Raw genomic sequence first — 109376 nt, 5'->3', positions numbered from 1 at the left:
TATTTTCTTCATTGTGTGGGACATACAAATTTTAATGCTTTTTAGACAATTAATACAGTAAATTACGTTATGACTTTTATACTTCTTACAATTCTATAAAAATCGAGGAAGCCCCACGCTTCAAAAACTATTGTAATACTTCCTGTGCCTGAGATAACGTTAATAATGTCATTCTTTACTTCTATAACAAGATTTCCATTAGTTTCAATTTTATAATTAAAATTTTGGACAAAGATTTTAAGCTTACTTAAATCAACTATTCCACCTGGCCTTACTACACTGGGCAGTGTATATTGTCTAAAAATATTCACTAATTTATAATCATGTTGCACTCGTTGAGTCACATATATTCCAAACGCTACAATTATTAGCGAGGAAAGAATTTCAATTGTTAAATTCATCTCCTAACAATCTCACTACGTCCTCATTTGATAAAGGCACTACTTTTATTCCTCCAAAAAAAGCAACGTTAACATCACCACACCAGCGGGGGATGATATGTACTTCATTACCATTGATGTATATATTGAACCCCTCTGGTCTCAGCTTCTCTCTTTCTGCCGCTAGTATTCTATCAATTTTCTGCTTAAGCATAACCAGCTCAGAAAAGGTTAAGTCAAAAACGGGCTTGCCAGTTTTCAGAACCAGATGCCCGCCGTTGAATGGCTCAGGCGGTACATCAACCGAGAGCACGGAGAAAAAGCTATTTGATTGGCACTTTAATATTGAGCGCCTTGGCCAACTCCTTGTAACGGTTTCTCACAGTGACCTCGGTCACGCCTGCGGCCACCGCGAAATCTTTCTGCGTCTTGTTATCGCCAAGCATTAGTGAGGCTATGTAGACCGCGGCTGCCGCGAGGCCCGCCGGGTCTTTCCCAGCCGTGATACCCGCCTTCTTCGCCTTTTGTAAAATGTCTATGGCAAGTTTTATCGCTTCGCCGCTGAGCTTTAATTGCTCTGCAATTCTAGATATGTACAACACGGGGTCGCTTATGGGAACTTTTACATTAAGTTCTCTAAGTAGGAGGCGGTAGCACCTAGCTACTTCTCTCCTCGAGGCCTTAGTATATCTAACCAATTCATCGAGAGGGCGCGGCATTTTTAACATACGACAAGCCATGTACAACGCCGCTGCGGCCATGGCCTCTACAGATCTGCCCCGTACCAGCTCTTTTTCAAGTGCTTGCCTGTAAATCTCCAAGGCCTGCTCTACGCAGGGCCTCGGCACGCCCATTGAGCTCTTTAATCTCTCAAGCTCCTGAGCCGCTTGGATAAAGTTGCGCTCATACGAAGTTTGAACTCTCGCCCTCGTCTGCCATTTTCTAAGCCTAATAACCTCCAGCTTTCGCTTTATGTCGAGCTCTTTTCCAGACACATCTCTATCTCTCCAATCTATCACCGTGGTTAAAGCCTCTGAGATGAGCCTTGTCAACGGCGCGCCGGTACGGGCCCTCTGGCCCTTCTCCTCGGAGGTGAAGGCCCTCCACTCGGGCCCTAAGTCAAGCAACTGCTCTTGAACCACGGTGCCACATACGATGCACACCACCTCCCCCCTCTCGTAGTTGTAGACAAACTTGTCGTTTCCACACACGGGGCAACTATATACCTCGCCTGTCTCAGAGACAAGGCTTAAATACCCCTCACTATCTCGATGAATACGGAATTTTAAGGGCTTGCCGGGCGGGGTAGCTGTAGACATCGCATTTAAAAACTTTTTGAGAGTATAAATACTTTTCGTTTACTTCACAGACGGTTGGTGAAACACAACTATTTTCCTAATTTTCGCAAGCGCGCCATAAATTTGGGCAAGCCCACGCGCCCCCCTCAAAATAGCATAATGGGCCCTGCCCACTATATACACAAGCTCAGGCTTTACATACTCCGGGACGTCGAGTCTTAACACCTCCCTGTGTAACTGCCTAATTATTTCAAGCTCTCCCACTCCGCCATCGACCACAAAGCCGTATATCTGAGTCAACGCCTTGTTGAAGCTCCCCTTCGTAGCCTCTTGAAGAACCTCCCTGAGTAGCCGGGGACTAACCATCCCAAGCGCCTTCGCGACCTCTTCCTCTGTCACCTCTCTGCTCACAGAGGCCGCCACTTGCAACGCATTAATGGCCTTCCTCATGTCGCCCTGGGTAAACTCGTAAATAGCCTCTAGCGCGTCGTCGCTCACCTTTACTCCCTCATTCTCGGCGATAAATCTGAGCCGGGATATCACGGCCTCCTTGGGCAAGGGGTTAAACCTAATCATAACCACGCGCGACTGAATGGGCTCGATAATGTTACTTACGTAGTTTGCTAGTAGTATGAATCTGGTGTTTTGTGCGTATATTTCCATTATTCTGCGTAGTGCTTGTTGGGCGTCTGAGGTCATGTTGTCTGCTTCGTCGAGTATTACGAGTTTGAAGGGGGCCTTTCCCACGGGCGCCGTTCTGGCGAACTCTTTTACTCGCTCTCTTATTACTCCGATTCCTCTCTCGTCTGAGGCGTTTAGCTCGAGGGTGTTCTCACGCCAGTACTCCCCATACAGCTCTCTCGCCAAGACCAGGGCCATCGTCGTCTTCCCAGTGCCAGGAGGCCCGTAGAAGAGGAGATGCGGCAAATTCCCCGCCTTGACAAACTCCCTAAGCCTAGCCTTAACCTCCTCAAGATCCACCACCTCCTCAAAACTACGCGGCCTATACTTCTCAAACCAAAAAAGCTCACTCATACGTAGAACTCCTCTGCAAGCTCCGTTTTAATGTATTGCCCACCTTTCTGCAACACGTAGCCCAGCCTATTGAGCAATTGCAGAAGCTCGTAGTCCCTCTCGTCTAACTTCTCCACATCCTTTGCCGACATGGGCAATTTGTCCAACAGCTTCCGAGCCGCTTCCTTGAGTACCACCACTTCTCGGTTTGCGCCTTCGTCGCGGAGAACTACGACAAGCCCCTTCTCTAAGGCCTGCCGCAACGCCTGTCTAGACTTGACCTCTGAAAGCGGAAGAAGCTTCTTCTCCCTCAGCACTTCTATGAACGCACGTGGCCTCTCCTCCCTTGCCGATGTTCCACGTTTTAACTCCCTAACCTCCTCCAGCAAGGTGTTGAGCAAAATTTCTATCTCGTCGAGTCTCTCGAGGATCTTTTTAACCTCGTCGCAGCTCATGCGTGAATTTCGACAACGTCCCCATCTTGTAGGACGTAGTCTAGCCCAACTCTCTTGGGCCAGTTGGGGAAATTCTCCCTCCTCCACACCACGGCGTATTTAAAGGTCTTCACAAGCGATGAGTGGATTTGATTAGCCACATCTCCCACAGTTGAGCCGGCCTTTACGACCAGGGGCTTTTCCATGTAGGTCTTCATGTGTATAGGCTTGGTAAAAACCCTAATCCTACCCGTAAGCCTTAAGAGATTCTCCAGGAGGCTCCTCCTAGAAATGTCGCAACTAGCCAGATTTGCCTCGTAGTATGGGATCCCCAGCTTGTTTAAGTACTCCAATACCTCCCCCCTGGGCTTGTATAAATCCCTCTTGGAAAGAATCACAATGGTCGGCTTATACTGGCGTTCAATGTACAAGGCTTCCTCAACGTCGTCCAGCGTAACCTCACCGTTTATGTAAACGACCGCGTGATATATCCCGTATTCGTTTAGAAGCTTTTTCACATCATTAAGTGTTTTACCTACTACTCGTCCAGAGCCTAATATCTGTATTCCACCAAGCCCCCTCCGCTCTATTTTCACATAATTCCTCGGCTGATATAGGTATATACCTTCATCCTCAAAGTATGATATAAGCCTCTCAACTGTTTCAAGCTCTACGCCAGAATCTACCACAAGTATAACCGCGTCCGCATTTCTGACAGAGGCTAGAGTAATCACGTTCACATCGCTCTGCTGTTGCACAAGTATGCTCGGCGTCTTTACCAACTGGACATAGACACCGTCTTCTATAAACATAGATGGAACAGGCTCCACGGTGGAAAAGGGAATGTCGTCCGGCTGAAGCGGCGTATTTGTAAGACATCGGATGAGGGCAGTCTTTCCAGAGCTGGGAGGACCCACAACGGCCACTTGCAGATCCCCCTCCTTGGACACATACAGACGCGAGCCGCCGCCAGATCTAAGACTCCTCTCCTTTTCCCTTCTCTCCTGAATTTCTCTCCTCAACTCAGCGATCCTCCTCCTAACCTGCTTTATTAACTTCTCAGTGCCCTTGTGCTTTGGGACAGTGGACAAAAACTCCTCAAGCGCCTTGAGCTTATCCTCGGGCGTCTTAGCCTCCATAACCTTAAGCCAGGCAGCCTTAGCCTCAGCTGGCAGATTCGCAGGCATCCGTCAAATACTCAATTCCGGGAATTTAGCTTTTCTTAAAAAACTCCCTAAGCCGCTTTACAGTCTCCTCCCGGGTCGCCACCTCGGCCAACTTGTAAAAAACGGGAATGGCCTCATCTACGAAGGAGACCAGCCACCTCCTATGGCTTACCACCTCGGCGACGTATGCAGGAGGAGAAAACAGCTTCTTGAGCTCCAAGTCTCCTACTTGAGAGACTATCCCAAAGTGAAAAGCCTCCTCGGCCGTAAATTCTCTGTTTAGCACAACTCGCAGATGCGCCGGGGCAAACAGCCTTCTACCAACAGCGGCGGTATACGGCGGAAATACGCCGAGATTTACCCCCTGTAGCGAAAACTTGTAATCACGCTTAGCGGCTACGACGTAGTCCATGAAGTAGAGAAACTCAACCCCAAAGCCGTACACGTCGCCATTGACTACGGCAATCAAGCGCCCCTCGCAACTGAGCAACTTTTTTACAAGCCTGTGAATTCTAAAAAGGTACTCCAACACCGCGTCTCGCCCCTGTAAAAACACCGAGAGATCTAGCCCCGATGAAAATACGTTGCCGGAGTTTGTTATAACGGTAATGTCTTTACACTCTATACCCAGAAGCTTTTCAATAAGCCTGTATGTAAATGCATTCCTCTTCTCTCCCTCCAGTGTTACAACAACAGGCCGACCAGAGCCCTCAGCCATGTAACTGCCCGACGTTAGTATAATAGCCAATTAACTAATACTGAGTGATACTTAGCCTAAGTAAAACATTTTAATAGTGGGCCCTGCCTCCCTCGATGTCGATAAATCTAGATAAGCTTAGAGAGTCTATACCAAACCTCGTACCGTACAACGGTAAATACGTAGAGCCGCCAGAGGGGGAATACGTCCAATACACAGGCCCCGGCCAGTTAAAAGTCCCCGACAAGGTGGTAATAGGCTACATAGAGGGCGACGGAATAGGCCCCGAAGTCGCCTACGCGGCAATAAGAGTAGCCAACGCCGCGGTGGAAAAGGCATATGGAAAAGCCAGGAAGATAATATGGTACGAAGTGGTGGTCGGCGAAAAAGCTGAAAAGCTCTTTGGGAACAGGCTCCCTGACCAGAGCATTGAGGTTTTGAAAAAAGTCAAGGTCTTTCTCAAGGCCCCATTAGAGACCCCGGTTGGCGGCGGGTTTAGAAGCATAAATGTGACACTTAGACAGCTATTCGACCTATATGCCAACATAAGGCCTGTCAAATACTTCCCAGGTCTCCCGTCGCCACTGAAAAAGCCGCAAGTAGATTTGGTTATATTTAGAGAGAATACTGAGGACGTATATGCAGGAATTGAGTGGCCTTATAATAGCCCAGAGGCCGCCAAGCTAAGGGAATTTCTCAAGAGAGAATTCGGCATATCAATAAGAGACGACGCGGGCATAGGGATTAAGCCCATAAGCAAATTTGGCACCCAGAGAATTGCGAGACTCGCCCTTAAATTCGCCGTGGAAAACAAGAGGAGAGTGGTCACCGTCATGCACAAGGGAAACATCCAGAAGTACACCGAGGGGGCGTTTAGAGAGTGGGCCTTTGAAGTCGCTAGGAACGAGTTTAGAGACTACGTGGTGTTTGAAGACGAGCTAGCCCAATACGGAGGAAAGGTGCCACCTGGAAAAATCCTTGTTAACGACAGAATAGCCGACAACATGCTTCAGCAACTTCTCACACGTACTAACGAATATGATGTAATACTTGCACCTAACCTGAATGGAGACTATGTAAGCGATGAGGCGGCAGGCCTAGTGGGAGGGCTAGGAGTAGCCCCCGGCCTCGATGTCGGCGACTGGGGCATGATGGCAGAGCCAGTACACGGAACGGCGCCCAAGTACAGAGGAAAGAACTATGTAAATCCCACTGCCACGATCTTGGCCCTAGAGCTATTGCTCAGATTCATGGGCTGGAGAGAGGCCGCAGACTTGATAATGAAGGGGATAGAAAAGGCGTACACAGAAGGCTACTTCACCGGCGATTTAGCAAGACAAATGGACGAAGAGGAGAGAAAACAACGGGTAAAAGAAGTCTTAGGCACACAAGAATTTGCCGACAAAGTAGTAGAATTAATAAAGGAATTATAAAAACTATATTTCTTTTGCAAAGAGATACTCTATAGGCCTAAAGTTCATCTTTTTATAGAAGTTCACCGCTATTTCATTGAGGGCGGGAAACGATGCCATGATTAACTCGGCGCCTTTCTTCCTGAGAAGTTCTATCCCCTCCATCATAAGTCTTTTACCAATGCCTTTTCTCCTATACTCTGGAAGTACGTAGAATTCTCTAATAACACCGGCATAACGCGGCTTGTAAAAAATCCTATCTTCAACATCACCTTTGAAAACACCCACTATTCTATCCCCCTCTACTGCAACTAACACCACCGAAGAGGGGCTTTCGAGTGCGTTTTCTACATACTTGCGAGATGCTTCTACGATCTCCGGCACCACCTCCAGAAGAGGGTCAAATTCTGCATTTAGACGTTTAAGACGAACTATAAGTTGCGTTATTGCATCTAAGTCTTCCCTTCTTGCCGGCCGTATAACCACCGTGGGATACATGGGTAGGAAGTTGTAGCGACCTTTTTAACAATTAACTTCCTTTGTATAGAACAGTTTTATGGACAAAATCCGAAATAGGTATTTGTTCATACCCCCCACTTTGGACATCACGAACACCTATATACTTGTTGTTTAACTCTGTAACCACCTTCTCACTTCCTCCTACTATTATCAAATCTCCCACCCGGTATGTAAATAGACGCACAAGATATGTCATGTGGTACACTTTTTTCCCATCTCTAATGCCTACGACTTTGGCGGTCTCCATGGCGTAACTCGGCCATGTCTCATGAATTACGCGAGCTAAGTGTCTGGCCAAATTTGCCGAAGTAGTATATATGTCAATGCCGCTTGCCGCTTCTTTAATACTAGAAACAAATCCTATTTTTTTACTTTTTAACTTTAATAATTCTTGCTCTACTATATGCAAAATTTTCTTTTTAAATTCAGCATCCAGTGGCCTTGGACTAGCCCTAATTTGAAGAACAGCCACCTCCCTCTTACTCAACTTCTCCATACAAACATTACATATGTCAAGCTTAAAAGGTATTCTTATATTGTACTTAAGTGTACGCGGCGGTATTTCTGGATGCGGAGATCCATGCAATGTGAGAAATAATTCGGCATAGTCTGTGAAGTCTCTAGCATCTATTTGTTCTACTTTTCCAACGACCTTGCCCTTTTCACTCAGTATCTTTAAGAAGACCTGATCCCCCCTCCCCCTCATCCATTTACCTTTTAAGAACACTGCGCCACAGTACTTGCATCGAAGAATTTCTCCTTCCCTGTACTCAACGAGAGGGTGTCGCTCGATGTAGCAGTCTTCGCACAGCCCCTCTATTAGTTTATCCACGAGGCGGCCACAGGAGGGGCAGGGCACCTTAGCCACGCCTCTACTCCCGCCTCTCTAAATATTTTTTCACCTCCACGGCGATTGCATACGCAAGAGGCGGCGGGACGCTCTCCCCCACTTGGTTGAACTGCGAGTCCTTAGAGCCGAAGAAGACGTAGTAGTCAGGGTACCCCATCAATCTGGCTTGCTCACGCACCGTGAGCACGCGGTGTTCTTCGGGATGTACAAATCTCCTAGATCCCATCACCGTGGGAGCCACGTCGTCCCACACTAGGCGTATGTAGTTCTCATAAAAGCCGCCAGCTCCCCTGTACTTCATTAAAGCCTCGCCGGGCCTTAGGCGCATAATTCTCTCCTGCTTCCTTGGGCTAATGGCGACAGACTCGTGGTTGGGCAGAAGGCCGCTGTCGGGCGGCGGCATTGAGTAAATTGCCTTGCGCACAGTGACTACGCCGGTTTTGGAGGGCCTTATTTCCACGTTGGATACGAACACGCGCCTTCTCCTACTAGGCACTCCGTAGTCCTCCGCATGGAGCACGTTGAAGTAGACCTCGTATCCCCACCTCTTGAACTCCTTCTCCAAGTACGTCCTCAGGGGCTCCTCTGCCAAAGCTGCGACGTTCTCCATAACAAAGATCTTTGGCCCAAGCTCTCCCACGAGCCTTATGAACTCAAGCGTGAGCTGGCCCGCGGGGTCTACATACAGCCGATCCGCTGGGTCGTCCATCCTGTTGGGATTTGCGGCGGTGAAGGGCTCACACGGCGGGCTCCCAATGACTACGTCCACTTTCCCCCAAGCTTCTAAGTCTTTGTAATCTACATCTCTAATGTCCTCCTGTAGCACTACCACGTCTGGGTGATTAAAGCTGTAGGTACGCGCGGCGTCTCTGTCTATTTCAACCGCTGTTAAAATCCTAAACCCAGCTTGTCTAAATCCGAGGGCAAAGCCGCCTCCCCCGGCGAATAAGTCAACGACGTTCATATTATGTTTCACTAGTGAGTAAAGTATTTAAATACAAGGGCAAAGGAAGGCATGGGCTTTGCCAAGAGGCTAAAGATGCGCCTTAGCGATTTGATAAGGCTAGAGAAGCCCGATTTACTCAGCTCTAGGTACGGCAAGGCCTTTGAAAAAGCCGTCTTAATTCTCATAAAGGCAAAGGACTCCGTCGCGGCGATACGCACCTTCATAGAACACTACGGGGAGCCTCACACAGGCGCTTTTAACAAGTTGCTGAAGTTGACCCCTTGGGCTAAGAAGGTGGTGGAGATAGAGCCTGCGCCGCCTGTGTCACTGTCGCTTGACGGAGTTACAATAAGCGCCCAGGCCGACTTCATTGTAAAATATGCCGATGGAAAAAAGGAACTAGTAGAGCTGAAGTCCCATATACTTAAGAAGGGCGAGTGGAAGACGAAGGCCGAGTGGTCGCTGGCGACTAAAATAATGCGCATGTTGTACAGACGGTCCGGATACGACTACCCCCTCCGCCTAATATACTTCGTGGAGAGGGGAGACGGCGTAGTGGTGCCCGAGGAGGAGGTGTTCATATACCCCAACGACGACAAAGACGACGAGGTGTTGATAAACGTACTCAGAGAAAGAATTAGGAAGGCCTTAGGCAGGAAAACTTCTCAGTAGCGAGGCGGTGGGCCAACTTAAGCGTTGCCACGGCTTGATCTAGCTTGTCTAAGTGTCTAGCCTGTATTACGGCGTTCTCATCGCCTATCATGTATTCAACGACGCAGTCGTTGTCAGACCACGAAAAGATAATAAATAGGTAGAAATCGTCGCCAAGCTGTATCTGTGCGAGAGCCTCGTGTTGTCTCCACTCCACGGTAAAGGCCTCGGCGTCTATCTTCCCCTGCAGCTCTCTGAAGTACTGTTCAACTTGTTGCCGCATGCCTATCACCAGTTTTCTCTTTTTATACTTACATTTTCCCACATTCCGTGCCCGTAATTGATGTAGCGAAATTCGACTTAGAGCGTCTGGTAGGCCTTCGTTTTGAAGAAATTGTAAAACTGTTGGAATATGTAAAATGTGAAATAGAGGAAGATGTGGGGGAGAGAGTAAGACTGGAGGTTACACACGATAGGCCAGACCACTTCTCCGCCGAGGGACTCGCAAGAACTTTGAAAGGCGTGGCAGGCGTCGAGACAGGTCTCCCCGTCGTAAGCCTCACTACCTCCTCTGTTAAACTCGTGGCTGACTACATAGAGGAGAGGCCGTACATATCTATGGCTGTGGTCAGAGACGTCGCCTTAGACGACGAGGCCATTAGACAGTTAATACAGCTACAGGAGAAGTTACACGAGACATATGGGAGAGGGAGGCGGAAAATAGCGATAGGGTTCTACGACGTTTCTAAGATAAAACCGCCTATACGCTATACGCGCGTATCACGAGACGACGAGTATACGCCTCTCGGCTTCACATCCCCCATACCCATTAGAGAGATGTATGAGAAGACGGAACAGGGGAGGAAGTACTCCCAGCTCATAAACCGGGAAAACCCCCCGGCACTGGTAGACGCCGCGGGGCAAATAATGGTGGTTGTGCCAGTGCTAGGCTCCGAGTGTTGTAAAATAACTGAGAAGACCAGGGCTGTCCTAATAGATGTCACAGGAACAGATCTACAGGCTGTATCAAACGCCATGTCCGTCTTAATCTATGCACTCATAGAGAGGGGCAGAAGCAAGGAAGTGGAAATAGTCGAGGGGGGCAATACATATGTACACAGATACACGAGGATAAAGGTAAGCAAGGAGGACGTGGAAAACCTCTTAGGCATGCGCATGAGACAAGAGGAGTTTGAGAGATACCTAGGAAAGGCCAGGCTAGGCTACGAGGCGGGCGAGGCCGTGGCGCCGCCCTATAGAATCAACATGTTGTCGTGGGTAGACGTCGCAGAAGAGGTGGCAATAGTGCTTGGGTATAACAATTTACCACTAGAAACGCCGCCTATTTTCACGGCTGGCAGGCGCCACAAGACAGAGATCTTCACCGAGGAGCTTAGGAAGACGCTCCTGGCTATGGGTTTCGCTGAGGTGAACAACTACGTCTTGACCAGCGGAGTTGTTACAACATTCTGCAAACCCGCAACGGTGCTGAACCCAATATCGGAGCTCTATGACACAGTTAGATGCTCTATTATCCCACAGCTTATCGCCACAGCCGCCCTAACGAGGCGGAAAGAGGTAAAACTCTTCGAAGTAGGGGACGTAGTTAGAGAGGGCAGGACTAGGAGGACGTTGACGCTTCTAATAAGCAGAGAGGGGGCCACTCTCACAGACGGGCTCTCTGTAGTAAAAACCCTCTGCAGACTCCATGGCCTTACATGCGAAATAGGCCCCACCGCGGCGGAGTGGGCACTACCAAACAGATCCGCAGCCGTGAGGGGGGACGTGGAGGGCTACGTCGCCGAGGTGAATCCCCAAATATTGATATCCCTGGGATACACCGTGCCCACAGTGGTGGCAGAGCTCTTCGTAGATTAAGATTTAATACCGAGCCAGTTAACAGCCGTGGACGAGATCGACAACATCCTCAGGAAAAAGGCGCTAGAATTGGCAAAGACCCAGCTCAGGGAAGTCGCGCAACCACAGCGGAAGACATTAACGGACGAGGAGGTCATAAGAATAGTAAGACAGATCACAAAGGGAGATAGAGCAGAGGAAATTATAAACAACGCGCTTGAGCTGTACAAGCCGTATGTGCTTCCGCTATTCAGAAAAATAGCAGAACTCCACCTACAGGGAGTTATAAAGGAGCTAGCCGACTACGAGCTTTACCAAATGCTACTAAGAGCCGGCCTCAGAGTGCCAGTTAAAACAGAGGTGAGAATAGTTCGACACGGCAGAGAGTACAAACTGGGGGGAGATTAGCCAACAGGCGACATGAAGATTCGATAGAGCTCCTCCATCATCTGACTCCACATAAACCTCCTACGTCTATAATCCACAAACTTTTTCGCCAATTCCCCCTTCTCCCTTCTCACATATATCTTACACCTCCAACACCCAAACCAGAGGTACCTACCATCTTCCATAAGTTCCAACGCCCCCCCACACAAGGGGCAACGGTATGTAGTAGCCACCGCTGCCTCCACATGATTCCTATCCGCCAGATTAAAATTACCAATACACAAATTAAACCTGGCCATTTAATACTCATACAGCGGGTTGATTCATGAAGCTACTGTGGAAGATCTTCGGGGCCAAGAAAAGGCCACTGGAACACCTCAAAGAAGAGATAGAAGTAATCTAGATATCCACTGGCGTCGCTAAACCCCTTTCGACCAGCTCGGCGGGCCTAAACCGCAGGAGGCTGTACTCGTCGCCTCCCCCTCCGTAGACGTAATCCTCGGCCAAGAGCTCTCTATCTATGTACACTGGAATTCTTAGAACCGGCGGCACCCCGCCCACGTTATACCCGGTTACCTCGGCCACCTCCCCTGGGGTAGCCATGCGACACCCCAATTTGTCTAAGTCCAAGCGCTTAGTCCCCCTTAATATGTACGCCCGATACTCTTCTCCACATTTAACTACGAGCGTTTTTACAATTTTGTCCTCGGAGACCCCCACCGCTTGCGCAGCTTGTTTTACAGTGCGCACCGGAGTCGGGAGAACTATGCGCTCACCCACCTCGTCGAGTCTCATATATCAACGACGTATTGAAGAACCCAATAGTCGTCCACCTTCTTAATCTCCATCATGTGAAAAGTCATGGCCTTTACGATAAGGCCAGTAAATCCGTGTTTGTTGATGTCGTACATCTCGCCGTGCAACGTGGCAGAAATCCTGTAGCCCACCCCCTGTCTTAGCTCAACTTCAATATTCCTACCCCAGGCGAACTTCTCCGCGTCAAAGAGGAAGAGCAGCTCGTCTATCCACTTAAACAGTAGGCCCTCTAGGTCGTCGTACTCAACCTCGACCTTTTTAGCCATACGCGGCTCCACCCTCTCGCTGTAGTACGTGAGATCGGCTAAGGCCACCGCCGCGTTCTTAAACGCCTCCTCAAGCGTACACCCAAACGCCTGAACCAACACATCAGCCGTGTGTTCTCCATATCTGTAGTTGGCTGGTTTTCTACAGGACACAAACAGCGTAGGAGACTACTTTTAAAGTGTTTGGTTTATAGCCGCGTGAAACTACAAGTTGCGCTAGACCTCGTAGATTTGAGGAAGGCAATTGCCCTAACCCGAGACTTGTGCGAAGTAGGGCTTGAGATAGTGGAGGCAGGCACCCCGCTAATAAAAATGTACGGCCTCCCAGTAGTTGGCGCATTAAAAGCCGCTTGCCCACGCGCCGAGGTTGTAGCCGATTTAAAGACCGCCGACGTAGGCGCGCTTGAAGCTAGTCTAGCCAGGGAGTTTGGCGCAGACTGGGCCACGGTCCTTGGGGCAACAAACATGGAGACAATAGAGGAGTTTGTAAGAGAGGGCAAGAGAATTGGGCTCAAAACGGCCGTGGACTTAATAGGCGTGGCAAACCCCGTGGAGAGAGCAAAGGAGATACTCAGAGTGGCGACACCCGACCTTTTCGTTTTCCACCTAGGCATAGACGTGCAAAAGAGAGCTGGGCTAAGATTTGAGGAACTCCTAGACCTCGCGTACAGGGTGAAGGAGGGCGGCGTGGGGGTAGGCATCGCAGGAGGGTTGACTGAAAAAGAGATAGAGTATGTGGTAAAGAGCGGGAAGTCCATAGACATAATTATAGTAGGAAGAGCAGTAACACAAGCAGATTCGCCTAAGACAAAATTTATGACAATTAATAATATTTTAAAATCTAAGAGTTAAGTAATGTCATGGAATGAGTCCATATAGCCGTGCCAGAAAGTGAAAAAATTACTAACATAAATTTATGAAATTAGTAAAAAATTAAGTGATATCACAGTGACAAATTATTGAAATGTAATGTTGGAAATTACCAAGGAGAAATTTTGAGCACAACACAGAGACTAGAAAAGGATCTCCATGGATAAACATAGAAGTTCCTGAGAGCCAGGGGACAGAAGTCTTAAATAATTATCTATTAAGGGGCCTGTGCCCAAGGCACTGCTCTACGTAATAGACACGGCAAAAAGAGACGAGTACCCCACATTGAAAAACTTCTTAGTTAAGGGGGGCTATGAGGTAGATGTTGCAGTAGGTTCCAGAGACGTCAATGTAAATTACACAGTTGACTTAATGACTCTGCCAAGCGATAAACTACCTACGCTGTTTGAGGAATACGATGCGTTTGCTCTTGCCGGCGGATTTAAGATATATTACCACGTCCTTCAGAAAAAGCCGCCGCTAAAAATATGGGACCTCAACATAGACAAGGAGAGACTTGCCCAACTAGTGGTTGAGTTCAACAGACGTAGAAAGCTCTTAATAGCGCCAATGGCAGTCCCAGCGTATGTGGCACAGCTAGGCCTCTTAAGCGGCCGCCACGCCACTGTTTATCCAGTTACAGAACTTATAAAAATTCTAAGAGATAATAAGGTAAACTTTGTAAATAAACAAGTTGTAAGAAGTGAAAATATAATTACAGTCAAAGACATTACTACAACCAGTGAAAAAGAGTTTTTAGCCGCACTCCGTGAAAAAGGTTGAGCGATTTGAAGTACCTAGGACCATAATATTTGGACCCGGCGCCTTAGAGAAGACGCCAGAGGTAATACCCCCCTCCGGCAGAGTACTCATTATCACTGGGAAATCCTCCACGCGTAAATACGCCGAGCGAGTGGCAGAGCTGTTAAAGCAAAACTGTGAAATAATCAGCTACGACCAAGTCGAGCTGGAGAAGCCCGGCTTCGACCTAGTAATAGGAATAGGAGGAGGGAGGCCGTTGGACATGGCAAAGGTGTACTCCTACATACATAAGAAGCCGTTTGTAGCAATTCCCACGTCCGCCAGCCACGACGGAATTGCTTCTCCATACGTCTCCTTCTCTCTTACACAGCGCTTCTCGAAATACGGCAAAATATCCTCCTCCCCCGTGGCAATAATAGCAGACACATCCATCATACTAAGTGCGCCATCGCGGCTTCTAAAGGCTGGCATAGGCGACCTCTTGGGAAAAATTATTGCAGTTAGAGATTGGCAACTTGCCCATAGGCTAAAGGGCGAGGAGTACAGTGAATATGCGGCACACCTGTCTCTCACAAGCTACAAGATAGCGGTAGGAAACGCCCAGAAGATAAAAAACTTCATCCGCGAAGAAGACGTCAGAGTCCTTGTAAAGGCCCTCATCGGCTGCGGAGTCGCAATGGGGATAGCCGGCTCGTCAAGGCCTTGTAGCGGCTCTGAACACCTCTTTGCCCACGCAATAGAGGTGAGAGTTGAGAAAGAAGACGAGGTTGTACACGGAGAATTAGTGGCCCTTGGCACAATTATCATGGCCTATCTACACGGCATAAACTGGAGACGCATCAAGAGGATAGCGGACATAATAGGCCTCCCTACGTCACTACGTCAGGCGAATATAGACGTGGATCTAGCCCTAGAGGCCTTGACCACCGCCCACACCCTCAGACCAGATAGATATACTATACTCGGGGACGGCCTCAGTAGAGAAGCCGCCAAGAGGGCGCTGGAGGACGTGGAACTTATATAATCAGCATCGTCGGCCCGCTCACCTATCGCTCCGGAAACCTCTCAATCACACACACCGCGGACAAACCCATTTATAAGCTTAGTAGAAGTCGTCAACGACCACGTCTAAGAGGTGGATAATCGGCAGATCTAGCGGCACAAAAAGCGCCGAAGTAGAAGGGAGACTAGGCGCCGATACTATGCCAAATTTTCCAAAGAGTACAACCCCCGCGGCGTATCTATGCCGTGGAAATACTAACCACCCAGATTTGTACACTTCTTTATCAATTTCTATCCTTCTGCCATATATATTCACGATTTTTACTCTTATGACTTTTTTTGTATTTTTCAATTTTGATAAATATACATTTTTTCTCTGACTAGGTATATTTTTAATAATGCTACTCTTCTTACTTTTTAACATTATCATATCACTATTAAGAGTAGAGCTATATATAGTTATATGTATACGCAATTTGTTGTTATTAGTGTTCATATGGGTCGAAATACTTAATTATATTAATTTCTTTCTCTAGACATGGCAGATAAGTGGTATCGACTTTCAGTCGAAGTACACAAGAAGTACGGAGGCAAAATCGCCGTGATGCCCAAGGTCCCTATAAGATCTATGGACGATTTTGCAATTTACTACACACCTGGCATCGCAGAGGTGTCAAGACGGATACACGAAGAGCCCGACCTCTCATTTGAGCTAACCTCCCGGTGGAACGTCATCGGCGTTATAACCGACGGCACCAGGGTACTGGGGCTGGGCAACATAGGGCCAGAGGCCGCGTACCCAGTTATGGAGGGAAAGGCACTTATATTTAAATACCTCGGAGGCGTTGACGCAATACCCCTACCTATCAGAGTTAAGACCCCAGAAGAGTTCCTCTTTGTTGCACAAGCGCTAGAGCCCGCGTTGGGGGGCATAAACCTTGAGGATATAGAATCCCCCAAGTGTTTCTACCTCCTAGAAGAGCTTAGGAAGAGGGTAAAGATCCCAGTGTGGCACGACGATCAGCAAGGCACGGCGACGGCGACTTTGGCCGCGTTAATAAATGCGCTTAAGATCGTGGGAAAGAAGATAAGCGACGTCACCATAGCCCTCATTGGGGCCGGCGCCTCGAATATATACACTGCGAACATTTTGATAAAATATGGCGCAAAGCCGGGCAACCTCATCATGGTAGACAGCAGGGGCATACTACACCCAGAGAGAGAAGACATAGACAAGATGATGATTGAAAACCCGTGGAAGTACAAGTACGCAATTGAGACAAACGCCGAGAGGAGGAAGGGCGGCATACCAGAGGCCATGAAAGGCGTCGACGTGGTAATAGCCGCCTCGCGGCCGGGCCCTGGAGTAATTAAGAAGGAGTGGGTCGCCTCAATGAACAAAGACGCGATAGTCTTCGCCTTGGCAAACCCAGTCCCAGAGATATGGCCATGGGAGGCAAAGGAGGCTGGAGCAAGGATTGTGGCCACTGGCAGAAGCGATTTTCCAAACCAAGTCAACAACTCCCTCATATTCCCAGCCGTCTTCAGAGGAGCCCTAGACGTAAGAGCCACCACAATCACAGACGAGATGCTAATAGCGGCGGCCGAGGAAGTGGCAAAATTCGCAGAGGAGAGGGGGATAAATGAGGAGTACATAATACCCAAGATGACCGAGTGGGAGGTCTACGTGCGAGAGGCTGCCGCCGTCGCTGCCACGGCCTCTGCCCAGAGAGTAGCCAGAATCCCAAAGTCCTACAAAGAAGAGCTTGAACACGCCAGAGAGATAATAGGGAAAAACATACGCCTTGTAGAACTGTTGATGAAAGAGGGGATTATAGCTTAGCTTCTCTGGTCTATTGGCACATAGGGCACGTCGTGGGGGCCCATGTAGCAAGCCCTCGGCCTAAATATTCTGTTGTTCTCCCAGTACTCCAATATGTGGGCAACCCAACCCACGACCCTCGAGGCCGCGAATATGGGCGTGAAATACTCGTAGGGCACCCCCATGTAGTAGAACGCTATCCCCGACCAGAAGTCGACATTGGGATAAAGCCGCCTCTGCTGGAAGTACGGCGACGAAAGCACCTCGCGCTCTATAGCCTCAGCGATGGCGTAGAGCTTCTGGGGGTCGCCGAACTTTTTCACATACTCCTGGCTAAACTCCCTGAATATTTTGGCGCGGGGGTCATACGCCTTATACACCCGGTGTCCAACGCCCATTAGCTTAGGCCCCCCAGGCTTTGTGGCCGCCTCAACCACCTCCTTTGCCTTAGAGGGGTCGCCTATCTGTAAATAGCTCTTCACCGCCGCCTCGTTGGCGCCCCCATGCAAAGGCCCCTTCAGGGCCCCCACAGCCGCGGCAACTGCCGAGTACATGTCCGACAACGTGGAGGCAACAACCAGCGCGGTGAAGGTGCTTGCTGGAACCTCGTGGTCCGAGTGCAGTATCAGGTATAGATCTATGCCGCGGACAGCCAGCGGGTCAGGCTCTCTCCCAAACATCATGTAGAGGAAGTTTGCGGCATGAGAAAGGTCATGCCTAGGCCTCACAAGCTCAAGCCCGCGCGAAAACCTGTAGTGATACGCTATCATCGTGGGAATCTTAGCCACAAGCTTCTCAGCCACTTTTACAGCAAGCGCCTTCTCCTCCTCTTTATAACGCCCAGCCCTCAACGCCTCGGCCAGCTTCAGGTTGTCTTCATCAAAGGCCCCCTCGGCGGCCACCGCCGCCTCTAGGGCAAACATGGGATGCGCCTTGGCCAAAGACCTCAACACCTCCACAGCGGCTGGGCTCAGCTCCCGGCTCGCCTTCAGCCGCTCAGAGAACTCCTGCAACTCCCTCCTATTAGGCAGTCTGCCGCGCAGAATCAGATATGCCACCTCCTCGTAGCTACCATGCGCGGCCAGCTCCTCCACCCTGTAACCCCTAATCCACAGGATACCCCTGTCCCCATCGATGTCCGTAATAGACGTCGTCTTTACTAAAACATCCTCTAAGCCGTGGATAATCGGCCCACATGGAGACTGGAGAATTTTACCAGACGTTTCTATACACACCTTCTGCTCACTCATACCCATTTTACAAATTCAAAGCTTTAAAGAACTAAAACGATAAAAGCCAACTAAAAATCTCGACTAATAACGTACTAAACGCAAGAAGAAAACATCAACAGCTAGAAGAGCCCCCCATAGGCCGCCAGGGGCTAGGCGCTACGGAGGATTTTTTAAATTGGATGTACGGCGTACTCATGGCGTCGGTGTTAGAGTTGTTGGGGCCTCACGCCTACGGGCTTTGGAAATACGGCGTAGGCCCCACCGACGACGTTGAAACAGCCATCATCAAGCTAAAAGCCACCGCCCCGCACCTCGCCAAGTTCTTAAGCGAGATAGCGCAAAGGCGGTTTTGAGATCGCCGAGCCCGCCAATTGCACACCCTCGCCAGACTCTGTCTACAGAAATTTACAATCCCCACGGCGGCGGTTCCACCGATATTCCCAGCCGAAGGCAATATCTCAGATCTGCCGTTTTGTCACAAGCCTCTACCCCTGTCGCAATCAAAGACGAGAGTGAGGTGCGTGGTGGGCCCGCCGGGATTCGAATTCCCGGGTCGGCTCGTTGCGCCGCCCTCCCGGGATCACCCGCGCTCTTAGGCAAAGCCGCGTGAGGCGGGCATCCTACCGCTAGACTACGGGCCCCAGGTGGTGGTTTAGGCATAGTTTATAAGCTTTAACACGGCGCGTAGACGGCGGCAGTGGAAATACGGCGGTAATTAGAGCTGGAACTGTGCACAAAATAGCCTCGCCTAGTGCAACGTGATAGAACATTATACATCATAACATTTTAATCTCAAAAACGAGGCAGACGTGTGGATTTGACGATTCGGATAAGTGGGGCACAAGGAGAGGGCGTCGAAACAGTCGGAAGACTCTTGGCCAAAAGCTTTGCCCAGTTGGGGTACCACGTATTCGCCTACAGGCAGTACGGATCCATCATAAAGGGCAACCCCACCATGTTTTACCAAGTGAGAGTGTCCGACGAGAAGATATATAGCCACGGCACGTGGCGCAGCTACGACGTACTAGTCGCCCTAAACGACAAGGCGCTACAGGCGCACAGAGGTGGGGCCAGGCACGTGATCTCGGAATCTGAAATACCCTTCACGGAAATCGCGGTTAAGCACGGCGACAGAATCATGAGAAACACAGCGGCGCTTGGAGCACTGGCGGCCCTCATAGGCATGGAGCTGACGCCCATCGAGGGCGTCATAAGGAGGGAGTTCGGCGAGAGGGGGGAGAAGATAGCTGAGGCAAACATAGCCGTATTGAGGGCCGCCTACGACGCCGCACTAAAGAGGCTGGGGTCTGTCTACGAGGTGAAAAGAGTAGGCGAGCCCAGGGTGTTGATGTCCGGGGCCGAGGCGCTTGCCGTCGGCGCCGTTATGTCCGGCATGAAGTTCTACGCCGCGTATCCCATGACCCCGGCCAGCCCCATCTTGCACTGGCTGGCGGAGTGGGGGCCCAAATTCGGCGTAGCGGTAGTACAGCCCGAGGACGAAATTGCGGCAATAAACATGGCCATAGGGGCCGCTTATGCGGGAGTCAGAGCCGCGGTGGGCACCTCCGGCGGCGGCTTCGACCTAATGCACGAGGCCTTTGGACTCGCCGCCATGATTGAGACGCCTCTCGTCGTCTTTCTCGCGCAGAGGGGCGGGCCCAGCACTGGTGTGCCCACTGAGACTGAGCAGTCTGACTTGCTCATGGCGCTCTCCCCCTCGCACGGGGAGTACCCCCACGTGGTCATAGCGCCGAGGTGGATAGAGGAGGGGCTCTACGCCACCGCCAAAGCCTTTAACATAGCCGAGAAGTACCAAGTGCCTGTGATCGTGCTCGTGGACTTGTACTTCACAGAGTCGCTGGCAACCGTGGAGTTCGACCCCCACAGGTTCAAAATTGAGAGGGGGGAGCTACTGCAGGGGCCCCTGGTGTGGGAGGAGTACAAGAGGTACAAGATAGCGGAGAGCGGAGTCTCCCCGAGGGCCCTCCCGGGCACCCCCGGGGGCATGCACATAGCCACAAGCGACGAGCACGACGAGCGCGGCGACGTGATTACAGACACCCACCAGCCTGCCATAAGAAAGGCCATGCACCAAAAGCGCATGGTCAAGCTGACCAAGATCGTGGAAGAGATGGAGCCGCCGATGATACAAGAGGGGGACGTAGTGGCGCTGGCTTGGGGATCCACCGCCATGCCCCTCCTAGACTACGCAAAGGGGAGAAAGGTGGGCCTGGCGCTGTTCAGAGACCTCTACCCGCTGAGCGTCGACGGGTGGGCGCAACGGCTAAACGAGGCAAAGGAGGTGGTGGCCGTCGAACTAAACTACAGGGGGCAGTTCGCCGAGTATCTGGCAAGCAAAGGCGTCAAAGTGACTAGGCGCGTGTTAAAGTGGTGGGGAGAGCCCTTTAGCATAGACGAGCTGGGCGAGTGGCTATGAAGATACAGCTAAAGCCCCAGGACTACGCCGTCAATAGGCCGCCCATCTGGTGCCCCGGCTGCGGAGACTACGGCATATTAGAGGCGCTTAGGAGGGCCCTGGCGGAGCTCTCTGTGCCAAACCACGAGGTAGTCGTGGTCTCAGGCATAGGCTGCAGCTCGCAACTACCCCACTTCATGAAGACGTACGGCATACACGGCATACACGGGAGAGCAGTGGCCATAGCCACAGGCGTTAAACTGGCAAATCCAAGGCTCAAGGTAGTCGTGGTAGGCGGAGACGGAGACGGCTATGGAATTGGGCTAAACCACATGATACACGCCGCCAGGCGCAACGTGGGGCTGACGTACATAGTGTCCAACAACCAGGTATACGGACTCACCACTGGCCAAATGTCGCCAACCACTCTGAGAGGCGTGAAGACTAAGACGACGCCCTTCGGCGCAATAGACGAGCCGGTAAACCCACTCGCACTGGCCCTAGCCGCCGGGGCCACCTTCGTGGCAAGAGGATTCAGCGGAGACATCGCCCACTTGACCACAGTGATTAAAAAGGCCCTAACCCACAGAGGCTTCGCGCTAGTAGACGTCCTAAGCCCCTGCGTCACTTTCAACAGAATAAACACATACGACTGGTTCAGAGCCCGCGTGTACAAGCTAGAGGAGGCGGGCCACGACCCCTCCAACTACTACGAGGCCTACAAACGGGCACTTGAGTGGCCAACCCTGGACCCCTACGGAAAAATCCCAATAGGCATCTTCTACGCCACAGAAGACAAGCCCACCTATGAGGAGGAGTGGGTAAAACTGCTGGGCGGCGCCCCAATAGACCAAAAACTTCAGCCAAATCCCGCGGAGGTACTGAAGGCGTTTCAATAGCCCCGTGAAGGGGCCAGACCTCAAAGAGGTCTGGACCTCAAAGCGCAAAACCCCCGACGGCTACTACGTCGTGGCACTAGGCCTATACGCAAAAGAGGCCCTAGGACTAGAGGCAGAACGCGTGGGAAAATTCTACATATACAAAACCAAGTCCTGGGAAGAAGTCAAGAAGATAATAAACAGAGCAAAGGCGCTTGGGCTAGAGGTCAGAGAATAAAAACAGACACTTCCTTACCCCTAACCAAGTTTAGAAAGCAGCCAAAATGTAATAAAATCTTTAATGAGTACATACCCAGTATTAGCAATTAATCTCCTCAATACACAATTGGAAACTTCCATGGTCGTGCTTATATGTGACTCTTGTATTTCGCAAGTTTTTGGATATCTGGTTTGCCAATTTGTCCCTGGGAGTGTGGTCTTATTGCGCCGGTTTTTAAATCGGCGTGTTAGCTCGCACAAGCTAACACGCGTTACAAAACTCGCCGTGGTCCCCATTTTAACACTGTTAATACGGCCGCTTTACAGTGCAAGGTTTATTAAGCCGATACGTAGAACTAGGTTATGTTGCTACAGTTCGGAATTGACTGGAACCAGTTATTGCAAAACGCTATTTACTACGGAGTGCAAGCCCTTATTGCTATAGGTATAATTGTAATTGCGTGGGTTGTGGGGATTATATTGGGGAAGGCGGTTAATCGGCTTGTGGAAAGGACGGGGCTTGAGAAGGCTTTTGACAAGACTGATGTGGGTAAGGCGTTTAGGGCTGCTGGTGTAGATTTGTCGAATTTGGTGGGCATGTTGGTGACCGCTTTTGTTATTGTGATTGGTATTGTGATTGCATTGGATTATCTTAAGATTGGAGGAGAGGCGGGCAGAATTGTCGCAGATGTGGCTAGGTATTTGCCTAGGCTGATTGGCGGCATTATTCTGCTGAGCGTTGGCATAATTCTCGTTGCCATTCTTACTGACTATATTGGGAAGTTGCTTACTGGCTTGTTCCCCCAGCAGTTTGTGGAGATTGGGGAGATGTTGAGGAACTTGTTGCTGATCGGCCTCGTGGCGTTGATCGTCTCTATCGCGCTGGACTTGATGCTGTTTACTGGTCCGCTTGTCTACCCGCTTATTCTTGGCACCGTCATTATTGGCGCTGGGATATTCATTGGGCACACTATTGTGCGTAACATCGTGGAGGATCACCCAGAGTTCGCTGGGGTGGCTCCGTATGCCAAGTTCTTGGTGTACTTAGTGTTTCTGATGGTGGGTCTTGGGGCTATATTTGCCGAGTTTCCGCAGACCGCGCACGTTGTTCAGAACGTTGCCTGGGGCGTGGCTATTGCGGTGGGCATATTGCTGGCGCCGGTGATATACACGTTGGCTAAGCGAATGGTAGAGGAGGCCAAGAAGTAAGCCCCTTTTTTCACGGTAACTTTTATATAGTTTTATATACTCTCCTCCTATGCATATCGAGATTAGGGACCCGTCTCTGGTGGAGCGTCTCAGGCGTCTTCTCCCGCGGCCAGATGCGCCGTTCGATGATGTGATTGTGAAGCTTCTGGAGCAGCCTTGTAAGCTCAGGATTAGGGAGATTGTGGAGGAGGTCTTTGCCTCTGCTAATCTTGAGGAGAGGGTTGCTAAGGCGGTGGAGCAGGCCGTGTCGCGTAGTGTGGGGGATTTGGAGAGGAGGGTTGTCCACGCTGTGGAGAGGGCTGTCAGAGATTTTCTCCGTAGCTTGCCTGCGGGCGAGCTGGCGGGTGGGGGGTGGGACGCGGTGATTAGGGAGGCGAAGAGGCGCCCGGATGGCTGTCTCACGTTTTCAGAGATTCGCAGGCTTTATGGGAAGAATCTCAACAGTGTGATGTTGAGGAAGAGGGGGTTTGTGCAGAGGGAGAGGGGGCTTTGGTGTCTGCCTAAGGACTAGCGTTTTACTAGGTTTAGCTTGTAGCGTTTTGGCACAACCTCCTTGGGGAGCTCTGCGGCTACTATCTCCACGTTTACTGTCTCCTCGTTGAATGGTGTTGCTCTACCGAAGGCACGCGGCATGATGTTGGGGATTTTTATCCCCTTGTGGGCGGCGGCGTGGATAATGACTAGGCGCTCTACGTCGAGGCCTTTGAACTTGGCGTTGTTTTCTAGGTTTTCGAGGAGTTGGAGGTATCTCTTGGCCACTTTTACGGGCCACTTGGCCACTGGCCACCCCTCCCAGGGCGTTGCGTGGTGGGCCTGCTTCTTTTTGAATGTCTTTATAGGGATTGGTCTCTTTAGCTTTACCACGTCCTCTAGCCACGCCTTTGCCTGTTTAAGAGTCATCCCTTTGATAAACCTGGCCACTTCCACGCTCTTTTTCCATGACATTCTCTGCTCAGGGGCGTAGGCCTTGGCTATCTGCTCTGGGGTTATTCTTACTCCGTACTTCTTAAACACCAGCTCTGCCGCTTGTTCGTCTGTCAGAGAGTAGTGGAAGTGGGGCACGGGGCCCTTGGGAGTGTTGGTTATAAATATTTCTCTGCTCAGCCCCGTGGCGTCTCTACTGGGATTGTGGAGACTCATCAGGGGGGAGCACGGGGTTTTAGCCGCCTTAGCCTCCACAGCCTCTTACATGGTCGCGGGCGGCAGGAGCCTTGAGGCAGTTGCGCTGTTGGCAGTCTCCACGTTTTTAGCTGAGGCGGGGTTGTTTGCCCACAACGACTTGGCCAACTTGGAGGAGGACAGGGTCAATAGGCCGGGGGCTCCTCTGGTGACAGGTGAGGTGGGCTTGGGCGCGGCCAGGGCTGTGGCGTACGGCTCGCTTTCTGCAGGCGCGCTGGCCGCGGCTCTGCTGGGCCTTCTGCCGCTTGTCATCTACTTATCTGCGGCAATCCTCGGCACGGCCTACAACGCCAAGCTGAAGCGCGTGCCCTTTTTGGGCAACTTCATCGTGGCGTTTTTGACCTCTATGACTTATATCTATGGGATGGCGGCGGCTGGGGGCTTTTCGCCTGTGTTGGCGCTCCTCTTTGCCTCTTCGCTTGTGGCAAATTTGGGCAGGGAGTTTGTGAAAACGGCCATTGACGTTGAGGGCGACCTGAGGGCCGGGGTTAGGACCGCCGCCTCTCTGCTGGGGCCGGAGAGGGCCGCCAAGCTGGGGGCGTCTGTGACCGCGCTGTCGGCGGCGATTGGGCTGTGGCTGGTGGCCGCGGCTCTTGACTCGCGGTTGTACATTTTGGCAACTGGCGCCGCGGCGACTTCGGTCTTGCTCCTCTACTTCTCCGCCTCTGCGTGGAGGGGGGCTTGGGAGAGGTACAGGAGGGGCACCCTCGCGGCGTTTGGCGTCACACTAGTGGCGCTGGTCGTGGAGGCTCTATGGCTACTGTCCTAGTGGACTTGGATGGGACGCTCATCCCGCTCGACGCTTGGGAGCCCGTGTTTTTAGAAGTATGCGAGAGGATTGCCCGCCAGGTGGGGGCCACGGCTGAGGAGGTGTGGAAGAGGGCGCGGCGCAGGAATCTAGAACTTATGAGGGCCTTCGCCGTGGAGGCCTTTGACTGGCAGAGCTTGTTTCGCTCTGTGGCAGAGGAGCTGGGGGCACGGGAGGTGCCAGACTTGGTGGAGGTCTTGTACAAACACATCCACACGTTTAGGGTGAATAGGGGGGCATTTGAGGCGTTGCGCAGGCTTAGGGAGGCTGGCCACAGGGTCGAAATTGCTACCAACGGCCTTGCTGTTTATCAAATGGTGGTTATTAAACACCTCGGCTTAGACGGGCTGATAGATGGCGTCAGGACGTCGGACCGCTTTGGCTGCCCTAAGACGTGCCCTCAATACTTCCAAGGCGCCGATGTAATGGTAGGCGACAACGCCGTCTTTGACGTATATTTCCCGCAACGCTTCGGCCTCTTGACTATCTTCTACGGAGATTGGGACAGGGCGGCGCGGGTATACGGCGAGAGACTTGGCGTCGACCTCACCTCTACGAGGCCCGACGCGGAGATAGACTCGCTGGAGGAGTTGCCTGAGGCTGTGGAGACGGTGCTTAAGAGGAGGCTCAGCAAGGGGTGAATCGGTCACCCGTCGCCTTAAAGGAATCTACATCACCAGGGTGTATGTCTTAGAAAGTTTTAAAAATAGTGCCTATGTCTGTGGCGATGTCTACTGCGCAGAGGAGGTTGCCCGTCTACAAGAAGATCTTGGAGGAGAATAAGAAGAAGTGGATGATTAAGGAGTTCCTGGAGTACAGGCTTGCGAAATACGGCTACATAGACTCCGAGATTTTGAAGACTCCTCTTGGCACGCGTATTGTCATATATGCCGAGAGGCCTTCCAGGATTATAGGGAGGAAAGGCGCCATAGTGAAAGAGGTTAGTAGCATTTTGGCTAATAAGCTAGGCGTGGAGAATCCACAGATCGACGTAATAGACGTCTCCAAGATAGAGGCCCCAGAGCTGTTTCCCAAGGTCGTTGCGTATAGAATTGCCAACGCCATGGCTAGGGGGGTTAGATTTAGGCGCGTCATGTTTGTGGCAGTTAGACAGCTCATGGAGGCCGGGGCCAAGGGCTTTGAAATTGTGGTCAGCGGAAAGCTCTCCACCGAGAGGGCCAAGTTTGAAAAAATTACGTACGGCAAGTTGTATAAGATAGGGTATGATGCGAAGAACCGGGTGAGGAGGGCTGTTGTGCACGTCCTCCTGAAGCCTGGCATATACGGCATAGAGGTCAGAATTACGCCAGCGACGCTTCGGTACTCCGACGAGTATAAGATAAAGCCGCCTACGAGGCCGGAGGCCGCCGCCCAATAATTTTAATAAAGGCCTACTTACACTGGCCCTATGTCTGAGAGAAAGCTCAAGCCCAAGGCCTTGAGAGAGATGTCGCCAGAGGAGCGGAGGGAGCTCTTGAATCAGCTTAGGGCAGAGCTTGTAAAACTACAGACACAAAGGTCAAGAGGGTTCGTCGAAAAGCCCGGACGCATTAGGCAAGTTAGGAGGATGATCGCCAGGATTTTGACTATTGAGAGAGAACTGGCGAAGGCGGGCGCGCGAGCGGAGAAGGGCGGCGCTAAGGCTTGAGCCCCCGTTGTCTAGACCTATTGGGGAGAGAAGTTTCCACATACAAGTGCTCCTACAAAGTCAGGGGCGTGGTGGTTGGGGAGACTTACAACACCTTCCTAGTGCTTAGCGGCGGTAGAGTTGTGACAGTGCCAAAGGCCCCGTGCCACTTCTATATACACGACATTGGAAAACTTGTGAACGGGATCTACCTAGTGGGGTACAGAGATAGGCGGCTTTTTACCTGTGGCTTGCTTTAATCTGCTTGAGCACTTCCACAAGGGCTTCAAAGTCCCCTGGGGCAGAGATTATAACTGCGTCGACTAACCCGTCGATTTCCTCTGCCAGCTCCACTGCCCTTTGGGGCGGCACCGCCGTTTGGCGAAGTCGTTGGATTAGGGGCGCGTTTTTAGGCGTCTCAACTATTATGTAGGGGTATACATTCCGCGGCAGGCCCCTTAGCTGGTCTTTATGGCTGAAGTGTAGCGCGAGGTAGAAGTCTGCCCCCGCCTCCAGCCTTTTCGCATACTCTCTTCGTAGGCTGAGGAGCGCCCCAGCTTTGAGGCCCATCTTCTTGGCCTCGGCAATTGCCTCCTCTGTGGTCACGTCTCTCACGGGGGAGCCCTCTGCTGGAGGGTCGCCCTGAAGCAAGACGACGTATTCTAGGCCGAGTAGGCGCGCGGCGCCTAGTAGCGACTTGAGGCCTGTCTTGTTGACGTCTAGGAGGCGTATGTGGACAATTGGCTCGAGACCTTGTTGCATTGCTAACACGCCGACGGCTAAGGAGTGGGCCGTGGCCTTCCCCCCCGGCGCCTCAGGTATGTCGACCTTGTCCACAAGCGTCTTGAGCTTGGCTAATTTCTTTAAGATCAGGTCTCTGTTTAGCGATGACGTTATCTCGGCTACTACCTCCATTACGGCAGTACCAACGGCTGGAAAAGCCTGCCCTTCCCCTCGTAGAACTTAGAGAGCACCTCGTAGAAGACGAGGCGGAGCGATTGGACAAACGAGAAGAGGCCCTCAGCTGCTGCAATTAGGGCGTGTCCAAACACGGCGAATAGGATTCCGGGGGCTCCTAGGCCGAGGGCCACGCCGTTGACGAGCTTTGTGAGAACTCCGTGTATCATTATGAGGATTACCAGACGGGAGAAGCTGGGTATGTTGGCCAATGCGCCAAGTGCCCCCTCGACGATTCCCACTATAAATTCGTCTACCACCGGCGGGGCCTCCTCGTGGTGTCTATACCTCGCTCTTATTACGACGACGCCGATGGCGCTCCAAACTATGAAGAGTAGGGCTAAATACCCCCATGGAAGCCCCATCAACGGCTCTAAGTAGTACATGCCCATGGGCTGCCAGATGAGAGAGAAGAACACCATGCCAAGCGAGAAGAAGAACAACAGCTGGGGGAGCGCGATGGCGAGCGCCACGTCTCCCTCGCCCTTAAGCACAGTGTTTATGAGCTTGGAGAGGAATGCGAGCAGTAGAAGTAGGAACCCCAGCAGAAACGCCGCTGCCAGCGACGCCTTTACGCCGTCGACTTCCACAAACGTCTTGTGTCCAAATAAGGGGAGTATGGGGGCTGTGGGCAGGTGTATTCCAAACTCCTCTAGGTGGAAGCCGAAGGCCTCTTGGTAGACGAAGGCGCCGAAGAACATTGAGACAAGGCCTGTTATAGTCCATATGACCCCCCAGTCCCTATGCCTCCCCCCGTAGAGCTTTGTCAATAGTAAGATCCCGAGTAGGAAGAGGAGAGATCCGTGGCCGAGGTCTCCGTACATCCAGCCAAAGAAGACTGGGAATATCAAAGCCACGAGGGGCACTGGGCTTATCTCGATGGGCTTCGGCACTCCGTACATGTATACAATTTTTGTAAACTGCCTTATCGGAGCTGGGTACTTCTCCAGGGTGGGCCTCCGCTCCGCTGGAACTCTGTCAATGTACTTATACCTCACCCTCTTAACGATGTCTAGCTTGGCAGAGTTTTTCCTGACAAATTCCACAAGGGCGTCGTCCACCTTCTTCACGTCGCGCTCTAAGACGTAGAATATTAGCGTGGCCACGTCATTGTGCTCATCCCACCTCTTGTCCCCGTACACGGAGTATTCGCTGTAAAGCCTCTCCAAGGCCTCACGCTCTCTTTTAACGCGTTGTAGAGCCGCTTCCGTTGACTTTATCGCCTCTTCTACTACTCTCTTGCCATTTTCTACGTCCAAGAGATACTCGGAGGGCACCTCCACGCCCTTTGCCTCCCCCTTGACTAAGGCCACTTTAACCCCGTCTATCTCCTGTATTATGTGAGGTGCGTTTATAGGCATTTGTGGGTCTATGAAGAGTTTAAAGCCTTCAGGTATTTTCACGCCCCCGCTTAACGCGTCTAAGACCTTCCTAATCTTGTGAAGGTTCGACAGCTGTGCTTCCAACCTCTTTATTTCAGCTTCATAAGAGGCAAAGAGGCGGCCCATCTCTGTGCCCTCGTCTATTGCAGACCTGTTAAATACGTCAATAACTAAGGCAAGCGCCTCCCTGAGAGTGTGTGCGTAGTCTAAGACCTCTCTGTGTCTCTCCAACGCCTCTCTAAGCCCCCTCTCAGCCTGTCTCAGCTTCTCCTCCAGCGCCTCCTGAGGCTCTATCTCCTCCAGCTCTTTGAACGTGAACAGTTGTACGCCCAGCTTCTCCAGCGCCGACTTGAGCTGTTGCGCAAACTTGCGCTCCGCCGTTATCATGAAAACGTTGCCTTGTTGTACAACTGCCGCATTAAACGACTTACAGAGCTCGGCCACTTCCTTGGCGCTTCTCCCAGCCAAGACTATAAACACATCCACGGCCTCTGTGGCAGGCGGGCGAAGCGCCTTGAAGCTAGACAACTCCCGCGATATTGCGAGCTTCGTCTTAAGCTCGTCCATAAGCCTTGCATAATACGATACCTCCTTAGTCACGCCCTCCAATTTTTCGAGCACTTGGCCGATCTGCTCCTCTAGCGAGCTGAGGGGCAGGGGCACGGTCTTCGGCTGGAGGTAGGCAGATAGTTGGCCCAACATCTCGCCAAGCCTCTTCGCCTGTTGCAGAATGGCGGGATCTCTGGGCTTTGGGAGCTTCTCAGGTCTATCCTCGAACATCGCCACGCCGGCCTTCCCTATGAAGTATATCAGCTCGGGGAGGAGCTCGACGTTTCCAGCAATTCTAAACTCGACAACTCTTTCTAAAGGCACTGGGGCGGTAGTGTAGGGTTTTTAAAGTGTTGAGTGTACGTATAGAATACGTAGACGTCAGAAATAAACTTTAATAAGAGGGCATTGGGGGGCCCCTATGTTTATACCCATATTTGGGCTCATAGTTGGTGCTATAGGAGTTGTATATGCTATATACCTCGCCAGATGGGTTCTTAGCCAAGACCCTGGGAATGAGAAAATGCGCTTTATTTCACAGGCTATTGCCACAGGCGCTAGGGCGTATCTCTTTAGGCAATATAGAACCTTGGCGATACTCCTGGCGGTACTGGCCGTGTTGATACTAATAGCAATAGATCTTCCTCGTGGCACAAATGGCTTGACGGCTCTTGGCTTTGTTGTTGGCGCTCTCGGCTCCATGTTGGCGGGGTACCTAGGCATGTATGTCACAACTCGGTCGGCTTCGCGTGTTGCGCAGGCGGCGGCCATAGGCGGGATGGGGAAGGCTCTACTTGTCTCGTGGCGCGCTGGCGCTGTTATGGGTCTATCGCTTGCGGGCATCGCGCTTCTCTTAATCTCAGGATTTTACCTAGCCTTCAGGGCTGTGACATCTGACTGGGCAGTGCCGCTGGTGGCCCTTGGGTTTGGGGCAAGCTTGGTGACGTTGTTCATGCGTGTCGGCGGCGGGATTTACACAAAGGCGGCCGACCTCGGCGCAGATCTCGTGGGCAAGATAGAGGCTGGCATTCCTGAAGACGACCCAAGGAACCCCGGCGTCATTGCAGACAACGTCGGAGACAACGTCGGCGACGTAGCTGGCATGGCCGCCGACGTCTACGAGTCTTACATTGTCACAGTGACCGCCGCCATATTTCTCGCCGCCATCCTCGGGCTAGCGTCGGCATATATAGACGCCATAATTCTCTTTGCGGCTCTGGCCCTTATTGCCACGTTTATCGGAGTCAACCTGTTAAAAACCACCGGGGTCAAGCACCCGCTCTCCTCTATAAACATGGCGGTGTACTTCACCATAGGCATAGCAATAGTCCTGTTTTTTGCAGGCACGTTTGTCCTAGGCCTAGACTTTGCGAAAGCCGCCGCGCTCGCGGCCGCGGCTTCTTTGGGCGCCGCGCTGGCCCCCATTATTGTCAAAATAACGGACTACTACACCTCGTATAACTACGGCCCTGTCAGGAGAATAGCGGAGCAGGCCAAGATAAGTCCCGCCACAGTCATAATAACGGGATACGGTGAGGGCCTAATGAGCGCGATACCAGTAATTGCTATAATAGTGGCCGTGCTCGGCGTGTCGTATGCAATAGGCTACTACACAGTCCCCGTACAGGGCTTTGGAGAATGGTCTAAATACCTAGCTGGGATTTTCGGCACCGCGATAGCCAGCGTGGGTCTCTTGGTGGTCGCCGGTATAATAATAACTGCGGACTCCTACGGTCCAGTCTCAGACAACGCCAACGGCGTTGTGGAAATGGCAGGCCTGCCTGAGAGCGTGCGCGAGGTAACGGATGTGCTCGACAGCGTTGGCAACACTACAAAGGCGACGACAAAGGGCTATGCTATAGCAAGCGCGGCGCTGGCGGCGTTGGTCTTATTCATAGCGTTGATATTCGAAATAGTTCAAGCATACTCGAAGATTGTGGGCACCACAAACCTTGTAGCAGTGCTCTCGGACAGCTTAAGAGGTCTTTCAATTATAAACGTAAATGTACTAATTGGCGCATTTATCGGAGTCTCTCTCGTCTACTTCTTCACGAGTCGTACTCTGGGAGCAGTGGGGCGCACCGCGATGGAGATAGTGGAAGAGATTAGGCGTCAGTTTAGGGAGAAGCCGGGCATCCTCGAGTGGAAGGAGCAGCCTGACTACGCCAGGGTTGTGGATATTGCGACAAGGCGCGCGCTGGGCGAGTTCCTAGTGCCAGGCCTAGCCGCCATAGTGGTTCCTCTGTTGACCGGGCTGGTTCTGGGCTGGAACGCGTTGGCTGGGCTAATCATGGGCGCAATAGTGGCCGGAGTCCCCCGTGCCCTCCTTATGGCCAACGCCGGCGGCGCTTGGGATAACGCAAAGAAGTACATAGAGCTACAGGGGCTTAAGAAGACCGAGATGCACAAGGCCGCGGTCATCGGCGACACAGTGGGCGATCCGTTTAAAGACACGTCGGGCCCCTCGCTGAACCCGCTCATAAAGGTGTTAAACACGTTGTCTGTGGTCTTCGCCTACGCCATAGTGCTGGCAAACGTGGCGTTGGGCATATACCCAATGGGCCTACTGCCATTTTAAACCCCCCACTTTTTTAATTGTGGATTTTTACCCCCCGGAGTCCGAGGAGGGCAACGTCGAGTACAAGCTTGTCCTAGGCGAGGGGGATTTGGACAAGCTCGGGGGCCAGCTGAAGAGGCGCCTCTTGGAGGGCGGCGGCGAGGCCATCTACGTCATAGGCGTTTCAAACGACGGGAGGCCTCTCGGGCTTCCCGACGACGAGTTGTTTAAGTCGCTGGGAGTGTTGAGAGAAGTCGCCAAGAGGGTTGGCGCATCTCTGCATCTCTTGAGAATTTCGGAGGGCGTCAGAGGCAAAGTCGCCGAGGTGTTGATAAGGGCAGTTGGAAGAGAGGAGCCCCCGCCCACTGTGACAATAATCGTGTTGGGCAACGTGGACGCGGGCAAGTCTACCCTCGTGGGCGTCTTAACCACTGGGAAGCTAGACGACGGGAGAGGGCTGGCCAGGGCCTACGCCTCGCGGTATAAACACGAGGTGTTGACAGGCCGCACCTCCGCAGTCTCTATGAGGCTTTTGGGATTTGTAGGAGACTCCGTGGTTAATCACAAGCTGGTGGATCCGCTGGACGAGGCGGAGGTCTACCGGCGGTCCGACAAGCTCGCCCTGTTGGTGGACGTGGGGGGCCACGAGAGGTATGTGAGAACAGTCCTCAGAGGCCTCTTTAGCTCTGAGCCAGACTACGCCGCTTTGGTGGTGGCCGCGAACTCCGGCGTCCAGAAAATGACTAAGGAGCACTTGGGAGTGGCAGTGGCGCTCGGCATCCCCGTATTCGTGGTTGTGACAAGGGTAGACATAGCTCCGCCCGAGGTGTTTCAGAGGACTGTGGAGGAACTGGTCAGATTGTTGAAGATGCCGGGGGTGAGCAAAATACCCTATGTGGTTAAAGACATGGGCGACGTAGTGCTGGCCGCGAGGGCCATGTCCTCGGGACGCGTGGCGCCCATATTCTACGTGTCTAATGTAACGGGGCAGGGCGTAGACATGCTTGCAAAGTTCATCGCCCTGCTTCCCAGGAGGAGGCGCTGGGACTCGGGGGGAGAGCCCCTCCTCTACATATCCGACATATACATGGTCAAGGGCGTGGGAGTGGTGGTGGGGGGGCTCGTGGAGAGGGGCGCGGTAAAGGTCGGGGAAAGGCTGTGGCTGGGGCCCTACGAGGACGGGAGGTGGGCGCCTGCGGTAGTTAAATCTATACACTTGAACAGAACCCCCGTCGAGCGAGTGGGCGCGGGGAACTTCGTCACCATAGCCCTCGACAGAGTAGAAGACGTGGAGAAGGGCATGGTGCTGGCCGCCAGGCCGTTGCCCAGCGTGAGAGAGGTGGTGGCCGAAGTCCTCGTATTAAGGCATCCCACCGCGATTAGGGCAGGCTTCTCGGGCGTCTTTCACTACAAGGCCATCAGGGCCAGCGCATACATAAAAGAGCTCGACAGGGGGGTCCTCATGGCAGGCGACAATGGGGTGGCCCGCATAGCGTTCACGCGGCCTTGGTACATCGAGGGTGGGGTCTTCATTTTTAGAAATGGACCGACGCGTATATTTGGTAGAGTAGTGCGCCTAGAAAATGGAACTGCTATCTCCTAAGCCGCTCTGTAGCGTCGTAAACTGTGAAGACTTGGAGAAGCTCGACCACGTCAGCGCCTTGAACGAGCTGAGGAGAGAACAGGAGATATTCAAGTTGCTTCCGGGGATCTACGCACATAGGTACGACTTCAGACGTGTCTCTCCCTCAATTATAAACGACTTTGAATATTGCCCCCGCCTACTGTGGGTTCAGCACAAGCTCGGGCTCAAGTTGCTCAGCGAGAAGTCGGTGGTGTCCATAATAAGGGGTAGAATTCTGCACGAGAGATACGAACGGCTCCTCTCTCAGTACGAGAACGTGGTTGCTGAGTACAAGGTTGAGATAGGCGACCTCGTGGGCGTAGTGGACTTGGTGATTAAACGCGGCGGCGAGTATATACCTGTTGAGATAAAGACTGGCTTCAGCAAGGAGGCTCACAAGACTCAGCTACAGATATACATATCTATGTTGAAGGCCCGTTTCGGCTACCTGGTATACAGAAACCACGTGGAGGTAGTACACAGGAACGACGCCGCGCTTGACGTGCTTAAGAAAATACGTGAAATTCTCAGCGCCAGAGAAGCGCCGCCGGCAAAATGCAATAGCTGTATATTTAAACCCATATGTAAAAATCTTCTATAGAAGCTGAAACCATATTTATAAATCGCGCATATTCTGCGCCTTATGATAAACGAAGTACTACTATCGCTGTTTTTATTAACATTTATAATATTTGCAGTTTTATTATGGAAACGAATAAAGCTCTACAATAAGAAAATAGACTTTGTAAAACTAATAATCCATGAATTTAAAGAGGCGGCACGCGGCGGAGTTGGATACATGCACTTCTCAATTGCGTCAGGCGTAGTTCTCTCCGTCGTGCTAGCCCTCCTAGACTTTGCCCCCGCTGCTAAACTCGCCCTGTGGCTAATAAGCCTGCCAATAATCGCCGGGCTTATCGCGGCCGCATTATACCGAGTGGGAGTCTTTATACGTAGCGGAGTCATTCACAGAAGGCTAGGAGAAGACAAGAAATTCGTATCAGAGTCCAACAAAATGCAACTAGTGCTACTCTTCATAATAATACTGACAACCCTCGACTTGTCGTTGTCAATATTCAACTCGGCAATATCAAACACAATTGGGATACTGAGGAACATACTGCTCGCGGCGTTCTACGTAAAACCGGCTGCCAATCTAATGGTCAACTACGACAGAGAGTTGTCCCACTTCAGAATTCCCTTTAGGCTAGAGGACGTAATAGAGGGCAAGATAAAGCCCGAGGAGGTAAAATTCGGCTATGAAAAAATAGCCGACGTAGACAAAGACGTCGTCTTGTCGTGCCAGTCCTGCGGAGAGATAGGCGCATGCGACGCGGGGTGTCCAGCTGTGGCCGCTGGCCGCCTGCTCTCGCCGAGAGTCGTGGTCAGAACCGTTGCGCTGAACTCCAACAACCCCGAGTTCGAGCTTGCGGTAAAGCTGGAACAACAAGCCTGGGCGTGTACGACATGCGGCTACTGCGTCTACGCATGCCCCGTAAGAGTAAACCACCTAGACGTAATATTCGGCGTAAGACGCGCCCTTGTTGCACAGAGCAAGGTAGACAAGAAGATCGCCGATGTGTTAATGTCGGCTTCGCAATACGGCAATACCATGTCAACTCCCAACACGGGCAGACACGACTGGCTCTACAGCCTAGGAGTCAAGCACATATCGGAGAACCCAAACGCCGAGTACCTCCTGTGGGTCGGGTGTATGGGGAGCTTCGACGGCAGGGCGAGACAAATAGTGCAAGCCCTTGTCGAGGTGTTAAAGAAGGCGGGCATGTTGGAGAAAATCGCCGTGCTAGGAGACGAGGAGACTTGTTGCGGCGACCCAATAAGGAGACTTGGCGAAGAAAGCAGGTTCCAAGAAATAGTGCTAAACAATAAAGAGATATTTAACAAATATAGAATAAAGAAAATTATAACAATATGTCCACACGGCTACAACACGTTTAAAAACGACTACAAACGCCTTGGGGTAGAGCTAGAGGTATACCACCACGTAGAAATACTGCAAAAGTTGGCGGATGAGGGGAAGATATCCGTGAAAAGCCTAGGCGCCAGTCTAACAATACACGACCCCTGCTACCTGGCCAGGTACAACAAGGTGGTGGAACCCCAGAGGAAGATAGTGGTCAAGCTAGGAGAGCTCAAAGAGCCTCCGAGAAGAGGCGATAAGACGTTCTGCTGTGGCGCTGGCGGCGGAAACTACTGGTACGACGTTCCAGAGGAGAAGAGGATAAGCCACATACGCTTCGAGGAGCTGGAGAAGACCGGCGCGTCGACCATTGTGACGCTGTGCCCCTTCTGCAACGCAATGCTACTCGACGCCAAGAGGACTAAGGAGAGCAAAGTGGAGGTAAAAGACCTCGTGGAGCTCGTCGCCGAGTCTCTCGGCGGCGCTTAACCAAATTGTTTATTAACAAGTCTGTTTAGATAGACGTGTCCATCAGAGTCGGAATAGTGGGTGTCGGCAACTGCGCCTCGGCCCTGGTACAGGGGATCGAGATGTACAAGAGAAACCCAGAGGCGGAGCCGGCCGTCGCGTTTAAAGAGATAGGGGGCTACACGCCGAGAGACATAGTTTTCACCTCGGCGTTTGAAATCGACGCGAGAAAGGTGGGCCTAGACTTGGCGGAGGCCATATTTCAGCCGCCCAACAACGCCTCTGTGGTCTACAAGCCCCCGAGACTGGGCGTAGTGGTGAAGCCAGGCCCAGCCCTGGACGGAGTCCCCGAGGGAGGACTCGTGCCTAAGATCGTGGAGGGGTCCGTGGACGATGTGGTAAAGGAGCTCAATTCTACAAACACCGAGGTGCTGGTCAACTACCTCCCCACTGGGGCGAAGAAGGCCGCCGAGGCCTACGCAGAGGCTGCGCTGAGGGCTGGGACGGCGTTTGTGAACGCGATGCCGGCCCCCATAGCCACGAGCGAGTACTGGCAGAGGAAGTTCAGCGAGAGGGGCATTCCCCTGCTGGGCGACGACACCCAGAATCAGATAGGGGCAACCGTGTTGCATAAGACGTTGATAAGGCTCTTGGCGCTGAGAGGCGTCAGGATAAAGCACACATACCAGATAAACGTCGGGGGGACGCCCGACTTCGTAAACCTCATGTATAGACGCGGCGACAAGGAGAAGACAAAGACGGCGGCTGTGAAAATGATGGCTCAGGGGCAGGAATTCGACGCCTACATCTCGCCAGTGGCCTACATAAGCTTCTTGGGGGATAGAAAAATAGCGCATACGCTAATTGAGGCTGAGATATTCGGCGGATTGCCTATACGCATCGAGGCAACACTCGACGTACACGACGCCTGGAACAGCGCCGCCGTGGTCACAGACGCAGTGAGGCTCGCGAAGCTGGCGCTTGACAGAGGGATAGGCGGCCCCCTGATAGCCGCCTCCGCCTGGGGCTTCAAAAACCCGCCAGTGCACATGAGCCCCGACGAGGCCTACAGAGCGGTGCTAGAGTTCATAGAAGGCAAGAGAGAGAGGTGAAGGCCTACCAGCGGTTCAAACGTTGCATAGGTAAGGGAAACCTCTGGCTGTACGTAGTAAGTCTCTTAAACAAAAAGGGCCCACTGCACGGCTATGCGATAATACAGGAGTTGCGCAAACTCGGCTTCAACATAAGCACAGTATACGGCTACGTTTTGTTAAAGAGAATGGTCACCGACGGCGTTTTGGTAGAAGTAGAGGAGGGCGGCAAAAAGCTCTACGCCGCGTCTCCACAGGCACAAGAAAACTTCAAAAAAGCCATAGAGGAATTGCAAGACCTAATAAAAGCTCTAACATGACGTGCGTAATCCAGATAACTGGAGGGAAAGACGTGGGAAAAACGGTTGTCGCCGAGAGGCTAATAAAGAGGTTAAAAGCCAGCGGGAAGACCGTCCTCGCAGTGAAAATAAGCCACCACGACCCCGAGCCCCCCACCAAAGACACCCACAGACTGAGAAAGGCCGGCGCCGACAAGGTGCTCTTCTACAACGGCCAGATCTACGTCCTATACACGACCGCAGTCAAGTGCGAAGACCTTCAGGCAGACTACATAATAGTAGAGGGGCTACGAGACGCGAAGCTCGGATACAAGATACACATAGGCCCCGATCCTCCGCCCGACGCCGACCTCGTACTAAACAGCGCCGAGGCAGAGCCAGAGGTCGCATGCGTACGCCAAGACCCCTGCACATTACTCGAAGCAATATCAAAATACAAGCCCCCATCCCACTAAGCTTTAACTTGCCTTTGCCAGCTACAGACACCGCCGCTCTCTCTGTGCCTCAAAGAGTCTGGAATCCGACCCCTAAATTCTATTGTTTCGCATTTTGCCTTCTTCTACTCCTTTTTCCTGTCTACATGTGGCTTCTGCCGTACGTCTATGTCTGTAGTAATCCCCTGCGGGGGAAGTCTCAGAGATAGGAAACGGGCTCGTATCAGAATTAAAAGAACACGCCGGGGGTGGGATTTGAACCCACGCCCCCTGAACGGGGACGGGATCTCCCGTGGACATCTCAAGTCCCGCGCCTTGGGCCGCTCGGCCACCCCGGCGTCACTTATTGTTCTCTCTCTATTTAATGTTTTTGCCCTGTATGTTGCACACGTCTCGGTATGTTGCTTCTACTTCTAACAGGGCGTAGTACTGCTGGTCTGTTAGAGAGATGTGTGGGTTTACCCGCTCAACGTGTCTTATGGCGTCGTCGGCTTTTAGGCATCTCGTAGCTATTAGATATGCCGCGAGTAGGGTGGGGGTGCGCCCCATTCCGCCCACGCAGTGTACCAACACTGCGCCGCTTCTCGCCTTGGCCTTGACTAACTCCACCAGCTCAATGAGCCCCCTGGGCGGGTAGCCGTCTGGCGTTGGCCAGTGTATCCACTCTATGCCCCTCTCCTCGAGGGCTCTTCTAAACTCGAGAAGCCCCCACCGCCCGTAGTACTCCACTTCCCACGCCTCTGCCAGCGTTATGACTGTGCGTATGCCGGCCTTTGCCCACTTGTCTACGTCGTCTCTCCTCGGCATGCAGGAGCCGGCTACTCGCTCGTCGACCCAGTAGGGGCACTCCATCATACGAGCAGTGTTATAGTCCTGAGCCCAAACGCCTCGCCTATTAGCAATATTCCGAGCACGATTGAGGCTATCCCCACGGCGTATTCTATCCTCCTGCCCAGCCTGCTCCACTTAAGCGTGGCTGTTCTACGGGCGCTTTTCTGAACCGCGTAGACCACTGCGTAGATCACGGCGGCAAGACCCGCGGCGTAGGCCAATGTGTTGAAGAACACGGCGAGGTAGTCCCTGCTCAATGCCGCCGCGACTAGGCTTCCCATTGCGACTACGCCGAGGAAGGGGGCGACGCAAGGCATCCAGACGGCGCCTAGCGAGGCGCCTAGCGCCAAGTCGCCGACCGCGCCTGCGCCCCTCTTTGTGAGCTTGTAGGCCCTGGTCTGGAGGCTGGACACCCACATTAGGAAGGCCTTGTTGAAGCGCTCTATCACGAAGATGAGCCCAATGGCCACTAGCACCACCCCGCCTATCAGGTAGAGGGCTGTGGTCGCGGCGGCGCGGGCCCAGGCGGCGGCCGTCGTGGCTAGGGCGGCCAACGCCGCGAAGGATATTACCATGCCCAACAAGACCAGGGCCAAGTTCCTCCTGGCGAGGTATGTCGTAGCCGCTATAGTGACGACGGGCAAGACGCATGGGGAAAACACGCTAGCGGCGCCGGCCGCGAAGGAGAGGGCTATCTGTGCAACGGTTCCCAGGGGGCTCGTCGTTTGTGTCGCCGTCGTTGGCTCTGCAGTCTGCGTTGTGGATGGACGGGGGGTCGCCTCAGTGGGTTGGGTGTAGGCTAGTTTTACTAGTTCTATCAACTGGGGAGCCTCAACTGCTCCTACTATCACCATTGTTAAGTGTATTGTGCCGTTTTTTACGTAGCCCAGCACCAGGGTTGGAGTAGCGTAGATTGGCACTTCCACTTGGCCAGATGCCTTGGACACCCTCAGGGAGCCTTGGTACACGTACACAGAGCCGTCAGCGACGACCTTTATGCTTGTCACGGGGTAGGCGGCCAAGTCTATGGAGACTAGGTTTACTCCTCTGAGGGCCTGGGCCACTTGGGGCTTGGGGAATACTTCCCCCTTTAATTTGGCGCAGCCAAGGCAGTTGGGCTGGTGTATAAATATGAGGACGGGCCCGTCGACGAGCGCTCTGTTGAAGTCGTCGCCGGAGTTTACGTCTGTGAAGTGTAATTGGCCTATTGTCAGCGAGTAGGCGAGAAACGCCGCCGCCAATACTGCCAAGAGCGTCCGCATCGCCCACCCCCCATGTAGAAGTTAAATATTTTCCCTCCACTGCCTGTGTGGAAGTGCAGTGGGTGGAGGCGGGCCCGCTTCTCACGAATACCTACGTGGTCTGCGACTTGGATGAGTGCGTCGTGGTGGACCCCGCCGGCGGCGTGCGGGAGGTCTTGAGGCTCGTGGGGAAGAGGGCCGTGGTGGCTGTTGTGGCGACGCACCTCCACTTTGACCACGTCTTGTCTGCCGCCGAGGTCGTAGAGGCTGTTAATGCGCCTTTTCACGCCCACTACGATGACTGGCGCATATACCGCGAGTTAAACAGTGTGGCTGTGGAGTGGGGGTTTGAGGTGCCTGTGTTGCCCGCTCCGAGACCGCTTGGCGAACGGCTTTGGAAGCTTGAGGTAATCCATACGCCGGGCCACACCCCGGGCTCTGTCTCGTTGCTGGGGGACGGCTTTGTGCTAACCGGGGATACCCTATTCAAAGGCACGGTAGGCCGCACAGACCTCCCTTTTGGGGATTGGCGGCTTTTAGTGAAGTCCGTGTGTAAACTCTACCAACTGCCCGGCGGCTACAGAGTGTACCCCGGCCACGGCCCAGCCACGTACCTGGGAGAGGAGGCGTTGTACAACGTGGTCAACCGCTCAGTTTGTGAAAGCGGGGTGTACCGCATCACATAAATTGTTGTCCCCAGAGACGCATGTGGAGTCGCCTAGGAGAGTAGTACTGTTGCAGTACCCCCCGCCGCCGGTCGTGACGCCGCACTTGATCACAGCCGCCTCTCTCATATCGACTAAGCTCTACGGACTCTTCGACTTGGGGTCCTACATCGCGCGGCTCGTGGAGGCCGGCGTCCAGAAGTACGGCGAGCCCCTCGACCCCTGCTGGCTATACGCCGTTCTGCCGAGTGGGTATAAACACTTCGCATATTTCTCAGACCAGGCGCCGGGAGCGGAGGGGGAGTACGCCTCCCTCTACCCCGACCCCTACTTGGGCACACTCTTCGTAGCCGCCTCTGGCAGACGCGCCGTGTTTAGACCCCTCAGCGGCGACTACCTCGACGGGCTTTTCCAGTCCCTGGCCGGGGCTGAGGGCTGGAACATCCGCGTGGCCAACTACGTCGAGTACGAACTTTACGAAAATCGGCATGTGGTTAATAGGGAGTGCGTAGTTGAGAGACTGAGGCAGATTTTGCCGAGGGAGTTCACCTACGAGAAAGACGCACTGCTCTCAGTTCTAGTTCCCACAATGCCGCAGGCCTTTTTAACAGATCCACAGATGACAAAGCTCGTGGCCTTGGGGTTCATGGAGTACAGAGAGACGACCATAGTCCCAACGCCGCTCCTCGTATCTCTGCTCAGCATGATCCTATAACTTATATAGCTGGCAGCATCTGCGCCTTGTGAAAGCGGTGGTGTTGGGCGGGGGGATTGCGGGGGTATTCACGGCGTACTTCCTAAGGGAGCTCGGCTTCGACGTCGTGGGTGTGGGCGGCGATGTGGCCTATCCGCTTACTTCGCTTGTCCTCACGCTGTCTATGCCATATGGCGAAGACGTTGAGCTGGCTAAAGAGAGCTTGGAGATCTACAGAAAGTTTGTACAGCCCAGGGAGGTTACCTCAGTGGACATATTCCCCCGCTGGGTCACATTGCCCAAGTTAGAGGTTCCCCACGAGGTTACAGACAGCGTGGAGGGGCTACGGCTGGGGCCAGACGAGGTGGCGGTATTGACCAGGGACTACCTAATACCCGTGAGGAAGGTGGTGAATCGCCTTAGGAGGGAGCTGGGCTTCGCCTCCTCGTACGGCTTTTTGAAGGTTGAAGACGGCAAGGCCTACGTAGTGGCTGAGGGGAGGAGGATTGCGGGCGACGTTGTTGTACTCGCCGCTGGCTACAACAATAGGGCTTTAGCGGAGAAGGCCGGCCTAAGGCTTCCGCTCCAGCCGTATGAGTGCTACGCAGTAGCCTACGCGGCGTGGGGGAAGGGGTGGCGATACAGCGTCGGCGACCACGTGTTGGGGTGGTACGGGAGGCCCATTGCGCCGTTTATGTACGTGGCGGGCGACGGGTGCGGCAGATACGGCCAAGGCCCCCCAGCTAATTACGTGGAAAAAATGACTAACCTACTCCGCCAGAGAATAGGCGCGGCGCTCCCCCTCGGCCTTAGAGTTGGCTACTGCGAGGTTGGGCCCCACGGCGGGCCTGTATATGGGAAACACCCAGATGTGGACAACTTGTACGTAATAGGCGGCTTAGACGGCTATGGGAGCATGGTAGGCCCCTCGCTGGCCAAGAGGTTGGCTGATCTGATAGCGGGGCGCGAGGAGTTTGACGAGTTTAAAGTTGAGAGATACATGGCCCACATGGACTTCGACCCCTGCGCGGTGAGTGAGCGGCACGACTGGGGCTCTGTAATACTACGTAAGGCATAAAAATGCGGAATTTGTGTGCCACGTGGGCGAGAAGCGAGAGAAGATGGTGCTGATATCGTTTCACGTGCCGCAGTCCTACGTGGAAATGTTAGACGAGTTAGTGAAGAGCGGGGTTTTTCCAAACAGGAGCGAGGCGGTGAGAGCCGCGTTGAGGGAGCTGTTGAATAGGTATATGTCAAATGGACGTTAGCATAGGCGTCCTCTCGGCGGTTCTAGCCACAGCGGCGTTTTCCATAAACGCCCCACTGGCTAACGCGGCGACGAAGCTCGGCGTTTCTCCCACGTCGCTTGTGGCGGTGCGCAACTTGGTGGCGCTCCTCACACTCCTCCCCTTAGCCGACTTTAAGATCTCGGCTTTAGGCCTCTTGGTGGTTGTGGCATCTGCGCTACTGGGCCCCGGCCTGGGCGATGCGGCGTACTTCAACGCCATTTCTAAAAGCGGCGTTGCCGCCGCAGTGACAATTGGATATACGTACATATTCACGGCGCAGTTCTTCTCAGCCCTCTTAGGCGTAGAGCCTTTGACGAGCCGCGTGATTGTAGGCGCGGCGCTGGCCTTTTCCGGCGTGGCAGTCGCCCTGGGCGGAGTGCCGCGGGGCTCGGGGGCCTTCTACGGCCTTGTGGCCTCTCTGGCTTGGGGCCTTGCCTCAGCACTGCTCGGCGTAGCCACAAAGGGCGCGTCAGTTTACACAATCGCGGTGCTTAGGTCAGCCGTATTGGCTCCACTCTTCTTTGCCCTATCGGGCTTTAAGAGGCCGCCTCTGAGGGGCTTGATTTACGCCGTATCTTCGGGAGTGGTGGGCCTTGCCTTAGGCTCTGCGGCCTTTATATACGCAATATCGGCAATTGGGGTGTCAAAGACGGTGATAGCCACCTCGCTTACTCCCATTCTTTCACAGATATTTGACAAGGCGTTGAACAAGACTCCCATAAGGCAGAGATATATACTTGGGGCAACACTTGTCTCAGTGGGAATTGTGATCAGTGTGATGAATAACTAGACGTCGGATATTTGAAGAACTGACGACGGGCTGACTCTACTGAGTCTTTTTAAGCTCGGCGATTTTCTTGTTGATCTCGTCTAGAATCTGTTCCTTGGTCTTGCCCTCGATGGATATGCCCAAGGCCCTCGCAGTCTCCAAAAGCTTCTGGTCTATCTCCTCTCTCTTCTCTACTTTCCTAGGCTCTTCCTCTATGCCGCTCGTCGCTTTTCTAAACTCCCTAATGGCCTCGCCCAGCCCCCTGGCTAGCGAGGGTAACTTCGAGGGGCCCCAGATAAGTAATATAACCACGGCGATGAGTATTACAATCCACTCCTGTCCGCCTAGGAGTAGGTACATGGAGTACCATCATTTGCATCTTTATAAGCTTTAACGGCTGGAAGAGTTTTAAACGCCCTCGTCGTCGTTGGCGTGGAAGATAAGCCGCCTCGTGACAGAGAAATGCCTCTTTGGGAGCACCTGAGGGAGCTCGGCCAGCGGCTTAAGAGGGTGTTGATCGCCTTCGTCGTCGTGTTTATAGTCATGTGGATGCCCGCGCCGGATCTGCATGGCGGCAGTATAATGTCAATCTTGGCCTCCTTCTTCGTCACTGGCGAGTACAGGCCGCTGGCTTACTGGGCCTTCTTTGAAACAATAAGGCCGATGCTCGACGACTTGAACAAGACCGCCAACATAAAGATAGCGCTAATTGCCGGAGAGGTGTGGAATCCCCTTGGCGCAGTTATGTACGCCTCATTGTACCTAGCCGCGTTGGTAGTGTTCCCGCTGTTAGTGTATGAGATGTGGCTGTATGTACAGCCAGCGCTTTACCCCCACGAGGAGAGGGCCGTGAAGAAGTACCTATGGGTAGCTCTCCTCCTATTTTACGCTGGCAACCTCTTCGGCATATTCGTAATATTCCCAGCCCTCTTTAGATTTATCGCAGGCTTTGCGGCAATATTACGCATAGAGCAAATCTTCAGCGTATCCTCTGTGGTCAGCACCTGGATGCAGTTGGCCTTTTGGACAGGCGTAATCTTTGAAACCCCAATCGTCATAGCCATACTTTCAGAGATCTGTCTCCTCAATCCGTGGACCCTCGCCGCGTATAGGCCCGTGGTCTACGCAGTGGCGCTTATACTAATAGCAATCGTCACGCCGGACACAACCCTCGTCTCCACATTCCTCACCTTTATACCATTCGCCATACTCTTCGAGGTTGGCCTCGTGTGGAGCAGGCGGATAGTCAAAAAGTGCCCCGATATTCAGCCCTTGAGCAAGCCGTATAGGTAAATCAACTTCGCGGAGGCGCCCCAGCCCCCCGCCACGCGCTCCACAAGACCCCACTTCACAAGATACGCGAGCTGACTTGGCTGAGCCAAGTCGAGGAGGAAGCCGTGGCTCACGACCCCCTGCTCGACTAAATCTGCAAAAACCTCCTCTCCCAAGTCCAACACCTCGGCCACTCTGGCAAGAGCCTCTTTAAACGCGGGGCTCTGCTCTTCATCCACGCGGCTCATTGGCGCCACGGCCTTCAGTGCCACTGCCCTGCCCGTTGCAGAGAGGTCTCCGGGGGCTCTCACGTACCTCTCTCTGGCGTAAGGCGGTACAGAGCTGTGGAAAACCACATCGCCTGGCAAATCCAGCGGCTTAGTTAAAATTAACTGTGTCTTAGCCCCCTTCGCCGCGGCGTACCTTAGAAGGGGGCGCGGATCGCCTTGCCAAAGCCTGAGGTCAACGGCGATTGAGGATACGCCGTTGGAGACCACCGCCACGGCGGCAGTGGCGGGGTCTGGCCAAGCCGACGTGCACTGCGCTGTGTCGCGGCCGTATGGCATAAGTCTTGCCGTATACATGACGCCTAGGGGCAACTGGGCGAAGAGGAGCACGGGATCCACTCTCTCTAGGCCAAGCGCGGCTTGGTCGGCCAAGTGCTCCGACACGCCCACTCCGTACAAATCTCTAAAGAGCTCGCCCAGCGTTGCCCATGCTTCAATGCGCGGAGTCGGCGGAGGCGCGCGGCACAGGGGGCTCACCACCACGTCTACCTCATACGCCACGTGCACCTCCGCCGTGTAGTCGACTATCTGCGTAATCACAATTTTTTATATGCGCAATATTAAAGAGGTCATGAGTCTGGCTGGGATACGTTTCGACTATATACACGCCGAGCGCCTTGGCGCCCCGCCGCCGGGCGCCCAGCTACAGATGAATATGCAGGTCATGATTGAGGGAGAGCGGGCGGTTAAGAGAGGCGGCTTTGTGGAAATACCGTTCACCATAGGCATATCGTCGGTCCCAAGCGTAGTCACGGTCACAATCAGGGGCACTGCCACAGTGCAAGGCGACGTCGACTTGAAGAACTTGCCCCCCCACATAGCCACCCCCATCATGCAGGCGGCGTTGTTTGAGGCGGCGCTTATAATGAGAGAGTTGGGCTTCCCACCGCCGCTCCCTGTACAGCCTCAACAGCCCCAGGCGCCCCACTACGCGTGATGAGCCGACCCCGGCGTAGATTTGTGACGAAGATTTACACCGGCTGATGCGCCTAATTCTCGCCGCCAGGGCCTTATACGCCCTTATGTGGTTCTACGTGGCCCCAGTTCTGCCTCAGATGCTTAAAGAATTCGGCGTAGATGCCTCAAGCGCGGGGCTACTCCCGGCTATGTTCATCGTCGGGACAGGGGTTATGCAAATCCCGGCCAGCTACTTGGGGGGCAAGCTGGGGTTTAACAAGGTGGCAGGCGCGGGGATGGCCATCTTCGGCGCCTCTTCTCTCTTGCTCTCGCTGTCTAATTCGTGGTGGGAGGCCTTGTTGCTCAGGGCGTTGGGGGGCGTGGGGGCTGGCCTCTTTTTCTCAACTGCGGGGGCCCTAATTGTGGCGTATATGCCAGATGCCGTTGCGACGGCGCTGGGGTGGTACAGCGCGTCGTTCAACATAGGCGCCTTCGTTGGATTTTACTGGGGGTACGTGGCCTCGTTGACGGGTTGGCGCCTCGCGTTGGCTATCCCCGGCGCGTTGGCAATAGTCCTCGGCGTACTAATCTTCAGAGGGCCTCCTCTTAAGGGCGCGTCGAAGTTCAGCTGGAGGGCCTACTCCTTCGGTCTCGCCTCATTTCCCTTCTGGGGGTCGGTGTATGCCGCAAACAGTTTGGCCGCTACGTGGGCCCACCTCCACAGAGGGGTTGCAGAGAGCGTTGCAGGCGCCTTGTCCTCCGCGGCAATGGCCTCGGGGTTCTTAGGCGGATTCTTCGGCAGATTATACGACAAGACTCAGAAAAAACTGCGCTTTCTGACCGCGGCCCCCCTCCTTGCGGCAGGGGCTTACGCCCTAACCCCCTTTGCCCCAGTTTACGCGCTGTTTCTGCTCGCCTTTACATACGGCGCGGCCTTCTCCGCCTATATTACAGCCATATACGCAACTGCGTCAAAAGTTTCACAAGACCCCTCATCGGCTCTCGCGGTGGTAAATGTGACAAATATGGCGCTGGGCCTACATGTGAGCTATATCTTCTCCTGGCTAATGGCCTACTCCCCAGCGCTCCCCTGGGAATTTCTAGCCGCGTTGGCTGCCTCTTCTTCTCTGGCCACTTACGCTGTGGCGCAACGGACAAAGTTTATTTAGACGCGTAGATATGCGCGCAAGTGCTGGTTGTAGTAGCCTTAGGAGGCAACGCGTTTAATAGACCCGGCGACCCAATTACGCAGGAGACCCATCTAAAAAATGCAGACATTGCGGCTCGCATAGTTGCCAAGATCCTCCGAGAGGGGAACCAAGTCTTGCTTACTCATGGCAATGGTCCACAAGTGGGCTATTTAGCGGAGCTACAGAAGGGGCAAGAGGGCTTTAGACTAGACGCCCTTGTCGCGGCGACGCAAGGCCTCCTGGGCTACTTTATCGTATCTTCTTTAGACAAATACGTGGGCGTAGGGAAAACTGTGGCTCTGGTGACTAGGGTGAAGGTCGACTGTAACGACCCCGCCTTTGAAAATCCCACAAAGTTCATAGGCCCCACATACCCAGAGGAGGTGGCCAAGAGCCTTGCCGAGAGGTACGGGTGGCAGTTTAGGCAAGACCCGAGGGGAGGCTGGCGACGAGTCGTGCCATCTCCCAAGCCGCTTAAAGTGGTGGAGAGCGACGTGGTAAAGGTGCTTATTGAGAGGGGCTACATAGTCGTTGCCGCGGGGGGCGGCGGCGTGCCGGTCTGCGACGGGGCCGGAGTTGAGGCGGTGATAGATAAAGACCTCGCCTCTGCCGTGTTGGCCGCAGAGGTCGGCGCAGACCTCTTCATGATTCTCACAGACGTAGACGGCGTGTATATCAATTTCAAGAAGCCCGGCCAGCGAAAGCTCGCGTCTGTGTCAGTTGGAGAACTTGAGAAGTACTACCTAGAGGGGCACTTCCCGCCTGGGTCTATGGGACCTAAGGTGGAGGCAGCGCTCTACTTCGTAAAGCGGACTGGGAAGAGGGCGGCTATTGGGGCCCTAGAAGAAGGATACGAGGTGTACAAAGGCCTAAGCGGCACCCAAGTCTACGCGTAGCTTGGCGCGCCCATCCAAGTAGCTATGCGCCGCGTATAAACTCGTCGATGGGTTTTTCCACTTCTTCTCGTTTTTGTAAGTCTCTAACTTTCACAACGCCCTTCTCTAGCTCCTTCTTCCCCAGAATGACTAAGAACCTTGTGCCAATTTTCAACACGTATTCAAAGGCGTCTTTCAGCCCCTTATCGCCGAGTTCTACCACTGCGCTGTATCCCTTCCTGCGTAGTTCTCTGGCGATGTAGATAGCTGTCTGGTAGGCGCTTTCGTCGAATATGTAGATGTAGTAGTCCAGCGGCTTTTCCACTGCTTGCAACCCCACGGCCTCCATTAGCCTTTCGACGCCTATGGCGAAGCCTAAGGCGGGGGTTTTTACCCCGCTGTAGAGCTGGAGAAGGTCGTCGTATCTGCCGCCGCCTCCCACGGCCAGCTTATATTCGCCGGCAAACGCCTCGAAGACAACCCCCGTGTAGTAGTCCAGCCCTCTGACAATCGACAGGTCAAATATAAGCCTCTCTAGGCCGACGGCGGCTTCTAAGTATTTTACAAAGGCGGCGTAGAAGCCGCCAAGCTCCTTGTCAATACGTGTTACAAAATCCACAGCCTCTTGGAGAGGCATCTCTGTCGCCTTTTCGTACAACTCCTCGGCCTTGCTCGGCGGAACTCCGCCCCTCGTCATAATTCCCACCACCTCCTCCCGTGGCGCTTTGTACCTCTTGTCCAACGCCTTGTAAACGACGTCTTTATACGCCGCGAGGCCCATGCCTTCCAGAAGCTTGTCTACGACGCGTCTGTCGTTTAGCTTAATGACGTAGTTGGAGGCACCTGCCGCGGCTAGTGACTCAGCCAGCAGATGTACCACCTCTGCGTCTGCTCTTGGGCTTGCCGAGCCTATGAGCTCTACTCCGAATTGGTAAAACTCTCTATATCTGCCGTGCTGAGGCTCGTCGTATCTAAAGACTTTTGTAAAATAGTACCAACGGATGGGCCGCGGCAGGTCTAAGTTGTAGGAGACGACGCGGGCTATTGGCACAGTCATGTCGAAGCGCAGGCCCAGTTCGCGCCCCGCCTTGTCTCTAAAGTAGTATATCTCGTTGACGATCTCCTGCCCCGCCTTCCTGGCCAATACCTCGAAGTGCTCCACGACGGGCGTCTCCACGCGCCTATAGCCAAAAGACTCCGCCACCCGCGACAGTAGAGCCTCGAGTTGTTGAAGCGCGTAGTATTGATGCGGTAGCCAGTCGCGCATTCCTCTGACAGGCCTCCTCAAGTGGTCTGGCAACCCGCTCATAGCTCAGTCCTGGTTACGACCTCTTGGGCTATCCTCACGCCTTGTTGCTTAATCGCAGAAATTACACGTGGAAACAGCTTCGTAGACATGCCTATATACTCAGGCGGGGTCACGCCCGGGTCGAGGTCCTTAATGACGTACTGCATTGCCACAGCCACGCTCCCAGTGGCTATCTGCATGGCCGTCCACCCGCCCCTAGGCTTGACCAACGTCTCATATTGCACCCTCTTCTCGCCTTTGGCGGCCACCACTTTCAAATAGACGAGATCTGGCACATCGAATTTAAGCCTAGAGAGCAACTTAGCCGTGATGAACCTAGGCGGCGGATCGCCTTGATCAGACAGAAACCCTAACTCCCTCAGAAGACGCATCTTTTCTACGTGCGAAGGCCACCTAAGCGTCTTCTCATACATAGTCTTGGCCCTCCCCGCAAGAGTTTTCAGTAGCGTCCTTAAGCCGTCGCTGTAAAACGCCTCCAAAGTCCCCACGGGGGACGGCACTGTCTCAACTTCGCTGAGGGGGTCCACCGCAGTCACAACGCCGTCTTTTAACACGCGTGCAGGTCTGGTGTACTCCTCTATGAGATCCACCGGGCTCCACGTCACACTATAGCCGAGGGGGCCCACGGGCCTTTCCGGTATTCCGCCAACGTAGATTCCAAGCTCGTCTACGTCACCTAGCTCGGCCACAGCTCTCCCAGCAAGCATGTTGCTTAGGCCAGGCGCCACGCCGGCGTCGGGGATGTATCTAGCCCCAGCCTTTGCCGCAACTTCATGTAGCGCAAAGGGGTCCTCTGGGTAGAAAGAGACGTCTATTACGTCGAGCCCCGCCTCTAAGGCCCTTTTCGAGGCCTTAAAAGAGATGGCGCCGGGAAGCGCGTTTATCACCAAGTCGTAGCCTCCCAAGGGCACTTCCAAAGCGTCTTGTGACAAGGCGCCTGGACAACCCCCAGCCTTGTCCACAGCCACAACCTCATGCTTTGACAACATGGCGTATATGTACCTCCCAATGTTGCCACAGCCAAGTAATAACACTCTCACAAGTGGACAATACCAAGAGAATAAAACCTTATCCAAAGGTAGGACGGGTTTCCGAGTTGGCAGGCCCGCGTGCCACCGCTTATACGTTAATCTAAGATGTGCCGAGTGCCCTCGCCGTGTCTGTGGGGGGTAGCCCTCCCGCTGTCCCCAGAGGTAGCTAATGAGCGGGGGGTTTGCTGAAGACCACGAGTTCTGACAATGCGTAGTTTACAAAGTAGCCAGCCGCCACGCCTACTAAGTAGGCCAGGTAAATCCACACGCCAGCAAAGTGTAGGGCGAGGGTTGTCGCGTAGTTAGTCAAATTGCCGGCGGCGGTCGCCAAGTGGTATTTGGCCCAACCTGCCAACAGCGGTGTATGCCGCTCTGAGAATGTCCACAGTCTGTTGAGCAAGTAGTTAGTTGTTAGACTTATCTCAATCGCCAACGCCACGGAGGCCAGAGGCGTCATCCAGCTAGTCGCGGCGAGCACGGCTGTCGCCACTGCCACGCCCGTGGCGCCGACTGCGGCAAACTTGAGCGGCCGCCACTTTGAAAGGGCGAGGATCTGTCTTACGAAGTCTAATATGTGCTTGGCGCCAAGCTTAGAGCGGCCCCGCGTCCTTAGCCCAAAGACATAGGGCACTTCAACCACGCACGGAGGTCTACACTGCACGAGTACGTCGAGCAGAATCTTGTAGAGGCCGGTGGGCGTCACTGCCCTCAAGCAGTCTCTCTTATATGCGAAGAAGCCTGAGACGGGGTCTTTAACTCCCCTGGCCTCCGGCACCACAAGCCTGGCCAACAACACCGCGCCCCTAGACACCACTCTCCTAGAGAGACTCCACCCCTCGACTCTCCCACCTTTGACGTACCTAGACGCAACTGCAAGACACCCCCGCTCGGCGATTTTAGCCAACTGGGGGGCCAGCTCGGGCGGGTGTTGTAAATCTGCGTCCATGACAACTACCACGTTGCCCTCCGCGGCCCTCGCCCCCTCCACCACGGCGCTTGAGAGCCCAGCCCGCCTCTCTCTGACGACTACGCGGACTGGGTACCTCTCCCCAAGCCTCCTCGCCGTATTGGCCGTGCCGTCTGGGCTATTGTCGTCTACCACTACCACTTCGTACCCAACGCCGCCAAAGGCTCTGTGGAGTCTCTCCACGAGCTCTGGCAAATTTTCAGCTTCGTTATACGTCGGCACAACTACAGTCACGAGACCCACGCGTAGATAGAGGTGCTTTAAAGTAATTTTAAATACGTAAAATATATATTGGAGGACAAAGGGTGCTTTATGGATCTTAAGCGGATATTTGCAGAGAGGATAAGCTTCGTGTATGGGCCCAGCGGCTCTGGCAAGACAGTGCTCGTCTCAGAAATTGTGCGTCAATTCGCAGATGAGGGGAGAAGAGTCGTGTGGATTTCCTTCAATGAGAGTAGAGACGTTCTAGTGAACATGTGGAAAAGCTTCGGCTGGGACGTTGGGCGAATCACGGTTTACGACTTCCCCTTTGTGCCCCAGTATAGAGAGACGCTGTTTAACCAAGTGGTAGATCTGGCCTACAAGGAGAAGGCCGAGGTGCTCGTAGTAGACGGCGTCGATGCAGTTGTCTTTGACAGAGCGACGGCGGATGCTCTCTCTAAGGTAGGCCTCTACAGCACCATAGGCATTGACACAAAGTACAACCCCCTCGCCGATATAGCCGACACGATAGTTAGGACATCTATAAAGTTTATACAAAGCGCCGCGATTAGGCGCTTGGAAATAGTCAAGGTACGGGGGATGGAAGTGGCGACCCCAGTCTACTATCTCGCAGTGTTGCCCCAGGGGCCAGTAGTTTTAAGCCGCTACCCGCGGCATGAACCCACGCGCAAAATTGCCGCCCCTGGGCATTTGGCAAATTTCATCGGCGAAATTTACAAGGGAGTCCAAATAGCGCTGTACGGCCCATATCAGGGCGTTTCTGCGCGAGTTGTAGACGTGGCAGAGGCTGTGGCGTACATACACAAGCCCTACCAAAGAGACTTTTTCAAAAGGGCGAGGACATACCTAGTTTCGCCACAGGAACACCTCCGCCTTGAGCACTACGCGGTTAAACACGACGCAGAGTATGTAGTTGTGCTAGACGCAGAAGTGGTGCCAAAGTTCTTTAGAGAATTTAGACGGCCAGACGTGGTTTGGATCGACGTCTACACTACGCCGCCGCCTATGTCCGACTACGACTACATCTTCTACGTTTCACGCGAGACAATTCGCCTCGAGAAATCCCCAGAGCCCACGGACGTGGTGGGGCTACCTATTGCATTAGAGTGACCCTCTTAAAAAGTTTTACAGACGGCGTAGCTCACATGGTGAACTGAAGTTCACTGCGTGTCAATCGTCGTGAACTTTCCCTAGCCCTTAAAACCCCCGGCGTAGTAAGGGGCGTGGAGTTGTTGGCCTTGGCAAAAGGGCCTCTCCCCGGGCTCTACTACGTGGCAACAAGCCCGCCTGAGTGTGGCCAAATCCGCGTTAGGCTTATGGAACTCCCCACAAACGAAGAGCCCCCCTTTAAGGCTGTGGCAATTAGGGCTGGGGGCGGCGTGGCTTTGATAAATTTAACAAAGATAAGCCTAGTAGACTACTTCTTTCAACACATAGGCAATGTAATTGAGGGCGAAGTAAAAAACGGCGTGTTAGAAGGCGTGGTGTGCAACAAAAAGGTCAAGCTCAGAGTGACTGATCGAACACTTTCAGGCCCAGTTCTTGCAGTGGTTCCAGTGGCTAAGAGGCGGAGAGTATTGCCGAGGGTCGCCGTTGTCGTCTACGCCTACGAGGTTAAGATCGCCTAAACCAGTTCCTCGGGCTTGAACCAAAACCGTATTTCTCTCTCAGCCTCAGACGCGCTGTCTGACGCGTGTACAAGGTTGTAAACTACTCTGCCCTCCTCTGCGGCCAAATCCGGCGAGTCAATGGAGTAGTCCCCCCTAATAGTGCCAGGCGGCGCAGAGTGGGGGGACGTGGGCCCCACAAGTTTCCTCACCACTTCCACCGCCCTGTTCCCCTCTAGAACCATTGCTACAATGGGGCCAGAAGTCATGTACTCCACTAGCTTCTTCTTAACCATCTTCCCCACCTCCACTGGGTCATCTGTGCCCAACCTCTCCCTGGGGCTTATACCGAGCTCTTGATATGCCTTAAGCAACTTAGTTCCAACAGACTTAAGCCACTCCTCTGACGACGGGTAAAACCTCTCTATCTGCTCGGCGCTGGACTTCACCATCTTCAGACCCACAATTCTAAGCCCGGCTTTCTCAAACCTCGAAATTATCTCGCCGACGAGTCTCCTAGCCACCGCATCTGGCTTCAATATGACCAAGGTCCTCTCCACGGGCATACCCCTGGAAATATCTCTCCTATAAAACTTAATGTTAGGAAAAAGTATGCCCCATACTTTCCACTGTGCAGATAACCCTATCCGCAGTCTCGGGGCTTTTTGTGGGTTTTTCTCTAGGCCTAATAGGCGGGGGCGGGTCAATTCTCGCAGTACCACTGTTGCTGTATTTCGTGGGGCTTCAAGAGGTGCCAGACGCGGTTCACATAGCTGTCGGGTCCACCGCAATGGCCGTGGGATTAAACGCACTTATAAACTCCATATACCACCTAAGAAGGAGAAACCTCAGCGCTAGAGTGGGGACTCTCTTTGCTACATTCGGCGTCTTGGGGTCCACAGTCGGCGCCTACGTTGGCCACTTGACCTCTGGCACCGTCTTACTGGCCGCGTTCGCTGTGGCCATGGTGGCGATAGGGCTCTCAATGTTTTTACAAAGGAAAAGGAGGCAGAGACCAAGGCGTCTGCTCCACGTAGCTCTGTGAAAATAGAGCTTTTCGGCCTCTTGGTCGGATTTCTCAGCGGATTTTTTGGAATTGGAGGAGGCTTTCTCATAGTACCGACGTTGATATATGTGGCAGGTCTAGATACTAGGCTCGCAGTAGGCACCTCGTTGATCTCCGTGGCCGCCTTTGGGCTAGCCACCGGGCTGGAGTATATGTACTTTGGGAAAGTGGCGCCAGAAGTCGTGCTCTCCTATTTAGCAGGCGGCTATCTAGGGGCAGAATCGCCACCTCCATTGAGAGACGTCTGCTCCGCAAAATTTACGCCGTTGTAAATAACAGCCGTGGGAATTTATATATTTATAAGGGCGCTAGGCTAGTATATACACAATTAGTGGCATCAACAACCCTACGGCCACGGATGCCAGGGCGGTATACGCCGAGGTCACGTTGTCAGCTACGGGGCTTGGAGCCTCTGCCACCATCCTAATTGCTCTTAGGTAGTACGGGGTTGCGGTTGCGCTGTTTAACACGATCCACGACACTAGGAAAACAGAGAGCCACGTGGCGGGGTAGGAGAGGACTAGGAGGACTAGGAACAGCTTGGGCCAAAAGCCCAACAGCGGCGGTAGGCCCAAGAGCGAGAAGACGTTGGCCACGTTTAATACACTCCTTCTTGGGGGCAGAACGTCTGAGAGACTGGTGGGCAAGTACCCAAAGACTCCCGACTTAGCGATGCCGGAGGTTAGCGCTTCTAGTACAACGGTGAGGGCCGCCACGTCTGAGGCACGTACTGGGACTCCAAACAGCGAGGTGGGCCTGTCGCCGAGCCACCAGACTAGTGCAACAGCCGTCAATGCATACGACATGTGGGCCACGGAGGAGTACGCCATGACTCTGCCCAAGGTCTTCGCCGTCAAGCCGGCCACATTAGCCACAAGCATTGAGGCCAGCGCCACGATTAGAGCCACGGCACCTATGTGGCTGGGAACGCCGCCAAGCTGCCTAAATATTGCCAAAAGGACGTACAACGCAGTCAACTTGCTGAACGCGGTAAGCGCCGCCACGCCCCGGGGAGTGCCCAAGGCATACGCGTCCACCACCCACGCGTGGAAGGGGACAATGCCTAGTTCAAACAAGAAGCCCAGCACCAGTAGATAGGCCCCCTGCCACCACCCAGAGACGGCTATCACGTACCCGGCGACTATGAGGACTTTGCCTATGCCAGAGAACACTAGGTATTTAACGGCGCCCTCTACGTTCTCCCTGCGCCTATCCATGGCCAATAAGCCGTAGACGGCGGCTGTGACCAAAGCCAACGCGAGTAAGCCGTAGACAATGGACTGCCCAGCGTAGTACACATATGTTGCCAGGACCGCGGCTACTGCGGAGAAAGATAGGGCAACGCCGAAGGGACCCCAGCGCCAGTCCAGCGACAGCGACAGGGCCAGAACTGACAAGAGGACGCCCACGGGGAGCTTGTAGTAGACAGATAGCGCCATTAACACAATAGACGTCGCCAAGGAGATATACCGCCCATCTAGTCTCCACACCAGAGGCGCCGTAAGCGACAGTGCTATAACCAGGTAGAGGATTTCGACTATCATGCCACTACCAAGAGGAGGAGTGTTATCAATATCCCCACGATGGCGTACAAGAGGTATATGTTCAAAGCCCCAGCCACTAGCCGCCTAAGCCAGTTGGACACAGCGCCGAAGAGGCCCGGCAACACGTTGTGGTACAAGCCGTCGAACAGCCCCTTGTCGAATACCACAAATATAAACTTGGCAAACCACGTATACAGCCACGGAAATACGCCGTCGTATAAGATGGGCAAGTAGAATCTGCGATATGCAAATTCCCACAAAGGTCTCAAAGTCTCAGACTTAAACCCAGGAAGCGCTATGTACAACACAAAGCCAGTTAAAAAGCCGAGGAGCACGGCGACTAAGGCCTCCGTAAGTGGGAACTTAATAGAAACGGCGAAGTAGGTCCCGAGCACAATTGTGGCAAGGGCCAGCGCTGTGTAGGGTAGCCACATTAGAACTGGTGCCTCGTGCACTTCCTCTGGCTCTTTTCCGTGGAAGAACGTGAGACCAATGAGGCGTAGCCCATATATGGGCGTCAAGAACAAGAGGATGTACAACAAGGCCGCCAAAGCCTCAACCCCCAACACGTGGCCAGCCTCAAACACGTTCTCAAGCGCCAAGTCCTTTGTTATATAGCCCACAAAGGGCGGTATACCCACCAAGCTTAACATAGAGAGGACCATGGCCACTGCGGTGATCTTCATGTGGCGCCAGAGTTTTCCAACCTCCCCGAGAAACCTGGTGCCGGCCTCGTGTATAACTGCGCCAAACCCCATGAATAAAGACGCCTTAGAAACTGCGTGGCCAACGATGTGCAAAAAGGCGAAGAACAGTAGCGCGTTTAACAACTGTGTCTCATGCAGTCCTAAAACGCCGGCGGCCCCCGTGGCGGCGGCTATTATGCCGAGGTTGGCCGCAGTAGAGCCCGCGAGGACTAGCTTAAACTCCATAGAGGTTAACGCAATTATTGTGGCCAAGAGAGCCGTGGCGACACCTACCCACATCACTACCGTGAAATACAGCTCGGAGCCTTTGACCACCGCGAAGATGGGCGCAGTTACTATGAGCACATATACGCCGGCCTTGACCATGGTGGCGGCGTGGATCAGCGCGGACACGCTTGTGGGGCCTGTCATAGCCGTCAACAACCATTCGTGGAATGGGAATTGGGCGGACTTAGTGAACGGCCCTAGGGCGAAGAATAGTAGTGGCACAACGCCCAGTTGCTTAAGCGCATCTAGGGCAGGAGGAGACATGAGCCCGCTTAGAGATACTGTACCCGTGAGTACGTAGAATAGGGCTATGGCGACTAGGAAAAACGCGTCGCCGAATCTGACGGTTAATATGGCGCGGAGTCCCGCCTTGCTGGGCGTCCACCAGTAGGGGACTCCGGCGACTTTCTCCTCTTTTCCAACCCACTTGTCGTATTCGTCGCGGTACCAGTGGCCTATTAAGGCCCACGACGCTAGGCCGACCCCCTCCCAGCCCACAAGCAAGAACCAGAGATTACCGGCGTAGACTATTATGAGCATCGACGTGGCGAAAAAGCCGAAGAAGAACCAGTACCACCCCGGCCTGTAGTCCCCCTCCATGTATTTAACGGAGTAGAGCGATATTGCGGCTACAAGCCACGCCACTAAGAGGCCCATCGTCAAACTAGTCCAGTTAATCCACAGCTCGACTCTAGCGCCTATTGCCTTGATCCAGTCAAATCCATATACGCCGGGCGATACGGCGAAGTAGGCGTATGTGGCTAACAGCGCCGAGATAAAGGTCCCTAAGGTCACGGCCCAGGCCTTGAACTTCTCAGAAGTGCTAAATAGAGACACGATAGACATTATGAGCGGTGCGAAAATTGTGAAGAGAATTACCTCCATGGCCCCACCGCACCGACGGCCTTATATATGTTGTCTGCGATGGTGTTTGAGAAAGGCGGTATGAAGAGGAGCAGTGAGATGAAGGCCACGGCCACGATGGACGCCAACGCTATATCCACAGGTCCTCTGTCCTCTCTCTTGGGAGGGCCAAAGAATACCACGCGTATTGTGTTAAAGGCGTAGATTCCGGTCACAAGTAACACCAACGCATAGGGTATGTAGAAGGCGTAGTCGGTCTGGAAGTATTGGGCGTATCCTACGGTGAGCGTAATTTCTGAGATCATGCCTATGCTTAATATCCCAGCGAGGTTTAAGAAGCCCACTATGGCTGCGCCGGCCAGCTCAGGCCTCCAGCCGTAGAGGCCGCCCATTTTCTCCACGTCGCGAGTGCCCAAGTACATTATGAAGTAGCCGGCGGTCATGAAGAGCACCGCCTTGCCTAAGCCGTGGCTTAGGTAAAACAAGGCCGCCGCAGTGTACCCATATACGTTGGCCAAGGCCACCCCCAGCAGTAGGTAGCCCATTTGACTCACGGTGGAGTAGGCAAATAGCCTCTTGATGTCCCTCTGTAGAAAAGCCATTAGGCCCCCGTATATGGCGGTGGCCACCGCGTAGTAGACGAGCCACTGAGTCCACTCGCTGTTGGGCAGTACGTACATGGCCACGGAGGCTATTAAGTATCCACCGATCCCTACGAGGACTGGGCTCAGCAGCGCCGACAGAGGCGTAGGCGCCTCTGCGTGGACGTATGGAAGCCACATGTGGACGCCCAGAGTAGCCATCTTGATTAAAGACCCTATGAGTATGAGCACAAAGGCCAGGGCGTCGGGCCCAGTCCCTCTGCCGCCTATCAAAAGCGGCACATAGTAGACGCCTTTTAGGTAGAGCAGTAGGAACCCGGCCAGTACTAGAAACGCGCCTACGTGGGACCAGACCAAGTACATTACCGTAATTCTCACGCGGTCTCCGTACCCGTAGTACAAAATTTGGAACAGCGACGCGATCAAGGCCACCTCTATGAATACGTAGACCACGACTAAGTTGGCGGCGGCGAAGGCGCCCGCAAGCCCTCCCACAAAGAAGCCGTAGGTCAAGTAGAACACGGCGGAGTCTCTCCCCAGCTCGTGGCTTCTGTGCTCCATATAGGGCGGGGAGAAGAGGGCAACAAAGAGCCCCACAAGCGCCACTGTGAATATAAAAACGCCGTTAAACGGCATAATTCTAAATGCCAAAACGTCGAATCCTTGGAAGGTTCCCTCGCTAAGGTCAACTCCGCCAAAGACGACGTAGGCAGAAAGGGCGAGTAGAGGCAGTAAGGCTGCTGCCGAAATGTAGCCGGCCATGTAGGCTGACCTCTTGGCCGCGGCGTATGCGACAAAGGAAAGGATCATTGGAAATAGGACTGAGATTAGAATCATCATACCTCTCTCCCCTCTGAAAGCGCGGACAAGTCCGTGCTCTTGGTAAGGACGTAGCTTCTGTATATCAACGCCGCGAGAATAGTCGCCTCAGACACTGAAATGATCACGAGGAGTAAGACCCCGTAGAAGGCCAGTGCAGGGCTTGTTACAAGCGCTGGCGCCAGCATGGCGAAGGCGCCCACTGTGGCGAGCTCCAGCGATATCAATATGCGCACCAAGTGCCGCGTAGTCGCAATGCCGTAAACGCCGAGTAGTATTAACACGAAACCCACCACCAGCGCCGCGGTCATACCCTCCTAGCCACCTCTACGCCAGTTAACAAAGAGACTACAACAACCCCAAACAACAGCACCACCACAGTAGCCAAATCGGCAGGCAAGTAGGCCTGAGGCTTTGCCTGTGGCCCAAGCCACACCACGACGCTTAGCAACACGACTACCAACGTCACCAGAGTTGTGGCAAGGAAGTACTTCCCGCCCTGCCTCTGCACGCCGCCGTACATTGCGGCGGTCATTATCACAAGCAACATCACTGCGCCTATGTATATGACGAAGAGTAGAAATGCCGCGGCGAACTGCATGAGGTATGCGTAATATGCGCCGACGGCCCCCGCCGCAGCGGCCAGGCTAGAGGCCGAGTACACGTTGTCCCTAGAGTATACCGCAAGAATTCCGAAAAACAACGCCGCCGAGAGGAGTATTAAATCTATCATGATGGTATCGTAAGTGGCCGTTTTAAAGTATTATTTCGATTGAACTACTTTCTTAGGTACGCCGTTTATGTACTTAATCACAACTTTTACGGATTTATACGGCTCCTGTACCTTAGGCGGCTCTCTCTCCATGTCCGGCGTATATACCATCTCGCGGTAGTCGTACCAAGTCAGCTCTTTAATATCGGTGGGGTAGAGGGCGTCGGTGGGGCATATGTCTATGCAGAAGTGGCACATTATACAGCGGCCATAGTCAATGCCCGGGTAACGCTTGTTGTTTGGAGCTAGGTACATCTTTATCGCATTTGTGGGACAAATCCTTGCACATAGCATACACGACGTACATTTCTCAGTCCACAATCCGATCCACCCCCTCATTCTGCCGTAGTCGAGCTTCTCGTATGGGTAGTATATAGTTATACGCTCTGGCTTTACAAAATTCCTTGCGGCAACTCTAAGCGCGCCTACTGTTGCCTTTACTATAGAAGTCCCACTCATAGCCCCGCCAGCTTAAGCGCGGTTGACCAAAGCACTGCGGCTACGCCAAGGATCAAGAGGCCTCTCCACCCCAGCGCCAGCGTGTGATCTAGGCGCAACACTGGCATGGCGGCCCTCAGGAACGCGAAGAAGAGCATAAGGACCAGCGTCTTGAACATCACCCACGCCGCAAGCACCAAGTGTCCGAGGATGTCCTGGGGCCAGCTCCCCACGGCAAACCCTGGGAGATTCCACCCCCCGAGGAAGAGCAGAGAGGCGAGGAAGGAGTAGGAGAATGTCGCATAGTAGGTGCCGCCTGCGAAGGAGAGCACTAGAAATACGCCGCCGTAGTCGCTGTAAGGCCCAGTGGCCACGTCGCCTTCATAATCCGCGATTTCAAAGGGGAAGCGGGCGGTGGCCATGGCGGTAGCTACCAAGTAGACTAGAAAGGCAAATGGGTTAAGCACGGCGCCTACGAGGATGGACTGCTTTTCCACAATCTTCAGGGGGTCTAGAGTTCCGTAGAGTATGAACATTGCCAAGACGGAGAGCACTAGCGGCAACTCGTAGGCAGCCACGAGAAGCGCCTCGCGGGCGGCTCCTACGTATGCAAACTTGTTATTAACAGACCACCCAATTATTACAATGGCGATAGAGACTAGGAGGAGCACCACGAGCGAAAACACAAGGCCGTAGGGCAACAGGTTGGGGTCTTTAATAAGCCTAAGCTCCGGAGTCAGCGGCAGGAGGAGCGATGCGCCAAATGCAAGAGTGACAAACAGAGGCGGGCCCCACGTGAAAAGCAACTTATGCGCGCCCCTTGGCACAATGGGCTCGCTAATTATGAACTTAAAGGCGTCTGCCAAAAGCTGTAGATAGCCGCCAAGCCAGGGAGATACGTGGTAGGGCCCCACCCTCATCTGCACCCTGGCCGCTGCCTTTCTCTCAAACCACACCACTGTTAGTAGCACAATCCCAGAGACAGCTAGCATCAGTACAAAAAACCAGAGCCTAGCCGAGAAGAGGAGACCCCAGAGGTCCATAGTCCCTACAGATTCTTCATTATTAAATTTACCTGTCTTGCTCTGGGGGGAAGTAGCCGAAGGAGCCGTATATCGCGGGGAGGTCCATGAGCCGCGCACCTATGAAGGCCTTTATCATAGCTCTCAAGTTCTGCCATGACGGTGTGCTTATGCGGACGCGGTAGGGCTTCTCTGATCCGTCGCCGAGTACGTGGAAGTAGTAGCGCCCCCTCCCGCCTTCAGTGATGCCAGTGCCCTCGCCCTGCGGCAACATCATTGTAAACAGTGCCTGAAGGCGCACTAGCTCATTGACCTTTTCCCTCTGCTTTGGCGGTATCCTGTGCGCTACGGATTCGCCCACCAAAGGCCCGTCGCGGGGCGCCCTATCCAGCGCCTGTCTAATAATACGTGCGCTCTGCATAATTTCGCAGATCCTAACCATAGCTCTGGCCAGCGAGTCGCCGCCATCTTCGACGCAGACGTCCCACTCAAACTCGTCGTATATGCCGTACCTATATACCCTCCTGGCGTCCCAATCTATGCCTGACCCCCTGGCGCCGGGCCCTGTGGCCATGAGCCGCGCCGCATCTTCCTTGCTCAAGTAGCCGACGTCCTTAAGCCTGTAATAGCCGACGGGGTTCTTAATCACCACTCTGACAAACTCATCAATCTTTTTCTCAAGGTATTGGAGGAAGCCCCGCGTCTGTTCATAGAAGGCGTCGGGAGGCGCGGTCCTCACGCCGCCGGGCAGAACCCACGTGGGCGTCGTGCGCGAGCCCGAGACCATGGCCCACAGTTGCACCAACAGCTCGCGTAGGCCGTAGGCCCACATAAAGCCCGTGGATGACCCAATCATAATGGCGTGGAGGCCTAGGTCGTACAAGTGAGTCGAGATACGGCTCAGCTCCCCCATAATTACCCTCAGATACTGTGCCCTTGGAGACACATCGAGGCCGGCCAGCCGCTCGATGGCCATCGCATAAGCCCAAGTCACGTTAATGGCGTCTGGGAGAGAAAGCCGCTCGAAGAGGGGGATGTTTTGAATCCAATGACGAGTCTCGCCCAGCTTCTCCATAGTCCTGTGAACATAGCCCGGGTCTGGGGTCACGTTGACTACAATGTCTCCATCCACCTCAACTATAAACCGGGTGTGGCCAGAGGAGGGGTGTTGCGGCCCCCAAAAAATGTCGAGAACTCTGCGGCCGCCCTCCAGCCGCTCCTCCTTAAGGACAATTCCATACTCCTCCATCTTCATAGGTTTAAACATACGAGGTGTATTTATCTATGCTACCGGCCGCGCTCGCGATTTTCATATACGAGTTGGCGCACCTAGCCGCCGAGGTCAAGATGAGGAAGAAGAGGTGCGGCAGGTGTAGGGCAGTTGTGATTGTGCCCACAAAGAGGCCGCAGAGCCTCGCCGCGTTCTCAGGCCTTGTGGACTACGTGGTAGTGGACAGCGAAGATGAGGCAAGGCAGGCTGAGGCCCTCGGCTTTAGATACTTGGTGAACAAGTATGGGGGCAAGTCGGGCGCCTTGGCGACAGCTCTTGAGGAAGTGGAGGCCGACGCCTACGTCTTCGTTGATGATGACGCCGTGCCAGGCGTCTGGCTGGAGGAGCTTAAGGAGGCCGGCTGTTGCGGCTTCGCAACGGCGTATCGCTGGATTGTAGACGACTTGCTCCAAAACACTTTCTCGCTGGGAGGCCTCGACTGGATGGCGTGGCGCAGGACGCGGTTTCTATACGGCGGCGCCATGGCTGTGCCGAGGTGGGCGAAGCAGGCGGCGGTAAAGGCGCTTTTGAGTTGTCCAGTAGACGACATGGCCCTCACCGCCGTGGCGTCGGGGCGGATTGAGGTGCTCCCAGTGCTGGTGCCCATGAGGAGGGCCGGCGACGCTCTTGAGTTTATGCTGAGGCAAGCAACGGCGGCTAAGCTCGGCAACCCCCTGCTGTGGGCCGTGGAACTCCTCTACTACCTCGCGTGGACGGTAGCGGCTGTGTATATGCCAGCGCTCCTTGTTATACACGCCGCGAGGACGGCCCTCCGCTCGCGTAGAGCGCTGGGGAAGATCGATTGGAGGCAAGTAGCCCTGTCGCCAGTAGAGAGGCCGCTACAGGCGGCCATATTCATGGCGTCTGCGTTCGCGAAGTGCTTCCGCTGGCACGGCAGACGTGTATGCAAAAGGTGTTGAACCACATGGCAATAGTTTAAAAATATGAATCGACGCCTTTGCATGCTTCAGCAGAGGAAAAACGAGGCTGAGGACGCCGTTGCCGCCCTTCTTAGGCATTTGGGCGAGGACCTGAGGCGCCCGGGCGTGGCCAATACCCCCAAGCGCTTTGTAAAAGCCATGGAGGAGCTCACGAGGGGCCTTAGAGAGCCCCCTCCCGAGGTGGTCTTCTTCCCCCTAGAGTACGACGCAGAGCCGGGCCCCGTGGTGATAGAAAACATATCCGCAGTGTCAATATGTGAGCACCACCTCTTGCCCATACTCCTCAAGATATCGGTGGCCTACGTGCCCGGGGACGGCGTGCCCGGGTTGAGTAAGGTGATAAGGCTTGTGAAATGGGCCGCTGCTAGGCCAATAATGCAGGAGCGCTTCACCGAGTGGCTGGCGGACCTCCTAATGGAGAAGCTCAGAGCAAAGGCGGTCAAGGTAAAGGTCTGCGGCGTCCATATGTGTTCTCTCATAAGGGGGGTAAAAGACGAGCACCACAACATGGTGACTGAGGCAAAACGGGGCGACATAGAGGTGGCGCTCAAGTGCAAGCGGCCGCTCAACTGTAGATGAAGATACTCGTCACAGGCGCCAACGGAGGCATAGGCTCAGCCCTCGTACAGTTGGCCAAGTCGAGAGGCGACTACGTGGTTGGAGTGTCGAGGACACCCTCCACTGCTCATGTCACATACCAATGCGATGTGTTAGAGGTCTCTTGCCTAAGCCGCGCCGCGGCGGAGGTCGGCCAGCTAGACGGCATAGCGGCCCTCCATGGCCACGGCGATGCCGCGCTGTGGAATAAAGGCCTAGAGGAGCTGACGGCAGACGACTTCGTGGAGGTGTACAAAGTGGACGTGGCAGGCGCGTTCAACGTCGTCAAGGCGTTTAGAAAAAACCTAAAGCCCACCTCCTCCCTCGTCTTCGTCTCCTCAACGCCGGGCCTAGTGGGGGACGTGTACGGGCTTCCGTACGCCGCCGCAAAAGGCGCCATAGTGGCATTGGTGAAAAGCTTGGCGAAAATTCTAGCCCCCGTCAGAGTAAACGCTGTTGCCTTTGGCCCAATTGAGACGCGTTGGACTCAGTGGATCGCCGCAGAGGAGGTCGAAGAATTCAAAAGCCGCACGCTACTACGCCGCATGGGCACGCCCGCCGAGGCCGCAGAGGCCATCTACTGGCTGCTCAGCCCCGCGTCTTCATACGTCACGGGGCAGGTAATAGTCGTAGATGGGGGAGAGACCTTGGTAGGCCTATACAGGCCAACGCGGTCGCGGACGTAAATTGCTCAGTTGGCTCCTAAGTCGTCACGCGTCTGCAACCCAGCCCTCATCACGCTTCTCACGTTGTGTCTGTTTAAAAGCAGTTCAACTGTTATATAGTGTTTTGTAGTCTACATATATGCCCAAGTGGCACTGGCCAATTGACCCAGACGAGGTGCCTAGGATAGTGGTCGAGCCTCCGGGGCCTAAGGCGATGGAGATCGTGAGGCGAGACGAAGAACTGATAATGCAGTCCTTTGCCAGGTGGTATCCGCTTGTAATTAAGCGCGGCTATGGCCCCGTGGTGGAGGACGTCGATGGGAACTTGTACATAGACTTCAACGCGGGCATAGCGGTGACCAACGTGGGCCACGCGCATCCAAAGGTGGTCGAGGCCATAAAGAGGCAGGCGGAGCTTTTTACCCACTACTCTCTCACAGACTTCTACTACGAGGTTGCTGTTAAACTCGCCGAGAGGCTCGTCTCAATAGCCCCCATATCGGGGAAGAAGAAGGTGTTTTTCACAAACAGCGGCGCGGAGTCTATAGAGGGGGTGTTGAAGATAGCTAGGGGGTATTTCAAGGGCCAGCGGCCCTACGTCATAGCGTTTCTAGGCGCGTTCCACGGCCGCACCTACGGCGCAATGAGCTTAACAGCCTCCAAGCCGGTGCAACGGCGCCACTTCTCCCCGCTTGTGCCGGGCGTGATTCATGCGCCGTTCCCCCACCCAGTCCACTGCCCCTTCAAGGCCTCCACTCCGGAGGAGTGCGGCGAGTATGCCCTGGCCTTTCTAGAGGACTGGGTCTTCAAAAGGCTCGTTGACCCCTCCGAGGTGTCGCTGGTAATAGTGGAGCCTATCCAGGGGGAGGGAGGGTACGTGGTCCCGCCGAAGAACTTTATACAGGGGCTGAGAAAGCTCACGGCGGAGCACGGCATCTTATTCGCCGTGGATGAGGTACAGACTGGCTTTGGGAGAACTGGCCGGTGGTTCGCGGTGGAGCACTTCGGCGTGGAGCCGGACTTGATGGCCACGGCGAAGGCCATAGCAGCTGGACTTCCCCTTGGCGCAATAATAGGCCGCGCCGACGTCATGTCGTTGCCAAGGGGCTCCCACGCTAACACCTTCGGCGGCAACCCAGTCGCCGCGGCCGCCGCCTTGGCGACCCTAGAAGTGATAGAGGAAGAGGACTTGCTAAGACACGCGGAGTCCCTCGGCGAGGAACTAAAAAAGGTATTTAGAGAAGAGCTGGGGGAGGGCTACGACGTGAGGGGGCTAGGCCTAATGATTGGAGTAGAGATGTTGAAAAAGTCTGATTTAGAGGGGGTATTGACCAGGGCGTTTAAGCGCGGCGTCGCAGTTATAGGCGCCGGCTTCTCCACAATCCGAATAGCCCCGCCGCTCGTAATACCCCGCGAGATGGCTCTCAAGGCTGCGTCAATTATAATAGACGTGGTAAAAAGCTAGGCGAAGGCCAAAACGTGGACTTTTTTCTTGACCGCCTCGTCGTAGTACCACTCGACAATTTCATCTTCAGCAATCTCCATGGCATATTCAAACGCCTCTTCCCAATCCCCAGCCTCGTATACGATCTCCCACCCTTCGTCCAGTAGGCGCAAGTCTCTCTCCTTGCCTGTCACCAAGATCCTGTCCAAGCTCTTGTTTACCAGCACTCTATACACGGAAGTATACGTATACGTATTTAAAAAACAGCCAACAATTTTAACATATTACAAAAATAGAAGTATACGACCATCTTTCTTTTCCATATAAAGACATATTTACCAATAAGCAAAACTGCATTATATTAAATATAGTTTATAGTACAAATTAGGCAGGAAATCCGCGTCCCTGCCTCTATTTGCCTCCTATACTACAGCCTATTTTTATCTTTTGATGCCGTCAATTCTCTTGGATTAATCTTTACAAATTTCAAATTATACCTCTTTAAATATTCATATGCTGTAGAAGAAATGTCCCCAGCCACTAAAACCCCCCTCACGTCGTGCCCCCGGGCCTTATAAACCTCTACATACCTGGCCAGTTGAAACACTGCATCGTGAGTCGCCAAGTCCCTCTTAACTTCTATAACCACGTAGCGCCCCTCCCTGTCGCGGGCCAATATGTCTATGTGGCCAACCTCTGTGGGCACCTCTACGCCGACAATTTCTAGTCCCTCTTCTATGAGCCAGGGCGCCCTCACAAGGGCCTCCACCACGTCTTTCTCACTGCCGATAAGCTCAAGCTCGCTGGCCCCAACGTCGAAGACACCAACGAAGTCCACCTCTTCAAAGACCACTTTTACAGTCTCAAACGGGCGCTGTCTTACGCTTTTTACCACAAGCCGGCCGTTCTCCTCAAACGCGGCGGTGGAAGAGCCAGGGGGGTTCCATATCTTGGGCTGAGCCTTCTCAGCCTCGTGTACCAGCAGAGTCCCATCCCGCTTCACTACTAAAAGCCTCTTGCCCCGCTTAAGAGACGCAGCGGCCCTTCCCGCATAATTAACTTCACACAGTCCAACAACGACGACTATGCCCCTCCTCTTGCCCCAGTTAACGACTTGAGCCGCCTCCTTCGCAGACGGCCTCTCCAAGTACACGGTCTTAGAGACCTCCTCCTAAAAAGGTAAAGTTTAATAAGGGGTAAGACGTCCGCCGCATGGCCAAGGTGGAGATAAAGGAGGTGCCAGAGCTGAGGGGGTTTAGCACTGTGAAAAAAGTCGCGAATAGAAACGCGCTTCTGGGAGACCTAAAGCCTAACACAATTCTCATATTCCACGGTAAAGAGGGCCACGAGATGGTGGTAGAAATCTTCACCCCAGACCCAAATGGCGACAAGACTCTTCCGCCGGCCACAGTGGCCTCGACAAAATTCACAGGCCCTGTGGAAAAGGTGGACAACGCATATGCCACACTCCTCTTCTGGGCCCTGGGGCAAGGCAAGTCGCTTGGCACGCCGACTAGAGAAGTGTATCACAAGGTCGACCTTAAACAAGACCCGCCAGAGGCCGAGGTAGAGGTTCAAGCCCCACTAGCATAAAAAGTCCATTTTCAAAAGCTCTGTGCGCATCGGCATTATTAGGCCGTACGAGGTGGAGTTTAACCCGGGCGACGTCTTGGACTTAGAGGAGGCGATTAGGAGGAGGGGTCACTCGGCGGTGAGAGTTTACGTGGACATGTTGGAGGTGAGGATGGGGCCAAGCGGCGTCGAGGTGAGACACGCTGTAGGCAGAGAGGCGCCGGCCCCCGTGGAGCTCGACGGGGCGTTGTTGCGCCACTTGGGCATTTTTAGAGACTTTGAGCAGTTCTTATACAGGGTGTGGGCTGTGAGGGCGCTGGAGGAGGCCGGCGTATACGTCATGAACCCCGTATTGCCGTGGGTAGTGGCTGGGGATAAAATGGCCGCCCTAATGACGTTGTCTAAGGCCGGCCTCCCCGTGCCCCCCACAGTGGTGACAGAGAACATGTTCATAGCGTATAGGGCAGCGGGCGAGTTTGGAAAGGCGGTAGTTAAACAGATGCGCGGGGCCATGGGCTACGGCGCCTTTCTTGTGGAAGACCCCGACGTGGCCTTCCACATATTCTCCATGTTGGTTAACATTAACAAGCCTATGTATGTGCAAAAGTTTTTGGAGAAGGGAGACGGCGACTATAGAGTGGTCGTCGTGGGCAAGAGGGCCATTGGCGCCGAGTATAGGCGGGCGGCTGGGTGGAAGAGCAACGTGGCTCAGGGCGCCAGGCCGGAGCCAGCGTATCTCACGCAGGAGCTGGAGGAGCTCGCCGTCAAGGCCGTGGAGGTCTTGGGCTTAGACTTCGGCGGAGTAGACATAGCGGAGACTAAGGACGGCTACTACATACTGGAGGTAAACCCAACAATGAGTTGGCAGGGCTTTAAAGCCGCCGTGGGTATAAACCCGGCGGAGCACATCGTAGACCTCCTCCTGGAGAAAATCAAGAGATGATCAGTCCGTCGCGAGGTCTTCACACCTCAACTGATTTGATACCCCTCATCACACGTCTACATACGCACAGAATTTAAACATGAAAGTTGTGAAGAGGGGGTTCGTGGAGTGGGACTTGGTAAGAGTGGGGCCAGAGGTGGAGGCGGCGCTTTGGGAAGTGGGGGTGAGGGCCGCCGTCTTGCGCGAGGAGGCCGAGACAGAGGTAATTGCCCCGTTTGTGCGAGGGGTCGACATAAGGTGGGCGGTGGCTAGCGGCCGGGAGAAGTTCAACAAGCTTGTGTATAGAGACGATGTTCAAGTCATCGAGGTGAACCCCCAGACGCCCATCACTAGAGACCAAGCCAGGGCCGCCCTTAGGTATGGGAAATACGTGGCGTTGCCTCTGAAGCCGTTGTTGAAGGACCTCCCGCTCCTCGCCCAGTGGCTAGACGTCTTAGAGCCAGAGGCCACCGTGGTGGCAACTGGCGTGGAAAACGCGTCCGATGTAAAATCGCCGCTCGACGTGGCGGCCCTATTAGTGGAAATAAGCGGGGACGAAAACTGGGCTCTCCCTATAAAAAACTCCCTTGGCATACTCACGGAGCTAGTCGCCTCCGATGTCTAAGCGCCGCTACCTCATAATAAGGGCGGCTGATCCCCCCTCCTGCTACGTGGAGTTGCTTGAATACTACCTAGTGGTTGGCTTTGCCGCGTTGATAGAGCCGCTTCAGTTAGTCGCAATCTACGACGACGTGCTTGTGGTAGGCGTCCCGAGAGACGCTTTGAGGCGCGTGAGGGCGCTGGTGGCGCTCCTAGAGGGGTGCCGCACCGTGAGAGTTGCCGGCACTTCTAAGAAGGCCAAGGCCGTCGCGGCCTCAATGCGCAGGGCTAAGAGGAGCGGCACATCTCCCCCTTAACCCTAATCTTCAATCTCACTACGTCGTCGTGGAATGCTTGTCTAACCACGCCAGCCGCCAGCGCTTGTTTATCTAGGCGGAGGTAGTAGAGGCCCTCATCTTCTCCCCGCGTCGCCGGGATAGAGCCGTTGAACCAGCCACAGAGCTTGTCGAGCAACGTGTCGCAGTTTTCTACAAACGACGTCACTAGGTAGATCGGGTTGCCGTGGTGGCCTTCGTAGATTTCCACGACGAAGGGTAGATCGCCGAAGGCCTTTTTCAGCAGGTCAATGACTTTGTCTAAGCTCTCGGTTGCGTGTACCACCACGCTGAGTTCAACATATCTGCATCTCACAGAGTATGCAAAGCCCGGCTTTAAAGCCATTAGGCCAGGGAAAGTTTTTAAACACGCCAACAAATATAAACGCCGCGACGGGCTGTCGAGAGCCGCGTCTGCGGCGCTGTGAGACGGCCTGACGGCGTCTGGGCCACTACCTCAACTTTCTAAATAGGTGACCCACATACGCGTAGTTGAGGGGCCCCCTGCCGCTGGCGCCAAAGTCGTATAAGAAGGCGGAGTCTACAGCTCTGGCCAAGTTATACATGGCGAAGACCCAGGGCAGATGCTCAGCCTTGGCCTGTATAAACACGTACCTCGGGCCCCCCTCCTCGCCGTACATCCACGTCTGTACATCGCCCAGGTTTATCTTAGACACCTTGCCCTCTGGCCTACAGCCAATGGCCACATACGCCCTGCCGCCGCCCACGGCGTATTCAAGCCTAAGCCTCCTCTTCGGCGCCTCAAGCCCCATTAGGGAGGCGTATATGTCCACCGCCGCCGATATGCGCTCTAAAGCCCTCAGAGGGGTGTAGAGGCAACCTCCCCACGAGTCTCTGAAACTGCCGCATATGGAGTACTGGCCCCCCGTGTATAATCTGTACTTGATCCCCACCTCTTGAAACTCCCCAGTCCTCTCCCCCGGCACGTCCACCTCCACGTCGGGTAGCGGCAGAGACCAGTGGAGAGAAATTGAGGCAGAGAGCCACCCATCTCCCACCACGTAGGTAGGCTTTTTATCCCCCAGCGCCTTTTTTACACCGTCGAATCCCACCACGTCGCAGGAGTCCACGACGGCGTCGTAGTTGCCCTCGGGCTTTTCCACAAATCTAACCGCGAGGACCTCCCTCAAGAACTCTAGGGTGAACAAAGGCTCAAAAGGCGGTATGTCCAAGAGGGGGTCCGCCGGGTTAGAGGTATATATGTCGACTTCTACGCCGCTTTCTCTCAAGAGATAGGCCAGGTAGGCGGACCCGGCCTCAAGCCCTCTGATAAGGACTCGCATAGAGCCACGGCTTCTCTGGCAGTGGGCCGTGTTTCTCCTCGGCGTCTCTTATGGCGTACTCCCGGCAGTCGGCCCCCTTGGGAACCTTAGTGCAGAAGTCGCGGTGTAGGTTGGGCAAGTCCTCCCACACCAGCTTAGCCAGGGTGGGCCAGAGGCGCCACGCGTGGGCGAAAATCTGCCAACACACGTGGCGTATCTCCGCCTGGGCCGTCGCGGCGCACCTCAGTGGGACGAAGTTTAGGAGGAGTTCCCTCGCGTTCATTTGCACTGCGAACAGCACAGCGGTGGCGTTGGGGAGGGCCATCCTCGCGTACTCCGGCTTGTACTGGCCCCTAAGCGCCAAGTAGTCCTCGTACGCCCTCTTCAGGACGTCTGCGGGGAAGCCCCTGGGCACGACGAATCTGACCTCCCGCTTTGTGTAATCAACGTAGCGCTGGGACTCAGACCAGTATGAGGCTAGGCGGTGGCGTATGAACTGGGTGTGGCAGGCGCGGGAGCACTCCACGAGGAACTGTGCCCCCATGAACTCGAAGACCGACCAGTGGCCCTGCCTGTAGAACGCAGATATCCTCCTCTCGACTACGTCGGCAGACTGCGCCTTGAGCGCCTCCTCTGGTTCCACTCCGCGGTACAACATGTCGGTGAACGCAGACACGAGGGCCTCAGAGCCCCAAGCCCCAATAAGGCGAACGCGCGGAGACTCCAAAATGAACATGGAAAATGTTGGTGGGTTTAATAATATGCCTCTGTCGAGGTCAGCGTTTTACATATAAAATACCCATTACCACGGGGCGTGGCCAATATCACTTTTTTAAACATCACGATACCGCGCGACATCTTAAACGAGACTCTTCAGGTGATAAATAAGACTAGGGAGGGCCCCGTGGTAATATCCAACGCGCCTCTACTGCCAGAGTGGTTGCAAAACACGCTAATTCTCATATACCTAGCACTCCTCCTATTGTCGCTTCTGTTGATTTCGCACTACATTTACTACGCCAGGCACGCCGTCCGCGAGTCACACGCAGACCCCCCTCAAGCCTCTGGCGGCTTTCTTTCAATAATTGTACCAGTGAAGAACGAGGACGTGGATACCGTGACGGCGGCAGTTAAGAGGTTGGCCGCCCTCCCTTGCCCAGACGCCGAGGTGGTAATAGTGTCCGACGACCCGCCTGAGAAGTTTGAGAAGTTGAAAGAAGCCGTAGACGCCCTAGGGCTTACAAATGTGAGAATCTTGAGGAGGCCTAACCCCGTGGGGTATAAGGGGGTGGCGTTGAACTGGGCCGCGGAGAGGGCCAGAGGCGACGTGCTCCTCTTCCTAGACGTCGACAGCGTGCCTCCGCTTGACATGTGCGCCAGGGCGCGGGCCGTCGGCGACAGGGAAATACTCTTCCTCGGCTGGGACGGCTATGCGGCTGTCAATACGCCGATAGCCTCACTTCAGCTCTTTCTCTACAAGTATCTGCTCTACCACTTGGCAATATTGGGGAGATTCAACGCTGGGCACCCACTGCTCGCCCTGGGGTCGGGCATAGCTGTGAGAAAGAAGTTTTTTGAGGAGATAGGTGGCTTCTGCAACTGTACAGCAGACGACTATGACATATCTTTGAGGGCCTATGTACACGGCGGGCAAGTGCGCTATACGCCAGGGCCCCCCGTCTACGTAGAAGTCCCAGCTGGGTATAACGCATTTAAGAGGCAATACGCCAGGTGGACCTACAACTCGGCCTATGTATTTGCAAAATATGCATCTGCGCTTTTCAGTCTGAAAATGCCCAAGTCTCACAAGTTGAGTCTTTTTCTAAACGTAGCCACACACCCCCTAATGGTGGCGACAACTTTTGCAATTATGGCGGCGGGCCTCGCAATGGGGTACGCAGGCATTTTATTGCCCCCAATCTACGTCCTAATGGCCCAAGCGGCGTTGTTTGCACTGGCGCTTGCGCAAGTGTACTACGTCTACAAAATCGCCAAACGCGATGGATACAGCTTCTGGACAGTTGTCAAAAGAATGGCACAATCGGCCTCGTTGTTGTTAATCTTAAGCCCCTATCTGACGTTCTACGTACTCCTTGGCTTATTTAAGAGGAGGATTAGGTGGTATGTGACGCCAAAGGGACTCAGCGCGTTAGCAAAGGGGGCGTTGGGCTTGTACGAGGCGCTGATGGCGGCTCTTCTATCAATGCTGGTGGCAATAGGCGTGTACCTAGGAAACTGGGTCCTGGCGTCGAACTCGGCGTTTGTCCTAGTCGTGTTAGCCTACGTCCTATTGAAAATAGCTAAGTAGGGAGGGGGCTACTTTCTTTTCACAATGGGATACGGGATCACGTCCTTTATAGACTCGGCGTTGGTGATAATCATGGCGAGCCTATCCACTCCTATGCCGACGCCGCCCGTGGGAGGCATGCCGAAGGAGAGCTCTTCGACGAAGTCCCAGTCCAGCGGGTGCGCCTCATCCTTGGGAAACAGCTCCTCTTCGCGGACGAAGTACTCGTACTGCTTCACAGGGTCGTTTAACTCTGTGTACGCGTTGGCGATTTCGAGGCCGCCTACGAACGCCTCAAACCTCTCCACAAGGCCCTTCTTCTCCCTATGCGGCTTGCACAGAGGCGTAGACTCCTCTGGGTAGTCTAAGACGAAGGTGGGCTCCACGAGCTTCTTCTCCACCAGCTTCTCAAAGAGCTTGACGAGGGCTACGCCGCGGTTGTAGACCTTGAGAGGTACCTGCATCTCTCTAAGCCTCTGCTTAATCTCGTCGTCGGTCAACTTCTCGGGGTCTTCGCCTCCGAACTCCCTAAGCGCATCGTGGAGAGTTATGCGCCGCCACGGCGGGCTGAAGTTTATGCTCCACTCCCTATACTTAACCACCGGCGTGCCTAAGACCGCGACGATGGCCTCGTACACCACCTCCTCCGTCAGCTTCATGATCTCTCTGTAGTCGGCGTATGCCTGATAGGCCTCAAGCGACCAGAACTCGGGGTTGTGCAACGCGTCTATGTCCTCGTTGCGGAACTGAGGCCCTATCTCGAAGACCTTGGGGAAGCCGGCGATTATGTAGCGCTTGAGGTAGAGCTCGGGGGAGATGCGGAGGTACCACTCCTCGTCGATGGCCCAGACCTTCGTGGTAAAGGGCCTGGCGGCGGCGCCGCCGTAGATGGGCTGTAGGACAGGCGTGGGAATTTCCACAAACCCCCTACGCCACATGGCCTCTCTAAACGCTTGTATAAGCCTAGCCCTAGCCGCAATACGCCACCTAAGCTGCAAGTCGAGGACCATGGCCACAGACCTGTACCGCATGTAGAAGGGCGAGTCCCTATCTACCTTCCCCCACTCGGGGAGGGGCTGAACAGCCTTGGCCAATAGAGTAATAGAGGTCGCCCTCACGGCGTAGTCCCCCCTCTGCGTCTTAACCAAAGGCCCCTCCACGCCCACGTAGTCGCCCCGCCAGATGTGCTCCAACAGGGGAAGCTTTGGATCAGCCATGGCTTGAAACCGCGCCCCATCCTCGTACAAGTCTAAAAACACCACGTTTGGGTGCCTCCTAACATCCGTCACCCTCCCCGCCACTCTTATCACGGCGCCTAGCCAGGGGTCCAACAGCGCCTGCCGCCTAAGCTCGTTTAAGGCCTTTATGCTGTGGGTGGGGGAAAAGCTGTGCGGATATGGCTCAACGCCGGCCTTACGCAAGGAGTCCAAAATGCGGCGCCACTCCTCAACCTTTTCGCCGCTTTGCCTTTCGGACACGGCACCTGCAAATCCCCAATTTAAATACTACGCGCCCTCTACTTTTACAATAGCCCACCTGTCAAAGGCTAGGTCTTCAAGACCGACAACGGGTAGCCCAAGCCTCAGCCTCATTTTAGCCGCCGCCTCTAGCGCGCGGCGAGATGGGACATCTACAAAGCGCACAAGCGCGTTGCCCCTAACCTCCACAAGCCTCGACAAGGCGACGGCAACTCCGCCCTCCACCACCCCGTCTTGGAGAACAACACGCCACTTAGACTTCCCCACCTCCGCCAATTTGCGCACGGCAGAGCCCCGTGGATCGTCGCCGACGACCTCCACAGGCCTAAAGCGGGGGAGCCTATTAAGCGCCTCGACTACGTAGGCCACGTGGACAAGCTCAAGCGAGGAGGGGTCTGGAGAGGCGTATACATATAGGCGGGACGCCGCGTACTGCGCCGCGGCGTTTTCGGCGTATGCCACCACGTAGCGGCCCACTTCCCCATTTGCCACAACTACGCCGAAGGCCCACCGAGACGGCGACCGTCCCCCCCGCCTAAGGCTCCACAGAGTAAAGTCGTCGACGAGGAAGGCCTTGACCTTTAAGGCTATGTGGCCAGGCGGCACTCTCAACGCCGGCTCCTCCACCTTGGCGAGCTCCCCCCCTCTAAACTCGAGACGCCACACGGCCCAAGACCTCTGCCACCACGTCTCTAACCCGCTTAGCCACCTCGGGGTCTGGGGCCACTTCCTCGGGCCACGGCCTCCCCCCGTACTCCTCCGGCAGCTTCCTAGTGGCGTCTATGCCCAGCTTAGAGCCGTATCCAGGAATAGGCGAGCCCGTGTCGAGGACGTCCACGTGGGCCCCCGGCACCACCACCACATCCCTCTGCGGGTCGACTCTCTGCGCCAGGGCGAAGAGCACCTCGTTAAAGTCGTGGACATTGACGTCGTGGTCCACCACAATTATGATCTTAGTCAACGACATCATGTGACCAAGGCCCCACAGTGCGAACATCACCTTTTTGCCGTGGCCCGGGTACCTCTTGCGGATAGACACAACGGCCACCCCCTGGAATAGCCCATACTCGGGCAAGTTTAAGTCCACCACCTCTGGCAAGAGGAACTGGAGAATTGGGAGAAAAATCCGCTCCACGGCCTTGCCCATGTAGGCGTCCTCCAGCGGCGGCTTACCCACGACGGTGCCGTAGTATATGGGGTCCTCCCTCCGCAGAATAGCCCTCGCCTTAAACACGGGGTAGAGGCCGCCCGGGTCGTACACGCCGTAGTGGTCGCCGAAAGGCCCCTCCTTCCTCAAGTCGCCTACGTCTATACAGCCCTCCACCACGGCCTCGGCGCGGGCGGGGATGTAGAGGTCCGTGGCCACTCCCCTCGTCACCTCTACCCCCCCGCCTCTCAACACGCCGGCGAAGAGATACTCGTCAAGAGGGTATGGGGTGGGCATCATGCCGCTTAAAAGGAGGGCGGGGTCGCCCCCTATTACAATGGCGGCCTCTACACAGCCACTAGACTGGCCAAAAAGCTCAGCTGCCCTCTTGTGGACCATGGCGTGCACAATTGCCTCCGACTCGTTAACCACCTGGATCCTATAGACGCCGATGTTTGTGACCCCCTCCCTCCTAGTTACAAGAAGGCCATATGTTATATAGCGCCCGGCGTCCTTGGGCCAAGTCTTAAACGCTGGTATAGAGAGCAGATTGGGCCTCTCCTCCACAACCTCCTTCACAGGGCCGCCCCTCACCAGCCTTGGCGCGTATTTACCCAGCTCAAACAGATCAGCCGCGGCCTTGAACTTCTCCGTGAGAGTGAGGGGAGGCGGGGATGCGAGGGGCGCAAGAAGCCGCCTACCCACGTCCTCAAGCCTCTCGACGCCGAGCGCCAGCCTTATCCTCTCAAGAGAGCCAAAGAGGTTCCCCACAACTCTCCACCCCGGAAACCCTCTCACAGACTCAAACAACACCGCCGGCCCCCGGGCATACATGACCTGCCGCAACACCTCAGGAATCTCAAGCTCAGGCGAAAGCGGCTCTCTAACCCGCGCCAGCCAGCCCCTCTCCTCGAGCGCTGAGAGGAAGTCCCTTAGGTCAGAGAACACGGGTTAAATCACGATGTATAAAAATCAGATAGTCCTTATTCCAAACAACTCGCCGAGGTACGTCCCCGCGAAGTATGTCAACAGTGCAGTGCCCAAGAGAAGCCCCACGGTTTGCAAAAACTCAAACTTGAAGTCCCTATCGGCGTAGACCGAGGCTTGTAGCGTTAAGACAAACGTGAGGAAGATGCCCACGGCGATAGACGCGGCAAAGGCCACGTAGATGTCGTGTGTGAGGAAGTATGGCAGGGACATAAGGGCAACCGCCGCGATGTATCCCACACCCGTCACAAGGGCCGCCACAGTGGGCGACTTCCCCACCTCGTGCTTTGTCTGCAGAAATGAGGCAGAGGCCATGGAGATAGACGCGCCGATGCCCACAATTAGGCCAATAACGCCCGCCGTGATGGTGCTGTCAGTGGCGCCGAGAGTTCCAGCGTGGGCACCGGTGATTTCAATAATCGCGTCAGCCAGGCCCAAGACGAGCGCCCCCATATATTTGACAATAGTCTCGTCAAGCTGAGAAATAAGCGCCCTCTCGTGCTCCTCCTCATCCCTAATTATCTGCCTAAGCTCCTCCAAGTCTCTCCCAGAGAGGAGGGGCTCAACCGACCTATACCTCTCAATAGCCTTCTCCTCCCCCCGCTCCATAAACTTAGCCACAAAAGTTACGCCGAGTATAAGGCGGAGCAGCGCCATAAGCCACGCGTAGAGCCTCAGCAACCAGCCCCGGGGCTCGACGGGGGCCAGCCTGCTCCAGAACTGGAAATGCCTAAACTCCTGCTCCGCCAGACGCATAAGCACAGCCCTCCTCGCCGGATTCCGCTCAATCTTGGCCAAGGTGCTGTAGGTCAAATACTCCTTATACTCGTCCACCGCGGCCTCTCTAGCTACGAGAACTAAGTTCGAACTAGAACCTGATTCCATGACGAAGCAGATCTTATGTATATTTAAGTTTGTCCTCGCCCACGCCGAGCCTCATACAAATTCCTCGCAATGGAAAGAATAGAAGACGCCACCTCCCTCCGCTCCACCTCGAGGATCTTCAAAGCGTCCACCACGTCCATGTCGCTCTCAATGCCCAACTCCCTGAGCAACTGCCAAAAATCTCTAAAAAAGTCCCTAACCTTAAGCGTCTTAATATACGCGTCCAAAGAGTCCTTAAGCATGACAATCCTCTTCTTCCCCTTCGCCACCGAGAAGACGATGCCCTCCCGCTCCAAGACGTACAAATGCCACTGCGCCGAGCCGTAGGAGAGGCCAATGGCCTTAGCCACTTCGTACACAGAGGCACTACCCACAGACTTCAAATATTCAACAATACGCCGCCTTATCTCAGCAGACTCCACACACTATAAAACAGGCAAAAATATATCTTTAACACGACACAACGCCGCGAAGCGCCACAAGGCAAGGCGGCTACAGCATCTTAAGAAGCCAACGGAAAATCGCCGAGAGCGTAGAAAACATGCGCGCCTTTGACAAGCGGCCACAGTGGCCGACACTCGCTAGGAGGTCCATAAGCCCCGCGTAAGAGCCGCGAAGAAAGACGCTGGTAAAATCAAAACTCTCAGCGGCCCCTACCCCATGCCAGATCGATGCGACACACGGCGCCCGCTTGATGCACAACGACGGCGTGGCGCCAGACGCAGAGGCAAAGAGACCGCCTAAGCGCAGATGCACCACGCTAGTGCTCTGAGCCCAGCCGCCAATGCCTCGAAAACGGCACAATGCAGTCAAGGCCTGCCCCTCTAGCGGGGCACCAAGCCTGTCGCAGGTTATGGGTCCAGCAAGCCCTCGGCTTTTAACAAACTGCGAAGCTTGGAAACTATAGACAAGACGCGGAAATACCCCCTTGACTCAAATTAACCACTTTGTCGGGGTCGACCCAAGCTTCCTACGCGAAATCATAAAGTCGTTGCACACGCCCACGGCAAACACGAGCCGCTCTAAGCCAACCACGTCTCTGTACACAATAACCCCGTCCCTCAGCGCCTCGAGCAGTAAAAAACAGTTAACACTAGACACGTCGCCAACCACATACACGTCAGCCTCGAGACCAACCGCGTTCTCCACAGCCTCCATAACCCTCAGCGCCGCCTCGTCCTCATCCACACCCTCATCCACAAACACCAACACGTCAACATCCCTAGCCCTAGGACTACGCAGAATAGATCCAAAAACCACGGCCAGGCGGACCCCCAGCCGCCCCCACTCCACACGCCTCCACAGCCACGCCAAGAGTTCCACACCCAAATAAAAGCTCTTCCGCGCGGCAGTTCCCACAATCAAAAGTGCATCATAGAGCACCAAAAATTCATAAATTTGGTTCCCATTAGTACACACGTTAGACAGAGAGCTTGTGAAGAGGTACATAGTCGAATTCCACGAGAGAGGAGTCCCAGAGGTAAAAAGCCAAGGGAGTTAAGAATAGAGAAGGTGAAAAACAAGGCCACATGCATCGTAGGCCCCAGAAGAGCTGGAAAAACTTACTACTTATTCTCACTGATAAAAAAGGTAGAAGACTACCTCTATGTAGATTTTGAAAACCCAGTATTCTACAACGCCAGTCCCAAGGACATTATTACAATAGTTGACGCATATAAGGAGCTATACGACAGAGATCCAATAGTCCTCTTAGACGAAGTCCAAAATGTCCCGGACTGGGAGAGAATGGTCAGATACCTCTTAGACAAAGGCCTAGAGGTCTACGTCACGGGCTCCTCTTCAAAACTGCTGTCAAAAGAAATAGCCACACACCTCAGAGGGAGGTCGCTAACATACCGCCTACTCACCCTAAGCTTTAGAGAATTTCTAACCTTCAAAGGCATAGACTTCAGAGGGAGAAACTTCTACAAAAACTACAACAGAATTAGAGGCGCCGTAGAGGAATACCTACACTACGGCGGCTACCCAGAGGTAGTCCTAAGTCAGCTAAAAGAGAGAATTCTAAAAGAATACCTAGAACTAATAATAAAAAAAGACATACTAGAAAGATTCAGAATTAGAAATATTCCACTAATAAACGAGCTCATATACTACACATTAAACAATTACGCAGGACACACCTCATACGACTCGCTCTACAGGCTACTAGGACAGAGAACGGCCGCGACCAAGAGGACCATAATAAACTACCTCTCCCACCTAGAAGACGCCATGTACATCACACTCCTAAGAAGATACACGCCGTCGCTGAGGCAGAGAATAGCGGCCCCAAGAAAGATCTACCTAATAGACACGGGCTACGCGCTATTCGGCCAAAAAGACGTCGCAAGAGACATGGAAAACGCAGTACTCCTAGAGCTACTAAGACGCCACGAGCCCCCCGCAGAGATCTACTACTTCCACACCAAGGAGGGCTACGAAGTAGACTTCCTAGTAAAACAGGAGGGCCGAATAGCCCAGCTAATAAACGTGACCTACGCCAAGGCATACGACGAAGTAGACAGACGCGAAATACGGGCGCTACTACACGCCTACGAACAATTCAAACAAGACAACCCACAGCTCACCATCATAACCTGGGACTACGAAGACCAAAGAGAACACACGTGGTACAGGAAGAGGGGAGTAGTAACGTACGTCCCCCTCTGGAAGTGGCTACTAAACACCTAACGCTTATAAACAGCCACCTCACAAGCCACGTGGAGCCAGCCCTCAAACGCCAGCTACTTAAACTACTAGAAGAAGACGAAGAGTTCAGACTCGCTGTGGCAGGCCTACTCGGCCTCAGAGAAATACTCGAAGAACTAAGAAAACTAAGAGAAGACTTCAACACCCTCATAAAAGAACAGGCAAAAAGATGGGAAGAGAACGAGAGGAGGTGGCGCGAAAACGAGAAAAGGTGGGAAGAAAACGAGAAGCGGTGGGAGGAGAACGAGAGAAAGTGGCAGGAAAACTTCAGGCGCTGGGAGGAGGCGGACAAGAAGTTTAAATGGATAATGGCCGCGCTAGGCGAGATAAGGGACTCCCTCGGCGGAGCCTTTGAGTACTACACAGCCAACGTAGTCAAGGCCCTACTCGCCGAGAGGGGCATTATATGCGGCATAAGAGTCAACGTCACCCTCCCAGTAGACGGCTACAGAGAAGTAGACATCTTCTGCCCAGATCCCCTCGTCGTGGGAGAAGCCACAACCTCGCTGAAGACCGTGGAGGAGGCTGAGCGAGAAGTGGAAAAACTCCTATCCGCCGCAGAAGCCGCAGAAAAATTCACAGGCAAGAAGACCTACCTAAAAGTCCTAGCCGTAGAAAACGCCCCCACAGAAGTGGTACAACACCTACAAAAAAGAGCAAAAGAGCTAGAGATATACCTAATAGTCGGAAGAGAGTACTGACACACGAGGCCCCCACAGACCCGGCCTGCGGTCCCTACGCAGACGCGCGGCCGACGCGCCCCCTCCCCAAAGCTACGCCTAGCGAAACGCCAAGCCCAGCTTCGCCAAACAACGCGACACAAACGGCGCTGGCAAAACGCGACACCCCAGTCGCGCTACCTAGCCACCTCCTCTCTCAGATCCCCAAGGAGCTCTTCGCATCCAGCGCACTTATCCCTCAGCCTTTCCACATAGTCAACCACAGCCGACACAAGCTCCACAACCGCCCTCGCCGCCTCCTCCCTCGTCCTGTACTTGCTCAATGCCATGTCTGGATCTGGTCCGTGGTACTGATAGTCGTGGAGGTTTAAAGCGCGGTCAGTTATAAATGCAACATCCCGATACCCCAGCACTCTCAACATCTGCGAAAGCGGTATCATCTTCGTAGTGGGGACTCGGGGCACCGCCCTTTCCTCAAGCCAGCGCCGCTCTTCCTCCGTCTTGGCCAAGGCCTTCAGCCGCTCAAGCTCCAGCTTGAGAAGAGCCGCCAGCACAGTCCTCCACGCTTGAAAAGCCTTCCCAGCCGCGTTGCGAGTAAGACCACGCTCGAGGAAGTCGAGGGCGAGCTTGGCTTTGACAAGGGCCTCAAGAAGACGCGCAGAGGCGTAATCGGCGGACGTGGGCTTCGGGAGCGGCCTTTCAATCACCTGTTCCATGGCTCTTTGTTGAACCATGTTTTAAATAGCTTGTACGATGATCAAGCCCATTTAAGCTCAACAGCAGTCAAGCCTCTCACCGGCCAAGCCACCGCCGGCCTAAACGGCGGAAACCCAGCGGAAGATAAGAGAATTATTGCGCGCGTTGAGGCGAAGAGGCTGGTGGGCCCGCCGGGATTTGAATTCCCGGGGACACCCTCCCGGGACTTCCCGGTTATGAGCCCTACGCGGGGCACGGCCCCAGGGCGCTCTGCCGGGCTAAGCTACGGGCCCTAGTGTTAACGAATGCGGCGATTTAAAAGTTTACCGCCGACGTAATAGGCCGAAGTAAACAAGGCCCTGAGAGAGACGTAGGACCACGCTAGACCAGTCCGCCAGCGCCACAGACGCGCCTCAACTCTAACCACCACCGTGCGAGAGGGCACACAACTCCAGCGACCCTAGACAGCGGCCCCCGCCTAAGGCGACTGCGAGACCACAAGCGAGCATACCCAATGCACCACAGCCCTCTAAAGAATTTGCGCCAACGGCCAAAAGGGGGCCGGACAGTCGCGGAAAGAAATTACGAAAACAAGCGCGCCCCCTACAACCACCAACAAGGGACCTCACAAGCAGGAGGCTTGTCAGACGAGCAACCAACAGCCGCCACAAAGAGCTACACGGCCAACAGATTCACCCCCCGTAGTGCCATAAAGCCAACTCACCCACGCTAATTAGCACATTCACAGGCGACTTCTCTCAACGACGTAGCACCCCTCGCCCAACAACCTGAGAGACGTCAAGCTCTAGCACTCCGTTGTCCACACTCCTCCGCCCCCGTATTGCCCACCACCAGTAACCTCAGTCACTACACCACTTCGTACCTCGCTAAGACACCGCCGTTAGGCATAGCCAGCGCCTTGAAAACAGCCACATTAATCTCGGCGCCCATCCTAACGAACATAAAAAGCCACATATTTAAACACACAACATCTCTCATCTATGGACGCCGCCGCCTCTATCGCCATCGAGACCGCCGTGAAACACGTGATGGAGAAGATAAAGCGGGGCAAGAAGCTTACCACAGAGGACATCCTCATACTCTACCTAGGCTCAATATCAGAGGACGTGAGGGCAATGCGCGCCGAGGCAACCGAAAGAGAAAAAGCGCTAAGAGAGGAGATAGCGCAGTTAAGGAGAGAAATGTACGCCAGATTCGACGCCACAGACGCCAAGTTTGACGCCAAAATCGAGGAACTGCGTAAGGAAATGAACGCAAAGATCGACGCCCTCTACGCCGAGATAAACCGCAAATTCGACGAACTCTATCGACTCCTAATAACCGCCCTCACACAGAAAAGACAGGAGAGCTAAACCGCACGCCGCCCCCACAGGCCTAGAGAGGCCCCTCCCCAGTCCACGCCACACGCCCGGACGACCCCCAGGGCAACGGCTCATGTGCGCGACCTCTCGCCAATCTCACTCGCCACAAACCTTTCTTTGATACCGCATACTGCCCCCAGCACCCTCTTCCACGGACATCTCCACCCCCACCGCGAGCCGCCGTTCACGTTAACGACCACCACGCCCCCTAGCCGGCGTCAGCCCTCCACTACTACGCCGACGCGGTACATCACCACGATCCACCACACCCACAACGCCCGCCCACCCATGACATAGCCGCATTTACGGCCCATCTGCAGTACAGAAGCTGACTTCAAAGGCAGTACAAAATAATTGATAAAATTGACACAGCACGCTACAGCTGGAGCCCGCCGCCTGGCCGCTGGCGGCAGTTAAGACTGAGGGAGACGTAGTTTCAGCGAACTCCCCCTCACTTTCACACTCTCTACGTCTCGTTTTAAACCGTCGTTGCCACGCAGAGGCATGTATCTGCGCTCCGAGGAGTTGGCCAAATTTTCCGTGAAGAGAAAGAAGCTAGCTACAAAACGTGCGTCCACGCGCTCTAGGGGGAAACTCATTGGGGGAGGGGATGATGAACGACTTGGGAGGGGTCCCTGCCCGAAACCAGGCACGCTGACCCACCCCCTCCCCATGTGAACTACTTATATGTTTAGAAAAACTTTTCTCCGCCGGGCCGCAATTTCACAAACATTGGGACAGGTATTTCCCACCACAATCGCTTTAAGCAGAGCCGTGCGCTAATTCCAGCCTTAGCGCGCCTCCTTTAACTTCAAACCCCCTTTGCGTTAACCTGCACGAGGTGAACAAACTCAGAGTAAAGCCTACACACAAGCCGGCCCAAGCGCCCCTCGCCAAACCGGCACCCAACCACCTCCCCATTACGCCCAGGAGCGCCAGTCCCGCCGGGAAGCCTATAAACCTCCAACACTGCAAAAGGCCTCCCCCACGTCAAAGATCAACGGGATGGGAAAAAGCCGCCCGCTCAAAAGCCTCCGCTCCCCAACCACAGACCCAACCTCGCCTCACGTCATAAAGCCCTCCACCGGGCTAAACCCGATAGACATCACCTCCCTATAGGGACTCCTAATGGGAATCCCCCCGGGCCCAGGGCAGGCCCCAGCTCCAGCCTAGGAAGCCCATCCGCCAGCGCCGCGGCCTCGTCCAACCCCTCCACCACTCTGTAGACCAGCCTACCCCCGTGAGACTCCATACTCAACCCTCTCCAAGACAAAGCCGGCGAGCACCTCCGCATTCCTCTCAGGAGGGGGCTCCGCGTTGTCGAGCACCAAATCCGGCGAGAGAGGCTCCTCGTACGGGTCGTCAACCCCCGTGAACCCCCTCAACTCACCCCGCAGAGCCCTTGCGTAAAGCCCCTTGGGATCCCGCCTAATCGCCACGTCGAAAGGCACTCTCACATACACCTCAAAAAACGGCACCTCTCTACGACCCTTCTCACCTCAGTCCTCACGTCTCTATATGCTATATGCGCCTATCCTTCTAAGAAAGTTTATGGTGAACAATTAAGATATACACATCTGCCTTGTAAACTACAGTTTCGCTATTCATCACTATTTAATGTTTTATTTAAAAACATTTCTAGTTTATATAGAGTTAACCTTAAATTACTCTTCTAAGTTTTTGTATATTCTCATATGGTAAAACGTTGGACTTTATTAAAATACCTAACCCTATTACAGTGGCTTGTAAAACTTTGAATAGAATCACTAAAAATAGGCCTGGCAACCATTTCCTCCCAAGGTGTCCTATAAAGCTCTTCCTAAAGAAAGTGGGCCTTAAAGGTGTCATATGGCGAATATTTGGATTTTTCCTAAAGTATGTACTAATATTTGATGCATAATACAAATTCTTAATTATGAATTCTTTTATACTTGACGGTTCACCTATATGTATTTCAAAACTATTTTTTGTTTTGGCAATCTTTGCACCAGCCCTTAGAAGTCTTTGATGGAGTTCATAATCTTCATTTGCGTAAAGCCTTATATCAAAACCGCCAACTTTTAAAAAAAGATCTTTCTTAATAAACCTCGCTGCTTCATACATTTCACTGCCGTAATAACTCAATCTTTCATAAAACCTAATCTTTGCCACAAGACTAGGGCGAGGATCGCTTATGTTCAAAATTACTACTGCGTCGTATCCCTCCTTAGCTAAGGAGACCGCTTCCTCTACTACGCGGGCGTGGAGGACGAAGTCTGCGTCTATGAAGTAGACGTAGTCTCCCTGGGCCTTGAGTGCACCAAAGTTTTTTTGCGCAGACCGTTCAGGGCCCTTGAAGTACACTCTCGCACCATAGGATTTCGCAATTTCTACAGTCTTGTCTTTGCTGTAATTGTCTACTACAATTACTTCAATATTTTTATATGTCTGTTTTTCAATAGATCTTAAACATAGGGGCAGTGTCTTCTCTGAGTTGCGTGTAGGTATTATTATTGATACTAATGGCTCTGTCATATTTCCCTTCGTAAGGCCCATGATAAATATGGCATGGTTGCGGCTAGAGCCATGGCAGAGATTTTTACCACCACATCATAAGGTCTTTGGAAGATGTGCCGTAATTCGGCGTCATCTATCCAATAGCCGCTGGCTATGCCGTTCGCCAAGACGGGCTTCACGACCTCGTTGAATTTCCAATGCATATATACATTTTTGCGATGCAAGGTTATAATCTAGAAAACCTTTTCGAGACGGCTCCTATAATAAGTATCTCACAACCCAGCCCACCACTGTCATGTTACTCCTTCGTAGATCTTGGTTTCGCGAGTCTCTACGCGTCTTCCACATAGGCCACCTTGTCTCCTAGCACGGCCTTCGCCTTTTCCAACGCCACGGGGTCGTGGACGTAGACCTCCGCTCCCTCCTCAGCCAAGAGCTTGGCCACCTCCACGCCGCGTGACTCTCTCACGTCGTCTGTGCCAGGCTTAAACGCGAGCCCCAAAACTTAAAATTTTCACGATTTACATTCTCAGCGCGGTGTATGGCCTATATAATTAATCATTTTTATGTATTTTATTGAAGAGGATCGCCTTTTATGTGAAAGATAAAGAAGATGAATATTGAGAGAAAAATAAATGAAATCAACAAAAATAGTATAAAAAATTCTTGCAGTTTATATTTAACTACTATGTATAGATTACCAGTTTCATTTATCCAGAAGGCATTAAAGATGCCATAAAAAGATATTGGCTTAATTGTCCTAACTAATGTCCCGTTTTTGTATATATATGCTTCCCAATATTGGTCATAACTGTTTGCAAATATAAGATAAAAGGGCGTGTCAGAAGAGACATTAAGCTCCCAGGTAGAAGGATCAACCTTTGAGGCAACTACAGCTCTGCTGGTCAACAAGACATTCAAGATATCAAGATTAGAATCCTCTGTGGTAGTGGTAGTTAGTATAGCAAATCTGCTTACTGTTGCATTTTTTATCTTAAATAAAGCAAAACGTTCAGTTTCTAGAACTTTTATTATATTACTCTTATTTTCAAGAATGGTCTTGATTACTATTGCGCGGTCAACTAAATAGCGTTGACAAGTTTGCTTTCTGATAAGAATATACTTTACACCTAATCTACTGATTATATCAACAAAATTACTTTGCCTTATAACTGTTACATTTTCTAATATATTTTCTAAAAATTTTATTGATTCTAAACTATTTGTGTGAGAGAGCGTAGAAATAGTATTGAAACCATATAAACGTAAAATATCACTTCCTAAATAGCCATTTTCACACCAAAGTGTATTAGTAAAAGGATAGACTAAAATTCTGTCAATTGAATGATTGAAAGAATTATCATTTTTCAATATTTCTATAACACGAGAATAGTCGTAGATTACCTGTGTAAAAGGAGTAATAATGGTGTTTTCGTAAGTTAAACTTTCTGGAATGAAATTTAAAGTAAAAAATGGAAATAAATAAAATAGTAAAATTGGCATAACTAATAAATAAATAAATAACCTTATATAGTTATTTTTAGCAAACAGTTTTATTAGAAGCTGAAGTGATTTAGAGAAAATGAGACTTAAGCTTAAAGCAATGATAAAACCAAGCTTATGATATGGATCACGCCATGGTGCTAATAAATTAATTAAGTTACTAAATATGTAATGTCCAAATTCATTATTAAATGTAAAAAATGAAGCAAATAAGAAGAGTGAAATATAGGGAAGTAGATCATAAATTAGTCGATTTTTTTGAATAATTGAAGATAAGGTTAACATAAAAACTATAAAAAGTCCCAAAGCGATAGTGAAATTATTAGTTTTATATAAATCTTGGAAAGGATACCATTCAATATTTTCATAGACAGGTGGCATAGCAGTTAAAGTGAAGAGGTTGAGTAAAGTTACATTATGAGTATTAAATTCATATATTTTTACTAAGCTGTGAATTACATCTTTTGTAAATATATTATTTTCTTTAACTGCAAAATATAGATTAGTATAAACAGGAAATGTTAGAGTAAAAATGGGAAAAATTATTATAATAAAAGTAGCAAATGTTTCGATAAGGCTCTTCTTTATAAGTACCGATAATGTTAGCAAATAAATTAATAATGCAACAAATAGAGACAAGAAAAAGGCTGGATTAGTAAACGAAGGATATGCAATTACAGTAGAGATCAATATCAGTACTACATATTTGTATTTTTTATCTCGGTATATTTTGTTTATGGATAAAATATAAAGTGGAAAAACTGAATATAGAAATATATTAGTATTAAAAATCCTCCAACAGTAATAAAGCGAGTAAGGGTTGAACGAATATAGAAGCGATGCCACTAAGGCTAGTGAATTATTTAAACCAATATCTTTCGCTAACAAATAGATCGAGTATAATGCTAATAAATTTAATATAAATAAAAGTAGAATCTGCGCTAGAGCTTTATCAACAGTTATTGTTTCAAGTATATAAATAAAAAGATAAAATAATGATAATGGTATACCTGTAACATCAGCTATACCGAAATTAAAATTATCGCGCCAAATATAAAAGAATAGGTAGGCGAGTTCCTTTGAATTTAACGGATACGGTGAATCGTGGAAAATCACAATTCTAAAATCATTATCATAGTAAATGAGTACAAGAGGTATTAAACTTATAAAGATGTATAGCAATAATATGATCAAATTATTTTTCATAATTTTTCCAATGAATTCTAACGCTTGTGTTTGTTGAAAGTCTTTTATAAATACTTGATACAACTTTTAGTATGAGGTATATTGTACCATCAAATGGTTGTTTAATATAAGATTTTATAAACGATTTAATTGCTATTGAAGGATTTATTTTAAGTTCATCAATTGCAATTTGTCCAAATTCTTTTACAAAAACTTTTGGAATTCGAGTAGCACGAAGTTGTCTATATAAAAATGTTTTAGTTGTCATTTTTTCATATATAGGTATAATTACTCTTGCGTTTGGACAAAACACATACTTTTTTCCATTTTTTACTGTATAGAGATAAATATATGCATCATCCCTCACAACATTGTGTGGCAGTGATAGTTTTTTATAAATGCTTTTATGTAAAGCCATAATAGCACCAGTGGCACTATACAATGGTTTCTTTTTGCTTAGATTTTCGAGTAATATGTTTGAAAATCTATACGCTCTTGCAATTATATTTGTTGATTTAAGCGGCTCCATTATGTACCATCCGCTTACTAATCCTATGTTTTTGTCCATTTGAAAGCATCGTAACAATTCTTCTAATGTATTGCTTTTTATAAGAATTACATCTGCATCTAGGATAATCAATATTTCCGAATTTGCTTTGTTAAAAATTATGTTTAGCGCATTTGCTTTTCCCATGTTTTTTTCTAAGTTAATTATATGTAAATTAAGTTTGTTTTTTATTGAGGTATTAAGTTCATGTATTTTTGCTGTTGTATTATCTGTAGAACCATCATTAACGATGATTGTTTGATCTATATTAACATTTTTTTGAATGGCCAAACTTTTAAGAAGTCTTTGTATATTTTTTTCTTCGTTGTAAACCGGTATTCCAATTGTAACCCCTTCTTTATTTTGCATATTTTAACTTGTATTAATTTCTTTTAAAAATAATTTTGCTGTAAAATCCCAACTAAATGTCTGTGCATACAAATAGGCCATCTCTCCTAGCCTTTTCCCTAATTCTTCCTCTGTCATTACAAGTACTATTGTCTTTGCTAGCTCTTCTATGTTCCCTGGCTTTACTATTACACCTGTTTCCATGTGCTTTACGGCGTCTCTTAGGCCAGGTACGTTGTATACCACTGATGGTGTCTTGCATGCCGCAGCTTCTAGGATTGTTTGTCCCCAGCCTTCGCGGACGGATGTGTATACGAGGAGCTTTGCCTCGGCTAGTAGTGCCTTTTTTTCTTGCTGGGTAATGTTAGCCTTTATGTTGACGCGGCTAAGGTCTAGTCTTTTGGCTAGTTTTGTGAGTCTGGCTAGGTAACGTGGGTCGGCCCGGCCTGCAATGATCAGCTCGGCGTCGTAGCTTTTTTCCACAGTTTTCCAAGCTTTTAGGAGGTCTTCTAGTCTTTTGTAGGGGGTTATTCTCCCCACGTAGGTGACTAAGTCACGCTTTTGGCTGTTGCAGTCTTTATATAGCTCCCAGTCTAGCCCATTTGGGACTATGGCTACTGCGTAGGGTGGGTAGCCTAGGTCGTATAGGTCTTGGGCTGTGCTGGGGGAGACTGTGATTACCTTTAGGTTGCCTCTCTTTGCCGCTTGTATGTATGGCTTGTGTAGGCGTTGTTCTAGCCACCATCCTAGGGGCTGTGCGAGTGGGTGTACTGCGTATTTCCAGCAGTCTTTGCATAGCTGGTGTATCAGGGCTACTATTGGCTCTTTGACGTATTTGGGGGTTAGGAATGGCACTGTGTTTATTTCGTCTATTACCACGTCTGGGCGCCAGCCCTCCTTCTTTAGCTGGTGATAGAGGCGGCGGGCTTCTAGGTATACGGTGTACTTGCCTCCTCTCCTTATCACTGTGTAGCCGTCTATCTCCTCTCTTGGGGGGAGGCCTTTTGGCCTCGAGGTGACGAGGATGATTTCGTGGCCGCGTGCGGCGAGGCGTTTTGCCACTTCGTGTGTGTACACCTCTGCGCCTCCTGCTAGTGGGTGTTTTATGTCGCGCCAGTTTAGCCAGAGTATTCTCATGGCGTGAATATTATGACTTCTTCGAATCCCACCTCCTCTACCGCCCTTATGGCTTCTGGGAGCTTCTCGTCGGCCCAGAGTATTGGGATGGCTCTCTCTCCGGCCAGCTCTCTGGCCTTCTGCGCCTCTTGCTTTAGCACACGGATTGGCACGCCTGCCTTCTCCACCGCGTCTGGGTCTATTCCATATGGGTTGTAGCCGAAGCGGGCGAGCATTGCCAGCTCTCGGTTTAGGCAGGCTGGGCCTGGGCATTTGCGGTATAGCATTACCTGTAGTCTGTCCACGTGTCTGAGGAATGTGTGGTAGTCTTGGCCTGCTAGGTGGGCTATTGTAGGGGCGTGTACTGCCGCCTCTAGCCTCAGCCCGAGGCCTTCGGCGTATTGGGCCACCTCTCTCAGCACGCTCCTCACGAGGTCTTTCCGGACCTCGGCGAGTCCTTGGAGGTCGCCTTTTTTGAGCATTTTTAGCCGTGGGCTGTGGGTTAGGCAGTATTGACAGAAGCAACTGTAGAAGAGCTCGCCGTCGTGTGGGGTGGGGTAGTTGAGCTCGTCGAGGACTGCTAGGGAGTACCCCAGCCGCCTCACTCTCTCTATCTTCTTTTTTAGGTGTTGTACTACGGCTGGGTTTCGTGGACAGCCCGAGTTGTTGAAGGCGAATAGGCCCCGCGTCCCGTCTATGGTTACCACGGCGGCTTCCGGCGTTGGGGCTTCTGGGGCCCAGATCACGGGCACCACGTATGGCTCGTATGTGGCTATGGCTTTTTCGTCTATGTAGGCTATCTCTGGGGGCGTGGGCTTACCCCCGTATCTTCCCACTATCTTAGCCACATCACTAGCGCCACCTCGAGGGCTGAGGCTATTAGCCAAGCGAGAGGTAGCCCGATGAGGGAGGCGGAGGCGATTTTTAGCGCTGTGGAGGTGGCCTCGGCCGTGATGAGGCCCAGGGGGTTGATTAGGCGTCTTAGTGGGATGTAGCGGATGGCTAGGCTCATGGCGAGGGAGGCTATGCCTATGGCTGGGTTTAAGACGTGTGCTATGAGGGCTGCCACGAGGGCGATTGCGATGTATTTGGGTATGAGCCAGTCGGTAAGGTCCATTAGCTCTTTCAGGTAGGCGGTTATCCATTTGGTCTTGAAGCTACTGGAGCCGTGTTGCCTGGGGGTCACCTCTACTGGCACTTCGGCTATTCTGTAGCCGAGTTTTGCTGTGTGGCGGAGGGCCGCTGTTATGGGCTTTATGTACTTGGCGTATTTTTCAAATCCCACCTTAACCAGAGCTTCTTTTTTGGCCAGTATGAGCTCGGTGGTGGGGTCTCTTAGCCTCCTCAGCTCTCGTATCATTAGCTTTGCTAGGAGTTTTGCCCCCCACGATATTACTCTTCTGTGAAGTGGCCTTTTGTCTATCCTAGCCGCGGCGATGATGTCCGCATTCGTTTCAAGCGCCTCATGGTACATTTGGGCTATGGCCTTGGGCGGGTATTCCAGGTCTGCGTCTAGGAAGGAAATGTATCTGCCTCTGGCCACCTTTAGCCCTATGGCGAGGGACTCCGGCTTTCCCGTTCTTTTTGGCTTCCTATATACAACTAAGTGCCCGCTGATAGGAGTGGCATTAGCTACTTCAATGGTCTTGTCTTGGCTTGCGTCGTCCACTATCACCACTTCGTAGGGTATTCCGTGTAGGGCCTCGTCGAGGGCTCTTAGCAGAGTCCCGATGTTCTTCTCCTCGTTATAGGTGGGAACAACTACGCTAACCTCAATTCCGCCTACGGCGCCACTGTCCATGTGAGCAGCATCTCTCCTCTATACCTTTTTGGGGTGTTTATCCATTGTATTCCTAGGGCGATGGCTCTCTCTTCGTCTACTGTGATGCCGAGCTTGGCGGCTATGGCGTATCCCAGGGCCTTCGCCTTTACGCGAAGCGGCGCGGCGAGGGAGAGGGCCTCTTCCACGGCCCTCTTGAGGGCGTCGATGAGGGCGGGCGACTTCACCCGGCCGCCCCTTCTGAGGTGTATGATTACGGCGTCTATTAGCGCCCTCGCCGCCGGCCTAACCCTAAACCAAACACCCCTACGCAGCGCCAAAGACCTAACAGCCAACAACCTGTGCAACACCAGCGGCGAGGGCATACACGCCACAACGCGGGGATTTTTTAAGTTTTTTCGTGGATTTCTAGGTATTTGTCCATTGGGAATGTCGGCTCGATGTGGGGCTCTCCGCCGAGCCTTATCTCGTGTCCGTCTATTGTGACTGTGCCGTCTATCCGGGTAGGGATGCCTCTTTGTAGGCAGAAGGTGACGTCGGCGGCTACGACTCTGCCGGCGAGTTGGGTGGGTTTTAGCTGTGCGTGGTAGCACCCGCCTCCCCTGTCTTCTATGACGAGTTGGCCCTGTGCCTTGAGCTGGGCGTATAGCTGGATGGCGTTTATGTTCTGGCTGGTGCACCCGCCGTCGCATATCACGATTTTCCACAGGTTGAGGGCCACCCTGTAGGGGCCCAGCTCCGCGTATGCGTGGCTCCCGTCTGCGGCGACGAGGCCCCAGGGGTAGTGGGCGGTGTAGGTGGCTGAGCGTAGCTGTGTCAACAAGTCGGTGGGGGGCAACAGGGCGGCTACCAGCGCGATCAGCGTGGCGGTTATGGCCACGGTGGCGGTAAGCCTCCAGCTCATTGTTTGGCGGCTACTGCCAGATATATCACAGTCGCGGCGGCGAGGAAGTAGTAGGCGTATTCGGCGAGCTTGTTCGCGGTCGGCGTGTCTCCCACGGCTAGGAAGTACGCGGCGGCGGAGAGGGTCGCGGCGAAGGCTATTGTCAGCCCCCTGGCCGTTGCCTCTAGTCTGTCCCAGATGGTTGGGCGCCTCCTGGGCTGGGGTGGTGGGGGTGGTGGGAGTGGTGGGAGGCAGTCTGTGGGCTCCTGTCTGGGGGTGGCGCGGGCGATTTGTGCCCTCAGTCTCACCACGGCGGCGGCTAGGGGGGCTAGGGCGAGGGAGACCAACCCGAGTAGGAGTAGGCCGAGGGCTAACAAGCCTAGCATGTAGTGGGGGACTCCCTGGTAGAATAGCCTGTAGGCGACCCATCCGCCTAGGGCGAGGCCTGGCGCGGCGAGGAGGGCTCCGGCGAGGTATAGGGCGAGGAGTGGGTTGGCGGTGTAGGCGGCTCTCACTGCGCGCCAGAGGATGTGAAGGCCGTGCCATGGCTTTAGCTTTTTGCGGCCTAGCCTCTTCCTGTACTGGATGGGCACCTCTCTCACCGACGCGCCCTGTTCCACTGCCTTGGCTATTATCTCTGTCTCTATGTCGAAGCCTTGGGCTGTGGGGGCGGCTCGCCTGAGGACCTCGGTCCTGGCGGCGTACATGCCTGTGAGGGGGTCCCTCAGCCTCACTCCGTACATTAGGGATATGGCCCTTGCCAGTAGCCAGTTTCCCACGCGGTAGATGAGGGGCATGGGGCCCTGCCTCGCGCCTAGGACTAGGTCGTAGTGCCGTAGGTATGCGACTAGCTTGGCGGCCTCCTCTGGGGGGTAGGTGTAGTCTCCGTCTATTACGACGAGGTAGGGGGTGTCCACGTAGTCTAGTGCTGTGGCTATGGCGTCTCCCTTTCCCCTCCCCCTCTGCCCTATTACGACTGCGCCCTTCTCTGCGGCGATTTGGGGGGTGCCGTCCCTGGAGCCTCCGTCTACCACTAGTATCTTTGTGAAGCCCGCTCTCCTGGCCTCCTCTATCACTTTGCCTATGGCCTCGGCCTCGTCTAGGGTGGGTATTACGAGGGTTACGCAGTCCACGTTAGGCGCTTGACGAGGGGCTTTAAGTATTTGGGGGCGAGCTCCACGACAATCCTCCTCTCCTCTGCCCCGACCAGTGGCGCAGAGGCGGCAAGTGACAGGAGGAAGGCCGCGGCCACTGCGGCGGGCCAGGGCAGGGCGGCGCCGAGGAGTGGGGCTGGGGCGGCTGTGGCCAGCAGTGCCAGGTGCCTGAGAGGCGCGCCTGAGAGGGCGTAGAGCACGGCGGAGGCGGCGAGGGCGGCTGGGCCGTATCCGATGTAGGCCGACGCGACTGCCAGCGTGGCGCCGAAGGCGGCGTAGGCTAGGGCGTATGTGGCATATCTCCCGTCGGCGTACTTCTTGTTTAAGTGGACTGAGGCTACGGCGTTTAGCCAGAGGGCTGGGGCCAGTGCGGCTAGGTCGGGGCCTCCCGCGGCGTAGTCTTGCCTAATTAGCGCAAGTATCTGGGTGGGGGCGGCTACTGCGGCGGCGACGAAGGGGGCTCCCACGTAGGCGGTCACTGCGGCTACTCTCTCCGCGGGGGATCCCGTGGCGGCGAAGTAGGGGATGGCGGCTCTGGCTATCGCAGACGGCAGGCCGACGGCGACTGTGGCGACTGTGTAGGCTAGGTAGTAGGCGCCGGCGGCTTCGTGGGCTTTGGAGAAGGCGAGGGCGGTGCCTCCCCCCATCAGGGCCGCGGCTACCAGCTGGCTGGGCCAGGCCGAGAGGCCGGCCTTTGCCACCTCCCGGAACTCTCCCAGCCTCCTCGGCCTCCCCCACAGGGCGGCGGCTGTGGCGGCGGTTAGGGCGAGGTAGAGGGCGCTTCCCGCGGCGTATCCATAGGCCACGGCGGCCCACCCCGCCCCGAGCGCGGCGAAGGTTACTGCGAATCTTGCGGCTATGGAGGCGGCGGCGTAGAGGGGCAGCCTCTGGGCGTTGAAGGAGGCCACCACGGCGCTTGTGTAAATGTTAGACAGCCAGGAGAGGGCCAACACCGCGGCGGCGATGGCGCCAGGCAGGCCCAAGCTCTGCCACGCGACATAGGCCGCTACAGCCGCCGCTGGCGCCGACAGGGCGAGGTAGAGGGCTGTGGCTGTGTACATGGCGCCCCAGTCCCTGGGTTGCATCTTGAGGACGGCGCTGTCGAGGCCCAGCCCGGCGGTGGTGGAGGCGAGCGCGGCTAGGGACACCACGTACGCCGCTTTTCCCATTTCGGCGGGGCCCACTAGGGCGGCGGCGATTATCCAGTAGAGCCCCCCGCCGATTGCGAAGGCGATGGACTGGCCGTATATGTGGAAGCCCGTCTTGGCCACTCGCTCGGTCATACCGCGGTGAGGCTTGCCTGGTATATATACGCGGCTAGGCCTAGGGGCCAGGCGGCTGTCCCGGCGAAGGGTAGGGCGAGGAATATGAACCTGGAGATGTAGCCTCTGGCGACGCTGGGCGGCACGTGGGCGGCGGTTAGGGCGGCTATTGCAATTCCCAGCAGGGCTACGGCGTAGTAGATGCCTCCTCTGTGGGCTGTGGCGAGGATGTAGAGGTATGTGGGCAGGGCGGCTAGGGTGGGCAAGCTGTCGAGCAGAGCTATTGCGCCGGCGGCTAGGCGGCTTGGGTCGGCTAGGGCCGCGGCGGCTCCTGCCACGACGTCGCCGATGGGCCAGGCCCCCCTTATGGCGAAGTATATGGCCCAGAGGGCGGCTAGCGCTTGTATTGCTCTGCGTTTGAGGAGGGGGGCGGCGGCTAGGGGTCCCATTATGGTGTGGAATGCCGTTGCCAGCGCTGTGTAGCCTAGCCAGGCGCGTCTGCGGCCTTTTTCCCACATGAGCCACGCGGTCCATATGGCGGCGAAGGTGTAGGCGTGGTGTGAGAAGTATTGGAAGGCGGGGGTGGGCCACATGAGGGTGAGGAGGGCGGCGTCCCTTGCCCCTCTCCAGGCGGCTAGGGCTTGGTAGAGGATGGCCGCGGCGGCGGCTGTGCCGCCGAGGGCCACCGCCTCTGGGGTTGCCCACCAGGCCAGTTTGTACATGTAGTAGGTGAGGGGGGCGTACTGGCTCCACACTCCTCCTTTGGCGAAGGCGAGGGGCTCGGGGTGGGGTAGTAGGTGGCCGAGGGCGGCGGCGACGGCGATGGGCTTGAGGGCGGCGAGGAACCACGGGTCTGGCCTGTGCCTCTTTGTGACTATTATGAGTAAGGCGGCTGGGGGGAAGGCTAGGGAGGCGGCCAGCGCGGCGAGGCCGAGGGCCACTGCCTTGGCTGGGTCGCGGGGGGAGAGGGCGCGGCCTGCCTCTGGGGCTAAGAACCAGAGCAGTGCTAGGGTGGCGTCCCAGGTCACCCCATCAGCGCTTTTAGGAAGCGGTCTAGCTCGGTGCGGAACTTCTCTCTGGCCTCTTTGGCCAGCTTGGGGGGCGGCGGCTCTTCGAGGGCCTTTTTGGCGGCCTTGGCGAATTCGGCGAGGTTGTGGGCTAGGTAGGCCTCGGCCTCTGTGCCCTCGACTAACTCGGGTATTGCCCCTCTGGCGAAGGCGACGGGGGGTGTGCCGAGCATCATGGCCTCTACCACGGCGTATCCGTAGGGCTCGTCCCACAGGGCTGGGGCGAGGAGGGCCTTGGAGGTGGCCACGACGTGGTAGTACTCCCCCCTGCTCAACTCCCCGGTCTCCACCAGCTCTGTGCCGAGGGCCTTTGCGACGGCTCTGGCTATGTGGGGGCCTTTGAAGGGCCTTGGGCCCCATGGGTAGACGAACCGCCTGGCGCGGGGGGCGCTTATCTGGGGGACTGGGGGCGGGGGGTTTGGCACATAAACCACGCGGTACTTCTCCAGGCGGGCGCAGTGGGCTCTGCTTACGCATATGACGGCGTCTGCCTGTCTGAGCCACTTGTCGATGAGGGTCTCCACCGCCTTGGCGGCCGCGGCGGCGTATAGTCTCTTCACAGTCGCCGTCTCGTAGCGCCAGTCGTGGGGCTGCCCGGTGGAGAGGTAGGTGGGGTATCCGTGCATGTGTACCACCGCTCTTAGGCCTAGGCGCTTGGCGGCGGGGATGAGGTGGTAGGCGTATCTGGGTATGTACAAGACGTCGAATTTGGCTAGGTCGACCCTTGGTCTTGTGAGCCAGAGCTTGGGCCGCTGGTGTGGTAGGGGGTGGGGCAAGTGGGGGCATGGGGGGAAGGGCCTTGGGCCCACCACTACCACCTCGACCTCTCTGCACGCGGCTTTTAGCCATAGCTCTGTGGCGAGTAGCCCCCCGCCGCGGTCTGGCCAATCCTCCACCACTGCCAGCACCCTCACCGTACCAGGGTGACGTTGCAGGGCCCCGTTGGCCACCCAGAGTAGCAGGGGAGGTACCAGCTACCGGGCACGAGGCCCGACACCACGCGCAACCCCTCCATGTCCCAGGGGCATACTGTTACGTTTACTTTGACGTCTGGCCTTGTCTGGTATAGGTAGGGGAGTAGCCAGAGGTCTAACTGCCAAGCCACGGACACTGTTGCCCCTCGGGGTATTTCCTTGGCAATTTCCTGGTATGCGTCTAGTTTGCAGGGGAGCGTCCTCACTGCGGGCTGGAATAGGCCGTATTGGAGTAGTTGTTCTCCGTAGGGGACTGGGGCTATGTGTGCGGCGGCCCAGGCCCAGCCGGCAGCCGCGGGCCCCGCGGCTATTAGGAGGGCTGTGGCGGCTAGTACGCGCCTGTCTTTTTCCCAGGCGGCGGCCAACGTTGACGCTGTCAATAGAAAGCCGGCGGCTCTTGCCAGCCTCTCGTTGAGGGGGGGCAGGGCGAATGCGGCGGCCCATAGGGCGAGGGCTGTGGCGAGTAGGGGCAGAGTCCTGGGCTTTTTAGCTGCTAGCCACAGGGCCGCGGCGGCTAGGGCGGGGAGGGCGATGGGGTTGAAGTAGACGTAGAAGGAGGCCCTAATGGGGTCCATGTAGGGGATCAGCGCGGGCCCCCCCGCGGCCTCTGCCGCGGTTGTGAATGCGGTCTGAACTCTGGGCCAGCCCGCGGCGGCCACTGCGGCGGCTGTGGCGGCGAGGGTTGGGCTTAGGGTGGCTAGGGCGAAGAGTGCGACGTAGGTGGCGCCTAGGTAGCTTGTCCACGCGGCTAGGCCTGCCACCGCCCCTGCGGCGGCGCGTCTGCCTCTTAGCCATAGGTAGGCGGCGGCTGGGAGTATGACGAGGAGTGTGTACTTCTCTGGGAGTTGTCCGTCTCCCACTGACTGGAGTAGGCGGGGCTGGGAGAGTACTGCGAGGGCGGCAAGGGGCCACGCCCACTTCCCCGCGCCTACTGCCCTGTACACAAGCCCCCAGGCGGCGACTGCTAGGGGTATCAGCAGTATGGCCATTGTGGAGAGGGCTGTGGCGGTTTTCCACAGGTCGCAGGGGAGGGAGGCGGCGATGTGGAGTAGGCCTGGGTACTGTCCTTGCATGACTGTGGCTGGGTCGTGGCAGAATTGTAGGGCGAAGTAGACGTGCATGGGGTAGTCGTCGCCTAGGGGGATTAGGGCCCCGCGGTAGTGGGCGAAGAATTTGGCGTAGGCAGTGACGTAGAGGTATAGGTAGGGGGCGGCCGCGGCGACGGCGGCAACGGCGAGCGCTAGGCGGCGCATTTTAGGGGGTGTAGAGCTTTAGGTACGTGTCGACTGTCTGGCTCCAGGTGGGGACGCGTGGCCTTGGTTGCCGTGGGGCCTCTTCTATTAGCCTCGCCGCCTTTTTGGCTATTTTTTCGGCGTCTTCGTGGGGGTCTACGGCGAGTGTCCTGGGCCTGGCGGCGAAGTGTTCTCCCCAGGGCTTGGCCACCAGGGTGGGGACACCGATTGCGTTTGCCTCGTTGGCTGTCTGCCCGTAGGCCTCGTGGGTGGAGAGTAGGCCGAAGAGGGCGGCTCCGGCGAGCTTTTCCAAGTAGCGGCGCCTCGGCTGAAAGCCGTATATTGAGTAGTCCACTCCAATCCTCCTAAGCGCCTTCTCTAGGCTGGGGCGGTGGGGGCCTTCGCCGTATATCTCTAGCCTGAGCTTGTGGCCTAGGCGGCTCAGCGCCTTGACTACCGCGGCGAGTTTTTCCACGTTTTTGTACTTCTCTAGGCGGCCGCTGTACATGGCGTAGTCCCTGGGGGTCCACTGCACCTCTGCCACGTCTTCGTCTACGCCGTGTTCCACGACGGTGGGCCTCACGGCGAAGTGCTCCTCCAATAGCTTGGCCTCGTAGGCAGACGCGGCGTGTACAACGTCTGCGGCCTTTACGAGCCTAGCGGCGTAGCGCCTCCACAGGGCCCACAGGGCCCTCCTCAGGGGGGTGTGGCCTGTGCCGTGGTAGTGCGTGGAGGCCACTAGCCTCCCCCTGAAGCCCAGCTCCCTTGCCTTTAGGCCGGCCCACACGGGGAGGATCGCGTGTATGCTGTGGACGTGCAACACGTCTGCCCCCCTGAGCAGTTCCCTCAGCGCCTCTTCTAGCCTGGCTCTGTGGCGGGGGACGTGGTAGGCCCCGCCGGGGGTCCAGGTGGGCCACCTGACCACGTGCACCCCGCTCACCTCCTCCTCGGCGGGTCTCTCGGCGTTTGGCTCTCCTGCGAGTACGACGACTTCGTGGCCCCGCTTGGCCAGCCTCTCCGCGACCGCCTTGACGACGTATTCCACGCCTCCCACGTGGGGGTGGTAGGTGGGCGCGGCGTAGACTACCCTCACGTGGTTAGCGTTTTTCCTGTTTTTCCCAGACTAGCTCCTTGTCCCAGAGGTTTTTGACGGCGGCGGCGATTAGGTAGGCCTGCATGGTAGTCCAAGTCCTATATGGCTTGTAGAGGGCTAGGGCGGCGCCTGTGGCGAGGAGCGCGGCGGCTGGGAGGCTCCCTGCGGCGGCCGCGGCGGCTAGGGCTGCGGCGGCTGTGGGGAGTGCCCAGGGGTTGGCCAAATGGAGGTAGGCCTCGGCGTGTAGGATGGGCTTGAAGGGGGGTGGGGCTTTGCCGTCTCGGATGGCTTTGGCGAAGTGTTGTACGAGGTGCTGGGCCCTCCTTATTCTCCACGCGTGGTAGCCCCGCTTGGGCACTGCCTCGACGCATACGACGTCGGGGGGTGTTATGGCTCTGTAGCCCATCATGGCTATCTTGGTGGCGGTGTGGCTGTCGTCTGCGCCTACGTCAGTTGGAAACCCGCCGAGCCTCTCCAGTAGCTCCCTCTTGAAGGCCGCCAGCTCGCCGTGGAATATGGGGGTTGCCCAGGCCTTGCTCTCGGCGACTCTTAGCACGTTGTAGAAGTCTCTGTAGCTGTCTTCAACCCCGGCGGGGCCGGCCGGCCTCTTGACGCAGGAGACTGCCCCGACTGTGGGGTCGGCGAGCCACTTGACGGCGTTGGCGAGGGTGTCTCTGGCGGGCCATAGCGCGTCGGCGTCTGTTATGACGACGATCTCCCCCGTGGCGTGTCTGAGGGCTGTGTTTAGGGCGTGGGCCTTGCCCCGCCTCTCGGTCTCCTCGACGAGGGTGAGGGCGAGGTCTGGGTGTGTCTCTGCCCATCTCCTCACGGCGCTTGGGGTCCCGTCGGTGCTGGCGGAGTCTACCACCACGACCTCCAGCTTGTCTCTGGGGTAGTCCTGCTCGTATATGTTGTCCAGCTTCTCCTCGATGAGGGGGGCCTCGTTGTATGTGGGGACTATCACGGTGACTCTGGGCCTATAGGTGGGGTCGGGGGCGACGTCCCAGGGCTTTTTGAGCCACCTCTTTGCGCGCCAGTAGTAGAGCAGGGGCGCCCCGAAGTGCGCCGCCGTCAGCGCGATGGCGATTGCCTCAAGGAGCATTCTGCGCGCGGCTATCCGAGCGCTTTTCCTAGGCCTTTGGCTAGGCCCAGGTGTTCTATGGCGTCTCTGCTGGCCGCCGCCACCGCCTCTCTGAAGAGCTCGTACAGCTCTCTTATCTTGGGTTTGCGCTCTAGTAGTGCCAGGTAGATTAGTAGCTTCTGCTTGTCGGTTAGTGGCCCGTAGATCTCCTCTACCTTCTTGGCGGCGTGTTGTAGCTCTGGCTTTAGCGTCTCAACGAGTTTTCTTAGCTCGTCTTCTATTTCCCCTGTGGCAGTGTCTCCCTCGCCTCCCTGTTCTATTACGTGTATGGCCAACTTGGCCCCGTTGCCGAGCTCAACGGTGAGGGTGTCGCCTCCTGTTGCCTGGAGGCCCATTGACGATAGTACTCCTCTGATGCTCTCGGTGGGGTTCTTGTCTCTGTCGGCCGCGACTGCTATGCGTAGGTCGAGTTGGCCGAGGGCTTCGGGGAGCTCTGGCTGTGTGAGTAGTTGTCTGATTGTGTTTCTGAGATTTTCATACCCTCTGCTGTTGACTATGACTATAAGGTCTCCATGTTCTAGAGTATAGCATTTGGCGCGTCGTATGAGGGGATCTATGAGCGCTTCCAACGGTGTTGGCGCATCTTCGCACTCTACTTGTCTGCCGCCGTATAGTTTTTCCAGCATGCTGGAGTAGACTATTTCCTCGACTAGACCCTCCGTGAGAAGTATCAACGTCTTGCGTCTTACCTCCTGAGGTCCCATTCGAGTTTTTTGACGGCGTCTAGGGCTTCGCTTAAGGTGTACACCTTGCTGTAGAGGACGCCGTTTTTTAGCGCGAGTCTGTAGATTTTCAGGTCTTGGTCTTTTAGTCCGAGCTTCTCGGCTTGTTCGATTAACATCTCTATTAGCTCTAGGCTGTGGGTTGAGAGGAATACCTGGTTTCTCCTTTCGCGGTGGGTGTGGAGGATGGAGTTGGCCACTATCTTCATCAGTCTCGGATGGGCATGTAGCTCCGGCTCCTCCATTAGCAACACGGCTTCTTTGGGCGTGGACACGGCCATGAGGTACATCAGGGCGTATCTAATGCCGTCGCCTGCTACGTAGTATGGAACGGCCCCGTCCTTAAAGGTTAGATGGAGCACCCATTCGTCGTATGCACGAAGGACTGCGATGTCGCGAAGCTCCTCGTATTCAGCTTGTAAAGTCTTGATGACGGCTTCCTTAGCCTCTTCACCGCCCTCTTTCACCATGGTGGAATAGGCTTCCTCTGGAGTGCCGTAGGAGTAGACGCTGTTCCAGTCAATGAACGTCGCGCCGTAAACCATCCCTTCCCCCTTTTCAAAAAGCGTAAGACATTTACCGCTGGGGTCTACATAAAATGTTGCATCTCCGGCGACTTTGCCCTTTGCGCTTATGCTGAGCGCATATAGTTTGCTGGCGTCTAGGCCCTTGGCCTTAAGTGCCTCTATATGACCTACGGTAGGCGCACTGCGTCTTATTATCACCTCCTCCCAAGACCCATCCTCCAACGTTATTCTTATCTTGATCTCACTATCCCTGCCGTGGAATAGCGCCTCTGCCGACGCTAGGCCAAACCAGCCGCGTCTCTTGACTACGTGCTTCAGCCCGTCAAACGGCTTGAGGGCTATGTAGAGGGCTTCGAGGAGGGAGGACTTCCCGCTGCCGTTTTTGCCCACGAACACGTTTATCCCTGCGAAGTCGGTTAGGCTCGCCTTGCGGAGCCCGCGGTAGCCCTCTACCTCCAGGCCCTTTACGTAGCCCATGCCCACATCACCGATGTCCGTCTGCTATAATAGCTTTACGATGTTTATTTTTCTTGCGAAAAGCCGTGGCCCAGCTTCATGCAGATTTTTGGGCCTGCTCCAGCGCCCGCCTCACAGCCTCTCTGTGTAGGGGCGTCTGCCAAGCGTAGTGTTTTCCGATGCCTAGCTCTGGGTCTCGCTCGGGGGGCGGCTGGTCGACCCAGGCGTCTGGCCTCCTTCCCTTTAACAATACTACGAGGTTTTTCTCCACTAGCTCTTTTGCCAGTCCCTCTGCCTCAGGTTCTTCCCAGAGGTAGTCTGGATCCTCCAGCGCCTTGGCCAAATGCGCCCTCCACCTCTCGGCAAAGGCCGCGCTCAGCCCCTTGTCAACTGCCAAGTCTTCCACAACTCTCTCCACGTCCCACCCAGCCTCAAAAAGCCCCTCTAGGGCGTCGGGATTGCCCCCAGTCCACCTCCACACATCGTCGAATGGGGGCTTTGGGTCTGGTAGCACGTCGTATAGCTGGCGAAAGCCATCCTTCGACATGTTCCACATCACCTTGATAGTTGCCCACCTATGTCTTCCTACACGCTCCCTGGTTATTCCTTCGCTCGATGCCACTAGCACGACTATTTTGTCGTATTCGGCGGGTGGCCACTCTATCAAGTTGAGTAGAGCTTTGACGTAGGCCTCTGCATTCTCAACTCCAATGGCTTGGAATATGTCGTCCATGAGGACCGCAACCTTTGCCTTGTGGAATTTTTGGATTATCCACCCTGCCACGTTTATTACCAGGTCTACGGCCTTGGCTAATGGGTCAGAGAATACGCTGAATGCCTTCTCCACAAGCTCCCTCGCCGAGGGAGAGTATTGGAGAATCTCCTCCGTCCTCTTGGCTAGAGGATTGGCGTATAAGACGTGGTAGCCGAACTCCTCCTCTAGGACGGCTTTGGCCTGTTTGAGGAGGGCCGTCTTGCCACAGCCCTCGGGGCCGTACACGACGTGTACTGTGTAGGTGCCTCTCTCGGCTAGCTTGGCTATTTGCTCCAGGGCCACGTCTCTGTCTGTAAACTCCACGTCCCTGCCGGCAAAGATCAGCTTGATTCTCTTCACGGGTGTGCCGCCCGTAGAAGTTTAAGAGGTTACCTCCCTGCCGCTTTGGGCACCTCCTCGGCTTGCTTCATGGCGAGATCTCAACGACGTACTTCTCAGGATTCGTGGGCGGTCTTAGCCTTCTTCACCGGTTTGGCTTAGTGAGGGGGGTCATAGCCATGTGAATATGGGCGGCGCTTCTCCTCTGTATCTCTTTGGGGTGTTTATCCATTGTATTCCTAGGGCTATTGCCTTCTCCTCGTCTACCGTGATGCCGAGCTTGGCGGCTATGGCGTATCCCAGGGCCTTCGCCTTTACGCGGAGGGGCGCGGCGAGGGCCACGACCTCCTCAACGGCCCTCCTCACCGCTTCCAGGAGGGCGGGCGACTTCACCCGGCCCCCACGGCGAAGGTGGAGGATGACTGCGTCAATGAGCGCCCTCGCCGCCGGCCTAACCCTAAACCAAACACCCCTACGCAGCGCCAAAGACCTAACAGCCAACAGCCGGTGCAACACCGGCGGCGAGGGCATACGCGCCACGACGTGGGGAGGATTTAAGTGTTTCGCCGGCGTGCGGTGGCGCGTCTGGGCGTCTCTGGTCGTGTGGCTCTTCTAGTCGCGGAGCGTCTCTAGTGCCCTTCTCACCGCCTCTCTGTGTAGGGGCGTTTGCCACGCATAATGTTTCCCTATGCCTAGCTCTGGGTCGCGCTCGGGTGGTGGGGTGTCGACCCAGGGGTACTGGTCTCTATCCCACACTCTGACGATCAAGTTCTTTTCGACGAGCAGATCTCTGAGCTCTTGCACCTCCCTCTCCCTTATTCTTTCAAGTATCACGTCGGGGTCCTCCACAGCCTCTCTAAGAACTTCAAGCTTAACACGGCTAAGCACAGGCAACACATCGCCAAGGCCCTTAGAGGCAATAAGCCACTTTACCACTTGTCCAGTATCCCACTGTCTCTTGAAGAGCATTGAGAGTATTCCTGGGTTTCCCCCCAGTCGCCCTCCAAACCTCGTCGAAGGGAGGCTTTGGGCCTGGTAGTGCGTCGTACAGTTGTTCAAAGCCGCTCCGCGGCATATTCCACATGACGAAGATGTCTACCCAGCTGTGCCGTCCCACGCGCTCCCATGTAACGCCCTCGCTGGAGGCGACGAGGACGACGATTTTTCATACTTCTCTGGTGGGTGTTCTATTAGGTTTAGCAACGTCTTTGTGTATCTCTCCGCTTCGTCTAGGCCCACCGCTTGGAATACGTCGTCCATGAGGACCGCGATTTTGGGCCTCCTTACCTTTCTCACAACTCTTTTGACGATAGCTACAACTACGTCGACGAGTTTTAGGCGGGGATCTGGAGGGGCCTTTAAGACTTCTTCGACAATTTCGCGGATCGAGGGGGTGTACAAGATCTCTTTCGCATCATCTGCCAGAGGGCTCGCGTATATGACGTGATAGCCAAACTCCTCTTCAAGGACGGCTTTAGCCTGCTTGAGGAAGGCAGTCTTGCCACACCCCTCGGGGCCGTAGACGACGTAGACTGGGAAAGTCCCCCTTTCGCCGAACTCTTTAATCTGCGCAAGAGCTATCCCTATCCACAAACTCGACCTCAAGGCCGGCGAAAGAGACCCTGATCCTCTTCACATGTCTAAACGGTGTGCAGATTTTAAGGGTTCTCTGGTTTTCGTTCTCTCCGTGTTGTAGGTAACTGTGGGTTTTGTTAACAGTATTGCCTTGCTTACTTTGACTCTCTCTTCTGGACCTAGTGCTATGCCGTATTTGTCCATTGTCCCCAGAGCTTATGATTAGCTCGGGTGGCGACCCTCCTGTCCTCTAATTCGGCTCTTACGTAGCTGTCCACGGTGAATGCGGTTTCTGGGAGGTCTATCTCGTCTTGACTATTGTGATTGGCGCGTATTTGTCTATCTCAATGGAGTTGCCGTTTATCCAATGCACTCTCTGGGGTTTCTCGAGCTTTAGCCGGTTGGTGTCGAAGTGTTCTTCGAAGAACGCTCGTTGTATTGCCGTGATGCCTGAGCCTGTGTCGAACAGCGCTTGGCACTCGGCTTCCTTGTCCGTGTGCCTTATCTTAGATTTCAATACGCGTATGTCGCAACTATGCGCGTTGAAAATTTCGGCGTGGGGTGTGTCCGCGCCGCCTTCCCTGTCCGCGGGCCAGTGGAGTCTGAGCGCTCTTTTTGGGGAGTTCTACGAGGTCTATTGAGCCTATGGCAGTGCATATATGGGGATTTTTACTTACAACTGCCAGTTGCTACGTCAGCTTTGCAGGACCTGCGCAATACCTGAGACAACGGCCGTGGAATGAGGCGAAGGTCCTCTGGCCATGTGGGCGAGGTAGGGCTCTAGTGGCGAGGGATGTGTGGAGGTTTTCAACAGATGTCTCTGCGCGTTTGGCGATATGTTTTTAGGGGTGTGAGTGAGCCTCGGGTGAAAAGCGCGTGGGACGCCGCTTACAGCTTGCACGTGTGGGGCTTCCACGAGGCGAAGCTTGCGGCTGAGGACGTCGAGTTAGATCTTCCGCAGGTCGAGTGGTTGCTCGAGTATGTGGAAAAGCTCGTCAAGAGCAGGGGAGGTGTACAGTAGAGCTTCTGAGCGGGGGAGGGGGCGAGCCACTACTCGGAATAATGCTCCTAGAGTTCCTCCCGATGAGTAACAGGTTCTAGAGAGATCTCCACTTCCTCTATGCATCGCCAATTCCTGAGGTAGAGCCGAACCGTGTTGCACCATGTGCTTGTCCACTCTTATAAATTTAGTCGGCTTAGCCACGGTTGCGTTACATTGCTGAGTGTTTTATTTTCGGAGAACGCGCTTTTGACACGCGGCGTTTCGATGGCCATATCGTGCTTATTAGGGCCTAGCGGCGCTGTTGGATGCGGCGTGGCAGCTTCTAGCCTCATCTCAGCTGTGGCCGTTGATGCCTTATTGGAAGAAGCTGTAACGCATATATACCAGCCGCTCTATCTAGCCGTGGAAGAAGCTATTGAGCGCCCGCTCCCAAAGCCCTCCTCTGCGGACTACGCCTCTGCCCGCCTTCTTGAGGCTTTGGTGGAGGCTAGGCTGGCCCTCGAATTTCTCAGGCGTGGTTTAACGCGTAACGCGGCTGGGAAGGCTTTTCAAGCGTGGAGGGCTGTGCTGGCGGCTCTTCTCAGGCTGGAGCTGGACAGGCTGAAGACCTTGGCCAAGACGGAGGAAGAGCGGCGTTGGCTTGAGGAGAGGGCAGTGCCCCGAGTCCCCACTACGAAGATGATACCGCTTTCGCAGATGCTTGAGCAACTAGGGTATGAGGACGTTACATATATCACATATGGTGCTTTGAACCTCCACGACTATCAGTACCACGGCCCAGACCCGGACATGGCCCTCAGCAAGTACAGGACGAGGGAGGAGGCCGCCGCGGCTGTGAAGAGCCTGGTTAAGGCAGTGATACGTTACATAGAGAGGTTGAAAAGCGGCGTCGCGTGGACTGAGGAGCACGAAAGGGCCTATAAGGCGCTGGTGGAGGAGGTGGGTGGGTTGCGCTAGGAGCGTGGTAGCCAGCCTTGTGGTGTCTTGGCGTAGTTGGCCGTCTTTCTCAGTGTGGTTTCTCTCCACTTGTGGTAGAGGTCTTTGGGGCCGCATATCAGTTTTCCCTCGTAGAGGGCGTCTATTACCAGGGTGTTGAATTTTTCTATCTGGGGTTCTACGTCTTCGGGCTTTAGGAATACCACTTGTACTAGGTCGTGGGGCGGCTCGGGTGGGGGGTCTTTTCCCACTACTAGTAGGTCCCAGTCGCTGTCTATTCTCGCGTCGCCTCTTGCCCTTGAGCCGAAGAGTATGACTGTGTACCCCGCTTCGCAGAGTCGTCGTATCCATTCCTCCGCCTCCTGAGCCGCTTTTAGGAATATTTGCCTATACAGCTGCATTGAGCACCGCGTCCATGCATCTTAGGCACTCCTCGGCGTCTTTGTCGTCGTATTCTAACATCCTCGCGTCGGGGTACCGCGCCCCTAGGTAGTGCTCTGTGAGAAGCTTGGCGCACCTCGTCTCCTCTTCGCCGGGCTCGCGCCCCGAGAGGGCGAGGTAGCTTCTGAGCAGGTGTAGAATGGAGTGTGTGTACGGCCTGGCCCCCGTGGCCTTTATCAAAAGTCCCTTGAGGTAGAGCTCGGCGGCTTGTTGGGCAAAGAGGCAAGCCTCGGGGTAGAAGCCTCTTGTAGCCATCTCTCTGGCAAGCGCCGCGTACCTCTTTGCTCTCTCTATCCACTTCTCGTAGGTGGGCATCCTACTGCTGGCTTTCCTTTTTTCTCGCTAGGGCTACCCATATTGTCATCAATCTGCTCAAATCTCTTTTCTAGTTTCTTAAACTTCCCTCCTAGCCAGTACAACGCCACGCCCAGCATCCCAATTATGGTCAAAGAGAAGCTTATGACGTAGTAAACGTCCTCATCCACATTATTTTCTTTCCTTCAGATTATATAAAGTTTAAGGGGCTGGAGATTTCCGCCCTCCCTTGGCTGTCCTGGTTAATTGCCAGTCTCTCGCGGGGCCTTGACCGTCGCCGGGTTGGCGTCTGTTTCTGTTTGTAGCGTGTCCGTGTTATTGTGGCGTGGGGTCGTTGAGACGTCGCTGGCGTTATAGTGGTGGTTTTGTGAGTTCTTTTCCCGATTTTATGACCCAGACCCCCCGCTCCTCTGCCTCTTTGGGGTTTCCGACGTATTTTAAGCAGTAGATTACTGGGACTACGCGTCCTTTGAATATGTCTGGCCTGAGCTTCTTGGCCTTTTCTACCCTCTCTAGGAGCTTCCCTACGGCCCTTGGCGAGGCCCTCGTCTTAGCTTCTCCTACTACTGTGATTTGGCCATTGCTGCCATAGATGTCGAATTCGTATTTTTCGTCGACTTTCACATCGCCTATCTCCATGGTGATTCCCCTCTGCGACAGTAGCCAAGCCACAGCCTCCTGCGCCTCCTCCTCTATGCTTATGGTGATGTGCTCAAGAGTCTTCTCCACCCTGTTAAGCGTCTTCTTCATGTCTTTGATCTCTTTCCAAATTTTCTCAATTTGGGCCCAGATCTTGGCTATCTCTTCCCATGTTTTTTCTATTTTCTGATTTATGTTTTCTATGTTTCGATTTATGTTTTTCTGTTCTTCTGCTATGGCGTCTAGGCGTTTTAATACCTCTAATATGCCGAGGCGCCCCGCCACGGCGTATCTAAACTCCTCATCTTCCTCAAGCAACTTGAGGAACTGACGCTTCAGGTCGCTCGCCACGTCTTTTTCCTCATAGTTTTTTAAAAGCTTCGCCTTGGTTAGTCTGACGGAGTGGGCGCCGCTCTTGGTGGCTCTGTCCCTCGCCTTGGTTATATTTATATATTCGTTGGTTTTTTGTCTTATGCATAGGGATAAGGCTGTGGGTATTGGCCTTCTTGTGGTTGGGATTGTCGGCATTTTGTTGTACGGGTGGCTTGTCTTCTTCTCGCCTTGGAGCGCCTTTGTGATACAGCTGACTGCCTTTGTCGCAGTGGCCGCGGTGTTGGGCATACTCGCCTGGGTAGGCTACGCCCTAGCCACCACCCCACCACCCAAGCCCATCGAAGAGATCGAGAAGGAGATTGAGGAGGAGCTCAAGAAGCTGGAGCAGGAGGCGAAGAGCGGGCAGTCTACCTCTTAGTGGCGCGGTCT

The 109376-nt window shown here is 54.1% G+C and carries 131 protein-coding genes, 3 tRNA genes and 1 pseudogene (1 of these 135 running past the window's edge); 55 read left to right on the top strand and 80 right to left on the bottom strand.

The annotated features are described in order from the left end of the window. Window positions 1-61, top strand: the final stretch of a protein-coding gene (locus PCAL_RS03150) for a hypothetical protein (RefSeq protein WP_011849272.1). It extends 248 nt beyond the left edge of the window; 61 of the gene's 309 nt are visible here — the last part of the coding sequence; the start codon falls outside the window, past its left edge; the stop codon is at window positions 59-61. A gap of 323 nt (window positions 62-384) precedes the next feature. Here PCAL_RS03150 and PCAL_RS03145 read toward each other — a convergent pair whose 3' ends face one another. Genes PCAL_RS03145 through PCAL_RS03120 form a run of 6 tightly spaced genes read right to left on the bottom strand, consistent with a single transcriptional unit; the run spans window position 385 to window position 5010 of the window. Next, the gene (locus PCAL_RS03145; protein ID WP_011849270.1) at window positions 385-693 is read right to left on the bottom strand and encodes an HIT family protein; all 309 of its coding nucleotides are present in this window, start codon (window positions 691-693) and stop codon (window positions 385-387) included. Window positions 694-703: 10 nt separating this feature from the next. Continuing rightward, a complete protein-coding gene (locus PCAL_RS03140) occupies window positions 704-1699 on the bottom strand; it encodes a transcription initiation factor IIB (RefSeq protein ID WP_011849269.1) in 996 nt (331 codons plus the stop codon). A gap of 39 nt (window positions 1700-1738) precedes the next feature. Then, window positions 1739-2713: a replication factor C small subunit gene (locus PCAL_RS03135; protein WP_011849268.1), complete on the bottom strand. Its 975-nt coding sequence runs from the start codon at window positions 2711-2713 to the stop codon at window positions 1739-1741. Then, on the bottom strand, window positions 2710-3147 hold the full coding sequence (locus PCAL_RS03130) for a hypothetical protein (RefSeq protein WP_011849267.1): 438 nt from the start codon (window positions 3145-3147) through the stop codon (window positions 2710-2712). The genes PCAL_RS03135 and PCAL_RS03130 overlap by 4 nt, the downstream gene beginning before the upstream one ends. Continuing rightward, window positions 3144-4313: an OBG GTPase family GTP-binding protein gene (locus PCAL_RS03125; protein ID WP_011849266.1), complete on the bottom strand. Its 1170-nt coding sequence runs from the start codon at window positions 4311-4313 to the stop codon at window positions 3144-3146. Before PCAL_RS03125 ends, PCAL_RS03130 begins: the two co-directional genes overlap by 4 nt. A 25-nt stretch (window positions 4314-4338) precedes the next feature. Then, window positions 4339-5010, bottom strand: a complete 672-nt coding sequence (locus PCAL_RS03120) for an enoyl-CoA hydratase/isomerase family protein (protein ID WP_011849265.1) — start codon at window positions 5008-5010, stop codon at window positions 4339-4341. Between the two features lie 95 nt (window positions 5011-5105). On the opposite strand from PCAL_RS03120, the gene PCAL_RS03115 reads away from it, so the two are divergent. Continuing rightward, entirely contained in the window at window positions 5106-6422 is a 1317-nt protein-coding gene (locus tag PCAL_RS03115) for an NADP-dependent isocitrate dehydrogenase (RefSeq protein WP_011849264.1), read from the top strand. Between the two features lie 3 nt (window positions 6423-6425). On the opposite strand, the gene PCAL_RS03110 is transcribed toward PCAL_RS03115, so the two are convergent. From PCAL_RS03110 to PCAL_RS03100, 3 genes are read right to left on the bottom strand one after another with little or no spacing between them, the layout of a single operon-like run. After that, a complete protein-coding gene (locus PCAL_RS03110; protein ID WP_011849263.1) occupies window positions 6426-6899 on the bottom strand; it encodes a GNAT family N-acetyltransferase in 474 nt (157 codons plus the stop codon). A 31-nt stretch (window positions 6900-6930) separates the two neighbouring features. Beyond that, window positions 6931-7788 carry an NMD3-related protein gene (locus PCAL_RS03105; RefSeq protein ID WP_011849262.1) on the bottom strand — a complete coding sequence of 286 codons (858 nt, stop codon included), beginning with the start codon at window positions 7786-7788 and terminating at the stop codon, window positions 6931-6933. Window positions 7789-7792: 4 nt separating this feature from the next. Continuing rightward, window positions 7793-8746 (bottom strand): DNA cytosine methyltransferase, encoded by a 954-nt coding sequence (locus tag PCAL_RS03100; protein ID WP_406626758.1) that lies wholly within the window; start codon window positions 8744-8746, stop codon window positions 7793-7795. A 39-nt stretch (window positions 8747-8785) separates the two neighbouring features. Here PCAL_RS03100 and PCAL_RS03095 point away from each other — a divergent pair, with 39 nt between their 5' ends. Next, window positions 8786-9388 (top strand): hypothetical protein, encoded by a 603-nt coding sequence (locus PCAL_RS03095; protein ID WP_011849260.1) that lies wholly within the window; start codon window positions 8786-8788, stop codon window positions 9386-9388. Here the strand turns inward: PCAL_RS03095 and PCAL_RS03090 are convergent. After that, window positions 9354-9650, bottom strand: a complete 297-nt coding sequence (locus tag PCAL_RS03090; RefSeq protein WP_193322859.1) for a hypothetical protein — start codon at window positions 9648-9650, stop codon at window positions 9354-9356. The two genes, PCAL_RS03095 and PCAL_RS03090, sit on opposite strands and share 35 nt — an antisense overlap. Before the next feature lie 47 nt (window positions 9651-9697). On the opposite strand from PCAL_RS03090, the gene pheT reads away from it, so the two are divergent. Both pheT and PCAL_RS03080 read left to right on the top strand, forming a co-directional pair. Further along, a complete protein-coding gene (pheT, locus tag PCAL_RS03085) occupies window positions 9698-11245 on the top strand; it encodes a phenylalanine--tRNA ligase subunit beta (RefSeq protein ID WP_011849258.1) in 1548 nt (515 codons plus the stop codon). A gap of 27 nt (window positions 11246-11272) precedes the next feature. Continuing rightward, a complete protein-coding gene (locus tag PCAL_RS03080; RefSeq protein WP_011849257.1) occupies window positions 11273-11632 on the top strand; it encodes a hypothetical protein in 360 nt (119 codons plus the stop codon). Here PCAL_RS03080 and PCAL_RS03075 read toward each other — a convergent pair. The 3 genes from PCAL_RS03075 to PCAL_RS03065 form a co-directional block, all read right to left on the bottom strand. Beyond that, entirely contained in the window at window positions 11629-11856 is a 228-nt protein-coding gene (locus PCAL_RS03075; protein ID WP_193322858.1) for a hypothetical protein, read from the bottom strand. The genes PCAL_RS03080 and PCAL_RS03075 overlap by 4 nt on opposite strands. A gap of 154 nt (window positions 11857-12010) precedes the next feature. Then, window positions 12011-12406 carry an aminoacyl-tRNA deacylase gene (locus tag PCAL_RS03070; protein WP_011849255.1) on the bottom strand — a complete coding sequence of 132 codons (396 nt, stop codon included), beginning with the start codon at window positions 12404-12406 and terminating at the stop codon, window positions 12011-12013. Then, window positions 12403-12846 carry an archease gene (locus tag PCAL_RS03065; RefSeq protein ID WP_011849254.1) on the bottom strand — a complete coding sequence of 148 codons (444 nt, stop codon included), beginning with the start codon at window positions 12844-12846 and terminating at the stop codon, window positions 12403-12405. The genes PCAL_RS03070 and PCAL_RS03065 overlap by 4 nt, the downstream gene beginning before the upstream one ends. A gap of 45 nt (window positions 12847-12891) precedes the next feature. Here PCAL_RS03065 and PCAL_RS03060 point away from each other — a divergent pair, with 45 nt between their 5' ends. The 3 genes from PCAL_RS03060 to PCAL_RS03050 all read left to right on the top strand — a co-directional run bounded on the left by PCAL_RS03060 (window position 12892) and on the right by PCAL_RS03050 (window position 15349). Next, a complete protein-coding gene (locus tag PCAL_RS03060) occupies window positions 12892-13545 on the top strand; it encodes an orotidine 5'-phosphate decarboxylase / HUMPS family protein (RefSeq protein WP_011849253.1) in 654 nt (217 codons plus the stop codon). A gap of 246 nt (window positions 13546-13791) precedes the next feature. Continuing rightward, window positions 13792-14346, top strand: coding sequence for a DJ-1/PfpI family protein (locus PCAL_RS03055; RefSeq protein WP_011849252.1), 555 nt, complete (start codon window positions 13792-13794; stop codon window positions 14344-14346). Then, window positions 14333-15349 carry an iron-containing alcohol dehydrogenase gene (locus tag PCAL_RS03050; protein ID WP_011849251.1) on the top strand — a complete coding sequence of 339 codons (1017 nt, stop codon included), beginning with the start codon at window positions 14333-14335 and terminating at the stop codon, window positions 15347-15349. Before PCAL_RS03055 ends, PCAL_RS03050 begins: the two co-directional genes overlap by 14 nt. Window positions 15350-15427: 78 nt before the next feature. Here PCAL_RS03050 and PCAL_RS03045 read toward each other — a convergent pair whose 3' ends face one another. Continuing rightward, window positions 15428-15643, bottom strand: coding sequence for a hypothetical protein (locus PCAL_RS03045; RefSeq protein ID WP_193322857.1), 216 nt, complete (start codon window positions 15641-15643; stop codon window positions 15428-15430). Between the two features lie 222 nt (window positions 15644-15865). On the opposite strand from PCAL_RS03045, the gene PCAL_RS03040 reads away from it, so the two are divergent. Next, window positions 15866-17170: an NAD(P)-dependent malic enzyme gene (locus PCAL_RS03040; RefSeq protein WP_011849249.1), complete on the top strand. Its 1305-nt coding sequence runs from the start codon at window positions 15866-15868 to the stop codon at window positions 17168-17170. Here the strand turns inward: PCAL_RS03040 and PCAL_RS03035 are convergent. Next, entirely contained in the window at window positions 17167-18399 is a 1233-nt protein-coding gene (locus PCAL_RS03035) for a citrate synthase/methylcitrate synthase (protein ID WP_193322856.1), read from the bottom strand. The two genes, PCAL_RS03040 and PCAL_RS03035, sit on opposite strands and share 4 nt — an antisense overlap. Before the next feature lie 176 nt (window positions 18400-18575). Here PCAL_RS03035 and PCAL_RS03030 point away from each other — a divergent pair, with 176 nt between their 5' ends. Next, window positions 18576-18734, top strand: a complete 159-nt coding sequence (locus PCAL_RS03030; protein ID WP_193323059.1) for a hypothetical protein — start codon at window positions 18576-18578, stop codon at window positions 18732-18734. Between the two features lie 169 nt (window positions 18735-18903). Here PCAL_RS03030 and PCAL_RS03025 read toward each other — a convergent pair. Further along, window positions 18904-19022: transfer RNA gene (locus PCAL_RS03025), tRNA-Val, on the bottom strand. Between the two features lie 170 nt (window positions 19023-19192). Here PCAL_RS03025 and PCAL_RS03020 point away from each other — a divergent pair. The 5 genes from PCAL_RS03020 (at window position 19193) to PCAL_RS03000 (ending at window position 23614) form a co-directional block, all read left to right on the top strand. Continuing rightward, window positions 19193-20818: a 2-oxoacid:acceptor oxidoreductase subunit alpha gene (locus PCAL_RS03020; protein ID WP_011849246.1), complete on the top strand. Its 1626-nt coding sequence runs from the start codon at window positions 19193-19195 to the stop codon at window positions 20816-20818. Further along, a complete protein-coding gene (locus PCAL_RS03015) occupies window positions 20815-21696 on the top strand; it encodes a thiamine pyrophosphate-dependent enzyme (RefSeq protein WP_011849245.1) in 882 nt (293 codons plus the stop codon). Before PCAL_RS03020 ends, PCAL_RS03015 begins: the two co-directional genes overlap by 4 nt. Window positions 21697-21700: 4 nt before the next feature. Further along, complete coding sequence (locus PCAL_RS03010) at window positions 21701-21913, top strand: hypothetical protein (RefSeq protein ID WP_011849244.1); 213 nt, start codon at window positions 21701-21703, stop codon at window positions 21911-21913. Window positions 21914-22257: 344 nt separating this feature from the next. After that, window positions 22258-23103, top strand: coding sequence for a mechanosensitive ion channel family protein (locus tag PCAL_RS03005; RefSeq protein WP_011849243.1), 846 nt, complete (start codon window positions 22258-22260; stop codon window positions 23101-23103). A 49-nt stretch (window positions 23104-23152) separates the two neighbouring features. After that, window positions 23153-23614: a hypothetical protein gene (locus tag PCAL_RS03000; RefSeq protein ID WP_011849242.1), complete on the top strand. Its 462-nt coding sequence runs from the start codon at window positions 23153-23155 to the stop codon at window positions 23612-23614. Here PCAL_RS03000 and PCAL_RS02995 read toward each other — a convergent pair. Continuing rightward, window positions 23611-24165: a 50S ribosomal protein L22 gene (locus PCAL_RS02995; RefSeq protein ID WP_193322855.1), complete on the bottom strand. Its 555-nt coding sequence runs from the start codon at window positions 24163-24165 to the stop codon at window positions 23611-23613. The two genes, PCAL_RS03000 and PCAL_RS02995, sit on opposite strands and share 4 nt — an antisense overlap. Before the next feature lie 58 nt (window positions 24166-24223). On the opposite strand from PCAL_RS02995, the gene PCAL_RS02990 reads away from it, so the two are divergent. The 5 genes from PCAL_RS02990 (at window position 24224) to PCAL_RS02970 (ending at window position 26977) form a co-directional block, all read left to right on the top strand. Continuing rightward, window positions 24224-25051, top strand: coding sequence for a geranylgeranylglycerol-phosphate geranylgeranyltransferase (locus tag PCAL_RS02990; protein WP_193322980.1), 828 nt, complete (start codon window positions 24224-24226; stop codon window positions 25049-25051). Then, on the top strand, window positions 25036-25731 hold the full coding sequence (locus tag PCAL_RS02985; protein ID WP_011849239.1) for an HAD family hydrolase: 696 nt from the start codon (window positions 25036-25038) through the stop codon (window positions 25729-25731). Before PCAL_RS02990 ends, PCAL_RS02985 begins: the two co-directional genes overlap by 16 nt. A gap of 86 nt (window positions 25732-25817) precedes the next feature. Further along, window positions 25818-26468, top strand: coding sequence for a 30S ribosomal protein S3 (locus tag PCAL_RS02980; RefSeq protein ID WP_193322979.1), 651 nt, complete (start codon window positions 25818-25820; stop codon window positions 26466-26468). Window positions 26469-26498: 30 nt separating this feature from the next. Then, window positions 26499-26738 carry a 50S ribosomal protein L29 gene (gene rpmC / locus PCAL_RS02975; protein ID WP_011849237.1) on the top strand — a complete coding sequence of 80 codons (240 nt, stop codon included), beginning with the start codon at window positions 26499-26501 and terminating at the stop codon, window positions 26736-26738. Next, the gene (locus PCAL_RS02970; protein ID WP_011849236.1) at window positions 26735-26977 is read left to right on the top strand and encodes a ribonuclease P protein subunit; all 243 of its coding nucleotides are present in this window, start codon (window positions 26735-26737) and stop codon (window positions 26975-26977) included. The genes rpmC and PCAL_RS02970 overlap by 4 nt, the downstream gene beginning before the upstream one ends. Here the strand turns inward: PCAL_RS02970 and PCAL_RS02965 are convergent. Beyond that, complete coding sequence (locus PCAL_RS02965; RefSeq protein ID WP_011849235.1) at window positions 26958-27632, bottom strand: methylenetetrahydrofolate reductase; 675 nt, start codon at window positions 27630-27632, stop codon at window positions 26958-26960. The two genes, PCAL_RS02970 and PCAL_RS02965, sit on opposite strands and share 20 nt — an antisense overlap. Then, on the bottom strand, window positions 27632-29929 hold the full coding sequence (locus tag PCAL_RS02960; RefSeq protein ID WP_011849234.1) for a V-type ATPase 116kDa subunit family protein: 2298 nt from the start codon (window positions 29927-29929) through the stop codon (window positions 27632-27634). Before PCAL_RS02960 ends, PCAL_RS02965 begins: the two co-directional genes overlap by 1 nt. A 97-nt stretch (window positions 29930-30026) precedes the next feature. On the opposite strand from PCAL_RS02960, the gene PCAL_RS02955 reads away from it, so the two are divergent. The 7 genes from PCAL_RS02955 to PCAL_RS02925 are packed head-to-tail and all read left to right on the top strand — an operon-like array spanning window position 30027 to window position 38020. Beyond that, window positions 30027-32183 (top strand): sodium-translocating pyrophosphatase, encoded by a 2157-nt coding sequence (locus PCAL_RS02955; RefSeq protein WP_011849233.1) that lies wholly within the window; start codon window positions 30027-30029, stop codon window positions 32181-32183. 19 nt (window positions 32184-32202) lie between these two features. Beyond that, window positions 32203-33765: a GTP-binding protein gene (locus tag PCAL_RS02950; RefSeq protein ID WP_011849232.1), complete on the top strand. Its 1563-nt coding sequence runs from the start codon at window positions 32203-32205 to the stop codon at window positions 33763-33765. Continuing rightward, on the top strand, window positions 33746-34387 hold the full coding sequence (gene cas4 / locus PCAL_RS02945) for a CRISPR-associated protein Cas4 (protein ID WP_011849231.1): 642 nt from the start codon (window positions 33746-33748) through the stop codon (window positions 34385-34387). The genes PCAL_RS02950 and cas4 overlap by 20 nt, the downstream gene beginning before the upstream one ends. Window positions 34388-34429: 42 nt before the next feature. Beyond that, window positions 34430-36196, top strand: a complete 1767-nt coding sequence (locus PCAL_RS02940) for a (Fe-S)-binding protein (protein ID WP_011849230.1) — start codon at window positions 34430-34432, stop codon at window positions 36194-36196. A 35-nt stretch (window positions 36197-36231) separates the two neighbouring features. Further along, on the top strand, window positions 36232-37287 hold the full coding sequence (locus PCAL_RS02935) for an inositol-3-phosphate synthase (protein WP_011849229.1): 1056 nt from the start codon (window positions 36232-36234) through the stop codon (window positions 37285-37287). Next, window positions 37284-37586, top strand: coding sequence for a PadR family transcriptional regulator (locus PCAL_RS02930; RefSeq protein ID WP_011849228.1), 303 nt, complete (start codon window positions 37284-37286; stop codon window positions 37584-37586). Before PCAL_RS02935 ends, PCAL_RS02930 begins: the two co-directional genes overlap by 4 nt. Then, a complete protein-coding gene (locus PCAL_RS02925) occupies window positions 37583-38020 on the top strand; it encodes a molybdopterin-guanine dinucleotide biosynthesis protein MobB (RefSeq protein ID WP_011849227.1) in 438 nt (145 codons plus the stop codon). The genes PCAL_RS02930 and PCAL_RS02925 overlap by 4 nt, the downstream gene beginning before the upstream one ends. 219 nt (window positions 38021-38239) lie before the next feature. Here the strand turns inward: PCAL_RS02925 and PCAL_RS02920 are convergent. From PCAL_RS02920 to PCAL_RS02910, 3 genes are all read right to left on the bottom strand, one after another. Continuing rightward, window positions 38240-38337 (bottom strand) — tRNA-Ser (locus PCAL_RS02920). Window positions 38338-38356: 19 nt separating this feature from the next. After that, window positions 38357-38854 (bottom strand): protein-tyrosine phosphatase family protein, encoded by a 498-nt coding sequence (locus PCAL_RS02915; RefSeq protein WP_011849226.1) that lies wholly within the window; start codon window positions 38852-38854, stop codon window positions 38357-38359. Then, a complete protein-coding gene (locus tag PCAL_RS02910) occupies window positions 38851-40092 on the bottom strand; it encodes a cytochrome c biogenesis protein (RefSeq protein WP_011849225.1) in 1242 nt (413 codons plus the stop codon). Before PCAL_RS02910 ends, PCAL_RS02915 begins: the two co-directional genes overlap by 4 nt. A gap of 47 nt (window positions 40093-40139) precedes the next feature. Between PCAL_RS02910 and PCAL_RS02905 the strand changes: the two genes are divergently transcribed. From PCAL_RS02905 to PCAL_RS02885, 5 genes are read left to right on the top strand one after another with little or no spacing between them, the layout of a single operon-like run. After that, entirely contained in the window at window positions 40140-40757 is a 618-nt protein-coding gene (locus PCAL_RS02905) for an MBL fold metallo-hydrolase (RefSeq protein ID WP_011849224.1), read from the top strand. Window positions 40758-40779: 22 nt separating this feature from the next. Beyond that, the gene (locus PCAL_RS02900; RefSeq protein WP_193322854.1) at window positions 40780-41451 is read left to right on the top strand and encodes a hypothetical protein; all 672 of its coding nucleotides are present in this window, start codon (window positions 40780-40782) and stop codon (window positions 41449-41451) included. Between the two features lie 28 nt (window positions 41452-41479). Beyond that, window positions 41480-42508, top strand: coding sequence for an NAD(P)/FAD-dependent oxidoreductase (locus PCAL_RS02895; protein ID WP_193322853.1), 1029 nt, complete (start codon window positions 41480-41482; stop codon window positions 42506-42508). A 22-nt stretch (window positions 42509-42530) separates the two neighbouring features. Further along, window positions 42531-42698, top strand: a complete 168-nt coding sequence (locus PCAL_RS02890; RefSeq protein WP_226951988.1) for a ribbon-helix-helix domain-containing protein — start codon at window positions 42531-42533, stop codon at window positions 42696-42698. Next, window positions 42688-43509 (top strand): DMT family transporter, encoded by an 822-nt coding sequence (locus PCAL_RS02885; RefSeq protein ID WP_011849220.1) that lies wholly within the window; start codon window positions 42688-42690, stop codon window positions 43507-43509. Before PCAL_RS02890 ends, PCAL_RS02885 begins: the two co-directional genes overlap by 11 nt. A gap of 36 nt (window positions 43510-43545) precedes the next feature. On the opposite strand, the gene PCAL_RS02880 is transcribed toward PCAL_RS02885, so the two are convergent. Then, window positions 43546-43848: a Sec-independent protein translocase subunit TatA/TatB gene (locus PCAL_RS02880; RefSeq protein WP_011849219.1), complete on the bottom strand. Its 303-nt coding sequence runs from the start codon at window positions 43846-43848 to the stop codon at window positions 43546-43548. Window positions 43849-43920: 72 nt separating this feature from the next. Between PCAL_RS02880 and tatC the strand changes: the two genes are divergently transcribed. Beyond that, on the top strand, window positions 43921-44781 hold the full coding sequence (gene tatC / locus PCAL_RS02875) for a Sec-independent protein translocase TatC (protein WP_193322852.1): 861 nt from the start codon (window positions 43921-43923) through the stop codon (window positions 44779-44781). On the opposite strand, the gene PCAL_RS02870 is transcribed toward tatC, so the two are convergent. After that, window positions 44754-45587 (bottom strand): hypothetical protein, encoded by an 834-nt coding sequence (locus PCAL_RS02870; RefSeq protein WP_011849217.1) that lies wholly within the window; start codon window positions 45585-45587, stop codon window positions 44754-44756. The genes tatC and PCAL_RS02870 overlap by 28 nt on opposite strands. Before the next feature lie 31 nt (window positions 45588-45618). Here PCAL_RS02870 and PCAL_RS02865 point away from each other — a divergent pair, with 31 nt between their 5' ends. The 3 genes from PCAL_RS02865 to PCAL_RS02855 are packed head-to-tail and all read left to right on the top strand — an operon-like array spanning window position 45619 to window position 48030. Beyond that, the gene (locus tag PCAL_RS02865) at window positions 45619-45984 is read left to right on the top strand and encodes a hypothetical protein (protein ID WP_193322851.1); all 366 of its coding nucleotides are present in this window, start codon (window positions 45619-45621) and stop codon (window positions 45982-45984) included. Between the two features lie 46 nt (window positions 45985-46030). Next, entirely contained in the window at window positions 46031-47113 is a 1083-nt protein-coding gene (locus tag PCAL_RS02860) for an MFS transporter (protein ID WP_011849215.1), read from the top strand. Between the two features lie 20 nt (window positions 47114-47133). Further along, window positions 47134-48030 carry an amino acid kinase family protein gene (locus tag PCAL_RS02855; RefSeq protein WP_011849214.1) on the top strand — a complete coding sequence of 299 codons (897 nt, stop codon included), beginning with the start codon at window positions 47134-47136 and terminating at the stop codon, window positions 48028-48030. A gap of 22 nt (window positions 48031-48052) precedes the next feature. On the opposite strand, the gene hisS is transcribed toward PCAL_RS02855, so the two are convergent. The 3 genes from hisS to PCAL_RS02840 form a co-directional block, all read right to left on the bottom strand. Continuing rightward, complete coding sequence (gene hisS, locus PCAL_RS02850) at window positions 48053-49318, bottom strand: histidine--tRNA ligase (protein WP_011849213.1); 1266 nt, start codon at window positions 49316-49318, stop codon at window positions 48053-48055. After that, a complete protein-coding gene (locus PCAL_RS02845) occupies window positions 49315-50358 on the bottom strand; it encodes a saccharopine dehydrogenase family protein (RefSeq protein ID WP_011849212.1) in 1044 nt (347 codons plus the stop codon). Before PCAL_RS02845 ends, hisS begins: the two co-directional genes overlap by 4 nt. 157 nt (window positions 50359-50515) lie before the next feature. Beyond that, on the bottom strand, window positions 50516-51559 hold the full coding sequence (locus PCAL_RS02840; protein WP_193322850.1) for a glycosyltransferase: 1044 nt from the start codon (window positions 51557-51559) through the stop codon (window positions 50516-50518). Between the two features lie 69 nt (window positions 51560-51628). On the opposite strand from PCAL_RS02840, the gene PCAL_RS02835 reads away from it, so the two are divergent. Next, window positions 51629-52648 carry an RAD55 family ATPase gene (locus tag PCAL_RS02835; protein WP_011849210.1) on the top strand — a complete coding sequence of 340 codons (1020 nt, stop codon included), beginning with the start codon at window positions 51629-51631 and terminating at the stop codon, window positions 52646-52648. Between the two features lie 113 nt (window positions 52649-52761). Next, window positions 52762-53166 carry a hypothetical protein gene (locus tag PCAL_RS02830; RefSeq protein WP_193322849.1) on the top strand — a complete coding sequence of 135 codons (405 nt, stop codon included), beginning with the start codon at window positions 52762-52764 and terminating at the stop codon, window positions 53164-53166. On the opposite strand, the gene PCAL_RS02825 is transcribed toward PCAL_RS02830, so the two are convergent. Then, the gene (locus PCAL_RS02825) at window positions 53163-53711 is read right to left on the bottom strand and encodes a nucleoside-diphosphate kinase (RefSeq protein WP_011849208.1); all 549 of its coding nucleotides are present in this window, start codon (window positions 53709-53711) and stop codon (window positions 53163-53165) included. The genes PCAL_RS02830 and PCAL_RS02825 overlap by 4 nt on opposite strands. A 65-nt stretch (window positions 53712-53776) precedes the next feature. Between PCAL_RS02825 and PCAL_RS11680 the strand changes: the two genes are divergently transcribed. Continuing rightward, window positions 53777-54190, top strand: coding sequence for a sulfite exporter TauE/SafE family protein (locus PCAL_RS11680; protein ID WP_264317714.1), 414 nt, complete (start codon window positions 53777-53779; stop codon window positions 54188-54190). Next, window positions 54187-54483: a TSUP family transporter gene (locus tag PCAL_RS11675; RefSeq protein ID WP_264317713.1), complete on the top strand. Its 297-nt coding sequence runs from the start codon at window positions 54187-54189 to the stop codon at window positions 54481-54483. Before PCAL_RS11680 ends, PCAL_RS11675 begins: the two co-directional genes overlap by 4 nt. Before the next feature lie 36 nt (window positions 54484-54519). Here PCAL_RS11675 and PCAL_RS02815 read toward each other — a convergent pair whose 3' ends face one another. Genes PCAL_RS02815 through PCAL_RS02780 form a run of 8 tightly spaced genes read right to left on the bottom strand, consistent with a single transcriptional unit; the run spans window position 54520 to window position 62501 of the window. Continuing rightward, complete coding sequence (locus PCAL_RS02815) at window positions 54520-55755, bottom strand: proton-conducting transporter transmembrane domain-containing protein (protein WP_011849207.1); 1236 nt, start codon at window positions 55753-55755, stop codon at window positions 54520-54522. Beyond that, window positions 55752-57614, bottom strand: a complete 1863-nt coding sequence (locus PCAL_RS02810) for an NADH-quinone oxidoreductase subunit 5 family protein (protein ID WP_011849206.1) — start codon at window positions 57612-57614, stop codon at window positions 55752-55754. Before PCAL_RS02810 ends, PCAL_RS02815 begins: the two co-directional genes overlap by 4 nt. Next, a complete protein-coding gene (locus PCAL_RS02805) occupies window positions 57605-59035 on the bottom strand; it encodes a complex I subunit 5 family protein (protein WP_011849205.1) in 1431 nt (476 codons plus the stop codon). The genes PCAL_RS02810 and PCAL_RS02805 overlap by 10 nt, the downstream gene beginning before the upstream one ends. Continuing rightward, window positions 59032-59325: an NADH-quinone oxidoreductase subunit K gene (locus PCAL_RS02800; RefSeq protein WP_011849204.1), complete on the bottom strand. Its 294-nt coding sequence runs from the start codon at window positions 59323-59325 to the stop codon at window positions 59032-59034. Before PCAL_RS02800 ends, PCAL_RS02805 begins: the two co-directional genes overlap by 4 nt. After that, window positions 59322-59747: an NADH-ubiquinone oxidoreductase gene (locus PCAL_RS02795; RefSeq protein ID WP_011849203.1), complete on the bottom strand. Its 426-nt coding sequence runs from the start codon at window positions 59745-59747 to the stop codon at window positions 59322-59324. Before PCAL_RS02795 ends, PCAL_RS02800 begins: the two co-directional genes overlap by 4 nt. Window positions 59748-59777: 30 nt before the next feature. Then, window positions 59778-60245, bottom strand: coding sequence for an NADH-quinone oxidoreductase subunit NuoI (gene nuoI, locus PCAL_RS02790; protein ID WP_011849202.1), 468 nt, complete (start codon window positions 60243-60245; stop codon window positions 59778-59780). Then, entirely contained in the window at window positions 60242-61267 is a 1026-nt protein-coding gene (gene nuoH, locus PCAL_RS02785) for an NADH-quinone oxidoreductase subunit NuoH (protein ID WP_011849201.1), read from the bottom strand. Before nuoH ends, nuoI begins: the two co-directional genes overlap by 4 nt. A 28-nt stretch (window positions 61268-61295) precedes the next feature. After that, a complete protein-coding gene (locus tag PCAL_RS02780; protein ID WP_226951987.1) occupies window positions 61296-62501 on the bottom strand; it encodes an NADH-quinone oxidoreductase subunit D in 1206 nt (401 codons plus the stop codon). A gap of 29 nt (window positions 62502-62530) precedes the next feature. Between PCAL_RS02780 and PCAL_RS02775 the strand changes: the two genes are divergently transcribed. The 4 genes from PCAL_RS02775 (at window position 62531) to PCAL_RS02760 (ending at window position 66184) form a co-directional block, all read left to right on the top strand. Next, on the top strand, window positions 62531-63436 hold the full coding sequence (locus PCAL_RS02775) for a glycosyltransferase family 2 protein (protein WP_011849199.1): 906 nt from the start codon (window positions 62531-62533) through the stop codon (window positions 63434-63436). A gap of 42 nt (window positions 63437-63478) precedes the next feature. Further along, window positions 63479-64036, top strand: a complete 558-nt coding sequence (gene folE, locus PCAL_RS02770; protein WP_193322848.1) for a GTP cyclohydrolase I — start codon at window positions 63479-63481, stop codon at window positions 64034-64036. Further along, window positions 64033-64740, top strand: a complete 708-nt coding sequence (locus PCAL_RS02765; RefSeq protein WP_011849197.1) for an SDR family NAD(P)-dependent oxidoreductase — start codon at window positions 64033-64035, stop codon at window positions 64738-64740. The genes folE and PCAL_RS02765 overlap by 4 nt, the downstream gene beginning before the upstream one ends. A 118-nt stretch (window positions 64741-64858) precedes the next feature. After that, complete coding sequence (locus tag PCAL_RS02760) at window positions 64859-66184, top strand: acetyl ornithine aminotransferase family protein (protein ID WP_011849196.1); 1326 nt, start codon at window positions 64859-64861, stop codon at window positions 66182-66184. Here the strand turns inward: PCAL_RS02760 and PCAL_RS02755 are convergent. Together PCAL_RS02755 and nucS are read right to left on the bottom strand one after the other, a co-directional pair. After that, complete coding sequence (locus PCAL_RS02755; protein ID WP_011849195.1) at window positions 66181-66399, bottom strand: hypothetical protein; 219 nt, start codon at window positions 66397-66399, stop codon at window positions 66181-66183. The two genes, PCAL_RS02760 and PCAL_RS02755, sit on opposite strands and share 4 nt — an antisense overlap. A 191-nt stretch (window positions 66400-66590) precedes the next feature. Continuing rightward, the gene (gene nucS, locus PCAL_RS02750; RefSeq protein ID WP_011849194.1) at window positions 66591-67316 is read right to left on the bottom strand and encodes an endonuclease NucS; all 726 of its coding nucleotides are present in this window, start codon (window positions 67314-67316) and stop codon (window positions 66591-66593) included. 59 nt (window positions 67317-67375) lie between these two features. On the opposite strand from nucS, the gene PCAL_RS02745 reads away from it, so the two are divergent. From PCAL_RS02745 to PCAL_RS02730, 4 genes are all read left to right on the top strand, one after another. Beyond that, the gene (locus tag PCAL_RS02745) at window positions 67376-67756 is read left to right on the top strand and encodes a hypothetical protein (protein WP_011849193.1); all 381 of its coding nucleotides are present in this window, start codon (window positions 67376-67378) and stop codon (window positions 67754-67756) included. Between the two features lie 22 nt (window positions 67757-67778). Further along, window positions 67779-68678: an ATP-grasp domain-containing protein gene (locus PCAL_RS02740; RefSeq protein ID WP_011849192.1), complete on the top strand. Its 900-nt coding sequence runs from the start codon at window positions 67779-67781 to the stop codon at window positions 68676-68678. A gap of 79 nt (window positions 68679-68757) precedes the next feature. Further along, window positions 68758-69282, top strand: coding sequence for a hypothetical protein (locus PCAL_RS02735; protein WP_011849191.1), 525 nt, complete (start codon window positions 68758-68760; stop codon window positions 69280-69282). Beyond that, on the top strand, window positions 69275-69574 hold the full coding sequence (locus PCAL_RS02730) for a hypothetical protein (RefSeq protein WP_011849190.1): 300 nt from the start codon (window positions 69275-69277) through the stop codon (window positions 69572-69574). Before PCAL_RS02735 ends, PCAL_RS02730 begins: the two co-directional genes overlap by 8 nt. Here PCAL_RS02730 and PCAL_RS02725 read toward each other — a convergent pair. The 3 genes from PCAL_RS02725 to PCAL_RS02715 form a co-directional block, all read right to left on the bottom strand. Next, window positions 69546-69938: an RNA-binding domain-containing protein gene (locus PCAL_RS02725; protein WP_011849189.1), complete on the bottom strand. Its 393-nt coding sequence runs from the start codon at window positions 69936-69938 to the stop codon at window positions 69546-69548. The genes PCAL_RS02730 and PCAL_RS02725 overlap by 29 nt on opposite strands. Before the next feature lie 106 nt (window positions 69939-70044). Beyond that, a complete protein-coding gene (locus tag PCAL_RS02720; RefSeq protein WP_011849188.1) occupies window positions 70045-70896 on the bottom strand; it encodes a hypothetical protein in 852 nt (283 codons plus the stop codon). Further along, entirely contained in the window at window positions 70871-71611 is a 741-nt protein-coding gene (locus tag PCAL_RS02715; protein ID WP_011849187.1) for an FAD-dependent thymidylate synthase, read from the bottom strand. The genes PCAL_RS02720 and PCAL_RS02715 overlap by 26 nt, the downstream gene beginning before the upstream one ends. Before the next feature lie 78 nt (window positions 71612-71689). On the opposite strand from PCAL_RS02715, the gene PCAL_RS02710 reads away from it, so the two are divergent. Next, window positions 71690-73183: a glycosyltransferase gene (locus PCAL_RS02710; protein ID WP_011849186.1), complete on the top strand. Its 1494-nt coding sequence runs from the start codon at window positions 71690-71692 to the stop codon at window positions 73181-73183. Window positions 73184-73191: 8 nt separating this feature from the next. Here the strand turns inward: PCAL_RS02710 and PCAL_RS02705 are convergent, their stop codons facing one another. The 6 genes from PCAL_RS02705 to PCAL_RS02680 all read right to left on the bottom strand — a co-directional run bounded on the left by PCAL_RS02705 (window position 73192) and on the right by PCAL_RS02680 (window position 78982). After that, window positions 73192-74640, bottom strand: a complete 1449-nt coding sequence (locus PCAL_RS02705) for a lysine--tRNA ligase (protein WP_011849185.1) — start codon at window positions 74638-74640, stop codon at window positions 73192-73194. Window positions 74641-74667: 27 nt separating this feature from the next. Then, window positions 74668-75306: a hypothetical protein gene (locus tag PCAL_RS02700; RefSeq protein WP_011849184.1), complete on the bottom strand. Its 639-nt coding sequence runs from the start codon at window positions 75304-75306 to the stop codon at window positions 74668-74670. Then, on the bottom strand, window positions 75287-76735 hold the full coding sequence (locus tag PCAL_RS02695) for a UbiD family decarboxylase (protein ID WP_011849183.1): 1449 nt from the start codon (window positions 76733-76735) through the stop codon (window positions 75287-75289). The genes PCAL_RS02700 and PCAL_RS02695 overlap by 20 nt, the downstream gene beginning before the upstream one ends. Window positions 76736-76759: 24 nt before the next feature. Further along, window positions 76760-77659, bottom strand: a complete 900-nt coding sequence (locus PCAL_RS02690) for a VIT1/CCC1 transporter family protein (protein ID WP_011849182.1) — start codon at window positions 77657-77659, stop codon at window positions 76760-76762. Between the two features lie 23 nt (window positions 77660-77682). Continuing rightward, window positions 77683-78081: a winged helix-turn-helix domain-containing protein gene (locus PCAL_RS02685; protein WP_011849181.1), complete on the bottom strand. Its 399-nt coding sequence runs from the start codon at window positions 78079-78081 to the stop codon at window positions 77683-77685. A gap of 511 nt (window positions 78082-78592) precedes the next feature. Then, window positions 78593-78982 (bottom strand): nucleotidyltransferase domain-containing protein, encoded by a 390-nt coding sequence (locus PCAL_RS02680; protein ID WP_011849180.1) that lies wholly within the window; start codon window positions 78980-78982, stop codon window positions 78593-78595. A 75-nt stretch (window positions 78983-79057) separates the two neighbouring features. On the opposite strand from PCAL_RS02680, the gene PCAL_RS02675 reads away from it, so the two are divergent. Beyond that, window positions 79058-80350, top strand: a complete 1293-nt coding sequence (locus tag PCAL_RS02675; RefSeq protein ID WP_011849179.1) for an ATP-binding protein — start codon at window positions 79058-79060, stop codon at window positions 80348-80350. A gap of 29 nt (window positions 80351-80379) precedes the next feature. Continuing rightward, window positions 80380-81069: a hypothetical protein gene (locus PCAL_RS02670; RefSeq protein WP_011849178.1), complete on the top strand. Its 690-nt coding sequence runs from the start codon at window positions 80380-80382 to the stop codon at window positions 81067-81069. A 155-nt stretch (window positions 81070-81224) separates the two neighbouring features. Here the strand turns inward: PCAL_RS02670 and PCAL_RS02665 are convergent, their stop codons facing one another. Both PCAL_RS02665 and PCAL_RS02660 read right to left on the bottom strand, forming a co-directional pair. After that, on the bottom strand, window positions 81225-81764 hold the full coding sequence (locus tag PCAL_RS02665; protein WP_011849177.1) for a PaREP1 family protein: 540 nt from the start codon (window positions 81762-81764) through the stop codon (window positions 81225-81227). Between the two features lie 160 nt (window positions 81765-81924). Beyond that, window positions 81925-82037 (bottom strand) — tRNA-Ile (locus tag PCAL_RS02660). 708 nt (window positions 82038-82745) lie between these two features. On the opposite strand from PCAL_RS02660, the gene PCAL_RS02655 reads away from it, so the two are divergent. Next, window positions 82746-83117, top strand: coding sequence for a paREP15, coiled-coil protein (locus PCAL_RS02655; protein ID WP_011849176.1), 372 nt, complete (start codon window positions 82746-82748; stop codon window positions 83115-83117). Window positions 83118-83197: 80 nt separating this feature from the next. On the opposite strand, the gene PCAL_RS11670 is transcribed toward PCAL_RS02655, so the two are convergent. From PCAL_RS11670 to PCAL_RS02530, 27 genes and pseudogenes are all read right to left on the bottom strand, one after another. Then, window positions 83198-83329 (bottom strand): hypothetical protein, encoded by a 132-nt coding sequence (locus PCAL_RS11670; RefSeq protein ID WP_264317712.1) that lies wholly within the window; start codon window positions 83327-83329, stop codon window positions 83198-83200. A 902-nt stretch (window positions 83330-84231) separates the two neighbouring features. Then, the gene (locus PCAL_RS11740; protein ID WP_193322846.1) at window positions 84232-84378 is read right to left on the bottom strand and encodes a hypothetical protein; all 147 of its coding nucleotides are present in this window, start codon (window positions 84376-84378) and stop codon (window positions 84232-84234) included. Next, window positions 84359-84604, bottom strand: a complete 246-nt coding sequence (locus PCAL_RS02645; RefSeq protein ID WP_193322845.1) for an adenylyl-sulfate kinase — start codon at window positions 84602-84604, stop codon at window positions 84359-84361. The genes PCAL_RS11740 and PCAL_RS02645 overlap by 20 nt, the downstream gene beginning before the upstream one ends. Before the next feature lie 181 nt (window positions 84605-84785). Continuing rightward, window positions 84786-85640 (bottom strand): glycosyltransferase family 2 protein, encoded by an 855-nt coding sequence (locus tag PCAL_RS02640; protein WP_011849175.1) that lies wholly within the window; start codon window positions 85638-85640, stop codon window positions 84786-84788. Continuing rightward, window positions 85637-85825: a hypothetical protein gene (locus tag PCAL_RS02635; RefSeq protein WP_193322844.1), complete on the bottom strand. Its 189-nt coding sequence runs from the start codon at window positions 85823-85825 to the stop codon at window positions 85637-85639. The genes PCAL_RS02640 and PCAL_RS02635 overlap by 4 nt, the downstream gene beginning before the upstream one ends. A gap of 128 nt (window positions 85826-85953) precedes the next feature. Further along, the gene (locus PCAL_RS02630; RefSeq protein ID WP_193322843.1) at window positions 85954-86124 is read right to left on the bottom strand and encodes a UDP binding domain-containing protein; all 171 of its coding nucleotides are present in this window, start codon (window positions 86122-86124) and stop codon (window positions 85954-85956) included. 71 nt (window positions 86125-86195) lie between these two features. After that, window positions 86196-87815 (bottom strand): hypothetical protein, encoded by a 1620-nt coding sequence (locus PCAL_RS02625; protein ID WP_193322842.1) that lies wholly within the window; start codon window positions 87813-87815, stop codon window positions 86196-86198. 505 nt (window positions 87816-88320) lie between these two features. Then, complete coding sequence (locus PCAL_RS02620) at window positions 88321-89226, bottom strand: glycosyltransferase (protein WP_011849173.1); 906 nt, start codon at window positions 89224-89226, stop codon at window positions 88321-88323. Between the two features lie 3 nt (window positions 89227-89229). After that, window positions 89230-90342 (bottom strand): glycosyltransferase family 4 protein, encoded by a 1113-nt coding sequence (locus PCAL_RS02615; protein ID WP_011849172.1) that lies wholly within the window; start codon window positions 90340-90342, stop codon window positions 89230-89232. Then, window positions 90339-91169 (bottom strand): hypothetical protein, encoded by an 831-nt coding sequence (locus PCAL_RS02610; RefSeq protein WP_193322841.1) that lies wholly within the window; start codon window positions 91167-91169, stop codon window positions 90339-90341. The genes PCAL_RS02615 and PCAL_RS02610 overlap by 4 nt, the downstream gene beginning before the upstream one ends. After that, complete coding sequence (locus tag PCAL_RS02605; protein WP_011849170.1) at window positions 91157-92122, bottom strand: glycosyltransferase; 966 nt, start codon at window positions 92120-92122, stop codon at window positions 91157-91159. Before PCAL_RS02605 ends, PCAL_RS02610 begins: the two co-directional genes overlap by 13 nt. Beyond that, window positions 92104-92466, bottom strand: coding sequence for a hypothetical protein (locus PCAL_RS02600; RefSeq protein WP_011849169.1), 363 nt, complete (start codon window positions 92464-92466; stop codon window positions 92104-92106). Before PCAL_RS02600 ends, PCAL_RS02605 begins: the two co-directional genes overlap by 19 nt. Window positions 92467-92489: 23 nt before the next feature. Beyond that, a complete protein-coding gene (locus PCAL_RS02595; protein ID WP_011849168.1) occupies window positions 92490-93005 on the bottom strand; it encodes a hypothetical protein in 516 nt (171 codons plus the stop codon). Then, window positions 93002-94117 carry a glycosyltransferase family 2 protein gene (locus PCAL_RS02590; protein WP_011849167.1) on the bottom strand — a complete coding sequence of 372 codons (1116 nt, stop codon included), beginning with the start codon at window positions 94115-94117 and terminating at the stop codon, window positions 93002-93004. Before PCAL_RS02590 ends, PCAL_RS02595 begins: the two co-directional genes overlap by 4 nt. Further along, entirely contained in the window at window positions 94105-95421 is a 1317-nt protein-coding gene (locus PCAL_RS02585; RefSeq protein ID WP_011849166.1) for a hypothetical protein, read from the bottom strand. The genes PCAL_RS02590 and PCAL_RS02585 overlap by 13 nt, the downstream gene beginning before the upstream one ends. Further along, the gene (locus PCAL_RS02580; RefSeq protein ID WP_011849165.1) at window positions 95418-96428 is read right to left on the bottom strand and encodes a hypothetical protein; all 1011 of its coding nucleotides are present in this window, start codon (window positions 96426-96428) and stop codon (window positions 95418-95420) included. Before PCAL_RS02580 ends, PCAL_RS02585 begins: the two co-directional genes overlap by 4 nt. Continuing rightward, the gene (locus PCAL_RS02575; RefSeq protein WP_011849164.1) at window positions 96425-97381 is read right to left on the bottom strand and encodes a glycosyltransferase; all 957 of its coding nucleotides are present in this window, start codon (window positions 97379-97381) and stop codon (window positions 96425-96427) included. Before PCAL_RS02575 ends, PCAL_RS02580 begins: the two co-directional genes overlap by 4 nt. Beyond that, the gene (locus PCAL_RS02570; RefSeq protein ID WP_011849163.1) at window positions 97378-98694 is read right to left on the bottom strand and encodes a hypothetical protein; all 1317 of its coding nucleotides are present in this window, start codon (window positions 98692-98694) and stop codon (window positions 97378-97380) included. The genes PCAL_RS02575 and PCAL_RS02570 overlap by 4 nt, the downstream gene beginning before the upstream one ends. A 1-nt stretch (window position 98695) precedes the next feature. Continuing rightward, on the bottom strand, window positions 98696-99766 hold the full coding sequence (locus tag PCAL_RS02565) for a glycosyltransferase family 4 protein (RefSeq protein WP_011849162.1): 1071 nt from the start codon (window positions 99764-99766) through the stop codon (window positions 98696-98698). 4 nt (window positions 99767-99770) lie between these two features. Further along, window positions 99771-100868, bottom strand: a complete 1098-nt coding sequence (locus PCAL_RS02560) for a glycosyltransferase family 2 protein (RefSeq protein WP_011849161.1) — start codon at window positions 100866-100868, stop codon at window positions 99771-99773. Window positions 100869-100879: 11 nt separating this feature from the next. Further along, window positions 100880-101611: a hypothetical protein gene (locus PCAL_RS02555; protein ID WP_193322840.1), complete on the bottom strand. Its 732-nt coding sequence runs from the start codon at window positions 101609-101611 to the stop codon at window positions 100880-100882. Further along, window positions 101593-102633, bottom strand: a complete 1041-nt coding sequence (locus tag PCAL_RS02550) for an AAA family ATPase (protein ID WP_011849159.1) — start codon at window positions 102631-102633, stop codon at window positions 101593-101595. The genes PCAL_RS02555 and PCAL_RS02550 overlap by 19 nt, the downstream gene beginning before the upstream one ends. A gap of 76 nt (window positions 102634-102709) precedes the next feature. Next, a complete protein-coding gene (locus PCAL_RS02545; protein ID WP_011849158.1) occupies window positions 102710-103726 on the bottom strand; it encodes an ATP-binding protein in 1017 nt (338 codons plus the stop codon). Between the two features lie 150 nt (window positions 103727-103876). After that, a complete protein-coding gene (locus PCAL_RS02540; protein WP_011849157.1) occupies window positions 103877-104236 on the bottom strand; it encodes a hypothetical protein in 360 nt (119 codons plus the stop codon). An 81-nt stretch (window positions 104237-104317) separates the two neighbouring features. Next, window positions 104318-104674 carry a hypothetical protein gene (locus PCAL_RS11735; RefSeq protein ID WP_011849156.1) on the bottom strand — a complete coding sequence of 119 codons (357 nt, stop codon included), beginning with the start codon at window positions 104672-104674 and terminating at the stop codon, window positions 104318-104320. Further along, window positions 104616-105298, bottom strand: a pseudogene (locus PCAL_RS11730) (ATP-binding protein). Before PCAL_RS11730 ends, PCAL_RS11735 begins: the two are co-directional and overlap by 59 nt. 283 nt (window positions 105299-105581) lie before the next feature. Further along, entirely contained in the window at window positions 105582-105797 is a 216-nt protein-coding gene (locus tag PCAL_RS02530) for a pepsin/retropepsin-like aspartic protease family protein (protein WP_193322839.1), read from the bottom strand. A 276-nt stretch (window positions 105798-106073) separates the two neighbouring features. On the opposite strand from PCAL_RS02530, the gene PCAL_RS02525 reads away from it, so the two are divergent. Next, entirely contained in the window at window positions 106074-106301 is a 228-nt protein-coding gene (locus PCAL_RS02525) for a PaREP1 family protein (RefSeq protein ID WP_320056654.1), read from the top strand. A 384-nt stretch (window positions 106302-106685) separates the two neighbouring features. Further along, window positions 106686-107240, top strand: coding sequence for a PaREP1 family protein (locus PCAL_RS02520; RefSeq protein WP_011849154.1), 555 nt, complete (start codon window positions 106686-106688; stop codon window positions 107238-107240). Here the strand turns inward: PCAL_RS02520 and PCAL_RS02515 are convergent. The 4 genes from PCAL_RS02515 to PCAL_RS02500 form a co-directional block, all read right to left on the bottom strand. Then, the gene (locus PCAL_RS02515) at window positions 107237-107620 is read right to left on the bottom strand and encodes a nucleotidyltransferase domain-containing protein (RefSeq protein WP_011849153.1); all 384 of its coding nucleotides are present in this window, start codon (window positions 107618-107620) and stop codon (window positions 107237-107239) included. The two genes, PCAL_RS02520 and PCAL_RS02515, sit on opposite strands and share 4 nt — an antisense overlap. After that, a complete protein-coding gene (locus PCAL_RS02510) occupies window positions 107607-107975 on the bottom strand; it encodes a HEPN domain-containing protein (protein WP_011849152.1) in 369 nt (122 codons plus the stop codon). Before PCAL_RS02510 ends, PCAL_RS02515 begins: the two co-directional genes overlap by 14 nt. Further along, window positions 107951-108145 carry a hypothetical protein gene (locus PCAL_RS02505; RefSeq protein ID WP_011849151.1) on the bottom strand — a complete coding sequence of 65 codons (195 nt, stop codon included), beginning with the start codon at window positions 108143-108145 and terminating at the stop codon, window positions 107951-107953. The genes PCAL_RS02510 and PCAL_RS02505 overlap by 25 nt, the downstream gene beginning before the upstream one ends. Window positions 108146-108326: 181 nt before the next feature. Beyond that, on the bottom strand, window positions 108327-108965 hold the full coding sequence (locus PCAL_RS02500; protein ID WP_011849150.1) for a hypothetical protein: 639 nt from the start codon (window positions 108963-108965) through the stop codon (window positions 108327-108329). A 121-nt stretch (window positions 108966-109086) separates the two neighbouring features. Between PCAL_RS02500 and PCAL_RS02495 the strand changes: the two genes are divergently transcribed. Further along, complete coding sequence (locus PCAL_RS02495) at window positions 109087-109365, top strand: transcriptional regulator (RefSeq protein WP_011849149.1); 279 nt, start codon at window positions 109087-109089, stop codon at window positions 109363-109365. The last annotated feature ends 11 nt before the right edge of the window (window positions 109366-109376 follow it).

It is taken from the genome of Pyrobaculum calidifontis JCM 11548 (assembly GCF_000015805.1).
In the GTDB taxonomy this organism is placed as follows: Archaea; Thermoproteota; Thermoprotei; order Thermoproteales; family Thermoproteaceae; genus Pyrobaculum; species Pyrobaculum calidifontis.
Note: the sequence above shows the minus strand (reverse complement) of the source record. Positions and strands in the feature narration are given on the sequence as shown.

Bases quoted from the DNA above. Each gene is read 5' to 3' on its own strand.
- PCAL_RS03140 (WP_011849269.1), bottom strand. From the start codon at position 1,699: ATGTCTACAGCTACCCCGCCCGGCAAGCCCTTAAAATTCCGTATTCAT.
- PCAL_RS03135 (WP_011849268.1), bottom strand. From the start codon at position 2,713: ATGAGTGAGCTTTTTTGGTTTGAGAAGTATAGGCCGCGTAGTTTTGAG.
- PCAL_RS03130 (WP_011849267.1), bottom strand. From the start codon at position 3,147: ATGAGCTGCGACGAGGTTAAAAAGATCCTCGAGAGACTCGACGAGATA.
- PCAL_RS03125 (WP_011849266.1), bottom strand. From the start codon at position 4,313: ATGCCTGCGAATCTGCCAGCTGAGGCTAAGGCTGCCTGGCTTAAGGTT.
- PCAL_RS03120 (WP_011849265.1), bottom strand. From the start codon at position 5,010: ATGGCTGAGGGCTCTGGTCGGCCTGTTGTTGTAACACTGGAGGGAGAG.
- PCAL_RS03115 (WP_011849264.1), top strand. From the start codon at position 5,106: ATGTCGATAAATCTAGATAAGCTTAGAGAGTCTATACCAAACCTCGTA.
- PCAL_RS03110 (WP_011849263.1), bottom strand. From the start codon at position 6,899: ATGTATCCCACGGTGGTTATACGGCCGGCAAGAAGGGAAGACTTAGAT.
- PCAL_RS03095 (WP_011849260.1), top strand. From the start codon at position 8,786: ATGGGCTTTGCCAAGAGGCTAAAGATGCGCCTTAGCGATTTGATAAGG.
- PCAL_RS03090 (WP_193322859.1), bottom strand. From the start codon at position 9,650: ATGCGGCAACAAGTTGAACAGTACTTCAGAGAGCTGCAGGGGAAGATA.
- PCAL_RS03070 (WP_011849255.1), bottom strand. From the start codon at position 12,406: ATGAGACTCGACGAGGTGGGTGAGCGCATAGTTCTCCCGACTCCGGTG.
- PCAL_RS03040 (WP_011849249.1), top strand. From the start codon at position 15,866: ATGGCAGATAAGTGGTATCGACTTTCAGTCGAAGTACACAAGAAGTAC.
- PCAL_RS03035 (WP_193322856.1), bottom strand. From the start codon at position 18,399: ATGAGTGAGCAGAAGGTGTGTATAGAAACGTCTGGTAAAATTCTCCAG.
- PCAL_RS03030 (WP_193323059.1), top strand. From the start codon at position 18,576: ATGGCGTCGGTGTTAGAGTTGTTGGGGCCTCACGCCTACGGGCTTTGG.
- PCAL_RS03015 (WP_011849245.1), top strand. From the start codon at position 20,815: ATGAAGATACAGCTAAAGCCCCAGGACTACGCCGTCAATAGGCCGCCC.
- PCAL_RS03005 (WP_011849243.1), top strand. From the start codon at position 22,258: ATGTTGCTACAGTTCGGAATTGACTGGAACCAGTTATTGCAAAACGCT.
- PCAL_RS03000 (WP_011849242.1), top strand. From the start codon at position 23,153: ATGCATATCGAGATTAGGGACCCGTCTCTGGTGGAGCGTCTCAGGCGT.
- PCAL_RS02985 (WP_011849239.1), top strand. From the start codon at position 25,036: ATGGCTACTGTCCTAGTGGACTTGGATGGGACGCTCATCCCGCTCGAC.
- PCAL_RS02980 (WP_193322979.1), top strand. From the start codon at position 25,818: ATGTCTACTGCGCAGAGGAGGTTGCCCGTCTACAAGAAGATCTTGGAG.
- rpmC (WP_011849237.1), top strand. From the start codon at position 26,499: ATGTCTGAGAGAAAGCTCAAGCCCAAGGCCTTGAGAGAGATGTCGCCA.
- PCAL_RS02965 (WP_011849235.1), bottom strand. From the start codon at position 27,632: ATGGAGGTAGTAGCCGAGATAACGTCATCGCTAAACAGAGACCTGATC.
- PCAL_RS02955 (WP_011849233.1), top strand. From the start codon at position 30,027: ATGTTTATACCCATATTTGGGCTCATAGTTGGTGCTATAGGAGTTGTA.
- cas4 (WP_011849231.1), top strand. From the start codon at position 33,746: ATGGAACTGCTATCTCCTAAGCCGCTCTGTAGCGTCGTAAACTGTGAA.
- PCAL_RS02940 (WP_011849230.1), top strand. From the start codon at position 34,430: ATGATAAACGAAGTACTACTATCGCTGTTTTTATTAACATTTATAATA.
- PCAL_RS02925 (WP_011849227.1), top strand. From the start codon at position 37,583: ATGACGTGCGTAATCCAGATAACTGGAGGGAAAGACGTGGGAAAAACG.
- PCAL_RS02915 (WP_011849226.1), bottom strand. From the start codon at position 38,854: ATGATGGAGTGCCCCTACTGGGTCGACGAGCGAGTAGCCGGCTCCTGC.
- PCAL_RS02910 (WP_011849225.1), bottom strand. From the start codon at position 40,092: ATGCGGACGCTCTTGGCAGTATTGGCGGCGGCGTTTCTCGCCTACTCG.
- PCAL_RS02885 (WP_011849220.1), top strand. From the start codon at position 42,688: ATGGACGTTAGCATAGGCGTCCTCTCGGCGGTTCTAGCCACAGCGGCG.
- PCAL_RS02880 (WP_011849219.1), bottom strand. From the start codon at position 43,848: ATGTACCTACTCCTAGGCGGACAGGAGTGGATTGTAATACTCATCGCC.
- PCAL_RS02865 (WP_193322851.1), top strand. From the start codon at position 45,619: ATGAGTCTGGCTGGGATACGTTTCGACTATATACACGCCGAGCGCCTT.
- PCAL_RS02860 (WP_011849215.1), top strand. From the start codon at position 46,031: ATGCGCCTAATTCTCGCCGCCAGGGCCTTATACGCCCTTATGTGGTTC.
- hisS (WP_011849213.1), bottom strand. From the start codon at position 49,318: ATGAGCGGGTTGCCAGACCACTTGAGGAGGCCTGTCAGAGGAATGCGC.
- PCAL_RS02835 (WP_011849210.1), top strand. From the start codon at position 51,629: ATGGATCTTAAGCGGATATTTGCAGAGAGGATAAGCTTCGTGTATGGG.
- PCAL_RS02825 (WP_011849208.1), bottom strand. From the start codon at position 53,711: ATGCCCGTGGAGAGGACCTTGGTCATATTGAAGCCAGATGCGGTGGCT.
- PCAL_RS02815 (WP_011849207.1), bottom strand. From the start codon at position 55,755: ATGATAGTCGAAATCCTCTACCTGGTTATAGCACTGTCGCTTACGGCG.
- PCAL_RS02810 (WP_011849206.1), bottom strand. From the start codon at position 57,614: ATGGAGGTAATTCTCTTCACAATTTTCGCACCGCTCATAATGTCTATC.
- PCAL_RS02805 (WP_011849205.1), bottom strand. From the start codon at position 59,035: ATGATGATTCTAATCTCAGTCCTATTTCCAATGATCCTTTCCTTTGTC.
- PCAL_RS02800 (WP_011849204.1), bottom strand. From the start codon at position 59,325: ATGACCGCGGCGCTGGTGGTGGGTTTCGTGTTAATACTACTCGGCGTT.
- PCAL_RS02795 (WP_011849203.1), bottom strand. From the start codon at position 59,747: ATGATAGATTTAATACTCCTCTCGGCGGCGTTGTTTTTCGGAATTCTT.
- nuoI (WP_011849202.1), bottom strand. From the start codon at position 60,245: ATGAGTGGGACTTCTATAGTAAAGGCAACAGTAGGCGCGCTTAGAGTT.
- nuoH (WP_011849201.1), bottom strand. From the start codon at position 61,267: ATGGACCTCTGGGGTCTCCTCTTCTCGGCTAGGCTCTGGTTTTTTGTA.
- PCAL_RS02780 (WP_226951987.1), bottom strand. From the start codon at position 62,501: ATGAAGATGGAGGAGTATGGAATTGTCCTTAAGGAGGAGCGGCTGGAG.
- PCAL_RS02775 (WP_011849199.1), top strand. From the start codon at position 62,531: ATGCTACCGGCCGCGCTCGCGATTTTCATATACGAGTTGGCGCACCTA.
- folE (WP_193322848.1), top strand. From the start codon at position 63,479: ATGCTTCAGCAGAGGAAAAACGAGGCTGAGGACGCCGTTGCCGCCCTT.
- PCAL_RS02765 (WP_011849197.1), top strand. From the start codon at position 64,033: ATGAAGATACTCGTCACAGGCGCCAACGGAGGCATAGGCTCAGCCCTC.
- PCAL_RS02760 (WP_011849196.1), top strand. From the start codon at position 64,859: ATGCCCAAGTGGCACTGGCCAATTGACCCAGACGAGGTGCCTAGGATA.
- PCAL_RS02745 (WP_011849193.1), top strand. From the start codon at position 67,376: ATGGCCAAGGTGGAGATAAAGGAGGTGCCAGAGCTGAGGGGGTTTAGC.
- PCAL_RS02735 (WP_011849191.1), top strand. From the start codon at position 68,758: ATGAAAGTTGTGAAGAGGGGGTTCGTGGAGTGGGACTTGGTAAGAGTG.
- PCAL_RS02730 (WP_011849190.1), top strand. From the start codon at position 69,275: ATGTCTAAGCGCCGCTACCTCATAATAAGGGCGGCTGATCCCCCCTCC.
- PCAL_RS02725 (WP_011849189.1), bottom strand. From the start codon at position 69,938: ATGGCTTTAAAGCCGGGCTTTGCATACTCTGTGAGATGCAGATATGTT.
- PCAL_RS02720 (WP_011849188.1), bottom strand. From the start codon at position 70,896: ATGCGAGTCCTTATCAGAGGGCTTGAGGCCGGGTCCGCCTACCTGGCC.
- PCAL_RS02715 (WP_011849187.1), bottom strand. From the start codon at position 71,611: ATGTTCATTTTGGAGTCTCCGCGCGTTCGCCTTATTGGGGCTTGGGGC.
- PCAL_RS02690 (WP_011849182.1), bottom strand. From the start codon at position 77,659: ATGGAATCAGGTTCTAGTTCGAACTTAGTTCTCGTAGCTAGAGAGGCC.
- PCAL_RS02665 (WP_011849177.1), bottom strand. From the start codon at position 81,764: ATGGAACAGGTGATTGAAAGGCCGCTCCCGAAGCCCACGTCCGCCGAT.
- PCAL_RS02655 (WP_011849176.1), top strand. From the start codon at position 82,746: ATGGACGCCGCCGCCTCTATCGCCATCGAGACCGCCGTGAAACACGTG.
- PCAL_RS11740 (WP_193322846.1), bottom strand. From the start codon at position 84,378: ATGGAGTCTCACGGGGGTAGGCTGGTCTACAGAGTGGTGGAGGGGTTG.
- PCAL_RS02640 (WP_011849175.1), bottom strand. From the start codon at position 85,640: ATGACAGAGCCATTAGTATCAATAATAATACCTACACGCAACTCAGAG.
- PCAL_RS02635 (WP_193322844.1), bottom strand. From the start codon at position 85,825: ATGCATTGGAAATTCAACGAGGTCGTGAAGCCCGTCTTGGCGAACGGC.
- PCAL_RS02620 (WP_011849173.1), bottom strand. From the start codon at position 89,226: ATGCAAAATAAAGAAGGGGTTACAATTGGAATACCGGTTTACAACGAA.
- PCAL_RS02615 (WP_011849172.1), bottom strand. From the start codon at position 90,342: ATGAGAATACTCTGGCTAAACTGGCGCGACATAAAACACCCACTAGCA.
- PCAL_RS02605 (WP_011849170.1), bottom strand. From the start codon at position 92,122: ATGGACAGTGGCGCCGTAGGCGGAATTGAGGTTAGCGTAGTTGTTCCC.
- PCAL_RS02600 (WP_011849169.1), bottom strand. From the start codon at position 92,466: ATGCCCTCGCCGCTGGTGTTGCACAGGTTGTTGGCTGTTAGGTCTTTG.
- PCAL_RS02595 (WP_011849168.1), bottom strand. From the start codon at position 93,005: ATGAGCTGGAGGCTTACCGCCACCGTGGCCATAACCGCCACGCTGATC.
- PCAL_RS02585 (WP_011849166.1), bottom strand. From the start codon at position 95,421: ATGACCGAGCGAGTGGCCAAGACGGGCTTCCACATATACGGCCAGTCC.
- PCAL_RS02570 (WP_011849163.1), bottom strand. From the start codon at position 98,694: ATGCGCCGCCTAGCGCTCGCCGTTGCCGCCGTCGCCGCGGCCGCCCCC.
- PCAL_RS02560 (WP_011849161.1), bottom strand. From the start codon at position 100,868: ATGCTCCTTGAGGCAATCGCCATCGCGCTGACGGCGGCGCACTTCGGG.
- PCAL_RS02555 (WP_193322840.1), bottom strand. From the start codon at position 101,611: ATGGGACCTCAGGAGGTAAGACGCAAGACGTTGATACTTCTCACGGAG.
- PCAL_RS02550 (WP_011849159.1), bottom strand. From the start codon at position 102,633: ATGGGCTACGTAAAGGGCCTGGAGGTAGAGGGCTACCGCGGGCTCCGC.
- PCAL_RS02540 (WP_011849157.1), bottom strand. From the start codon at position 104,236: ATGCCCTCGCCGCCGGTGTTGCACCGGCTGTTGGCTGTTAGGTCTTTG.
- PCAL_RS11735 (WP_011849156.1), bottom strand. From the start codon at position 104,674: ATGCTCTTCAAGAGACAGTGGGATACTGGACAAGTGGTAAAGTGGCTT.
- PCAL_RS02525 (WP_320056654.1), top strand. From the start codon at position 106,074: ATGTGTGGAGGTTTTCAACAGATGTCTCTGCGCGTTTGGCGATATGTT.
- PCAL_RS02515 (WP_011849153.1), bottom strand. From the start codon at position 107,620: ATGCAGCTGTATAGGCAAATATTCCTAAAAGCGGCTCAGGAGGCGGAG.
- PCAL_RS02510 (WP_011849152.1), bottom strand. From the start codon at position 107,975: ATGCCCACCTACGAGAAGTGGATAGAGAGAGCAAAGAGGTACGCGGCG.
- PCAL_RS02495 (WP_011849149.1), top strand. From the start codon at position 109,087: ATGCATAGGGATAAGGCTGTGGGTATTGGCCTTCTTGTGGTTGGGATT.